The following is a 115,343-nucleotide window of genomic DNA, read 5'->3' as shown; positions in this document are numbered from 1 at the left end:
AGGAACTGTTCGGCCTGTCGCCAACGGCTTACATACAGCACAGCCGCAACTCGTCCGCCGACCTGACCATACCGTTACCCCCAACCGAAGGACCGTTTACGAACTTACGGCCCGAGTAACAATCACTCGCCCGGCCTGCTTGTTTTATCTAGTCAACGACTCGCCGTTGCCCCTAAAGCACTCACCTTACGCAGAAAATCGGATGGATATTAAGTCAAGTCTTGGCCAGCTACAACACGAGATCAAGGTGGTTCAGGGCGAAGAAACCAAAGACGTAACCTACTCGAGCCAGCAGGCCTTCGCCGACGAGCCGGCCGCCACCCGCGCGTTCGACCAGTCGGTGCTTAAACTGCTCCATGTCGACGGCTGGTCGGGCTTATCGAGCGTCACTGCCGACTTCAGGCTGCACGACCAGCAGGGCGAGCCCAAACCAAACGATCAGCCCGTTGTCGGCGATTTTATCCTGATCAAACTCCCTGGCCCTATGCCGGAAAACTGGGTCCGGGTCACCCACATCGGCATCACCCCGACCCGGGTCGAATTTACCGTAAAACCCAGTCACGATCCTAGGTCGGCCCCAACCGAGGTTATCGACCACTTTTTCGACCAGCAGGCCAGTAGTACGTTTCGGGTTGAGCGGACCGGCAATCAGGTCAGTGCCTGGGAAATCGGCAGTAACGAATCGATCAACAATCAACAACCGCAGGCCGGTGACCGATCGGCCGTCAATACATTTATTGCCGAAGGGGGCTGGCTCTTTTACCAGAAGATTCAGTGGAAAGCTCTGACCGATTATCTGGTACATCTGTCCTGATCCGCTAAACAGACTGACGGTGTCCACGTACGTAGGATGTTTCTGCTCAGCCGGGGAAAAGCTTAGTCGATGGTAGGTTTTAGAAAGCGCCCTGACATCACAAAAGCCGCTTTGCGGAGCGGCTTTTGTGGCAAATTTGACTGGTTTTGACCGGCTACTGTCGAATCGGTTTAAGTGCCCAGCGCGTCAGTTTGACGAATTCAGCACTGCCTTCTTCGGCAAAGATGTCAATACCACCGGCGGTTTCGGTCGGGAAGATCAGGTCGGTGATCACGCGCTCGCCGTCGTTGGCAAATACTTCGACCACTGACTTATCGACGAAGATGCGGAGCTTGATGACGCCATTTTTCGGGCGGAGCGGAGCCTCTTCAACGCTGGGGAAGCGGGGGCTGAACGATACGTTACCAGATCGCCGGCGATCGAGCTGAAGTTTGCCGTCGGTGTACTGCAGAATGGTTTCTTCGTTCGTCCCTTTGGCTAGTTTCAGCCCCACCCGTTTGGCCGTACCGGGTTTCAGCTCGACCTCCAGCTCGTAGGCATTATCGGTCGCTTTTTCCAGCGTCTGGCTCTGGCTGGTCAACTGAATTGCCTGCCGGTTCGTTTGGGCACCGCGCAGAGTTCGAACGCCTTCGATGGGCTGCTGCACAAGCTGCAATCCATCCTGGGTTTGCCGGAGAGTGATCTGCCGGGGTAGTGACATGGCTCCTTTGAAAGGCGTTGTGGGCAGTTCATTGCCATACGCCCAGTTGTTATGCCAGCCGAGCATGACCGGACCGGGTTGCGAAGCGGGCAGGTTGTTGTAGGGAACCGCGGCATAATAGTCTTTCCCGTAGTCGACCAGCGCTCCGGCATAGTCATTGGCCGACGGAACGGGCTTGGGCTGGGCTGCCGGGTCGAGGGTGAATGTTTTCCCGTCGAAATCGCCTACAAAATACTGGGTACCTACATAGTCTTTTTGCGGAAAGCCCGCCGAGATAAACAGCACCCATTTCGACCGGCCGGTTGGCTGGCCCGCTTCGGTATGTACCGGCACCTGCATCAGTCCCGGGCACTCCCATACTTTGGAGGTATCGCCAACGGGCCCGAAGTGGCTCATCAGGGTCCAGTTTTTCAAATCTGTAGACGAATAGAAAGCAGCCCTGTGTTCAGTTGCTTTTACGGTGGCCATTACCCATTTCTGCTCGGGTTCATACCAGAACGCATTCGGGTCGCGAAACTCTTTGCTGCCAATATCCAGAATCGGGTTTTTATCATACTGCTTCCAGGTACGGCCCTTATCAGCACTGTAGGCCAGATTCTGATACTGCACCAGCTGCTTGTCGCCGGCGGTAACATTACCGGTGTAGAGCGCGATCAAGCAGTCTTTCGATCCGGCCGGGCACAGGCCGCTTCGGTTGCCCTTATCCACAACTGCCCCTCCTGAGAAGATAGCCGTTGTTTTACCATCGGAATCGGTAAACTCCGGTATAGCCACGGGCAGGTGCTCCCAGTGGAGCAGATCTTTGCTGACCGCATGACCCCAACTCATGTGACCCCATACATTTCCAAACGGATTGTATTGGTAAAACAAGTGGTATTCGCCGTCATGATACACTAAACCATTCGGATCATTGATCCAGTTTTTAGGTGGAGTAAAGCGGGACTGTGGCCGGTAGTCGATACCTATCTGGCCATTGGCAATTTGGGTCATAGCCGTCATTACGATGGATAAAATAATTTGTTTCATGAAGTAAAGAGGGTATTGATTGATGAGAACATACAGGGCCTGTCCGATAAGCAGGCGGCAATTCCGCACAGGCCCGTTTAGGTAATCAAGGTCGGGTTAGCAACCCGGCACGGCAGATCGCTCAAGAAACGAACCAATTGTCGCTTCCGTAAATGAAGGCGTTGCGCCTTGCTGTGTGGCTACGTAAGCCCCGGTCGCACAGGCGAAGGCCAGCTTGTTCCGGGGCGGTTCGTTCTGTATCGTTTTATGCAGAAAAGCCGCCAGAAACGCATCTCCACTTCCGATCGTGTCGGCCACTTCGACCGGGAAACCGGATTGGGTATAAAATCCTGTTTGATCGAGTAAAGCCGCCCCGTCGGCACCGAGCGTTACACAGAGCGTTTCGAGCTGGTAGCGATCGTAGACTTGCTGCATGGCCGGCCGCAAATCGGTTTCGCTTTGGTACCAGTCCGTAATTTCAATCAGTTCATGCTCGTTAAGCTTAGCCATGTCGGCCTGGTGTAGGAGGCTCTCAACCACCTCCTGGGTATAATGGGGCGCCCGGAGATTTACGTCAAAAACTTTCTTTTTAGCGACTGCCAGTAGTGTCTGGAGGGTAACGTGAGTCTGATGGCTGCGGGCGGCCAGGCTCCCGTAAATAAAATAGTCACTCTGACGGACCACCTCTACCAGGCCCGGTGCCAGCCGGATATAATCCCAGGCTACAGGCATGACAATCTTGTAGGTAACTTCACTGGAGTCGGAGACGTTTGCTTTGGCCACTCCCGTCAGATGCGACTGGCCCGTCTGTACCAGTTGGGTGGAGATTCCTTTCTGCTCGAGAAAATCCAGGAGTTCGCGGCCCAGTTCGTCGGTGCCAACGCGACTGATCAGCCGGGCGTTGAGGCCGAAATTGCGCAGGTGGGCGGCTACGTTCATGGGCGCGCCACCCGGTTGTTTACTGGTGGGCAGCACATCCCATAGAACTTCGCCAAAACAAATTACGGTAGGTTTCATGATACGGGGGGATTAATGAACAACAAACGATTTACCGACCTGCTCCAGGCTTGTCCCTTTGGTTTCGGGCATGAACTTCCAGACGAAGATGAGTTGAACGACCATCATCAGGCAGAAGAACAGGAACGTATGGGCACCGCCGATCGCTTCGGCGAAATAAGGAAATGAGAACGTGATGATGGCAGCCATCAGCCAGTGGGTAAAGCTGCCCAGCGCCTGACCCTGCGCTCGCACCTCGTTCGGGAAAATTTCGGAGATAAATACCCAGATCACCCCCCCTTGCGAAAAGGCAAAAAAGGCGATGTAGACGAAGAGAAAAATGGGTACCGACAGACCGCCGAAGTCTTCGAGATAGAATGCCCGGGCTACCAGGCCCAGTGTTATGATCAAACCCACGGACCCAATAAACATCAGGGTTCTGCGGCCAAACCGGTCGATCAGGTTCATCGCCAGTAAGGTAAACAGCAGGTTGATCACCCCGATCCCGGCCGACGATAGCAACGCAGAACTTTTACCCAGACCCGTCATTTCAAAAATACGGGGGGCGTAATAGATGATGGCGTTGATGCCTGAAACCTGGTTGAATACCGCAAACAGAACGGCCAGCATAACCGGAGTCCGATACCGGGCCGAAAAGAGCTTCGCTTTCTGCTGGCTGGCCGTTTGAGTAGCGCTCAGCTGGAGAGCCACAAGGGTTTCGGTATAGTTTTCTTCATCGATGAGTTTGAGCACCTCGCGGGCTTCGTCCACGTTTCCTTTGCGCAGTAACAGCCAGCGTGGACTTTCGGGAATGTTCAGCACGGCCAGCAGGAACAGCAGCGAGGGCAAGGCCTGTACGCCCAGCATCCAGCGCCAGGCATTGTCGCCAATGTCCTGCAAGAGGTAGTTAGACAGATAGGCAATCAGGATACCTAGTACCACATTGAACTGAAACAGCGCTACCAACCGCCCCCGCGACTTGGCGGGTGAAATTTCGGTGATATACATGGGCGCTGCCACCGACGACGCCCCTACGCCCAGTCCGCCCAGGAATCGGAATACCAGAAAGGTGCCCCAATCCATGGCCAGCGCCGTACCCAGCGAGGAGACCAGATACAGAACAGCAATCCAGAAAAGGGTTTTCCGACGCCCCAGACGCTCGGCCGGTATGCCGCCCAGCATGGCCCCCAGCACCGTTCCGACCAGCGCCATGGATACCGTCAGGCCATGCTCCCAAACGCTAAGCTCCCACAACCCCTGCAGGGATTGCTCGACGCCGGAGATGACGGCCGTATCGAAGCCAAATAAAAAACCACCCAGAGCGGCCGTAATCGACCAGAAGAAAATACGCTGTTGCTGACTCATACCCGACCGAAAAATGTCATTTGATGAGTCAAAGGTGTAGAATTACCTTCCACTGCGCTTGCAGTATGCGTTCTGTTTCTTTCGAAATCAGGCATTATGACAATATGCTATAAATCAGCCATTTGCCTATACATATAAGGCAGCGACTTTCATTAATGATACGCTGATTTTTTGTTTTGTTACCAGGTAACTGACAACGACTGAGGGCTGGAACAGGCCGGGCCATTGCCCAACCCCGTTCCAGCCCTCGTACGAACTCCTTATGGACCGGCGTTTCCGGTCGGTTCCTGCTAACCCAGCCGTTTATTTAGCGGGCTTCTTGAAAATTGCTTCGTCTACGTTGCCGTTTACGGTTACTTTTTCGGTCGTGAAGGTCAGCGTGCCCATCTGGCCGGCTTCCATTTCCATCGTCTTCGGAAATTTGATACCGTCCGTCTCTTTGTAGTCAGACAGCATAATTTCGCCCATCTGACCATTCATCGATCGTTTGATCTTACTGACCATGTAGGTAGTCGCATCGATATACTCATCGTAAGGCTGACCGTCCTTGCCGGTTACTTTGAGGTGATACACGTCTTTGCCGTCTACCTTCTCTTTACCGACCAGTTCGAGCTGGGTACCCTTCTCTTTGTAGCCCAGCAGCGGGAACACATCCAGCTGACCCATCTGCTGCTTCAGCTGATCGGCCGGCATATCTTCCGGATCGCCCGTGCCGCCCATCATAGCGGGCCGGACCATCCAGCCCGAACTACCATCTACCACCTGGATCATGGAGTTACCCATAACGGTCGACTCGGACCGGGAGGCTTTACCCAGCACCAGGGTCGTCTTGCTGGGGATATCCATACCCTGCACCGAAATCGACTGCTCCATAACCAGGGTTTTGACCCCTTTCAGTTTATCGGCGCCACCGAGGGCCGCAATGTGTTTGTCTACGATCTCATCTACCGATTGCGCAAAGGCACCTACAGTAGCAAAAAGGGCCAGGGCTGAGGCCAGAAACGGGGTTGTTTTCATTGTGTTCGTGAATTTTCGATTAGTAAGGTTAACATGGATTTCAGAACGCATTACTGACGGGGCTGTCCGCCACCGGTCGTGCCACCCGACTGGGTTTGACCGCCTTCGCTCTTCACGTCGTCGTTATTGACAGAGCGGGCTTTTTTGCGGGGGGCTTCCATGGTCATTTTCCCAATTTTGTAGGTAAACGTCAACCGGATGCCCCGGTTATACAGGTATACGTCGCTGATCTGGCTAAGTTGGGGAGAATTTAGGACAGTATGAATATTGAAGCGGTCGTTCAGGAAATTTTCTGCGGCCAGCCCCACGCTACCCTTCTTGTTGGCGATGTCCTTTTTCACGCCCAGGGTGTAGAACCCAAAGCCGCCCTGGCGTCCCTGCAGCTGTACCTGAGAGCCCTGCAGGAAGCCAAACGCCTGCACGCCCCAGCCTTTGCGGAACTGAGCCGACGCAAACGTACCACCGCTCACGTTAAAGCCATCGTTAGTCAGCGTTTTGGAGAGGCCATCGACACCCAGTTCCTGGCCGGTCAGGCTGGTATAGAAGGTGTTGAAGAAGATGCCCACGTTGATTTTAGAGGTTACCGCCACGTTTCCGAAAATGTTGGTGCCGTAGGTATACTGGCGACCAATATTCTGATAAGTCGTTACGATAGCCCCGGGCAGCGTATCGGACGGTTGCCGCACCTGCGTGATGGCGTTGTTGGTTACCCGACCGAAGAAGCTGGCGTTGATAAACGTTTTCTTGATGGTTCTGCTCAGGGCCAACTCAAAGTTATTGGTCAGCTCGGGCAGCAGCTCGGGGTTACCAATCGTGATGTTCTGCGGGTTAGCCGCGTTGAAGTTCGGGTTCAGCTGCTGCAGACCCGGCCGCTGGATCCGGCGGTTAAAGGCCAGCTTGATCGAGGTTCCTTTTATGGTTTTCGACGCATTCAGGCTCGGAACCAGCACCCCGTAGTTGGCGATACCCAACACACCGCTCTCCCGGGTACTGGCGTCGATGAAGGTATGCTCATAGCGCAGGCCCCCTTTCAGGGTGTAGCGGTTCTTGGTGGTGTAGGTATACGAGCTGTAGCCGGCCGCAATGTTCTGGTGATACAGCAGCTCGCCCTGGGTGCCGTTCGTTTCGGTTCTGAAATCGCCCGTTGGCCCGGCTATCAGGTAGCGGTAGTCGCTGTTGACTTCCCGCAGGATGGCTTTTACGCCAAACTCGAGCAGCTGGTTCTTTTTGATCGGTGTCTGGTAATCGGTCTGGAGGGTAAACTCCTCATTGATGTTTTTATTCAGGTTCCGCTGCCGGCCGGTGAGGGCTCCGGTGGTGCCGAGCAAATCCGCGTCAAAGTTGTTGGTGAGGTCGTTGCGGCTGTACAGGGTCGAGATACTCCACTCCTGCTGCGGCTTGAACGTATGCAGGTAATCGACGTTGGCATCGACGGTGCCGGAGAGGTTTTTGGCATCGACATTCCGGCTGGCGGTCGAGCTGGGCAGACCGTTGGTGAACAAGCGGGTTACCAGGTCCTGCTGACTCAGAAAGTTACGTACCCCGTAGCGCACGCCCGCCGTCAGGCTCTGGTTTTTGGCCAGGTCATAATCGAAGCCCAGGTTATACTGACCAAACAGCCCTGAACTGGAGCCATCGCCCGTTTGCCGGGTGGTGGTCGTCACGTCGTTGACGCGGCTGGTCTGTTCCAGGCTGGTGCGGGTGATGGTGTTGTAGTTGGCCCGCCCGAAGCCACCGAGCGTAAAGCCCGCTTTGCCTTTGCGGTAGTTGCCGTTCAGCGACAGCGACGAACCCCGGTTACCCACCCCCGAATCCAGATTCAGGTTCAGGCCCTGCAAACTGTTCTTTTTGGTGATGATGTTGATAATACCCCCGGACCCTTCCGCATCGTACTTGGCCGAAGGGCTGGTAATAACCTCCACGGTTTTGATCTGATCGGCGGGAATCTGCTTGAGCGCGTCGGCAACGCTGCTGGCTACGATGGTGCTGGGCTTATTGTTGATCAGCACCCGGATGTTCTGGCTGCCGCGCAGGCTGACGTTGCCATCCAGATCGACGGTCAGCAGCGGCACTTTCCGCAGCACGTCCGATGCATCGCCCCCTTTGGCCGTAATGTCTTTCTCGGCGTTGTAGACCAGCCGGTCTACTTTTTCTTCGATGAGCGCGGCCTGCCCCACCACGTTTACTTCTTCAAGCGTTTTTACGCTGGGACTGAGCCGGATCACGCCCAGGTCGAGGGTTTGGCCGCTGGTCAACTTCACGTCGTCAATGGTTTTGTTCCGGAAGCCGACAAACGAGAACAGCAGCCGGTACTCCCCTGCCACCAGTTTCGACAGGGTGAACTTTCCTTTATCGTCGGCAACGGCGCCGTCTACGGCTTTGCCGGTTGTTTTGTTGTAGAGGGCAACAGAAGCAAATTCGACGGCTTTGGTCTGGGCCGAGTCCAGCACGTAGCCCGTAATCCGGGCGTTCCCTTTGGGGCTTTGGTCGCCCGCGGTACCAGGCAGAGCTTTGGTTGGTGTGATTCCGCCACCCATTGGAAATTGAGCCCGGACAGACGAGCCGATACCAAGCAGCAGGATAGCGATCAGGTAGATGTGTTTTTTCATGGGGTTGCTTAATGCTGTACAAAGGTGTGCAGGCGCGAATACCCCGGAAACAAAAACAGGACGAACAGCCCGTTAAACCGGTTGGACATCGGTTTATGGCTGACGAATGAATGAGCACTAGCGGCCCAGCCAGTCTTTAAACTCCGACAGACGGCTCATACTAACGAATATCTCCTGCCGCGACGGGGGCGTCAGATCCAGCCGGAGCTTACCCGCCGAGTAGGCCTGAATGGTCTGAATGGCGGATCGGGCCACCAGAAACTGCCGGTTTACCCGGAAGAACTGATCCGGGTTAAGAAGTCCGGCCAGCTGGTCGAGGCTGTATTCAACGGGCAGATGCTGGCCCTCGCGGGTGACCAGAAACGTGGCTTTTTCTTCCGAAACGAAATAAGCCAGCTCCGCTACTTCCACACTGCGAATTTTGGTGCCGATGCTGATCATAAACCGCTCTTTGTAGGCAGCCGCCCGTGGTTTTTGCATGAGTTCGACCAGAGCCTGCAGATCGGGCAGCCGGGGAGCGGCCCGAACGGTTTTGAATTTATCCAGCGCGGCCGTCAGCTCGGCATAATCGACGGGCTTCAGCAGGTAATCAATGCTGTTGACTTTGAAGGCCCGGATGGTGTATTCTTCGTAGGCGGTGGTAAAAATGACGGGTACGGTCAGGTTCATCTGCTCGAACAGACTGAAGGCCAGGCCGTCTTCCAGGTGTATATCCATGAACGCCAGATCGGGCTGGGGGTGTTGCCGGAACCAGGCCAGCGCTTCCCTGACCGACGGCAACTGCGTCAGTATGGTAATGGATGGGTCGTATTTGTGGATCAGACGCTCCAGTTGCCGGGCCGTACGGTCTTCGTCTTCAATGATTACTACATTCATACGATCAGCGGGATTTTTACAATGAAGTTGCCTGCCTGCTCGCCGTACTCAACCCGACGGTCGGTCAGCAGCGCATAGCGGTTCGTGATATTGCGGAGTCCAACGCCGGTCGAGAACTCGGGCTGGTCGCGGGGTTGTATCCGGTTATCGATCACGAGCTCCTCGCCCTGGCTGTAGATCCGGACCTGAAGCGGCTCCCGCACCGACATTCGATTATGCTTGACCGCATTTTCTACCAGCATTTGCAGCGATAAGGGGGCGATGCGGTACTGCTGCTGCACCTCCTGCGGTACATCGACACTGACCTGAAATTTGTTCTCGAACCGGATCTGCAGCAGAAAGGTATACGCCTGAATGAACTCGAGTTCGGTTTTGAGAAGCACCAGATTCTGATCGCGCTGTTCGAGAATGTAGCGATATGCTTTGGACAGGTGTTTGATGAACTGCTCAGAGAGGTCAACGTCTTCGTGAATCAGCGACGTGAGAATACTCAGGCTATTGAACAGAAAATGCGGACTGAGCTGGTTCTTGAGCGCTTCGAACTGGCTGAGGGCTGCTTCTTTTTCCAGCCGTTCGGCTTTGAGCTGAACGTTTTTCAGCTGCTGGTAAGCGCGGGCGTTGATAGTCAGGTAAAAGGCAGAAAGCATGATCACCACCGAAAAGCCGTTGTTCGCACGCTGGACGTAGGCCAGGGCTTCGGCGGGCAGCGTAGATGGGTCCGGCTTCGGCCCCGTAAACGGCCGGATATAATGGATCACGGTGAAGATACCCTGCAGAATAACATGAAAAGCAAGGATGTACAGCATCGCCAGCCCGAGCGATACCAGTATGGCCAGCAGCAACGCCAGCCAGTTGAACTCCAGCAGAAACTCTTCGCCGAACCAGCGAAACAGCTGCCGCTGTATCAGATCCGTCGCGTTTATCCAGATGAAGTACATGCCCAGCGCCACCACGCTGAAGCCCAGAAAATACGGTAATCCATCCAGCAGGGTATCGGCTGTGCGGGCCGCTTCGGGCAGGTTGACGTACAGAAGCAGCGGGGCATACAACAGCAGCAGCCGGATAGCCAGTTGCCATTTTTGCTTCGAAGTCAGCCGGTTAATCATACAGATGTGTCGATCGTTGGGGAACGGGCAAAGATGCAGGGCGACCGATGAGTCGTCAAAAAAAGGTGGATGAGTCCGTCTTTTCCGCCGGTGAACGCGGGTTTTTGGAGGAAGACCCGACGGCCCCCGGTCTACTGTCTGGCCACAACATACAGGCTCGGCCTGCCGTCTTCAACCCGCTGACAGGCGGCAGCGTTGGGTTGCTGCAAGTCAGTATCTGGCATTAATCCGCCGGCTGGCCGATGGTACGCTATCACGAAAACGGGCTGGTCGGCACAACGTCAGGCGGGTTCGCTTACGCATTGATGGAAGGCGATTTTCGGTATTCGGAGGGAGTCTGGTGGGTGTGCTGCTTGAAGAAGGTGGTAAAATAGGCGGGCGAACTGAAGCCGGTTTCGAAGGCGATCTCGGCAATGGGCTTGCTGGTCTCCGTCAGTAGCGCCCGGGCTTTCTTGAGCCGGATTTCGGCAAAATAGTCGGCCACGTTTTTCCCCAGCAGGGTCTGGGTTTTGCGGTACAGCTGCACCCGCGACAGCCCCATCTCGCGGCTCAGTTGCTCCACGCCGAAAGATGTATCGGTCAGCTTCTGCTCGATGAGAGCAGTCAATTCGTTCAAGAACTTTTTCTCCTGCCGGTTTTCGGTTTTGGCCAGGTAATCGCCCGTATAGCGCTGCTGCCATTTCTCCCGATTGATAAGGGTGGTATTGATGGTTTCGAGCAGATAAGCCATCTGAAACGGCTTGCTGATATAGGCGTCGGCCCCGGCGCGGGTCCCTTCAATCCGGTCTTCCATCTGCCCTTTGGCGGTCAGCAGAATAACGGGTATGGTAGAGGTACGAAAATCGTTTTTGATGCGCTGGGTGAGCTGAAGCCCGTTCATGGCCTGCGCCGTCTGGCCCGACAGCATGATATCACTGATGATCAGGTCGGGAATCGTTTCCAGGATGCGTTCCCAGCCCTGTTCGGCCGTCGATTCGGCCAGCACCTCGAACCGGTCAGCCAGACGGGACACCAGGTATTGGCGCAGTTCGTCATGGTCTTCAACCAGGAGCAGCGTACCCGACTTGCGCGCCCCGGCTTCGGTCACGCCCGTTTCGGCCTGCGCCCATTCTTCCTCCACGGGCAGACCCGGCTGCTGCGCGGGCGCTGGCTCGAGGTCGGTTGGGTCGAGGTGAGCACTCCCCAGCGGAAGCAACAGGGTAAACGTCGTGCCCCGCCCCTTCTCCGACTGAACCGTCAGCTCGCCCTGGTGAAGCTCTACGAACTCGCGCGAGAGCGCCAGCCCCAGCCCGTTTCCCAGCGTAAAGCGGTTTCCGCCGGTATAGAACAGGTCGAAAATATGGGTTTGTTCGTCGGCTGTCATGCCCTCGCCATTATCCTGCACCTGAACGAGTACGGTTTCTGCCTGCTTTTCGAGCCGCACATGAATAAACCCTCCTCTCGGCGTATACTTGAAGGCATTGGACAGCAGGTTGAACAGCACCTTGTCCAGCTTGTCCCGGTCGAACCAGAGGAGCTGTTTCGGTTCGCTGCTGATCAGCCGCAGATCGATCCGCTGCCTGGCGGCTTTTTGCCCAAAATCCTGTACAATATCCTGCACAAACGCGACCAGGTCTTCCGGTCGGGCGTTGAGTTGCAGCTTGCCGGCATCGGCCTTTCGCAGATCCAGCATCTGGTCGACCAGCCGCAGCAGCCGGTACGCATTTTTCCGGACGAGCAGCAGACTGGCCTTTACCTCCCGCGGATCGATCTGCCTGCGCGCCAGCAGGTCTTCGGTTGGGGTCAGAATCAGACTGAGCGGGGTATTGAACTCGTGGGAGATGTACGAATAAAACCGAAGCTTCTCTTCGGTGGCCTGCCGGGCCTGCCGCGAAACGGCTTCGATCTGGTCTTTCTGCTGCCGGATGGCGTCGTTCTGCTGCGCCAGCTGCTGGTAAGCAGCCTGCTTCTCGCGGACCAGGTACAGGGCCCAGGCGCCCAGCACAATTACTACCACCAGGCTGAACAGGGTGATATAGAGCCGGTTTCGCTGCGACGAATAGGTTTCGGTCAGCTGCTGAATCCGCCGGGTTTGCCGCTCGATATCCCGCTGCTGGGTATACAATCGATCGCTCTGCGCTTTCAGGGCCTGCACGTTGGACGCGTCGATCTGGAACGACTTCAGAATTGTTTCGCGCGGTACGGCTTTCCCGTTCAGGATCCGGGCAGCGGCTTCTATAGCTTCTTCGCCCCCCGTGGGGTACAGAAACGTAGCGGTCAGGATACCATCCAATACCAGCTGCATACCACCCACCGGGCCGGGCAGACCATCGATACCGACAAACCGGATCTGTCGGTCCAGGCCGTATTTTTTACAAACCTGCTGGACGCCCAGCGCCATAACTTCGTTGTGCGCAAATACCACATCGGCCTGTTGCAGCACCTGCTTCTCCCGCTCGGCCAGGTGCCGGGCGGTGTCGCGCTCCCACTGCCCGTCGAGTTCGCGAATGACGCGCACCCCAGGCGTTCGGGCCAGCTGCTCCCGGAAGCCCTGACGACGCTCCTGGGCAGGCGACGACCCGGCCAGACCGGTTACTTCGACTACTGTCCCCTGCCCTTTCAGCAACGAGCCGACGAACCGCCCCGCCAGTCGACCAATCTCGACGTTATCGCCACTGATAAACGTATTGTACGACGTTGACGTGATGCGCCGGTCAAGCACAATGACGGGTGTGCCTTTTTTGAAGACGGCATCCACGGCTTTGGTAATCGGGGCCGATTCATTCGGGGAAACGATGAGCAGATCGATTCCTTCAGCCGCCAGCTGCTCGATCTGGCGTAGTTGCCGGGCGGTACTGTTGCCCGCATCTTTGTAGAGCAAGGTGTATTCCGGGTGTAATGCCAATGCCCGCTTCATATCGTTAAGCATGGTCTGCCGCCACAGGTCGGCGCCGGTACACTGCGAGAAACCGATACGATACGCGGCCTTCGGTTTCGTTTCGACACACCCCGCCAGAACGAGCAGCAGTCCGGCCAGCAGACTACTGATGAGCCCGCTGAGGAATCGGCAATGGTGTAAACCAAACGTATACTGGATCATGCGCGGGGCAGACAGCACTGTACTCGACCTGAGCATCGCGTCTGCGTCCTCAAAAATATAGATAAAACCCAGATAGAAATAGCTATTTCCAATCATCAACCCACCGGGTTAGTTTACACCCGCTCCTGTCTGCGCGAAGCGTTCACGTTTGCGTTCCTGTCAGATCAACGCACCAGTCGGGTCAGCTCCGTTGCGCTCAACGCTCGATCGAACACGGCCAGTCCGCCTATTTTACCCGTAAAGAGGTTTCCCATGCCGCTCTTCAGCAGCACCGCCCCAACGGTAAAGTCAGAGCCGTTGTTACCGATTCCGTCCGGAAAAAAATACGGGTTTTTGCTTTGAGTCAGCCCGTCCGGATAGCCGGTCATCCCCCTGGTATGGTCGATCAGTTCGGCGGGTCTGGTTTCAAAAACCCCGTTCATATACGACTTAATCATGTTCCCGTCGTAGGTAAAGGCTACACACACCCACTCGTTGGCAGGCACCGGCTGCTTACTGGCCGAGTAGTCGATGGAGTACGGAAATGGTGGGGTTGGCTTTCCCGTCTTCGATATGTGACCGCACACCTGATCTTTCCCGTTGTAGTAGGGTAATGACACAAACAGCCCGTACTGGCGCTTGCCTCCATCCTGGTACTCGTTCCACATCCCCCCCACAAAGCCCGTTCGTTCGCCGGTCCAGTTGACCCACGCCACTACCGTCACGCCTTGTTTCGGGCCGTGTATATTCAGCGCGCCAGTCCGGGCGTTCGGTAGCGACAGATAGCCCCCCTCCCCAAAACCAGCCGAATAGCCCGAAAGCGGCCCCTCGGTGTAGCGGGGAACCGGGCCGCCGGTTTCAGCGAGGGGAAAGGCAGCTGTACCAACGGCCTGGCGGGACTGCCCCGAAGGCTCCTTAAAATCCCATAGCGCCACCAGCCCCCTGGTCGATTTGATTTTAGTGACCAATGGCTGGTTAGCGGCCGAGGGAACTGGTTTCGATACAGCCTGTGCCTGAACCAGATTTACCGTTCCCACAAGCAAAAGCAGCGTCAGGGAGAGCGTTAGGCAGGTATAAACAGGATGAGTCAGGGGCCGATACGAATCTGAATCGAGCCGGAAGTAGGGAGCTATTTTGTATGTCATGCAGGTTTACTTGTGCTTGGAAGGTGTGCAAGTTGGTACTAACTTCCTGCACAGAAAGCCATTTGATTAGCCTTTTTTACCAGTCTGCCAACAAGTTGGAAATAGAGTACCCGCCTTCCCTGCTGGTATTGTCCGCCCGACTAGTAGTACGTCTCGGCGTCTTAGTTGATGAAGTAGCTCTGAGCATCGGCCGGGCGGATTTCGGTCAGCGTTCCTTTGTAATGTCGCAGCGGGCGCGGGTCGAAGGGGTGTTTGGCGATTTCGGTCAGGTTCAGATCAATACCCAGTCCCGGTTTGTCGGGAATGATCATCTCGCCGTTCACAAACTGCACCGCTTCGGTCGTAATTTCTGAACGCCAGGGCACGTCGGTATTCATTGTTTCGAGCAGGTAGAAGTTCGGCACACAGGCTGCCAGTTGCAGCGTGGCGGCATTGGCTACCGGCCCAATCGGGTTGTGTGGACAAACGGGCAGGTGATAGGCTTCGGCCATAGCCGCAATTTTTTTGGTCTCGGCCAGTCCCCCCGCGTGACTGACGTCGGGCTGCACAAAGTCGGCGGCCCGCAGTTCAAACAGCGAGCGGAAATTCCAGCGATTATACAGGCGTTCGCCGGCGGCTATGGGTACGTTCACCCGGCGTTTCACTTCAGCCAGTCCTTCCAGATTTTCGGGCGGTAGCGGTTCTTCAAACCAGAGCGGTTCGAATTTTTCGAGCGCATGACCAATCCGCACCGCCGTCGGGATGTCGAACCGTCCGTGTCCTTCGATGATAATATCCGCTTTACCCCGCGTGGCTTCACGCACGGCAGCAACTACCGCCAGGGCTCCATCAAACTCCACCCGATTCATACTTAGGTAGGCAGCCCCGAACGGGTCCCATTTGAGGGCCTTAAAGCCTTGCTGGATGGCAAAAGCCGCTTTTTCGGCGAACTGCTCGGGGGTTTTAGCCGGAGCGAACCAGCCGTTGGCGTAGCAGGGAACGCTGTCGCGTACCTTACCACCCATGAGCCGATACACGGGCACCCCGAGGTCTTTGGCCGTGATGTCCCACAGGGCCATCTCGACCCCCGACAACGCGCTCATCAGCACCGAACCACCCCGCCAGTACACGTCGCGGTAGGCTTCGTGCCAGAGACGCTCAATGTTGCGCGGGTCTTTACCTACAAAAATGCGCTCCAGCTCGCGGCACTGCTGCGCGACGGTCAGTTCGTTGTGTTCCAGCGTAGCCTCGCCGATACCGTAGAGCCCGTCGATATTGGTCATGACGCGCACAAACACCCAATTGGTACGATAGGCGTGACAGATATACGTTTCAATGGCGGTGATCTTCATGGTTAGTCTATTAGTTTACGATTTTTTTCGTGACAGCAACGCAGTTGGCAACCAGTGCCTGGATTTGTCCGTACTCCCGAGCGGCCAGAACCGAGGCCGGAAAAAGCTGCGAGCCCATACCCACGCAGAAAGCGCCGACCGAGAACCAGGACCGCAGGTTGGCGTGGGTCGGCTCTACCCCACCCGTTGCCATGAGTTTGACCGTGGGCATGGGTCCTCTGAGGGCCTGAATGAAGGCAGGACCGACTACGCTGGCCGGGAAAACCTTCACCACACTGGCCCCCCAATGGTCGGCCTGAGCTATTTCGGTCGGGGTCAGGGCGCCCGGAAGCCAGGCCACCCCGGCCTGATGGCATACGTCAGCCACCTCCTTACGAACGATGGGCTGAATGATAAAATCAGCATCCAGGTCGATGTACTTCCGGGCCTCATCGGCGGTAAAAATGGTACCGATCCCCAGCGCCAGGTCAGGCATTTCCTGACGAACCAGCCGGACCAGATCCGCAAAAACCAGCTCGGCCTGATCGCTCCGATTGGTGTATTCAAAAACCCGCACTCCACCGGCATAACAGGCTCTGACAACTGAGCGGGCCGTCGGAACGTCTGCGTGGGTAAACAGGGGAACGATGGGCACAGTGGCTAGTTTGGTGGTAATTGCTTCGGGGGTAAACCGGGCCATTCGAGTTATCGGGTTAGTCGACCGGAGGTGTCTCCGTTCATGATTGTTTCGATCTCCTCAACGCTGGCCAGGGGCAGGTCGCCATCGATGGTGTGCTTCAGGGCCGAAGCAGCCACGCCAAAACGCAGCGCGGACAGGGTATCTTTTGCCGCGAGCGACGCGTAGATGAACCCCGCCATGAAGGCGTCCCCTCCGCCAATGCGGTCCACTATGTTGGGAATATCTGTCGTATCCGTGACCAGCAACCTCCCGCCCTGCCAGCACTTGCCCCGCAGCGTATTGTGCGAAGCCGACTGCTGACCCCGTTCGGTAGTGATAATGGTGGTCAGGGCTGGAAACTGGCCCATCAGCTGCCGACAGACGGACCTAAACGGGTCTTCGTCCGGGCGTGGGTAGATGCCAAACAGCTCGGCCGTATCATGCGGACTGCATACGATGACCGTGCAGTGTTTAACCAGTTCGGGTACGACTTCAGCGGGCCTTTTCCCCCATTGCCATAGGTTACTTCGATACGCTACGTCCATGGATACGGTAAGCCTCATCCGGTTGGCGGTCTGGGCCGCTTCCAGGCAGGCGCGGGCCGCGTTTTCGGAGATAGCCGGGCTAATTCCCGTAAAATGCAGCCAGCTACTCCCCTCCAGAATGGCTGGCCAGTCGAAATCAGCCGGAGAAAGCGTGGCAAAGGCGGAGTCGGCACGGTCATAGATCACCTTTCCGGCCCGAATTGACACGCCTTTTTCGACAAAGAACAAGCCCAGCCGGCGCCCGCCCCGTTGGATAAAGCGCGTATCGATGCCCAGCGATTTAAAACCGTCTACCACAGCGTCGCCTAAATCGGATTTGGGCAACCGGGTCACGTGGACCACCGGCACGGCCCATTTCGCCAGGGCGGAGGCAACATTTGATTCTCCGCCGGCAAAGGCACTTTCGTACGTCGTTGACTGACCAAACCGACGATGGTGGCAGGTCGTTAGCCGCATCATGGTTTCGCCAAACGTTACTACTTTTCGCATCCTTCAGTGATTAAAAGTTAACCGGTACGCCCGGCGGCATCAGTTGCGTTTTGATGCCGTTCTGATGACAGTTTCGGGCAAATTCCAGCGGGTCAGCGGTATTTTCGGCGAACATGCCGTAGTGCATCGGAATAGCCAGGGCGGGCCTGAGCGCACTGGCAACCCGGACCGCTTCGGCCAGATTCATATTACCCAGCCGACCGTTGATGACGATAAACGCAATGTCGATCGATGCGGGGCAAACAGCCTGTATATCGTCCAGGTAAGTATCCGTCAGCAGCGTGTCGCCACTGTAGAAGATGGCTTTGTCCTGCCCGTGGATAAACAAACCAACCGCCAACGGATCGCCGTGGTAAGCCGGCAATGCCCGCAGCCGGAACGCGCCCGCCTGGTAGGCTGAACCAACCGGTAACGGGACCAGCGCTGATTCGTCAAAATCCAATTCGCGCGCCTTCTTCATGACGCTCTGGGGTCCAATGATCCGCGCCCTTGGGTACGTTTGATGGATGACCGGCAAGGCGATGGGGTCGAAATGATCCAGATGGTCGTGCGTGATGAAAATCAGATCAGGGCGGAGGTCGGTAATCGGAACGGGCGCTTCCATGAGTCGTTTGAGGCCCTGCTTCTGCTCGACTATATCACTGTAGAATGGGTCGATGAGCAGCCGCTCGCCCCGGCTCTCCATCAGATACCCGCTTTGACCCAGCCAGGTTACGTTCATGCGCTGACGGGGGTTAAGGGTTGCCGGACCTGGTCTTTCTGAAAATACCACCGGAGCGTAGCCAGTACACAAAGGCCACCCAGCAGATAGGCCAGCCCCAGCGAAGAGAGCCCGTTCGACAAACCGACCGTGGGTTTGAGGTAACCAAGCAGAAACGGAACCAGAGCCGCTATGACGTAGGCAAACATGGCCGACAGCCCTACGGCCGTGGAGCGGTAGGGCGGCTCAATGACCTCAAACAGGGTGGTGTAGAGATTGGCTTCGTACAGGCCCCGGCAAAAACCAAACCCGGCCAGACAAACAAACGTCCAGAACGGGGTGGCGGCCTGCCCCATACCCACAATGAAGGGAACTCCCAGCAGTAAGCCCCCGCTTTGGATGATCAGCCGGTATCGAACCGAGCGCATCGCCAGCCTGTCGGACAGCCAGCCCCCACCCATCACCCCCACAAAGGCGGCAACGTGGTGGTAAAACATAGACGTAAAGCCCGCTTCGGCCACCGACAGCCCAAACTTCTCGTGCAGAAACGTGGGGGTCCATACCGTGTAGCCCACGTTGACAACCACCAGCGTCAGAAAAGCACCGCACAGCAGTCGGGCGGCCGGTTTGCGCAGCAGCGCCAGCAGGGCTTCTTTAAAAAATGCCGTTTGCTCCATTCCTGAAATCGTTGCGGCCAGTGTTGGCGTTGGGCGCAAACGAACGAACAGAATAATCGACAGGATAACCCCGGCACCGCCGAACAGATAGAACGCATTCTTCCAGCCGTACTGCTGGGCAATGTAGCCGCCCAACGCCCCGCTTACCACCACGCCCGCATAGAGCGAGGTCTGGTGAATAGACATGGCCAGTGCCCGCGTCTGGTGGTGATGCTGGCTGATGAGTCCGTTGGCCGCCGGTGCGTAAAACGCTTCCCCGCCCCCCACGGCCAGACTTCGGAGCACGATCAGATGAATCAGGCTGTTACTCAGCCCCGTTAGCAGGGTAGCCGCGCTCCAGAACAATAACGAAAATCCAATGATCCGTTTGCGGCTCAGCAAGTCGCCCGCCACACCCGCCATGGGGATCATTAGACCCAGCGTCAGCGCAAAGAGCGACCCCACCAGTCCGGCCTGCGCATCGGTCAGGCCCAGATCCGTTTTGATGAGCGGCAGCGAAACATTAAAAATCTGCCGGTCGGCCTGATTGAAGAAGAACGCCAGCCAGAGCCAGAGCAGCAGTTCCCAACGGTATCGATCCTGTTTTTTCATTGGCTAGCGCATATTCATTCCACCATTCACATCGAGCACCGTGCCGGTGATGTAGTCGCCCCCTTCGCCACACAGAAACGCCACCGCCAGCCCAACGCTGCGGGGCTTTCCCAGGCCAAGGGGTACGGTAGCACTGAGTTTTTTTGTGCCTTCAACCCCGTGGGTATTCAGCATCAGTTCGGTCTCGATAATACCCGGCGCCACGGCGTTGACGTTGATTCCCAGCGGGGCACCCGTACGAGCCAGGGTTTTGGTCATGCCCAGCATCCCACTCTTGGTGGAGGTGTAGTGCATATGGCCGTACATCGATCCTCGTTCCGCCACTACGGAGCTGATGTTGATTACGCGTCCGTATTGCTGCTCCGCCATCATCATCATAGCCTCTTTGGCGCACAGAAAGCAACTCGTCAGGTTGGTATCCAGCACGTAACGCCAGTCTTCCAGGCTGATCTCGAAGATGTTTTTGTTTTGTGAGGTACCTGCGTTGTTGATCAGGATGTCCAAACGGCCAAAATGCTGTTTAACAGCGGCAAACATGGCTTTCACCTCGTCTTCCCGGCTCACATCGGCCTCGTAGGCCAGCAGATTACGGCCCATTTCCCGAATTTGTTCGGCCACGACTTCGCCGTCGAGGTTGAGTTTTTTGTCATTCAGCACAATGTCGGCTCCCTGCTCGGCCAACACCAGGGCAATGCCTTTACCGATGCCACGCGCGGCTCCGGTAACTAAGGCAATTTTGCCTTCCAGCGGTAAGGGCATCATCCGTTCCGACGAACCGGGTTTGGGTTGAGGGCTTCTCACTACGTTCGCCATATCAGTTGTTTTTTCCGTAAATCAGCAGACGGATCGAATTCGGTTTAAGCGTGCTTGCCGGGGAGGCTGTCGCCGTGCCGCCAGCCCCACGGTTCGGTTCGTGGGCTTCTACCAATCGATAGCCAGGTACGTTGATGGCCACGGACCGATCCGCTGACGGGTTAGTATTCCAGACCACAATGCCCAGCCGGTCGCCCTGGCGAAATCCTTTGGCCGTGATATCGGGGCCACTGACCTGAAAGCCTTCTTCGTCGACGAAGGTGCCCATCCGCAAAAACGACGCGTGGGCGTTTTCGAACCGGATCAGATCCTGTACGTATTGGGTAGCTACCTCAGCCGGGGCTTCCCTGATTTTGGCCGGAACGGGTGGGTAGTAGGTTACTTCGGCGTAGCTCTCGGCGGTGGGCATTTTTCCTTTCACCAGGTAGTCTACATCTTCTTCATAGCGGCTTTCGATCTCGTGGCGGAGGCCATACACGACCGCGAAGTTGGCTTCGGCGCGGGTAATCATCGGGTTGGCGTTCCGCTGCGTTTCGACCAGTTCGGGGAAGGTGTACCGGTACAGGGCCGGGAATGAATACTGCGCCGACCCAAAACCGATGGGTTCGATAGCGGTACCGATGCCCCAGCCATGGTGGTAATCGATGTTGTCCAGCACGCCGTCGTGGGTTGCTTCGGTCATGATGATAAATTCCGGGTCCAGCTTTTTCATGGCCGTCCGAATCTCGTTGAGCATCATGACCCGGTATTTGGTGCCCGATTCCTGCGGGAGTTTATGATCCTGAATTTTTGAAAAATTCAGCAGGGCTCCCTTCACCCCCGCCTGATCGTAGAGGATACCATCGGCACCCAGCTCCCGGGCCTGAAGAGCCAGGTTCATCATGGTTTTACGCCAATAGGCTGAGCTGTACGAGCTTTCGACAAAGACGACGGGCGTGGCACTGTTGTACTTCCGGATGCTGCTGGTATAAGCCATCTGGTCTTCGCGAACGGCCATGGTCTGGTTGCCGGCGTATTTATAGTACTCGCTCGTAGCATCCATCATGGTGGCGTTGGCATACAGGATGACCTTGAAGCCGCGTTTATGCGCCCGCTCGATCCCCGCTTTCAAAGCCGGCTGCCCGCCCAGCAAATCGTCCGGTATCCAGTTCGGAAACAGTCGGTCGTGCCCGCCATGCGCCCAGCCGAACAGGCCCAGGGTTTTGAGTCCGAATCTATCGGCAATGTCGCATAGCTTGTCGATCTCATCGTATCGCCACATCACGTAGCCGTTCTGTTGTTTCAGAATGGCCAGAAACCAGCCCGCATCCTGCTTTACCCAGGTCGGCAGCGTCGGTAGCGTAAACTGACTCAGATACCAGGTCCGGTAGCGCTTGGCCCCCGTGTGCCACGTCCCTCCATAGGGGGCAATATTGACCTCAGGTACTGTGAATGTTGTGCTAAACACCGGAAAAGTGATTGCCGAACTAAACGAAGCAGAGGGCGTATTGTAGGCTACCTCGAACTGTTTCTTGGTTCGGTCCGCATCGTGGCACCCGATGTACAATCCCTGCTGGGGGGTGTTGATCGTAAACCATTGCATGCTGCCCCGTCCACTGGGGTAATCGAACGACAGTTTGCCCATACTGGCGGGATCAGTATAGCAACGGCCGAGCGATTCGGGCCAATAGACACTGGGTTTACTATCCTTAGCCTGGATATCGGACAGGATCGGATAGGTGAGCTCCCGCAGGAGCCACGGTGACGCGTCGGGTTTATCGGCCTCTACGCTCAGGTTGCCGGAAAAGACAAAGGCATCGTCTTTCACCCCGACACGGAACACCGCTTTTACGGGCAACGCACGCCCTCCGCCCTGCAACCCACTGTACGTCAAGACGATTTCATTGCCCGTCTGCGCTACTTCAGGGGCTGTCTCCGGCAGTACCTCTACCAGTTTCGGGGCAAGGATGGTGCTTTCCAGCCGGTTCTGCAGGGTCAGCTTCCAGAGTTTCGACAGGGGCGTGCGGGTTGTCAGGGTCGTGCTACCCTTCGGCGCAATGGTCAGGTTTCCCTGCCGGTCGACAGACAGCGTGGCATGGGTGGTGGAGAGCCGGACCGACTGGGCCAGACCCGTCAGCGGCCACAGACCGGCCGCCAGCAGCGCCAATCCGAAATAAAGTGGGCGAAGGGAACGTAAATGTATCATAAATTATGAATCAGCATTAGTCCGGCAAGTTTGCTCAATACCCGGGATTCTGGTCGGCCTGCGTAAGGGCCAGATTGGAGTTAAGTTCGGAAAGGGGAATGGGGAACAGCGTGGCTCCCTCCCGTACGTTTTTGCCCTGGGCTTTGATGATGGCCGGAAACTGACCCGTGCGCATCAGGTCGAATAGCCGCTTGTTTTCAATCACAAATTCCAGGCTCCGCTCGCGGATAACTGCCTGCCGGAATGCGGCCTTGCTCAAACCCGCCGGCAGGTCGAACTCCGAGGGAGCGTTCAGCGGCACTTTGTACCCCCGACGCCGGACCTGATTGACAGCATCGTAGGCGGCCGGCGGGGGGCTGGCAGCGGCCTGTGACGCAGCCTCGGCAAAAATTAACAGTACATCCGCGTAGCGATGAATGATCGGGTTGCACGGACTGTTCCCGTTTGATACCTCGTTGGGGGCGTTGTACTTACCAAAGCCCGGAAACGGTTGGGGATAATCGAATACGCTGACAAGTTTGCCCGCCTTGTTGATAAACTTGTCATAAGTCGAAGCCGCCTTCCGCCCGTCTTTACTATCCCAGTTGAGCCAGATGTCGGACTTCTGTTCTACCGACCAGTTGGCGCTACCCAGAAAACAATTGGGGTTGTCGGAGCCTCCGGCATGGTTGAAGGAAGCGAACCAGGTACCAATGGTTGGCCCGTCGAACTGAATCGACTGGATGATTTCGGCATTGGCTTCGTTGCTGATGGAAAAAACAGACCTGAAATCGGGCAGTAGCTGGTATTGCTTTGAATCGATCACTTCTTTCGCCTTATCAGCGGCCTGCTGCCAGCGTTCTGTAGTCAGAAATACCTCTGCCAGCAACGTCTGAGCCGCTCCCCGGGTTGCTCGTCCCCATTCGGCCGCCGGGCGCGTCAGCGGCAGCACTTTCTCGGCTTCCAGCAAATCGGCTACAATCTGCTCATACACCTTTTCTCTGGGCACCTTCGGATTGTTGGTCTGACCGGTCGACTGAATTTCGGTTGTGGGCATAGGCACGCCACCGAAGAGCCGGACCAGGTTGAAGTAATTGTAGGCCCGCACGTATCGGCACTCACCGACCAGGGAGGCCCGGCGTGCTTCGTCCATTGGAATCGTTGGAATCCGCTGTATACCCGTATTGGAGCGATTGATGCACAGGTACATCTGCTGCCACAGTGCCGTATGAAACGGGTGATCGGGCGTGACATTGAAGTTATCGACTGCCTGGAAGGTGGCATTCCGGCCGATCATCACCTGGTCGTCGGCCAATAAACCGACGTTATAAAAGTTGCGCCTGAAATAATCGTCGCTGGTGAAAGGCTGATAGGCCGCAACAACGGCGGCTTCGGCATCGGCGGCCGTTTTATAGAAATTGTCTGCCGATACGAAACTGTACACCTCTTCCTGCAACGAATCCTGACAGCCCGGCAACAGGGCCAGCGAGAGCGACAGGCTCAGCGAGATCAGCCCCCGACGGAGGAGTGTTTGACGTGTGTTCATGAGTTGGTTACTTGTCGGTTTAAGAATGCGTTAAAAACCCAGTCGCAGGCCGGCTGTCCACATTTTGGCCGCCGGATACGCCCCGATATCGACACCTTTGCGCAGATCGGAGCCCGCCGTTGAGCTTACCTCCGGGTCGAACCCGGTATACCGCGTCACCGTCAGCAGGTTCTGACCGCTCACGTAAACCCGTGCTGACCGGAACCACTTTACGCCCAGCGATCCCACCGGAAGGTTGTAGCCCAGTTGAATGTTCCGCAGCCGGAAGTAGGAAGCATCCTCGAAAAAACGGTCGGATACCAGCGGACTGACGCTGGATGCGCGGGGATATTTGGCGTTTACGTTTCGGTTTTCGGTCGTCCAGCGGTCGGTGATGTCGGCTACCTGGTTGTTACCCCGGGCAAACACATCACTGAGCGTGAAATTGTTGGCATTGAAGACCGTGGCCCCCTGCACACCCTGAAACAGAACATTCAGATCAAAGGGGCCGTAGGTGAGCTGCGAGGTGAGGCCATAAATCAGGTCAGGGTTCGGTTTGCCCAGAATCGTCCGGTCGTCGGCCGTGATCCGGCCGTCCCCATTGAGGTCTTTGTACCGTTGCTCGCCCGCCCGGGCGTTAGGCATCAGACTGGTAGTGCCCTGGTCCTCTCCCCACAGGCCGTCGCGGACGTAGCCAAAAAAGGCCGACACTGGCTGACCCTCGCGGATGATGTTGACCGGCAAATCGACGGGTGAAGTGATCAGCGGGGCAAAAAACTGCCCCCCCCGAACGGCTACCGACTGTACCCGGTTCTGGTTGGTCGACAGATTCAGCCCGGCATTCCAGCGCAGTTTGCTGCGGTTGAGGATCGTCCCGTCTATGGAAACATCGAATCCCTGGTTGCGGATGGAACCCGAATTAAGCAAAATGCTGCTGAATCCGGATGAAATCGCGACCGGTACCTGAGCCAGCAGATCGGTGGTGTTCTTGACGTAATAATCGAGGCTTAGATTGACCCGACTATTCAGGAAGCTAACGTCGAGCCCGGCGTCATACTGCGTGGTGGTTTCCCACTTCAGGTCCGGGTTCGCCATCGTCGTGACGGCAAAGCCTACCACCGGTGCCTGAGTAACGCCCTGAATGCTGGTAACGGTATTGAGCCGGTTTAACGACTGATAGTTTCCAATTTCCTGATTCCCCGTTACGCCTATACTCGTACGTATCTTCAGATCAGAAATCCAGCTTACCGCCTTCATAAACGGTTCTTCCGACACCCGCCAGGCCAGCGCGGCCGACGGGAAGAAGCCCCATTTGTTCCCGGACCCAAACCGGGAAGACCCATCGGTCCGGGCCGAAACGGTTAGCAGATACCGGTCCCTGAAGCCATAGTTAACCCGGCCCAGCCACGACAACAGCGTGTTTTTGCTCCGGCCCGACCCGGGCAAACCCGGACTGTTGCCCGCCGACAGGTTATCCGTTCCAAACAGGTCGACGGCAAAGTTCTGAGAGCTGGCCGACAGTGAGGAGAACACGCTTTCCTGCCAGGTAAATCCGCCCGTGGCGTCGAGACTGTGATTCGCTCCAAGCTGTTTTTTATACGTCAGAATGTTTTCATTGAGGTAGGTCGATCCCTCCCCCGTGAAAACGCTGGCCTGGCCGGTCGATCCGGGGAGCTTCCGGGAAAAATAGCGGTCGGTACGGTCATTGCTATAGTCGATTCCCAGTCGTACACTCAGCGCCAATTCAGGCGAAAAAGCATAGGTCAGGTTTGTATTGGCCAGGATTCGGTTCGTGACCAGCTGGTTACTGAACTCCTGAGCCAATGCCAGCGGATTGGTACCGAACGGCTCCGTTGCCGGAATGGTATTGACCCGGAAATAGCTGCCGTCTGCGTTGTATACCGGGGCCAGCGGTGCGCTGATCAACGCGTTATACACCACCCCATTACCGAAGTTGATGCTGGTTCGGGCCTGCTGGTTGATGCTTCGCGATGCGGTGATGCTGGTCGACAGACTCAGTTTACGGCTGATGGTGTTATCCATGTTTGCCCGCACGGAACCCCGGCTGAAGCCCGAACCGATTACAATCCCCTGCTGATCGAACCAGTTGCCCGAGATGGCGTATCGACTGGTTTCTGACCCACCCGAGAACGACAGGGCATAATTCTGGATAGGAGCCGCCTGGAATAGCTCCTCCTGCCAGTCGGTACTGACGGGCCAGCTGCTTTTGTCAGGAAACGGTAGGGTGGTTTGCCCGAGGTTCCGGGCTTTTTCGTTGGCCAGATCCATGTACTGGGAGCCGTTCAGCAGTGGTAGTTTACGCCGAACCGTCTGTACCCCATAGTAGGCTTCGAAATCGACAGTACCGGGACCGGCTTTGCCACGACGAGTCGTTATGATGACGACCCCGTTGGCGCCCCGAGCACCGAAGATGGCGGTTGCCGACGCATCCTTAAGGACTTCCATCGAAATGATGTCGTTAGGATTGATGGTTGCCAACGGGTTGGTCGGCTGCGACTGACCGTCGTTCGTTCCGATGCTATTGTATACCGGAAAGCCATCAATGACGTAGAGCGGTTCATTACCGCCAAGGACTGAATTTCCCCCGCGTACCCGGATACTGATAGCCCCACCCGGTGCCGAATTCGACTGGATCACCTGTACCCCGGCAACCCTCCCCTGCAGGCCTTGCTCGGCCGAGGTGATGGGCATCTCTTTAATAGCCTGGGCCGACACCGACGCAATGGAGCCGGTTACGTCCCGTCGTTTCTGCGTACCGTAGCCGACCACCACCACCTCGTTCAGCGATTTATCGTCGGCAGCCAGGGTTACGCTGATTTCGGTCCGATTTCCCAGGACCACTTCGGTATTCTGGTAGCCAATGTAACTGACGGTGAGCGTTGCCGTAGGACTTGCGGTCAGTGTAAAGCGGCCATTGGCATCCGTAGTCGTTCCGATAGTTGATCCTTTGATCACCACCGACGCGCCGGGCAAAGGCGAGTTGTCGGTCCCTGAGAAAACAATACCTGTCACTTTTTGCTGGGCAAATACCGGATGGAGGATCGAAAGGCAAAGCGTGATTAACAGCGCTAAATAGGCGTATAGGCGTTTCATCTGTAATTGGCCTTGATTAAGGGTTGATGTTAAATCCGGCACAATTATAATAGCACATTTTCAATATACAACTGCACAATTTTATGCAAACGTTTGCGGGAACGTGTGCATAAAAAATTATTTTTGTGGAGTCAATTTTCGCTATCTTTCTCTCTCCCGTTCCATAGCTATGCCCCGTCTCGACCGCAGCCGCCGTACCACTGTTACTATTGTTGATATTGCTGAAAAGCTTCAGATTTCCTCGTCGACGGTATCCCGGGCGTTGCGTAATCATCCGGATATCCGACCTGAGACCGTTGAGGCCGTCAAGAATATGGCCAAGAAGCTGAACTACCAGCCCAACACCCAGGCCCAAAGCCTGCGCGAACGCCGGACACGGCTGCTGGGCGTACTGGTTCCGGAGATTCAGCAATTCTTTTACAGTTCGGTCCTCAACGGCATCGAAGAGGTTGCCTTCCGAAAAGGGTATCAGGTTGTGGTCTGTAAATCAGGCGAAACCTACGAGCGCGAGATGCTTCAGGCCTCAGCCATGGGGAATCAGGTAGATGGGATGATTGTGTGTCTATCGCAGCAAACCCGTAAAACCGAGCACTTCAGGCAGTTGAAGCAACAGGGTATGCCGCTGGTATTTTTTGATCGGGCGCCGGAGCGCTTTACCGCCCACAAAGTAGTGTTCGACAATGAAGCCCATACGTTTCAGTTAACTGAACATCTGCTCAAATCAGGTTTCAGCCGAATTGCCCTGTTAACCGGCCCGGCCCACCTGACTAGTTGCCAGGAGCAGATCCGGGGGTACGAAAAAGCCCTTGACCGCTACCAAAAAGGTGACGATACAACGCTGATACAGACAGTGGGGTTTGGCTACCAGGATGGCTGCGTGGGGTTTCAGAAGTTGATTAAGCAGCCAGCCCCGCCAGATGCTATTCTGGCAGGCAGCGACCAATTGGCCTTCGCCACTTTACTGGAAGCGCGTAGCCTTAAACTGGCCATTCCCGGTCAGTTAGGGCTCGCCGTTTGTGGGGGTGATCCGTTTCATGCCCGATTCGAAAACGCAGTGACAAGCCTGACGGCGAAAGGATTCGAAATGGGCAGCCGGGCCGCCTACCTCTGCATTCAGGACATTGAAAATACCGACAAAGCGGTTAAGGCCCGAACCGAACGGATCACCTCCGACCTGGTGATCCGGCATTCCAGTGTTCGTCCGCAGGGCGGGGAGTACGCTACTGGCGACTACAGCCGGCATATAGCCACTCATGAGCCAGGTGCCGACGAGGTTCACATTTATTAATTGACGGATAAAAGGCGGGGCTGGATCCCATAAGTAGAGTCACTCACAAGACGTCCCTGTTTTAGCCATTCAGGCATAGTCACCAGGTGCGCAGAAGAGAAAACGGCCCGAGTATGATCCGTCTATTTATCAAAAAATTACCGTTAAGCATGATCTAGCGGCAGTAGGCAGCTTACTCTCTTTATCAAGCCTATCGGTATTTGAGCTCCACCAACAAACGGTCATTAGACACTGAACTTCCGGTGATAGAATCGGGAAGCACGGGTACCTAATTAAGTAATATACAACCGCGCCTTATAGTTAACGGAGCCAGCTCACAGATCGAATGCAGGAAGAAGCCAGGGACGGAAAAACTGCAGGGCCGGCTGTAAAGGGCTAAAAACAAAAGCCCGGCTGCAAGGGCGACCGGGCGTTGTGATATTCTCAATATACTTTATTCTACCAATATACAAGCAAAAATCATGCCTGTGTCCGGCGTCGGTGCAGTTGAATTATTTCACCTATTTATTAAGCGGCACATCTTTATATAAACTCTTAATTATCAATGAGTTAATATTTAACAATTACCCCATAGACCATATTCCGAATTTGCCCTTTATAACACTGGCACGAAACCTGTTAGGTCGAAAAACGGCCTGCCAACCCATACTCACCTGAATTACCATCTGTAAATCAGTACATTACTCACTCGTTAGCTACTGTATCCACCCAATTTCCATAGCCCTTTTCAGACTGAGCATTTACTCCGGATTCGGGCCGTTCATTGATAGAATCACTCAAGTACGAACCCGTCACGAGCCGAGGGTTCGTACTTGTTTTCCGTAGGCATTGAGCAAAACAAACGCCCGGTTGCAGGGCTACCGGGCTTTGTAAACTCCTCTCAATATATTGTCTTGTCAGTCAACTCCGTACAGGTTGACTGTTTGTTTCTCTGTATTATCTAGCAAATTAATATTTGTTCCTATAAAAACAATCAAACTTATCAAATGTTACTCAAATTTGATTATTCGTAATTACATTTTCAAAAATATAAATTATTCGGTAACCAAATTTATCCGGCAATAGTGTGTATTACCGCGTCATTCTGCTCAGATCGGTATGCTAACAAGTTGCCTTTTCGCATCCGAACGGCTACTCAGCGGCTAGAAAGGCTTCTGCTGGCCAGGCGCTGGTCAATCTGCCGGGTTATTTCGGCAAAATCGGCCGGATGCTCCGCATAGTCGAGCGTGTTCACATCCAGAATGAGCAAATCGCCCTGTTCGTAAGTATCCACGAACTGGTCGTACAGCTGATTAAGGCTGAGCAGGTATTCATCGCTGATACGCTGCTCGAACGACCGGCCCCGCTTCTGGATCTGTTCGCGGAGTTTGGGCAGGTCAGCCCGCAGGTAGATCATCAGGTCGGGCGGCTGCACCAGGCTCATCATGTTATCGAACAGATTCAGATAGGTCTGGTAATCGCGCTCGGCCATTTGATCACTCTGGTAGAGGTTGCGGGCAAAGATGGCGGCATCTTCGTAGATCGTGCGGTCCTGAACCACGGTATGTACCTGACGGGGGTTGTCGCGGTTAGCCTCCCGAATGGCCATAATTGTTTTGACCTGGGCGAACCGACTGTTCAGAAAATAGATTTGTAAGTTAAAGGCCCAGCGGGGCATGTCGGCGTAAAAATCAGCCAGATACGGATTGCCTTCCACGGCTTCGTAGAGTACCTCCCAGCCGTATCGGGCAGCCAGCATCTCGGCCAGCGTGGTCTTGCCGGCGCCTATATTTCCTGTGATCGCAATGTGCATTCGGGTCAGGCGCGCCCCGTGATTAGGTGAGTCGATCGGGCCGCCTATCAGCTAACCGCTGCTAACTATCGAGTGTTTTCCGTTAATTTTGTAGTATGAAACCGTACCGCGTCTTACTCTACTATATTTATTCACCCATCGAGAACCCCGACCAGTACCGCGACGAGCATCATCGGCTGTGCCTGCGGCTGAACTTGCTGGGCCGGGTAATTGTAGCCCCCGAAGGACTCAACGGCACCGTTTCGGGCCTGACCGCCGATTGTGAAGCGTACAAGGCCGCGCTCCACGCCGACCCGCGCTTTGCCGACATCGAGTTTAAGGTCGACGAGGCCGACGGGCATACTTTTCAGAAACTACACGTTCGGGTAAAGCCCGAAATTGTGCACTCCGACCTGCCCGTCGATCCGCGCCGGCAAACGGGTATCCATCTGGAACCCGAGGAGTTTCAGCAGCTCAAAAACGATCCGGATGTGGTTCTGGTCGATATGCGATCGAATTACGAACATGCCGTTGGCCGGTTCAGGGGAGCGGTGACGTTCGATATGGAGAACCTACGCGAACTGCCCGAGCATGTCCACGAGATCGAACACCTCAAAGACAAAAAAATCATTACTTATTGCACCGGGGGCATCAAGTGCGAAAAAGCCAGCGCTTATCTGCTGTCGCAGGGCTTTCAGAACGTGTACCAACTCCACGGTGGCATTATCAAGTACGGCATGGAAGCGGGAGGCACTGACTTCGACGGCCAGTGTTACGTGTTCGACAACCGGGTTACGGTCGACGTCAATCACGTGAATCCAACCACGGTGTCGGTCTGTTACCGCTGCGGCACCCCTACCAGCCGCATGATCAACTGCGCCAGCCCGGCCTGCAACAACCACGTTACCCTCTGCGAATCCTGTGGCGATGAACACGGCGGGACCTGCACCGATGCCTGCAAAACCGACCCGGAACTGCGCCCCTACGATGGCACCGGCTATTACGGCAAGCAATCCGTTGGGTATACGCCGGCGCAGGGCTACATCAGCCGTCGGGGTCAGAAAATTGACCTGAGCGCCCCACGGCTGGTCGCTGCCAGCACGGATACGCCGTCGGTCTAGTTACTGGTTAAGCTAGGGTAAGGCGTTCTGCAGAAACCGAAGCGCATTGCCAAAAAAAATCGCGTCGATGGCGTCGGCTGGATAGCCCCGGGCAGCCAGCCGGTCGCCAAGCCGTTGCAGATCGGCAATGGTATCGAGATCCGTAGGCGACTGCTCCCGACCAAACGCTCCGTCGAGGTCGGACCCGATAGCGCAGTGCAGCGCGTTGCCGGCCAGCTGGCAGATGTGGTCGTAGTGATCAACGATCGTCTCGATGGTTATACCGAAGTCGGCCGGGTTACTCTGACGCTGGGTCAGCCCGGGCTTCATCATCCAGGCATCAAAACACCCGCCAATAACCGCCCCGCGCTCAACGAGCTGGCGGATCTGACGGTCGGTGAGTTGCCGCTGGTGCGGTACCAGGGCCCGGCAGTTGTGGTGACTGGCCCAGATCGGCCCGCTGTAGAGCGCCAATGCTTCCTCGAATCCTTCGTCGGTCAGGTGGGTTACGTCGAGAATCATCCCTAGCCGATCCATTTCCCGCAGCAGCTCGCGGCCACGGGCTGTTAGGGGACCGCTTAGTCCGGTACCGGGGGCATAGCGTCCATCGCGGTAGTGGGCTGGCCCTATCGCCCGCAGGCCATACGCATAAGCCCGTTCAACGTAGGAAAGGTCGATCAACGAATCGGCTCCTTCCAGACTCAGCACAAAACCGACAGGCTTTTGATCAGCGGGTTCGCTCTGGTCCTGCCAGCGGGCAAGGTGCGCATCGAGGTCGGCCCGGCTGGCAATGAGTACCATCTGCTGTTCGTCTTCCATCGCCTGATACCAGGCCCGCTGCGCCTGCGTCATGGCCCAGGCCTGGGCGGGCGAGTTCCAGCCCGAACCCGGCAGTACAGCACCCGAACCGTCCGCATCGGAGGGGTTGACCCGGGCAATCTGCGTGGCAACGACCAATCCAATATGGCCCCGCCGAAGGTCGGGGAGCGACACCACGTTTTTACCCCGATCAATCTTGTCGGTCATGCCCTGCTCCGAAGCCCGAATGGCGGTTACCGGCTGACGGTAGTCGCGGTTCCATTCGATGGCATTCATGGCCAGGTCCAGATGGGTATCGATGATGAACATAGGCGGTTGAAATGACGGGTTAATGGCCCCGGGCGGTTACCTCCCACCGACCAGTCCATTGATTATTGACCACCACATCGGCCTGATCGTACAGGTTGACCGTCGGGCAGATATGTACCGGCACCCCGTACCATACGTCGCCGGGCTGGTATGGGCTGCTGTCCTCCACGCGCACGACCAGATGTTCTTCGCTCTGTCCTATGGGTTGCGCACTGGGTTCGTTCAGAAAAACGACCCGGGGCAGCGGGTTTTCGGCCGCGACGGACTTGTGACCGAGGTCGAGACAAATGGTTTGCGGATCGACAATGGAAATGACCCGCATCAGCAGAACGGCAGCCATGACAAACGGCTGATCCGGCAGCATCTGGGCGTAGCCCGCATCCCAGAATACAAACGTACCGGGACTCAGCTCCAGACCAGGCCGACGTGCGTGCATGGAAAAACTCGGTGAGCCGCCCATGATCAGCGGCAACGTTTCGCCCCCCGCGTCAGCAATAGCCTGCTGAACGCCCGCAGCCAGCCTAAAGCTTTCGTCGGTCCGCCGGGCGCGGTCCGTAAGATCGGTATCCCGAATGTGGCCGTCGTAAGCGTGCAGCCCCACCACCCGAATGCCGGGTTGCAACTGGCAGTGATCGTACAGGGCCGGTGCGTCGGCGGGCTTGATACCGGTTCGGTTCATTCCCACGTTCAGGTCGATGTACACGTCGAGCGGGCTGGCCACGAACGAAGCTGACAGGCGATCGGCTGCGGTTTCGTTATCGATCAGACAGGCAAATCGAACGGCGGGGTACTGATCCCTCAGCTCGGCCAGCCGCTGTACTGATGGACCAACCAGTGGATACGCCAGCAGGACGTCCCGCGCACCGGCATCGGCCAGCATCCGGGCTTCGCGCAGGGTGGCGCACTTGAAAGCCACGATCCCCTCCGCCAGGAGCAGCTCGGTTACGGCCCGCATCTTGTGGGTTTTCACGTGCGGCCGCAGTCGCTCCGCCCCCTTTCCATCCGCCATACCAGCAATTTGCAGGGCCGAGTGGATATTAGCCGTCACCCGGTCCGGGTATACCAGCAAGGCGGGTGAGGCAATGGTGTCGGGATTTTCTACTTCATACCAGTTCATGACTGCGGCACCCGGGCAATCACATCGATTTCTACCTTGATCCCTTTGGCCAGCCCCGACTGAACGGTAGTACGCGCCGGCAGAACCCCCGGAAAGTAGGTTGCGTAAACGGCGTTATAGGCCTCGAAGTCGTTGATATTGGCCAAATGGGCGGTCGTCTTCACCACATCATCCCAGGTGCAACCCGCGCCCTCCAGCAGTTCCTGGATGTTCTGCATAACGCGATTGGTTTCTTCCTCGATAGTGCCCAGCATGACCTCACCGGTTAGATAGTCCAGGGGGGTCTGACCGGATACGAAGAGCCAGCCATCGCAAACGAGACCGGGCGAATAGGCAGGTGTTATAAGTCCTTCTTTAACAACAGGATGATGAATGGGTGTTTTTGTGGCCATGTCGGGTTGGTTTGTACTGGCTGCAAAAGAAACAGTTTTTGTGTCCCTACCCAATTTATTTACCCACTATCGACCCGCCAGCCTTCGAATCCGATCGCGTATCAGGAGTACCTTTTCCGGTCATCAGGCCCACAGCCCGATGGTCGCAAAAGCAGCAGCTTCGGGCGTATTTGCGTAGTTTTGCAAAAACAGCCGGTCTTATTCATACCGGCGACATACGAACTCGTTATGGCTGACAGAAAGCCCCTGATTTTAATTTCGAACGACGACGGTATCACCTCCCACGGCATCCGGACACTCGTTGACTTGATGAAACAACTGGGCTCGGTGGTGGTCGTGGCGCCCAACAGCCCGCAGTCGGGCATGGGACATGCCATTACCATAGCCAACCCGATCCGGCTTTATCCATCCGATATTTTTGGCGAGGTACCCGCCTACGAATGTTCCGGCACCCCCGCCGACTGCGTCAAGCTGGCGAAACACCACGTGCTCAGGGACCGGGCTCCCGACCTGGTTGTGAGCGGTATCAACCACGGCAGCAACTCATCCATCAGCGTGCTGTATTCCGGCACCATGTCGGCCGCCATCGAAGCGGCTATTGAAGGCATTCCCGCCATTGGTTTTTCGCTCGGCGATTTTACCCGCCAGCCCGACTTTTCGCATACGCACGATCACATCCTGCGCATTGCCAGTAATGTACTCGAGCGCGGTATGCAGCGCGGTACCGCCCTGAACGTGAACTTCCCGGCCCGGACGGCAGAACCGATCAAAGGCATCCGGATCTGTCGGCAGGCTAACGCCAAATGGCAGGAGGTGTTCGACGAGCGACGCGACCCCCACGGGCGTCGGTATTTCTGGCTCGCGGGCGATTTTGTCAATTTCGACACGCATGCCGAGGACACCGACGAGTATGCGCTGTCACAAAACTATACCTCCGTTGTGCCGTGCCAGTATGACCTGACCGCCTACAGCATGATGGATCAATTACGTAACTGGAATCTGTAACCAAATGCTACCCGATAAACGAAACAATGAGCAATCGACACCCCAGTTGGTTCGTCTGGGTCGTTCATTAGATAGCATTCATCCTTATTAAGAATGGCACTTCTCGGCAGTATGTTAAAAACCGGCATTCGGCTTACGAATGTCGTACAGCGCAGGCAGCTGAATCCGCTGAAACAACAGCGGAAGGCGTTCCGCAAACTGGTCGGCAAAGCCCGGTTTACGGATTTTGGCACCACCTACCACTTTGAGGAACTGCTCAGCGCAGCCGAATTTGGCGGCAAGCGGGAGTTCTACGAAAAATTCAAGCAGAACGTCCCCATCCACGACTACAACCGCATGTTCGACAGGTGGTGGAAACGGTCGCTGGCGGGCGAAAAAGATGTAGCCTGGCCGGGGAAGGTGAAGTATTTTGCGCTGAGTTCCGGCACCTCCGAAGCGGCTTCGAAATACATTCCGGTAACCAAGTCGATGTCGAAGGCCATTCAGCGAACGGGCGTACGGCAGATTCTGACGCTGGGACGCTACCAGAACCTGCCGCCGACCCTTTACGAAAAAGGCTGTTTGATGCTCGGGGGTAGCACCGACCTCAACGCCCGGGGGGATCACTTCGAAGGTGACCTTAGCGGGATTACCGCCAGCCGGATACCCCTGTGGTTCGAGCGGTTCTATAAACCGGGCCGCGAAATTGCTCAGGAGCGCGACTGGGCGCTGAAGCTCGACGAAATTACCGAACAGGCCGCCAACTGGGATATCGGCTACGTAGTGGGCGTACCGGCCTGGATACAGCTGCTGATGGAGAAAATCATTGCCCGCTACCAGGTAAAGACCATCCACGACATATGGCCCAACCTGATGGTGTTTTGCCACGGGGGCGTCTCGTTCGAACCCTACCGGGCTGGATTTGAGAAGCTCCTCGCCCACCCCATCACCTATATTGAAACCTACCTGGCTTCGGAAGGCTTTATCGCTTACCAGACCCACCCGAACGCGGAGGGTATGCAGCTGGTGCTGAACAATGGGTTGTTCTTCGAGTTCATTCCCTTCAACGAGCAGAACTTCACCGCCGATGGCGAGCTGACGGAGAACCCCCAAACGCTGATGATCGACGAGGTAGACGAAGGCAAAGAATACGCCCTGCTCCTGTCGACCTGCTCCGGCGCGTGGCGCTACCTCATTGGCGATACCATCCGGTTCGTCAGCAAACAGCGGTCAGAAATCATCATTACGGGTCGCACGAAGCACTTCCTGAGCCTCTGTGGCGAACACCTGAGCGTCGACAATATGAACCGGGCTATCGAGATGGTATCCGAAGAACTCGGCATTTCGGTGCGGGAGTTTACCGTGGCCGGCGTTACCCACGATACCCTGTTCGCCCACAACTGGTACATCGGCACCGACGACCCGGTCAACCCCGACGCGCTGCGTACCCGACTCGACGAGAAACTGAAGGAGCTCAACGACGACTATGCCGTAGAACGCCGTCATGCGCTGAAAGAAATTACGGTTACGGTGCTGCCCACCGACACGTTCTACAAGTGGATGAAGTCGAAGGGCAAGCTGGGGGGGCAGCATAAGTTTCCGCGGGTGCTGAAAAAAGGGCTGATCAACGAGTGGGAGTCGTTTCTGGCTACGGCCTGACCAGGACCCGGCGCCTGTAGCTTTACCCTACTGAAACGGTTCGGGCCCGGCAGGAAGAATGACTTCCTCCCGGGCCCGAACCGTTTTAGCTTGACCGCTTACTTACCAATCATAGACACGGCCTGGTTGTTGAGGCTGGTGCTGTACAGCTGGTTCAGCAGCAGTTTGAACGTTCCCTGTGCCTGAGCCCGGAAGGTGATTTCGGGTCCAAATGCGTATAGCTTGCCCGCACCCACGGGTGCCATGAAGGCCGCCACACCATCCTGCAGGTACGACTGTCCCCAGGCCCAGCCGCTCCGCAGCGGCTTGTCGGTATCGAACCACGCCAGCGGCATTACGGCCCCTTTGGCGATGGCATCGGGCGAGAGTTTGAATACCGGACTGTTATCGAAGTAGACGTCGGTTTGCGAAGGCATACCCCAGGTGGCATGCTGGGTCGAATCCAGGCTCACCCGCAACACGCTGCCCGGAATGTAATACTTCTCGCCCGGTAGTGGCCGCTCTGTCCCGCTGCTCGTCATCTCCGTCAGCGCGTTCTTCACGGGCAGTTTCAGGTGATAGGCCAGGTTGGTGCTCGACCCGATCGTCACAACCGTACCGCCCGCTTCCAGAAACGCTTTGATCTGCGGGATCGACTTGGCTGCGGTGATTTTTCCGAGCCGGGGGCGGTATTCTTCCGGGGTAGACTCTTCTTTGGGTTCCCGCTCCATAGCGCTGAAGATGTCGTTGTCCTGACCGCGTACGGGCGGTATGGCCCGGGTCACGAAAACGATAACGTCGAATTTCTTTTTCAGGTCACCCGCGTCGATATCGCCGGGGTAGATCACCTTCATCGGGAAGTGGTACTGTTCCATCAGCCAGCGTACCCAGCCCGACGGCATCGATCCGCCATAGGTATCCCAGAGGGCAATCCGCATGGGCGAGACTTTAACCATCGATGAGGATGGCCGTTTGGCGACGCCCGTCACGTCGAGCCCCAGGTCTTTTACCGACTTATCGAGTATCGCCTTGGCCTTGGGTGATGCCGACACGAAGAAAGCGCCTGCTTCTACGCCCGACTTGCTGCCCAGTCCGTTGGGCAACCGGTACACGTCTACCCCCGACGCCAGCAGGTCATTGACCGCAATAAAGGAATTGTTGGTTCGGGCGCTCAGCAGGTATCCTCCCCCGGCAGCCCCGGCCATGCGCCCTTCGGGCGACTGTAGCTCACCATATGGCAGCTTTTTGAAGGGGCCATCGAAGCCGTCGAGCACCCGGTCGAACTGCACGTTCATCAGGTAGGCCAGTGTCCAGCCAGCGGCATCGTACGGACGAACCGGCGGCCCACCCGGGTACTGGAAATCGTTGGGGTGATCCTGCGGCTCGAACATGTCGAGCACGTGGGGCCGGAACGCCTGATCGGTTTTGACTACGTACGAACCGGCGGGGTATTTTTTGCCGGCAACGGTGAAGTCGGCGGTAGCCTGCTGAATCTGGATTCCGGTTTTGACCAGCGCGTTGATGAACTTAACAGCGGTAGCAAAGTCGGGCTGGTTGGCCGGAATGATGAAGCCCCGCGGGTCGCGCAGGACCGGCGCTTTCATGATCGTATCGTAGTACTTAACCGGCATACCGCCCCCCCGTGGCAACATCCCATACTGAGCCAGAGCCGCATTGGCGGAGGTAGACGTCGGCTTCTTAGGATCATTTTTGAACGCGTCGTTGATAGCCTCGATCCGTTTGGGCGACAGGCCCCAGGTGTCTTTGCTGCCGCGCTCGATCGAGTTTTTACCCATGCGGTAAATGTTGAACAGCAGCTCGTCGCGGTAGCGGGCCGCGTAGCCCATCACGGCATAGTTCAGCGACAACGAATAATCGATGGATTGTTTGAAGTGCCACTTCTGCGGGGTTACCGGGAACGGGGTGTTGCCGTTCGGGATCAGCCGGCTCGGTACCAGCGGAATATCTTCGGGGGTTGGGCCACCGATGATTTCGGTCAGCAGGCCGATCATGTTGTGGAAGTGGGTCGTTGTGCGCAGACCGCCGTTGTACCAGGTCGAGAATACCGAACCACCCAGCCGCGTAAAGCCCGGTTTGTTTTCGGCATTGAGCCGGTTGATCATGGCCGCGCCCAGGGCGTCGATACCGGTAACCATCAGCGGATCGAAAACGTAGTTGAAGGGGTCGCGGTAAGGCGGTCCCGCCAGTACCGAGCCGGCCGGTCCGCGCTGGTGGTGGTTATACATGATCTGCGGAATCCACTCGACAAACAGCTGCCGCCCGATGTTCTGGGTTTCCTTCATGTTCATGATGAAGAAGTCGCGGTTGTTGTCGTGTCCGATGTATTTCTGATACAGCCGGGGCAGGTTATCGAGCGATCGTTTCTCGGCTTTCGGCTCGCGCATGTACCAGTTGGTCACGATCTCCTGACCGTCGGGGTTGGCGTGCGTCAGGAGCAGGATGTCCTGATCCAGGATCCGCATCGTCTCAGGGTCTTTGCGGCTCACCAGCTGCCAGATGGTTTCGATGAGCTGCATCGTTCCAACGGTTTCGGTAGCGTGGAGCCCCCCGTCGATCCAGACAATGGCTTTTCCTTCCTGGGCCAGCGCCCGGGCCTGGTCGTCGGTGAGTCCTTCGGCGCGGGCCAGCTTCTGGGAAATCTCCTTGTAGCGGTCCAGTTTCTTCAGGTTCTCCGGCGACGAAACGATCAGCATATACTGATGGCGTCCTTCTTCAGTCATACCGATGTCGACGAGTTTGACCCGGTCCGAGGCAGCCGCCACTTTCTTGAAATAGGCTTCGGTCTGCGTATAGGTAGCGAGTTGATAATCGTCGCCAATGTTGAACCCGAAATGTTCTTTGGGCGACGGTATCGACTGCGCCAGGGCACCGGTCAGATACCAGCCAGACAGCAATAGAAACGTTGATAATCGAAGGAAAATAGACATCATAATAGTCTGTTTGTGAGTAATATAGAATTGGAGTTAGTTTTCTTGGCTATCGTCTGCGGAAGCGAACACCAACCCGGCAGTCGCCCACTTCGCCCCGGGCCTCATCGCATACGTTTTCCTGAAAGCCCGCAATCCGGCGGCCGTCTTTCAGGTTGAGGATAAACTTAAACAGAAAATAATCATTCTGCGCCACCGTACTCAGGTTTACCCCCGTAAAAGCAGCCAGCTGAGCTGCCGTTACTGTAAACGTTTTCGGAAACTGGGTAACGGTTTCGTACAGTTTGTCGGCAGCCCCAACCCGGCTGGGCAGCGGAAACTGCGTAACGCTCGGATACAGCCCACCCGGTTGCGACAGTACGATCGGATAGGCCGGGTTGCCGGTGGCGGCCGCCTTGTTAAAACCGAGGTATACATCGATGGAGTTGACCTCCGCTTTACCGAAGCCTTCCCAGCGCAGGGTATACTCAAAAACCTGGTTGGGGAGGTCAGCATCATTCAGCGCAAAAAAGGAGGTGTTGGCTGTCGATACCGTTGGCAGGGCTGATTTGGTCGTGTTGACGGCCACCAGCGGCACGGCGGTATACGACCAGTTTTCCCAAACGTAATTTTCCGTTTTACAACCGTCCAGGGCAATCAACCCCAGCAGGGAACAACAGATCAATATGGCTCTCATGGTTATCAATGTGGTTTTTATTTATCCCAGAAAACGGGGGTGGTCTGCTGAGCGGTCTGGAGCTGATCCGCTTTGCCCGATACGTTTACGTTGGTGGCCAGCTCGGTTACCGAGTAGGTAAGCCGGAGCGGGAATGTGTTTAGTGGCGCGATGGGAGCCGGCAGCACCGGCAGCCCCGTCCGACGGTAGTCGTTGTACGATTCCATGCCGTTGCCGTAGAGGGCAATGTATTTCTGCGTCATGACGGCATTCAGCTTACCGGCGGCATCGGCCGCGTCGTACTGGCTGCTCCGGTTGGCTACGAAAGCCGTAACAGTGGCCGCAGGCAGGGTCGGCGCGGAGTTGCCGCCCGTTGTCGAGATGGTGTTGACGCTGTTGAGGTGCGCCGTTATCCCATCCTGAAACAGCTGGCGCGCATCGCCGGTCGTACCCATCGTGAGGGCTGCTTCGGCCAGAATGAACTTGACCATGGCGTTGGTGATAAACGGAAACACCCCGGCTCCGCTCCCATCGAGGTTCGTAACTACCTTGGGCGCGCCCGTCGCACCGGTGTTCGTAATGAACGTCTGGGCCGCAGTCAGGTTGTTGATCGGGCTGTTGTCGTACAGGCCACCGGCCGGATACACGCCGAAGGTTGCCTTCAGGGCGTTATCGTTGGGCGATGCGGTGGCGTCGCCGGTATAGCGACCGAAGTAACCGTTGCCGGTGGGCGTAAATCCAACCGTGTAGTTCGACGTCTGCCGGAAAAAGTAATACCGGATGCGCGGATCATCGGTGTTGAACAACCGCTCGATGAAGTTCTGGCTCATGTAATAACTTTTGCTGGCCTGGTACTCGGCCCGATGCCAGGGGTGCCGGTTGGCGGGCGTTTCGGTGGTACCGAATCGGAACGAGAAGTCCTGCGCGTTGGTCGTGATCAGGGGTGCGTTGGCGGTTAGCAGGGCGTTGATACCAGCTCTTGCCTTCTCGGGCTGCACCAGCCGGATCTGATTGAACAGTTTCAGCTTCAGCGAATTGGCCATCCGGATCCAGGCGTTCTTATCACCTTTGTAGATTATATCGGCCGTGGTGGGCTGGATGGCAAACGCACCTTTGTTGGCGTCGGCCAGGGCCTCGTCGATCAGCACGAAGAGCTTGTCATAGATGGCGGCTCCGCTCTCGAAGGTGGGGTCCGATACGGTAAGGCCCTGCGAGGCATCCGAGTACGGGATGTCGCCCCACAAATCGACCATCATGCTGTAGACATAGGCTTTTTCCAGCTTGGCAATGGCCACATAATCCCAGCGTTGCAGCCGGGTCCCCTCCCGGATAATGATGTCAACATCGTTGAGCATCTGGGTGTAGAGGCTGTTCCAGGACTGCTGATAATCGGTGCCGTCCTGAAAATTACGGCTGGTCGTGCTCGTATACAGGTGCTGAACCAGGATTGACGTTCCCTGATTCACGTCGCGCAGACTGCCAGCCATCGACAGCTGGGTGGCGGGCAGGAGCAGCTCCAGCACCGGCGTAGTGGGGTTATTCGGGTCGGTATTGATATCGACGAACTCCTTGCAGCTTCCCCCGATAAACAGCAGACTCAGCAAAAAAGCCGTTCGTATGGTTGCGATACGTATCATAACATGCCAGGTATAGATGAATAGAGGAAAATCAGAAGCTAAACCGCAGGTTGACACCCAGACGGCGGGTGGTCGGAATCCCGATGAAGTCAAAACCCTGCGAGTTACCCGCGCCCAGCGAGCTGACCTCCGGATCGAAGTTCAGATACTTGGGGAAGTTGGGGGCCAGATACCACAGGTTACGGCCACTCACCGACAGGAAAGCCGATCCGAAGGGGGTTTTGGCCAGCCAGCGCTTGGGCAGCTGGTACCCCAGCGACACTTCGCGCAGCCGGAAAACCGTGGCGTCGAGTACGTTTACTTCAGCCGCGCCACCGGGGCCAAACCCGCCCGTGAAATAGTAGTCGGCTACGGCAATACCGATGTTGTTGGGTATTTTACGGCCTTCTCCATCCAGCAGGGGTTTGAGCGTATTTACGTCACCCAGCACACCGGGTCCGACCAGGATTGCCTCCCGCTCTTCGGTATCTTTGGTAGCCCCCCGGCTCAGCAGCTCATAAGCCGTGAAGGAGTACATGTCGCCCCCCTGCTTCCAGTCGAACAGCGCACTCAGGGTCAGCCCCTTATAGCTGAACGTATTGGTAACGCCCAGGATAAAGTCCGGGTTAGGGTTGCCGATAGCTGCCGTCTTGCCGCTCAGGATTGGTTTACCCGTGTTGGGGTTCACCAGTATGTTTCCTTCATCGTCGCGGGCGTAGGTAGAGCCACGAATCTGGCCGTAGGGCTGCCCCGCAATGTGCACACTTCCCAGATCGGAGAACCCACCGTAGGGCAGCTCTTTCAGGGCGCCGATGTCTAGCACGATGTTGCGGTTCAGGGTAAAGGCCGACGACAGGTTCCAGGTAAAGCCGTTGTTCAGCTTGATAGGCGTAGCGTTCAGCCCGATCTCCACCCCTTCGTTCGAGGAGCGGCCCAGGTTAATCACCTTCTGGGTATAGCCCGACGACGGTACAGCATTGACGGTAAAGATCTGCGACGTACTAATCTTGTTGTAGTACGTTACGTCGAGCCCGATCCGGTTGTTGAAGAACTGAAGTTCCGTACCGATTTCGAGTTCGGTAATGAATTCGGGCTTCAGGCTGGCGTTAGCCAGCAGATCCGACTCGGTCAGCGAGCTTTGTCCGGCAAAGGGCGATGCTATGCTTCCCGTACCGGTGCCCACGCCCAGTACCGGGTTGGCGATGTAGACCGTCTGGGTCTGGTAGGGCGTGGCTTCGTTACCCACCCGGGTGTAGCCCGCCCGGAACTTACCGAACGACAGTATGCTTTTGGGCAGCTGGAACGCTTCGGTAAAAATAAGCGACGCACTGGCCCCGCCGTAGAGATAGCTGCGGTTGCTGGCCGGCAGTGTCGACGAGACGTCGTTACGGGCTACCAGGTTCAGGAAGGCGTAGTTCTTATAGTCGAGCGAGATATCCGTGAAGAAGGCATAGTACCGTTGCTTGAAGTTATTCCGGTTGTTGGGCAGTACCCGCGGAATCGTTACGCTGGTGTTGTTGAGCGAGTTGATACCCCGAAAAATAATGCCATCGCCAAACACAACGGCCCGCTCGGTGACGCGCTGGTTCACGTTGTTACCCAGAATCACTTTCAGCCCGATGTTTTCATTGATCGGCTTGGTGGCGGTCAGCAACAGGGTATTGTCCAGCTCCTGCCGGTAGATGTTGTCGTTGGTAATGTTGCCGTTCGGGAAGTAATCGCCCCCTTTGCCGTTCACCACCGTGCGCCGGTCGGTATAAGCGTTGAAACCAACCGTATTCTGCACGTTCAGCCAGGGCAGCGGGTCGACGCCCAGTACCACATTGCCGTAGTAGCGATCTACCTTGCTCGTCGTTGGACTGTTAACGACAGACCAGTAAGGATTGTCCGTACCGACGCGGTCGTAGACATTGTTCCCGTTGAGCGGGTTGGTATTCGGGAAGCCGGTGAGGTCATAGCTTGTCGGCACAAACATCAGAATGTCCAGGATGGAGCTGCCGGCCCCGTTGGCCGCCGACACCTGGGGCGACACCTGGTTGGTATTGACGTAGTTGATAGACCCGCCCACGTAGAATTTATTGTCCAGCTGGGCATTACCGCCCAGGTTGACAGCGGTCCGGGTAATCTGGTTTTCGGGTACGACGCCCTGGTTACCCGTGCGCGACAGACCCGCCGTGAAGCTGCCCTTCTCGCTGCCACTCGACACCGAAATGGCGTTTTCGAAGACGCTGCCCGTCCGGAAGAAGTTCCGCGCATTATCCTGTGCGTACGACTGATAGGGCACCTGAATCGGCGTGGTTCCATTGGCCTCGTAAAACTGGGGGAACACCGTGGAGGGGTATCGATTGTTGGTCGTGAGCGGGTGCGGGATGGTTTTCCGGGTGGGAATCAGGCTCGGGATCCCTTCGTACGGCGGTCCCCAGGAGCCAAATACACCACTGCGGTAATCGAAGTTTGTCCCCTGTCCGTAGCTGGTCTGGTAGTCGGGCAGACCGGCCACGGTTTCTGTCGAATACCCGGTGCTGTAGGTAATTTCAAGCCCTTTCCGACTCTGGCGCTTGCCGGCTTTGGTAGTAACGATAATGGCTCCGTTGGCCGCCCGCGACCCGTAAAGCGCAGCCGCTGCCGCGCCTTTGAGTACCGTCATGGTCAGAATGTTGTTTGGATCGAGGTCAAAGGCCCGGTTCGTAATGGTCGACCCGCCTACGAAACCATCCGTGCTGCCGAAGCTGGAGTTATCGAAGGGAACCCCATCGACCACAAACAGGGGCTGATTGTTGTTACCCAGCGACGAATTTCCGCGAATGGTGATGTTGGTAGCTCCACCGGCGGCTCCGCCCGACCCCTGAATATTGACCCCGGCTACTTTGCCGGTCAGCGCCCGTAACGGATCGGGTTCCGATTTCTGGGCCAGCTGGTTGGCGTCCAGCGTCGAGACAGCATAGCCCAGGGCGTTTTTGTCGCGCTTGATACCGGCAGCCGTCACGACCACTTCGCTGAGTTGTTTGGTGTCGGCGGTCAGCTCCACGTCGATAACCTGCTGGTTGCCGACCGTTACCTCTTTCGACTGGAAACCAACCGACGAGAAGACCAAGACTGCCGTGCGGCCAGACACCGTTAGTTCGTACTGCCCGCGCGCATCGGTCACCGTTCCGACGGTACTTCCCTTTACCGTTATGGTCGTGCCGGGCAGCGCTTCCTTACCCGTTCCGTCGATCACTTTGCCGCGTACAGCTCGCTGTTGCGCGACTAACAAACCGGGTAGAAGTAAGAGAAAAAGTAGTACCTGTATTTTCATGCCGTTCTGGATTAGATGTGTACATGGTGATTAATACATGAGAGATTTTATTATCGATCAATTCTAGAAAACTTACGACTACAAAAAAAGAGATGAACAGAATTTTATTTTACATAATGAAATTAGTTAAAAATATTATTTCTTTTATTCTAATCAACGCAGCTAAGTAAACGCATATGATACATAAATCTCCAAATAAAATACTGAACCAACAAAAAAGCGATGTTTCTTTATATCCCACCTGTCCAAACGAATAGAAAAAAACAATTTTGAATTTTGAACGTTGTTCATTTTATTTGCAACAGATCTTGAACACAATGGGAGTTGCCGAACGGAAAGCACGCGAGAAGGAAGAACTGAGAGACCTGATATTACGGGCCGCCAGAAAGCTGTTTACCGAAAATGGGATCGAGCAGACTACCATTCGGAACATAGCCGAAGCCATCGACTACAGCGTTGGAACGGTGTATGTGTATTTCAGGAATAAGGATGCGATCCTGCATGCCCTCCACAGCCAGGGGTTCGGCATGCTGGCCAGCCATTTCTCGGTGCTGGCCAGTGTGGCAGATCCGATGGAGCGGTTACGGGCCATGGGTCGGATCTACATCAAATTCGGCCTCGAAAACCGGGATATGTATGAGCTCATGTTCAGCACCAAAGCGCCTATGACGTTTTTGTGCGCTACCGATCAGCCGGAATGGGACGAAGGGAAAGCAACTTTTACCGCCCTGAGCAGTACTGTTGCAGAGTGCCTCGAAGCTGGTCATTTTGCCGGCCATTCGCTCCAACCGCTGTCGTTCATGTTCTGGAGTCTGGTTCACGGCATGTGCAGCCTGGAAATCAGCCAGCGCACGCAGGGAGTCAACCTGACCGATCCGTCGGCTATCGTTGATCAGGCGTATACTGAGTTTTTGAAACTACTGGATCACTTCTAAATTTTTTTGCCCTGTTTATGAACGTTGTTCACATTTTAAACTTAGATCAATGAAAGCTTTATTTTTACTACTCGTCGTGCTTATCGCCGGGAGGTCTACCCAACACACCCAACCGCCTGCCGAGGCCGTTACCGGCGAGTGGCTCTCGCCCCGGAAAGACAGTCGCATCACTATTTATCGGCAGGGTGATCAGTACCTGGGTAAGATCGTATGGGGTACGGGAACGGCCACTACGGATCAGAACAATCCCGATCCAGGCCTGCGCAGCCGAAATCTGATCGGGCTGGTCATCCTGAACGGGTTCGTCTACGACGGCCGCAGCACCTGGGCGAACGGCACCATCTACGACCCGCGTGAGGGAAAAACCTATTCCTGCAAGATGATCCTTACCACCCCGAACAGCCTCAGTATCCGCGGCTACGTTGGCGTATCGCTCTTTGGCCGAACAGAAGTCTGGTCCAGGGTTACGCCCGGTCGCCCCAACCCTTAACCACCCACAATCCAAATCCCATGAACGAATTTATCCTACTGACCGGAGCCTCGTCGGGTATTGGCCTCAGCATGGCCCGCTTACTGGCTGCCCAAAAGCAGAACCTGATCCTGGTAGCCCGCCGGCTCGACCGGCTGGAAACGCTGAAAGCCGAGCTGGCAGACAAGCATGGAATCACCGTCTACACCTTTGCCAAAGACCTTTCCAGCACCGATGAGGTTGTTGCCCTGCACCACGAGATCAGCGCCCTGGGTCTTCCGGTAACGAGGCTCGTCAACAACGCCGGCTTCGGCACCTACGGCCCCTTCGACGAGGGTGCGCTCGAACCGGATCTGCGTATGATCAACCTGAACGTGGGAGCGGTAGTAACGCTGACCAAACTGTTCCTGCCCGATATGAAGCGTCGCGGCAGCGGGCACATCATGAATGTTGCTTCGCTGCTGTCGTTCCTGCCGTTTCCGTACTATTCGGTATACTCAGCCACCAAGGCATTTGTCCTCTCCTTCTCCGAAACGCTGGAAGCGGAACTGGCCGGCAGTGGGGTTACCGTTTCGGCGTTCTGCCCGGGTCCTGTCGATACGGGTTTCACCACCGATGCCATGTTGAAAACCAATGCATACGCGACGAATAAACCAGCCGATGTGCAATGGGTAGCCGCCGTTGGCGTTCGGCATCTGCTATCGGGCAAAGGGGTCAAAATCGTGGGTCGCCTGAACTGGCTGCTGGCAAACACGCCCCGCTTTTCACCCCGCTGGCTCACCATGCGGATCAATAAATTTCTGGCCAGCCCCAAACGCTGACACGTCTCTATTTCTATTAGCCATTTCCCCATGAAAGCCTTATCCGAGTTGTTGCGCTACCGGAATGAACCGCTGTATCTGTTCGGCCTCGTCTGCCTGCTGGCAGCCGCCGTTTGCCTGGTCCTGACCCGGCTCACCGATGTTCAGGTAAACGGCGTCAGTGCCTGGTACAAACCCTTCAAGTTTTTCCTGTCAACCACCCTGTTTGTCTGGACCATGGCCTGGTACATGTTTTACCTAGGCCCGTCCAGAGCGGTGCAGATTTACTCCTGGGGGGTCATACTGCTCCTGGGATTCGAACTGATTTATATTGCCGTTCAGGCCGGGCGGGGGCAGCTGTCCCACTTCAAGGTCGATACCCCTGCATACGCGGCCCTCTACGGCATGATGGCTCTGGCCGCTGTGGCCATAGCGATATGGACAGGGTACATTGGGGTGCTATTCTGCCTGCGCAACTTTCCGGACTTACCCGCGGCCTATGTCTGGGGCATCCGGATCGGCATCGGCCTGTTCGTGATTTTCGCGATAGAAGGGCTGGCAATGGGGTCTCAGCTACGGCATACGGTAGGTGGCCCCGATGGTAGCCCGGGACTGCCGGTGGTCAACTGGAGCCGAACTTACGGCGACCTGCGTATTGCGCATTTTATGGGCATGCACGCCATCCAGATCATACCCATCCTGGCCTATTACGCCCTTAAAAGTGTTCGACTAACGGTGGTGGTGGGTTTGCTTTATGGCCTAGCCACGACTCTGCTGTTTATTCAGGCGATGCGCGGTAAGCCATTCTGGCCCCTCTGATAAAATTACCAGTTCATGAGCCGGGCTACTGGCTCATACAGCCGGGTATAGGCAATCTGAACGGCTACGGCCAGAAAGACAAAACCCGTTGTTCGGTTGAACAGGGTGACGACCCGGGGGGTGAAGAGCCGCTTGAGCCGATTGGCGTAATACGCCAGCGCCGACTCCGTCACAAAAACCCCAACCAAACTGGCGCTCATGAACCCGTACTGTTCGGCCTGGGTGTAGTGCAGGTGCGAGCGGATGTACGCTACAATGGCTACCCAGGAAACGAAATTGACCGGATTGAGTGCATTCAGAAAAAAGCCCGTCGACACGTAGTACAGGTAATTGCCGAATCGGGTTTGGGGATAGGCCAGCCGGGGTGTACCCCGGAGGATGTTGACCAGGCCCATGGCCGTCAGGAAAAGGACTCCCACTACCGCCATGAAGTGCTCGAACCCCTGCACCTTCGGAATAAACGATGTCCCCAGCAGGGCAGCCAGTACGAACAGAATATCGCCGATGATCACGCCCAGCACGATCTTCATACCAGACCGGAAGCCGTTATCGACGCTGTTCTGGATCAGGGCAAAGAAAACGGTTCCAAATGTCAGGCAAAGGGCAACGCCGACCAGAAATCCGTACAAAATAGGTAAAAACACAAGTGATGAAGTTTACAGTGTTGGTGGCTGGCTGCGGAATCGGTTGGGCCATTGGAGTCAACAGCCCGCCCCCGTATACCAGTACCCGTTAAATTCCCCGCAGGCGGGCTACCATGAGCAGACCACTAACGCTCAGGGCGTCGGTAATGCGGCTGTTCATAGCCATATCAACGGCTTCGGCCAATGGAAGTTTCCAGATTTTAAGATCTTCTGTTTCTTCGGGCTCATGATCACCCTGAACCAGATCTTCGGCAATGTACAGAAACCCCTCCTCGTCGGTGGCCGAATTGGAGGTATGAATCCGGGCAATTTTTGTCCACTCCCGGGCTTCCAGACCGGTTTCTTCCCGAAGCTCACGCCGGGCCGATTCGAGCGGGTCGGTACCCAGCGGGCACCCGCCTTCCGGTATCTCCCACGAGTATTCGTTGAGCGGATAGCGGTACTGGCCAACCAGATAAGTATTCCCATCCGCATCGATCGGGATCACCCCCACCGCTTTATTCTTGAAACTGACAACCCCATAAATACCGGGTGTACCGGCCGGTGTGATCACATCCTCATGCCGGATGCTCAGCCAGGGGTTTTCGTACGTTACGGCCGATTGTAATGTCTGCCAGGGATTATCGGTTGCATTCATGCCAGCGAAAATACGGACTTTGTGGGTACGGTTGGCTATATTTGTTCACACATACCACTTCATTCCGGGCTTCATGAGGGCCAGTCAACGCACTAAATACCGCTGGATGGGCCTGTCGTTTGGGCTCAGCATCATTCTGCTGGTTGTCAAATTCACAGCCTATTTCCTGACGTCATCGACGGCTATTCTGACCGATGCCGTCGAGTCGATCGTCAATGTGCTGGCCAGCGGATTCGCGTTGTACAGCATCTACCTCGCCGGCCAACCCCGCGACCAGAACCATCCCTATGGCCACGGAAAAGTTGAATTTTTGTCGTCGGGTTTTGAAGGGGCCATGATATTATCGGCCGGGCTGGTGATCGTCTGGCAGGCCATCCTGAGCGTTTTCGAGCCGCAGGAGCTTAGTAATCTGGATACGGGCTTTGTGCTGCTGGGGATTACCGCCCTGGCCAATGCGTTTGTGGGCTGGATGCTGATCCGTACGGGCCGCCAGACCGATTCACTGGCCCTGATTGCCGACGGACAGCATCTGATGACCGATGTAATCAGCAGCATTGTGGTCATGATCGGTGTGGCCATAGTGGCCCTGACCGGCCAGCGCTGGATCGATAGCGTGTTGTCGCTGGGTTTGTCTGTCCTGATCATTTACAATGGCCTGCAGCTGGTTCGGCAGTCCGTTGCCCGACTCATGGACGAAACCGACGCACCAACCCTGGACCGGGTCGTGGCCCTGCTCAATGTACACAAAGAGCGAAACTGGATCGACGTGCATAACCTGCGGGTGCAGAAGTACGGCGCCGACCTGCACATCGACTGTCACCTGACATTACCCTACTACTGGGAACTGACGCAGGTCCATGACGAGGTGCATGCGTTTGAGGATACCCTCAAGGCCGGGTTCAGCAACGAAGTCGAAATTTTCGTGCATACCGACCCGTGCATGAAAGAATGCTGTCATTACTGCCGCGTGGCCGACTGCCCCGTGCGGGCGTTTGCCTTTGTGCGGGATGTAGACTGGACCAGCGAGAATCTGCCGCTGAACCAAAAGCATTTCGTTCCCCTGGCCGTACAGAGCGAGTAGATTCTGAACCTTTTCATACTTAACCGATTAGAATACTTGGTTAAGTATGTATACCGGCTGGCCGTCTGGCTCATCCAGACTTTTTCGGGTTGTTGCCCTGCTTGCGGTCGTGATCGGCCTCAGCACCTGCGTTGCTACGTTCGACCCGACCATTACCCCCAACACGACCCTGCTGGTAGTTGAAGGCATCCTGACCGATCAGCCCGTTACCCAGGCCATCACCCTCAGCCAGTCGACATCGACCCGCGACAGCAGCTCCCGCACTCCCGTCAGCCAGGCTCAGGTGCAACTTATAATCAACGGCACGCAGACCGTTCTGCTGACCGAGACCCAGCCGGGCCGCTACGAACTTCAGCCCGGCCATTTCAGCGGCCGCGTAGGCGACAGTTACCAGCTTCGGTTTCAGACGGCAAACGGCTCCCGCTACGAATCGACCGTCGAGACGATGGTGGCAGTTCCGGCTATTCAGCGGGTATATGATCAGTTCAATCCGAAGGGGCCGGGCCGGTTTGCCAACGAACTGTATACGCCCAGCAACGACATCTTTGTCGATTTTCAGGACCCGGCGGGCCAGCCGAATTTCTACCTCTGGCGCACCCGGGTGTTCGAAGCGCAGGAATGGTGCGCGTCCTGCCAGCAGGGACGGTATATCCTCGAAGATATTGGCCCGGTAGGCACCGGCCCGATCCGGGTGATCGGTTGCGTTCCGGACAGTACCCTGGGGGTGTATAATTTTTACGACTACATCTGTCGCGGCTCCTGCTGGGATATCTTCTACAGCACCCGCGTCAACGTCTTTGCCGATGTGTACGCCAACGGGCGGCCACAGGTAGGCCGGCTCGTAGCCCAGGTCCCCGTCTATCAGCGCGAACCAGCCGTTGTCGATGTCGAGCAGTTATCCCTGACGGTTGGTGCCTATCGATATTACCGGCTCTTCGAAGAACAAACCCAGAACACCGGCACCCTCGTCGATACGCCCCCCGCCCCCACCGTCGGCAACGTTCGCAACCTGACCGACCCGTCTGAGAATGTGGTTGGGTATTTTTCAGCTTCGTCGGTAGCCATCAACCATTACTGGCTTAGTCGCCGGAATGTGCCGCTGGGCAACTACCGGGGCCTGTTCTACGCCCAGAACCGCCGTTATCCGAATATTGAAACGTCGCGCGGCAACCCACCCGTTTATGGGGTTGGGGTTCCCTCGGCGGTTTGTATTCCCAGTCCTACCCGTACCAACGTACAGCCGGAAGGCTGGCAATAAGACGCTGACCAGCCACCTGTATGCTCACCGGCCTTCGCCTTCTGTTAATCGGGTTCCTCTTCGCCACGGCAGCCCGCGGGCAGGCCTCGCTCGTCACCATCAGCGGAACCGTCCGCGATTCGGCGACCAACCAGCCCCTGGCCGGCGCATCGGTGGTGGTCGATTTCAACAAGTCCGTGCGTGGCATCAATACCGATGCAGCCGGCCGGTTTTCGGTCGATGTGTTTGAAGGGAACCACCATGTTGTGGTGCGTTATGTTGGCTACAAACCGTTTCGGATAGGCCTCCAGTTGAAAAGCGACTACCAGCTGCCGGTTAAACTGGTACTGGTGGCCAGTCAGCTCGAAGAAGTTGTAGTGACGAGCAAAGGGTTCGACCGCAACGTTCGGCAGCCCCTGCTGGGCGTCAGTCAGATCAGCGTCGAAACCCTCCGAAAACTACCGGCTGCGCTGGGTGAAGTCGATCTCCTGCGCGGCCTGCAGATGCTGCCCGGGGTTACCAGCGTGGGTGAGGCTGCCAACGGGGTCAACATCCGGGGTGGCACCACCGACCAGACGCTTATCCTCCTCGACGATACACCCATCTTCAACCCGTCGCACATGTTCGGTCTGTTCTCCATCTTCCCGGCCGATGCGGTAAACGGACTCGATCTGTACAAAGGCAACGTGCCCGCCCGTTACGGGGGCCGGACAGCCTCCGTCATGGACATCTCCCTGCGCAACCCCAGCCTCGACCAGTTCCGGCTTACGGGCGGGGTAAGCGTAGTCTCGAACCGGCTAACGGCCGATATACCCATTATAAAAGACCGGCTGGGCATCCTGGTGTCGGGCCGGGGGGCCTTCAACGATTTCCTGCTGCCCCTGGTATCGGACCGGCTGGCGGGCATCAAAGCGCAGTTCGGCGACCTGGTCGTGAAAGGATTCTGGCGGATCAACGACCGCAACACGCTGACGGCCATGACGTACATGAGCAAGGATTTTTTTCAGACCCAGCTTTTGGGGAGTATCCCGAACATCAACGCCACCGCCACCCAGTACGACCATCAGACGGTGAACAGCATGGCCCGCTGGCTGCGGGTGCTGTCGCCCCGGCTGAACCTGCAGACTACCCTTTCGTCGACTTATTACGTACCGAAAATCCAGCTACCCGAACTCAACTCGACCAACGTCGTAACCATTCGGTCCGGCATAAGGCAGCGTCAGCTCAAGACCAGCCTCAACGTTCAGCAGGAGGACCAGAAACTCGAGATCGGACTTAACGCTACCCACTACCGGGTAGAGCCGGGGTCGCTGCTACCGGGTACGAGCGACCGGGTCAACCCCGTTAGCACCCCAACCGAACGAGGGCTCGAACTGGCCGTGTATGCCGATGACGAATGGAGCCTCTCGACCAAAATGGCCGTGTCGGCCGGCCTGCGCTATTCGCTGTTCGGCGCTATGGGCCCGGGTGTGGTACGGCGTTATGCACCGGGGCAGCCCGTCGACGATTTTTCGGTTGTCGACTCCACGCGGTACGGAGCGGGTCAGGTAAGCCAGCGCTACGGTGGCCTGGAACCCCGGCTCGGCATACGCTACGAACTATCGGCCAGCTCGTCGATGAAGTTCGGCTACAATCTGATGCGGCAGTACCTGCAGGTCGTCACCAATACGACGACCCCGCTCCCCACTGCCCGCTGGAAAACCAGCGACACCCACATCAGGCCCCAGGTTAGCCAGCTGGTTACGGCCGGCTACTTCCGAAATTTCAAGGATAACGTCTACGACCTGCTGCTCGAAGCCTACTATCGCACCACCCGGCAGGCCCTCGATTACAAACCGGGCGCGAACTTCCTGTTGCAGGCCTACCCGGAAACCCAGCTGCTTCAGGGGCGTAGCCAGGCGTATGGCCTGGAGGTCATGCTGGCCCGCAAAAAAGGCGAACTGACCGGCTGGGTCAATTATACCTATGCCCGAACGCTGAATAAGGTCGATCAGGGGCCCACATTTCAGGAGCGGGTTAATAATGGCAACTGGTATGCCGCCAATTACGACCGACCTCACACGCTCAACGCATCGATGACGATCACCGTGAACCGGAACAACAGTTTTGGTTTCACCTTTGCCTACAGTAGCGGACGGCCCTATACTGCCCCTAACGGTTTTGTCTCCTTACAAAGCAATGAGTCGCCGGCCAACGGGGGCTCCCTCTCCGAACTGATCAATGGGGTTACCGATTTTGGATCGATTGAACCCAGCCAGTTCCCCTATTACAGCGAGCGTAATCAGGCCCGCTTACCCGACTATCACCGGCTCGATTTCTCCTGGAACATTACCAACCCCAGCCTGAAGAACCGGCGCTGGCAGGGTAGCTGGGTGTTTACCGTGTATAACCTCTACGCGCGCCGGAACACCTACTCGGCCTTCTTCCGGACCGAGAACGGCAAGACGCAGGCTTACCAGCTGCAAATCTTCGCGACACCCATCCCAACCCTGACGTATAACTTCACGTTCCGTTAAGCAGTCTGTTTATTTTTTTCTCAAAAAAAATAAACAGACTGCCGAATTGACCCATACTATCAGAGCCTGGTCGGCATAAACGCTACAGAAATAACTTTTCTTTGTGACCGCTAAAAAAACTTATTCATTTTCAGAGCGTTATCCACATACCAGTCTAACTGCTCTTTCATCTGTCGAGTCCGATCCGGCTACACCGCTTTTCTGCTCTACGAAGCTACTTCATCTTACCTCAACTGCCCCCGTTTCCGCACCCGTCAAGTGCCTGATTACCCCCATTCCGAACTGATCCTATTTGTCAAGTCTACCCAATCAAACCAGATCTAAAATTATGAGTACCAACACCTTGATCATCATTACTGGCTATGGGTCCGTCTCACCAAAGCCCACCCGGAAAGCTTATCTAAATGTCAATCCAGACGCAGCGCATCAGCGTTTCATGCGTGAGTATCCAAACCTGAGGAGCGTCACGTCGGTTACGGTTCCTTTTGAGGACGAACTGACGATTCGGGCACCGGGAGACATTTCAGCTTACTAGCGGTTAGATACCCTGATGCAGGGATATATGTCGTATAAATTCAAGGAAACAACTTTCTTACTTTCAGCATTTTATAAGCTGATCACTTTTTTTTACTGCTAGCGACAGCCAACCGATTTTTCCGTATTTTTTCCATCCTCGGGACCAATCAGGACAGCATGTCAGGGTTGGTCCCGAGGGCGTTTTAGGCTCTCCACATCAGGAAATCGCCCTTTTGGCATGCTTACCCTGCTTAGCGAGTCATCAACCCCTTTTTTCCTATCGGGATATACTATTGATTCTGTTTAATTTTTTTGAAAAAAAATTAAACAATTGTCGTTCACACTTCATTAGTGTCTGTAAATCAGAATCACTGATTGAGTACTCACTATTTTCTTAACTTTTACTACACAAGCCAATGGAAACATTACCCTTCTCTACCCTCCTGCTGGTGGGCGAACTAAGACCAGGTGACGTAATTGGGTTCACCTTCTTTACGGGCTACATGGCCATGTTCGCAGCTTCAATATTTTTCTTCCTGGAGCGATCTCAGGTAGAAGGCCACTGGAAAACTTCCCTGACCATTTCGGGACTTATTACCATGATTGCTGCTGTGCACTACTTCTACATGCGTGATCAGTATCTGGCCAGCGGCCAGTCGCCAACGGAGTTTCGCTACATCGACTGGACACTCACGGTCCCGCTTATGTGTGTCGAGTTTTACATGATCATCAAGCCCTTTGGCGGTAAGGTGAGTACCATGTGGAAACTGATAGCGTATTCGGTCTGGATGCTGGTCTTCGGTTACGTCGGTGAGTCGCTCGACCGGCCGAGCAGTGCACTCTGGGGGGCTGTTTCTACCCTTGGCTACGTGGGTATTCTGTACGAAATCTACCTGGGCGATGTCAAGAAAATTGCCGTGGCCTCAAACGATGCGTCTACGTTGAAAGCGGTATCGCTGCTCCGTTGGTTCGTACTGGTTGGCTGGGCTATCTATCCAATTGGGTATATGTTGATTCCGGGTGGCCTGCTCAGTGGATTGTCCCTGAACATTGACCTGGTGTACAACATTGGCGATGCCATCAACAAAATTGGCTTTGGGCTGGTCGTTTATTCGGCGGCAGTAGCCAATTCGCAGGCTCACCATGAGGCACCCGTTCAGCAGTCTCAGAGTCCGGTAGGACAGCTGTAAGCCGCTTTCTGGCAGTTTCACGAGCGCTTTCTACCAGTGGGAGCGCTCGTGGCTGTACAATTGGCCTGGCCAGCTTCCCCAAACCAGAACCCATACCATACCACCGTACCTATGCTGACCTACCCCCTGACCGGTGCTGCCTATCGGCCAGCCAATCTCCTGATTGGGCTGAGCCTTGGCCTGACAGGCTGGCAACTGATGTCCGGTGGTATTCCCCTGCCCGCCCAGTGGCTCATCTTCACGGGTTTGCTGTTTGGGGCGGGTATTCCGCACGGGGCTCTCGACCATCTGGTGAGTCGTCAGACCGCGCAACGCCTAGGCAAGCCGTTTTCCTGGGTCCGCTTTATAGCTGGCTATGTACTGATGATGACGGCCTACGGCTTACTATGGGCCCTGTTTCCTTCGTTTAGCCTGGCTTTATTTCTGGTTGGCTCAGCCTGGCATTTTGGCGAAACCGACATTGAGCGGGTTCCGGCTTCGATTCTCTGGACCCTGACACGGCTGGTGGCCGGCGTTCTCGTCATCTCGTTTATTCTGCTGGCCCATGCCGAGGAAGTAACGCCCATTCTGGCGCGCATAACCCGTTACGATACGCTAACGGCATCGATATGGCAGACGGCAGTCAGTCATACGCACCTACTCCTGATAGGCACCGTGCTGCTTGTAAGCGGTTTACTGGGGCTATCGATCTGGGTCAACCCGGTGGCTGTTGACTGGTTGCGACTGACTCAGCTGGTCATCATACTGGCCGTAGGATCCTGCTTACCCCTGCTGCTTTCGTTCGGTCTGTATTTCGGAGGCTGGCATGCACTCAGTTCGTTCCAGGCCATTGGCGACTACCTGAAACCTGCGGGGCCAGCTCGATCGACCAGCCAGCGGATCTGGCTTCGGGCCGTCCCCTTTACGGCCCTCTCGCTGGCTGGTTTACTGCTCTTTTTCGGCTGGTGGCACCTCAGCACCCGCCTGTGGGATCCGCTGCCGCTGCTGTTTATTTTTCTCTCGGTCATCACCCTGCCCCATCTGTTTGCTCTCCATGGCATGCGTACGCAGCTGGACCGGTAACCCCGGCAGGCATCGCGGCTGCGGTTGAGCTATTTCTTCAGCGCCAGCCGAATCAGCTCAACCGTATTTTTCACCCCGGCTTTCCGGATGATGCTGGCCCGCTGGTTGGCGACCGTATTGGCGCGGATGTCGAATCGGTCGGCTATTTCCCGGCTGCTCATCCCCTCGGTCAGGCAGGTCAGAATCTATTCTTCGCAGGGGTCAGCTTAGTCCAGATCGAACCGGGCGGCCGGGTACGCTGGGCGGGACCGGATGCCGGATAATGACCGACGATGCAGCCGATGGGTAATAGATATCACCGGTGGCTACCATCCGGACGGCGCGCAGGATCTCTTCTTCGTTGCTGTCTTCCTGCAGAGAGCCGGCGGCCCCATTCTAAACTGTACTAAGTATGAAATCGGTATTAGGCTATATGCTGAAGTTCAGGATGCGAATCTGTTGAAAGTGCTGGGATACTACTCAGATTACATCGATCCCTGACATGCGCATCAGGTTGAGGATACCCTGTACAGTGTCGTTGCCGATACTTAATCGATCATTACCCAGCCCGATACGCGGGTTGTTGATTTACCCAAATTTTCGCTGCCGAATTACGGAGGATTCAACCGATACGGACACCGGCCTCGACTGGACCTGTACCGGCGCGACAATCATTTTACGGTGGCCTTTCGGCTCAATGGCTGCACGCTTGTCCATCCGCACTGGTGAATTCCGCGAAACCATACTATGAGTGTCACCATGCCATCAGTGTCCCCACTGCTTCACCCTTTACGATGATCGGTATGGCGATGTACTCAGCGACATACCGGCTGGTGTTTCCTTCGATAACCTGCCGGATGGCTACACCTGTCCGACCTGCGACGCCCCCAAAACCGATTTTGTGGCGGTAGCCTTACCGGACCCGGCGGTGCTCTAACGGCGACTGGATCATGCTTTTCGAATCCGCCGGTATAGTCGGATCGCCAGCAGCAGCACGATCAGCAGCGCAAACAGGCCCAGCATGCCCCAGAGCATGTTCAGCGCATCTTTTAGAATGACCAGAAATACAATGGCGAATAAGAACAGGGTAGCTACTTCGTTCCAGATCCGGAGCTGGTTGGACGTATAGCGCAACTCTCCGCGCTGCTGCTGCCGGAACAGAACGTGGCATGAGCCGTGGTAGAGGTACAAGCCCAGCACCAGACCTAGTTTGTAAATAAGCCAGTCGGGGGTAGCGCCGTACTGGTACCAGGTGTTGAGGCCCAGCGCCAGGGTAACCACCGCCGATGGCCAGGTAATGCCATACCACAGCCGGCGCTGCATCAGTCGAAGCTGGTCCTGCAAAACGCGCCGGCCCGGCTCGGCCAGCGACTCGGCCTCGGTAACGTAAATGAACAAACGCGGTATGTAAAACAGACCTGCGAACCAGGTCACGACAAAAATGATGTGGAGGGATTTGCTGTACAGAAATGCCATAAATCAGCTCGGTCGAGCACGGGTGCAGGACGAATATACGGCAACTCGACGAACCGATATAAAAAGATCCTGCCGGTTGTTCTAGCACCGACAGGATTCATATCACCTAAAACAACTATGAAAAGTAACTAGTCCAGCAACGCCGGTATGTCAACGAGCCACACGATCAGCAAAGCCAGCAAAAACAAACCAATCATCAGTATTAACAGCCAGTCGGGTCGTCGGCTTTTCACCGGGACGGGCGCGGGCGGGTTAACGGGCGGTTGTTGCCGCGGCTGATGATCGTCGAAGCGAATCGGATCAGCGTCTGCCTTTCCGGTTGGCCTGTTCGATGGGCGGGCTTTTTCGGTGAGTCGTAACATACCCCAAAATTCACCCCTACTTCTTAAAATGGGCTAAGTTGTACCTTAGAATTTCATTAGAGATCAGGCTGGCGGGGCAGCTCGATCCGAAACACGGTGGGCTCGCCATCGGCTGACCGCACAAACAGCCGACCCTGGTGAAGACGAACGATCTGTTCGACCAGGGGCAGGCCGATCCCGTAACCGCGTACGTCGGCGGTGGGGTTGGCCCGGTAAAAAGGCTGAAAAATATACGGCAGGTCATCGGCCGGGATGGGCTGCCCCTGGTTGCTCACGCTGACGCAGACCCAGTCGCCTTCGAACTCGACCCGGAGCGCAGCCTGGCCATCGGAGGCAAACTTACAGGCGTTTTCGGTGAGGTTGATCAGCGCCGTTCGGATCAGGGTAGTACTGCCAGCCACGGTCAGCCGGTCAAAATCATCGGGTAGTTCGCCCAGGTCGACCGTCACCCTGTACGCCGGGTTAAGATTGTTGACATGATCCCGCACATCCCAGACTACCTCGTCGAGCCGCATCGTATCGGTCAGCAGACGGGCCGGATCGGCGTCGTTCACCTGCGACAGTTTCAGCAACTCCAGGGTCAGCGCCGACAGGTGACCAACATCTTCCAGCACCGACCGGATGGTGCGCTGATAGGCCTCGGGTTCGCGCCGGTTCAGCAGGCTGACTTCCAGCTGCGAACTGATCTGGGTAAGCGGGTTCTTCAACTCGTGCGAGACGTTGGCCACAAACATGCGCTGCAGGCGAAACGACTCTTCGATCCGGTCGAGCAGCCGGTTGATGGTGGCCGAAAGCCGGCTAATCTCATCGTCTTCCCGGCTGATCCGGAGCCGCTCGTGCATGGTTCTTGGAAAGATATCGGTCAGTTGCTCCTCGATCTGCTGCATCGGTTCGAGCGCATCGCCCGCATACAGCCGGCCAGCAAAGGCAACGATGCCTACTATCGCCAGAAAAAGCCCGCCAAAGGTCCAGAGCATTGTACGCAGAAACCGGTCGCCGTACACGTTTCGGGCCGAAGCCAGCACCACAAAATCACCGTCCGGCACCTGATACCGGATACCCGACACATAGTATCGCTGCCAGCGAAAATCCCGTTTACCCTGTTTGCGGATAGCCTGTAGCTCGCGCGCCGGCATACCCAGCCGCAGGTCGTCATTGGTCATGAAGACCGGCACATCCCGCACGTTATAAACGGTAATCTTCTGGTCGGGCAGCTGATCTTTGCGCAACTGGCTCACCCGTCGGAGCAACCGGGGTTCCATCTTCTGCCGCAGGAGCAACTCGCCGTATGTACTCGCCTTCCGATCGAGCCGATGGTAGAAGTCGGACGAGATATAATACCAGCAGAACCCGTAAATACTCGCAAACGTCAGCGCCAGGATGGCCGAAACCAAGCCCGTAAAGCGAAGCGTCAGGCGTGTACGAATGGTCATTCTTCTTTCAGGACATAACCCATTCCGAACTGGGTATGAATGAGTTTGGTGGGAAAGTCGCGGTCAATTTTTTTACGCAGGTAGTTGATATACACCTCAACCACGTTCGTACCCGTATCGAAATTAATATCCCACACCCGTTCGGCAATATCGGGTTTCGATAGGACCCGACCCTGGTTTCGCATCAGGTATTCCAGAAGAGCGAATTCGCGGGCGGTCAGGTCGATTAGCCGTCCGTCGCGACTAACGGTCTTGGCATCGAGGTTCATTTCGATACCGGCGTAGCGGAGTGTCTGGGCCGTCATGGTCACCAGGGTGCTGCGTTTGGTCAGCGACCGCACCCGGGCCAGCAGCTCGGCAAACTGAAAGGGTTTGGTCAGGTACTGATCGGCCCCGGCGTCAAATCCTTTTATCTTGTCTTCTGTCTCTCCCAGGGCCGTCAGGAGTAAAACCGGTGTAGTTAGTCCATGCTGGCGCAGTTCGTTAACCAGTTCGAAGCCATTCAGGCCAGGCAGTATTACGTCGCTAATAATCAGGGCATAAGTCGTTTTCATTGCCAGCCGTTTGGCAATCAGCCCGTCATACGCGACATCTACCTCAAACTGACTTTCTTCCAGGCCCTGCTGAATCGCCTGCAGGGTTTTGGGCTCGTCTTCGACCACCAGAATTTTCATACCGTTGCTGTTTAGTACTACCAACCGGAACCTGCAATTTCTTGTTCAGGGACCATGAAAACTATATCTATCCGAATTGTTGTATTTAATCTTACTATTTACCAATTTTGATTCATCGGATGTCCTGACAGGCTCCCACACTCATTGCTTTTTTCAATTCAGGTTGTATTCAAACCAAAAAGGCTGGCCGCACTACGACCAGCTTTTTTTATGTAACTAGTAGACTACAAGGGTATTCTGGCCAAAACCCGGCCTCGACCGGGTTCGTATGGCAGCCTGTATTCAGCGGGGCCGGCGCCAGGTGTGCATGACGAGCGGGCCGTTGCTCAGCGCCGTCACCAGCCGGTCCGGATTACGGAGCCAGTACGTACGGCGTGCATCGCCCGTTACGCTGAAGCCGGTTTCGCCAGCCTCCATCGCTGCAAACTGCCCCCGGCCATTCCCGCTCAATAATACCCCCCGCGACGCATCCTGACGCCCCATGTTTGCTTCGTTCGTATAGCAATTACCGGTAGCCAGGGCATCCAGATGGCCGTCCCGGTTGAAGTCAGCGACGACAAAGCCAAAGATAGGTGACTGCTGCGCCAGACCGGGGAGCGGATGCAGCGTAAATCGCCCACCCCCTTTGTTTTCGGCATAGCAGCTTCGAAGCTCGGTGGCCTGCCCCTGAAAAGCATCCTGGAGTTCCTGATCCGAAAAAAGGTCACTGAACTGGGCCTCGGCATAGTCGGCATAGCGCAGAAACTTCCGCCGAAACTGGATGACCTGCTGGTTCAGGGCATCGCGGGGCAGCGCCGGGTATCGGGTTCCGTTGATGAAATACCCCATGATAGGATCGAAGAGACCGTCCTGGTTGAAGTCTTTGCCGTAAATCAGGATCGGTTCGTTTTTCGACGCCCGGTACAGGGTGTTTAGCCCCTCGTTGCCCAGCATCAGATCCAGATCTCCATCCTTGTCAAAATCGCCACTGGCCAGGCAGTTCCACCAACCGGCCGACGTGTCAGGGGTTTCCGACGGCGTCGTGGCTTTTCTGCTGAACCGGCCGTTCCGATTCTCCAGCACCGTCAGGGGCATCCACTCACCGACCAGTACCAGATCCTCGTCGCCGTCAGCGTCGACATCCATCGGCAGCGCATCACAGACCATACCCAGGTTGGCCAGGTCGGGGGCCAGCTGAGCCGTTACGTCGGTGAACCGCAGCGGCCCACCCGCTTGCCGGTCGTTACGAAGGAGGTAGCCAGACGCTGGCAAGGGGTATTTGCCGGGCACCTGCCGACCCGCAATCAGCACGTCCTGGTCGCCGTCTCGATCAAAGTCAACGGCCCGTACGGTCTGGCTGCTGACGGCCAGTGAGGGCAGCGCAGATACTGCCTGGAAGCGACCAGCCCCATCATTTCGATACAGTACTGGCTGGAATGCTTCCGCTACCGACAGTGGGCGTTCGTTGCCCCCCCCGACAACCAGTAAGTCGTTATCATGATCGTTATCGGCGTCAAACAGCAGTACAGCGCCCACTTCCATGGGCGTATTGGGCATCCAGTCGACTCGTCTGAACCGCCCATCGGCCTGCCCGAAGAGTAGGCCTCCCCCACTGCCCCGGTACGACGCCCCAACGGCTATGTCATCGTACGCATCGCCATTGAGGTCACCCACCGCCACTGCCGCTCCCGTCCGCGAGAGCATTTTGTGCAGGGCCGGGTAGGTTTTGAAATCAACGAAGTCTGACTCCTGATGAACAAAGTCGGTGCCGGCAGGTAGCCGTTCGAACAGCGGAGCCGCCGACGGTTGTACTCGTTCGGGCCGCAATCGGGCATCGGCAGCCCGAAACACCAGCCGCTGGTTAGCCCCTACCTGGTACCGCATCTCGGTCAGCCCACCTGGCCATACGACCCGTATCGAATCTGCCTGAGACGCCGTACCCAACCCGATTACCAGCCCCCTACCGACCGACGATAGATACCCGCGTACCGGAAACTGCTCCAGCACCTGCTGCACCGGCTTTTTGCCCCCTGCCCAGACCGTTACGGTTGCGCCGATACCGGCCCGGTTCGCAGCGGTGCCCTCGAATGCGAGCGACAGATACCCGTTTTTCAGCCGCTGACGGCTGTTGTTACGAAAGAGCGACGCTTCCTGATCGATGTTGTTCACGATCAGGTCAAGGTCGCCATCGCTATCGAGGTCAGCGTAGGCGGCTCCGTTCGCGTACGACAGTTCGTCGAGTCCCCAGTTGGCCGATACATCCTCGAACGACAGGTTGCTTCGATTGCGATACGCGTAATTGCGCAGCCGGATTTCGGGGATTTTCTGAAGCAGCTTATTCCGTTGTTCCTGGCGGGCCTGGTCGGTTCCGAAGGTGCCAAACTCTTCCGTAAAGCTGATAAAATCGCGGTCGGTTACGTTTTTCCGATAGCCGTTCGTCACAAATACGTCCTTGTAACCGTCCAGGTCGAGGTCGGCCAGCAGGGTTGTCCAGCTCCAGTCGGTCTGGGCCAGGCCAGCCAGCAAACCCAGTTCGCCGAAGGTGGGGACGCCACTGGCCTGTCCGCGGTTTATCTGAACGGTGTTGCGCATGTACTGGAGCTGGTAGCCATACTGGGGCGACAGGCTCAGCTCTTTCTTGTCATAATCGGGCGCGCCCAGCATCATCTTCTGCCGGGCATTGTCGCGGGGCAGCATATCCAGCTGCATCAGATCGATGCGCCCGTCGTTGTTGATATCGGCCGCGTCGATGCCCATACCGTACAGGCTGGTGTGAGCCATCGAGGCCCGGATGCTGTTTTGAAACGTTCCCTGACTGTCGGGTTTGGCTCCTTTGTTGAGGTACAGAATATCGCTGCTGATGAAGTCGTTGGAGCAGTACAGATCAGGGTAGCCGTCCTGATTCAGGTCCGATACCACCACGCCCAGTCCCAGCCCTTCGTACCGGATGCCGGCAGCCGTCGACACGTCGCGAAAGACCGGGTGCCCGGCTGGTCCGACGCCTTCGTTACGATACAGTCGACCCGTAGACGGATAGGTTCCGTTGTTGATGGCCGGGCGCAGGTAGTTCGGGTTCTGCAGATCGGGGGCCGTGTTGAGCAGGAACACATCGAGGTCACCATCGAGATCACAATCGAAAAAAGCAGCCTGGGTCGTGTATCCTGCAAAGTCCAGCCCGTAGGCAGCCGCTTCTTCGCGGAAGGTAGGAGAAGCTGTTTTCTGGTTGATGAACAGCAGGTTGCGAGTCTCGCGCAGGGCCGGATGCGCAGCTACGCTCACGTACAGATCGTCCCAGCCGTCCTGGTTGATATCGACGACCGATACGCCCGTACACCAGCGCCGGGTTCTGAGTCCGGCCGCATCGGTAGCGTCGGCGAAGCGAAAATCAGACGACCCGGCCGGTGTCTGGTTGATGTACAGTCGGCACGACTCCTGATTACCGGTGAAAAACAGATCGGGCTTGCCGTCGTGGTTAAAATCGCCCACGCCCACTCCTCCGCCATTGTAGAAATTGGTAAACGTAAACGCATTCAGCGAGTCCGACGGCGTCAGGGTGTTGGCAAAGTCGATTCCCGACTCGCTGGCTTCGATTGTATCGAACAGGGTCTCCGGTTTGGGCTGGCACCCGACGAAACCACCGGCCATCAGGATACTAAAAAGAACAAGCGCTTTCGGCATGGAATACATTATCCAGCAAGGTTACTAACATAAACTCCCTTCCCAAATCAGTTCGGGAAGGGAGTCTACTCGGGTTAAGGACCAACGATCAGACGGGCTTAGTACCCGGGGTTCTGGTCTTTCTGATCGAGAGCCGGGCTGTTGTCGAGTTCAACCTGTGGAATCGGCAGCAACTCGTGCTTGTTGGCAATGAAATACGACAGCGGCTCCGACTTCTGCTTCTTGTTCTTGCGCCAGCGGATGATGTCGAAGTTGCGGACCTGTTCGGCTGCCAGTTCAACCATCCGCTCGTGGACAATGGCATCAAACACCTGGCTCTGGTTGGCACAGGGATAGTTTTTGGTCGGGTACGGGGGCATGCTGACCGACTTCCGGGCCCGAACCTGGTTCATCAGACTGATGGCAGCCGCCTGGTTACCGGTCTCGTTTTCGCATTCGGCCAGCATCAGCAGCACGTCGGCATAGCGCATGATCCGCATGTTGATACCGCTCTGGGCATAGCCGTTATCAATCTTGTAGAGGACCGAATATTTACGCCAGCTGACCTTTATCGTTTTGCCGTCGACAACCGAGGCATTTCCCTGCACCCGGTCGGGGGTTAATACACTGGTGCCGTTGTTAAATTTATCCCCTTCTACCCAATAGGAGAAGGTATAGCGCGGATCATTTTTGGCGTCGCCGGCCGACACCCGCTCGTAGGCGTTCAGGATTTTGTTGGACGGGATAACGTTACGCCAGCCAATGGCCGAGTATTCCTGCGTCCGTACGGTTTCTTCCTGTACGGCCGACCCATCGCTGTCGCCACCCCAGTTGTACGCTCCGCCCGAAGGGGCGTAGACGACCTCGAAGATCGACTCTGTGTTGAACTCGCCCTCTTCGTTGGTCAGATCCGTATATTCATCGACCAGCTTGTACAGACCCGAGTTGACTACTTTCTGCAGTTCAGCTTTGGCGTTGGTGTAATCGCCCAGCTGGAGGTAGGTGCGGGCCAGCAGCGTCTGGGCTGCGGCTTTGGTGGCCCGGCCCAGGTTTCTGGCGTCGTAGGTAGTGGGCAAACCAGCTTCAGCCGTCTTCAGGTCGGCAATGACGAAATCATACACTTCCTTCTGCGAAGAACGCCCCAATGCCCCGTCGACTGACTTGGCAAATTCTTTGTACAGCGGCACTCCCCCGTACAGCGTAGCCAGTTCATAATATGCCCAGGCTCGCAGGAACCGGGCCTCACCCAGGAGCCGGTCGCGTACGGCGGGGGTAACGCTCGTCAGGGAGCCGCCTTTTTCAATGACCACGTTGGCCCGGTGAATGGTCCGGTACCAGCCCCGCCACACACTACCCGACACCGAGTTACCCGTGTCGTGCACGCCAATGAGCAGCTGGTTACGGGGCGTTTCGAGCTGACCGCCCCCCGATGCCATTTCGTCGCCCCGCAGGTCGTGGGTAAAAAACCACTCCCGCGAAACCAGACTGTTGGATTGAACCAGCGCGTAGATCGAGTTGACACCGGCCGTCAGCTCGTCCGCGTTGTTAAAGTACGTATCGAAGGTTACGCCATTCGGGTTCACCTTGTTCAGTTCGTCGTCGCTACAGCTGATGCCAATGCCGAGCAGCAGGGCAGCGCAGAGGATTGTCTTTTTCATGATGACTTTTCAGATCAAAAATGCAGGTGAATGGTTCATTAAAAGGCCAGGTTGATACCGACCATAACGGTACGGGCTTGCGGGTACTGTACATAGTCGATACCGTTGTTGAGCAGGTTGTAGTTCCTCGACGACACTTCCGGATCGTAGCCCGTATACCGGGTGAATGTCAGCAGGTTCTGGCTCGACACGTACACGCGGGTCTTGCTCAGCACATTGCCGGTCAGCTTGCCAATGACGGCGGCTGGAATGGTATAGCCGATGCTCAGGTTCTTCAGGCGCAGATACGATCCATCTTCAAGGAAGCGGTCTGAGGTGCGTGAGTTCTGGTTCGGGTCGCCACTGATCGAGCGCGGTACGTCGGTGTTGGTATTCTGGGGTGTCCAGGCATTAAGGACATCGGTCGTGGCGTTAAACAGCCGGAGTTGTCCCTGGCCGATGACTTTGGTTCCGTTGTAGATCTTGTTTCCCTGTACGCCCTGGAAGAACACCGTAAAATCGAAGTTCTTGTAGTTACCCGACCAGTTCAGGCCGTAGCTGAACTTGGGAATGAAGCTGCCCAGGTACCGGCGGTCGTTGGCATCGATCTTGCCATTACCGTCCAGATCGCGGAACCGGATATCCCCTGCCGCCGTCTTGTCATTCTGATAGAAACTTTTGTTGTCGCCATCGATGCCGTTGTAGCGGTCAACCTCTTCTTTGCTCTGGAAAATACCATCGACCACCCAGCCATAGAACGACTGAATCGGCTGCCCTACTTCCGTACGGGTAATGTCGAACCCGCCGAAGTCAGCGTTCGAGCCGGAGTTGATGTTGGCGTTTGGCGTCGCCAGGCTCAGCACGTTATTCCGCGTTACATCGAAGGTTCCGGTCAGGTTCCAGTTAAAGTTCCGGCTGGAGTAGTTATAGCCCGCCGTCAGTTCAAAACCCCGGTTGCGCATGCTGCCGACGTTAGCCAGCGGGTTCACAGAGTAACCCTGCGATTCGGGTAGCGGCACGCGCAGCAGCAGTCCGTCGGTTTGCCGGCTGTAAACCTCGGCGCTCAGGCTGATTTTGTTATTGAACAGGGATGCGTCCACACCAATGTTGCTCATGGTGGTAACCTCCCAGCTCAGATCACTGTTGCCCAGCTGGTTGAAGTAGGAGCCCAGCTGAGTCTGGTTCCCGAACGGATAGATCGTATTGTTCGCCTGGATGAGCGGCTGCCAGTCGTAGTCACCAATGGCGTTGTAGCCGGTCTGGCCGTAGCTACCGCGCAGTTTCAGTTCGGAGATGGCCGGGATATTCTTCATGAATGATTCTTCACTCAGCCGCCAGCCTGCCGAAACCGCCGGGAACGTACCCCACTTGCGTCCCGGCGCAAACTTCGACGACCCGTCGCGACGAATCGAGGCTCCGATCAGGTACTTGCTGGCAAACTCATAGTTGAGTCGGCCTACGTACGAGATCAGCAGGTTTTCGGACAAGCTGCTGTTACCGTTCGGGTTCGACACGCCCTGAATAACCTGAATGTTATTGTCGGGCCGCTGACCGCTGGCGCTGATGGACCGCGACTGGCTGCGCTGCCGTTCAGCCACGCCCGTCAGGTTGATAAAGTGCTTGCCGTAGGTTTTCTCGAAGGTGAGCTGGTTGGTCATCACCGACGAGAAAAATTCGCTCCGGTTTTCATTCACGTTCGCAATGACCCGGCTCCGGTTACCGTCGTTGTAGATCGGCAGAAACCCGTTAAAGCGTGCATTGGCATAGTCGGCTCCGAACGTGAACCGGTACCGCAGGAAATCGGTGAACTTAACGTCGGCGAAGATCGAACCCAGCAGTTTGAAGCCCCGGTCGGTCTGGAACTGCTGCTCCTGCTCAGCCACGCGCAGCGGGTTCTCGGGGTCGGTAGCGTCGAGTCCCTGCGCCGTTGTGCTGAATCCGCCAATTTTTGTTGGGTCCCGCACGGGCCAGTACGGGGTCATCCGCATGATGTTCATCAGCAGACTGCGGCCACCGCCATCACGCTCGAGCCGCCGGAAATCGGTCGACGCCAGCATCGTCTGACCAATGGTCAGAAATTTGTTGACCTTATGATCGGAGTTGATCCGGAAGCTTTGCCGATTGTAATTGGTGAACGGCAGAATACCGTCCTGGCTGAAATAGCCCAGGGAGGTATAAAAACGAGACGTAGCATTGCCGCCCGACAGAGAAATCTGATGGTCCTGGATAGGAGCCGCCCGGAACATGACGTCCTGCCAGTCGGTCTCGGTCTGCGCAAAGGTGGTAGACGCCCCGTCATAAATCGGAACGTTCAGGTTCGAGAAACGGCCCGGAACCGGCTGGCCGGCGGCTGTCAGCAGGGCGGTACCGTACTTGATATACTCCTGGCTGTTGAGCAGGTCCAGCTTGCGCCAGGCCGACTGCGAGCCGTAGTACGAATCGACATTAATGGTCAGCTTGCCGTTGGTAGCGCCTTTTTTGGTCGTAATCAGAATAACCCCGTTAGCCGCCCGCGACCCGTAAATAGCAGCCGCGCTGGCATCTTTTAAAACCTCCAGCGACTCGATGTCTTTGGGGTCGATGTTATTCAGGCCACCCGAAGGAATACCGTCGATCACATAGAGCGGGTTAGGGTTCAGACTGATCGAGCCGACCCCGCGGATCCGAACCACCGGTTCGCTACCCGGGCTACTGTTGTTGGTGACCGAAACACCCGGCACCCGCCCCTGCAGCGCCTGTACCGGACTGATTACCGGAAGTGCGCGCAGGTCCTTGGGCGTCACCGAAGATACGGCTCCCGTGAGCGATGACTTCTTCTGGGTACCGTAGCCAACTACAATCACCTCGTTCAGCGCCAGCGGGTCAACCACCATTTTGATATCGATCACGGAGCGATTACCTACGACGACTTCCTGACGGGTATAGCCAATGAAACTGAACACCAGTGTGGCCTGACGGCTAACGGACAGGCTGTACTTTCCGCTTTTGTCGGTAGTAGCCCCGCGCGAGGTACCCTTCTCGACTACGTTTACCCCCGGTAGAGGGTCACCCGATTCGGTAGTCACCGTACCAGTCAATTGCTGGGCAAAGGCTGAGCCTGCCAGAATTACAAGCCCGATCAGTAGTGTGGTACGGACTGATCTCAGCCATCCACAACCACCGCCCGCTGTTGAAGTAACGTGTTGTTGCATAAATAGGGATTAGGTTTTAGTAAAAGCACATTGGTAAGCAAAAAGCACTATAGAAAGATCAAATAAATCACGCTTTACTTAAGTCTTAATACATAATTTTGAAATGAGTTAAATACATAATTTTGCAGCTGATAACAGTTAAAATAGCACATAATAACACCTATATATTATATTTATACATTAATTAATACTATTTTATACCGATTGCATGGCCCTGTTGCAAAGAAAGTAGATTAATCTTAAAACAGAAAAAGTCAACTCCTTAATTATATTGTTTTATTTAAAATAAATTTTTAAATTTATTTAGCGTTATTTTAATAAATAATTTAATAATACCAATTTTAATTCTCTCTTCGACTACTCTTTGACATATAGAAGTTTTAACATAAATACTCTAATAAGTATAATCACTTATTATACTTATTAGAGTATCAAAAATTCTAATGAATTAATTTAGTAAGTATTTATACTTATATCCACATTATGTCATAGATATGGATCAGGTAAACAGTCCTCAGGAAATAAAAAGGGAGTCACCTAACGGCGACTCCCTGGAAAGAAATAGTATGACAAGCTTATCGGCCGCAGATACCTTTGTAATCGCAGTACTGACAGGTTTCGAGCTGATCGGTTTTGCGGAAGGGCTCGCTGGGGTCAAACATGCGCTGGATCAGCTGGCGTAGTAAATTCTCTGAATCCTGAATGTACTGCTCAGGATCATCGTTTTCATCGAAGCGCACCGGGTTTGACTTGAAACCGCCCTGTACATCCCGAAATGAATAGAAGCCAGCCTCAACCGTCATCCCCTGGGCAGGAAACACGTCGGCAATGTCTTTATTGCGGGGCAGTCCGCCGTAGTCGCGGATGTTTTTGAGGGTTAGATAGCGATACATCCACAGCTGCCGCATCTTATCGGCCGACCCATCGTTAAGCAGTTTGTCGGCCAGGTCTTTCGGGGTTTTGTCGGGCAGATCGACTTTGCCCGTCTTATAATCGACAATCCGGATTTGCCCGCCGTACTGCTCGATCCGGTCGATCTTGCCGGCAATCCGAACGTGTAGCTGCCGCCCGTTCAGGGGCACATCGATGTAGGTATCGAGGGTCTGTTCGGAGCCAATGACCGTAAGCCCGCTCAGCTCACTTTGCTGCCGCTGAAAATCGAGCATCAGCTTTTTGGCCAGGTCGTAGAGCAGCAAATTGATGCCCGATTCCATCACCCGCCCTTTCATAGTCCGGGCAAATTCCTCTTCGAGCAACTGCACGATCAAGAGTTCGTCGATGGGTTTGTTGAGCAGGCGGTATTCCTTGTCGAGCCGCTCCAGAACCAGGTGCATCCAGTTTCCGAAGTCCGTAACGCCCATTTTTTCTTCGATATCCTCTTCCTCACTGATCTTCACGAGCCGGCTGAAATAGAAGCGCATGGAGCAGCTCACAAACTGGTTCAGGTACGACGGGTACAGCCCCCGGGTCGTCAGCAACGTAATCAGGTCGGCCCGGATCGAATCGGTTTTAGGCACCTGGAGGTCGGTCAGGCCGGGTAACTTATCGGCTCCAACGGGACCAAACCGCACCGAAGGTTTGGTAAGCCGGATGCGTCCCTGAGAGCGGGGCACCAGCTCGTGTTCAATTTGCCGTACAAACCGGCTGGGCTCCCCTTTGCTGTTCCCGTAGGCATCCGTCGAGGTTGTATGAATCAGGACGATTTCGCTGGCCCGCTGGAGCAGCCGGTAGAAGTGATAGGCCATAACGGCTTCCTGCTCCCGATAGGTAGGCAGCTGCAGCTCCTGGGCAATATCGAACGGGATCAGCGAGTTCAGCCGGCGCGATTGTGGCAGCACGCCCTCGTTGACCGACAGCACGATAACCCGGTCAAAGTCAAGGGCGCGCGTTTCCAGCATCCCCATAATCTGCAGCGAGCTACGGCCTTCGCTGGTGAACGGAATACTGGTTTGTCGAATCAGCTCATACAAAAACTGACGGAAGCTTTTCAGCGTGATGGTCGTTCGCCCGTCGGATCGCTGCCGGTCGAGGGTGGTTTCGAGCTGTTGCAGCAGCGTATAGAACAGATAGAGGTATTCGATTTCGATAGCGTCCTGACTAACCCGATACACATCGCGCAGCAGATCGATCAGCTCGTAGAAGGTCTGAATGGCGCGAGCGGGGTTGTCGCTGGGCCAGCGGGTAAACAGCACCCGAACCAGCGGATCGTTCAGCCCCAGCTCGTGAAGTTCTTTTTCGGTCAGGTAAACGCGCTGGTCTTTTACGATGGTTCTGGCAATCCACTGAAACAGCGGTTCGGGAGGCTCGACCACGCCTTTTTCATCCGTTCCGCCGGGCCACTCCAGCTGCTGAATCCGTTCGTACTGCTTAACAAAGGGGTGGTTGAGTACCTTCACCACGTGGCGGTGGTGAAACTTCGGAATCCGCAAATCCCGCCCGTCGCGGGTGCGGAACTCGTGTACAGTCCGCTGCATCTCAAACAGGGTATCAACCAGGGTAAACAGCAGCGACGATCGTAGCGACAGACCCATGGTTACGTTGAGGTCGGTAACCCCTTCGTCGAGGGCATACAGCACCGGCACCAGCAGGGTTTCGTCGGCCAGCACGATCGCCGTCCGCGGGTGCGTTGACCGAGTTTGCTCCTCTCCGGTATCCCTCTTGGCGTTATCGCTCCAGTCCCGATATAGTTTGCCGGCTACTTTGGCCTGCATACTGGCGTTGGGAACCCCAATAACACGGATGTTTTTGTCGGTACCGAGCAGGTTGTTCGAGTCGTTGCGCAGGTCGGCGTGGTTTTGCCGGGAGAAGAACCATCCATTGTCGCGGTACCGGCGCAGAAACTCCCCGGCCTCCTGCCGCCGGTCGTCCATATAATAGAGGTCGGCATCCCAGATCAGTTCGGCTTTGCTGGCGTCGACCAACACCCGAATCATTTGCTCTTCGGCCCGGCTGAGGGCATTGAACCCCACAAAATAGAGTTGTTCGTAGGCCAGGTTGTCGCGAACCAACGGCTCGACCTGTTCAGCCAGCAGCCGGTAGGCCATACCCCGATAAGCCAGCCCCTGCTCATTGAGCCGCTGGTGGAGGGCGTGGTACGCAGCCTGCAGGTTTTCGAAAAGTTTAAAATACCGGGCTGTACCGGGCGTCTCGACCAGGGGCTGGGCCGACGAAGGCATGTCGACCTGCCAGCGCTCGAGGGCTTTGGCCGCCGTCAGGTAGCTAAACAGTTCGTGGGGATTGACCAGGTACTGATCCATCCGGTCAAAATCCGTCAGCAAGACATTGGCCCAGCCGATAAACTGCTCGAACTCTACCAGCGGATCGATTTCTTTGAAGACCTCGTAGAGCTCGAACACCAGACTGACCGAGTCGATCAGCTGCACCCCGGCGGCCTGGGTGATAAAATCGTCGACGGCGAGAGCGTGCGGAGCCAGGAATGGACGGTCTGACAAAGCGGCCAGCTCATCCAGAAATACCGAAACAGCCCGCCGGGTAGGCAATATGACCCACACATCGCGGAGACTGGGACCGTGGGTGTCAAAAATGCGTCGAGCCGTTTGTTGAAGAAACGTCATTCAGTACTTGTCGGATAGACAGTCGGTGAGTGAATCAGTAAAGATAACGCCCCCACCCCCGACATCTGGCCTATGACCCGTATAAATTCGGTATCCCTGCCCCCGTCGGCAACGTTGTTCAGGCCCCTATGCGGGCTAACCGGCTGAGCAGGAGTCTCAATGCATACGATCGCCCCGCACGGCCATGTTCGCCATGATATCGGCTTCCACGGCCAGAAACTCTTTCCAGCGTTCGCGGACCCGGTCGGCGGGCAGGTAGGTTTCGGCCAGTTCGATAAAATTGCGGTAGTGGCCTGCCTCGGAGATCATCAGCTCGCGGTAGAACTTCCGCAGGCTCTCGTCGGCAATATGCTCGGAGAGGAGTTTGAAGCGTTCGCAGCTGCGGGCTTCGATCAGGGCGTTGATGAGCAGGTTGTCCATCAGCTGTTCGTTCTGATCGCCCGTTGACCGGCGCAGTCGGCTGCGGAGCTGGTTTACATACTCGTCTTTGCGCTGGCGTCCCAGGGGAATATTACGCTTCCGGAGTTCTTTCAGCACCCGCTGAAAATGCCCCCACTCTTCGGCTACAACGGGAGTCAGCACCTCAACCAGCTCTTCCTTATCGGAATAACTGACGATGAGGGAGATACAGGATGAAGCCGCTTTCTGCTCGCAGTAAGCGTGATCGATCAGGATGTCGCCGATGTTCATCCCGGCGATGTTTACCCAGCGGGGGTCAGTAGGTAGTTCGAGACCAAGCGTCGTTAAGCTCATAATCAACCGGCCAGTTCAGACTGTGACCATCAATAAAAAGCAAAGGTAACAGGTCCGGGCCGACTATTTACCAGTCAGTCGACGGCCCCTTTCGGCTTCGTATGGTTCGATCAATTCCACTGCAACCTGCGGCTGCGGATTGGTGTTAATCAGGTATGACAACAACCCGTGCTTTTCTGACCACTGCTTCCCTGCTGGTAGCGGCCTTGCTGATGACAGGCTGCCAGCAGCAGTCATCTACCAACAACTCACCCAAAGATACCAGCCCGGCCAAACTCCCTGAGCTGCAATCCGGCGAAGCCGTAGCCACGTTCGCAGCCGGTTGCTTCTGGTGTACCGAAGCCCAGTTTGAATCGCTGCGCGGGGTGCGCGAGGTCGTTTCGGGCTATGCCGGTGGCGAGCTGGAGAACCCCACCTACGAACAGGTCGGCACCGATCAGACCGGCCATGCCGAATCGATTCAGGTCTATTATGACCCGCGCGTCATTCCGTTCGATACGCTGGTCAAAGCTTTCTTCATCGGCCACGACGCCACCTCGCTGAATCGGCAGGGACCCGACGTAGGCACGCAATACCGGTCCATTGCCTTTTACCGGACCCCCGCCGAGAAAGCCAGTATCGAAACCGCCATCCGTCGCGAAAATGAATCGGGTCGATACAGCCGACCTGTTGTGACGCAGGTCGTACCGTTCCGGGCTTTTTACCCGGCCGAAGTCTATCACCAGGGCTACTATTATACCCACCCCGACGAGCTTTATGTCAGCTCGGTGTCTACGCCTAAAGTAGAGAAGTTCCGCGAACGCATGGCCAGCTGGCTGAAGAAGCCCAACTAAACACCCCGATCGAGGGCGGTCTGGAACAGTGGCTGGTTTACCAGCTTACTCCCAACTAGTCCGGACCGCCCCTGACCGGGTAGTCTGCAACCGTTCGAGCTGTACATCATCAAGTCCTGCGGCCATTTCCACAGCCCCGGAACCGTTCGGCTTAAACGTATATTGCGCGATTGACGGGAACCTTGTAACATTGCTCAGTCTTTCAACCAACGACTGACGCCCATGCCCGAACCAGACCAATCGATTGGCCGCAAAATCCTGAGTTTCTTCGTCAAAGAGGAGGAAGCCGCGCCCGGAACCGCTGCCGGAACCGCCCCGGCCAGTACGAACGCCCAACCCCGGCCAGCCGCGCCGGCTCAGCCTGTGCCCGCATCGCCAGTCGGCCCGGCGCCGACCCCGGCCGTGCCCCCCGGTACGGTAGACCCCAAATTTGCGCAGCATTTTGCCGATGTGCTGGCCCAGAACAATCCGCCCGGACCGGACTATTTCGAGTTTCGGGAAACCCTGCGTAGCCTGAACAACCTGGGCCTGACGGAAGAGAAGCAGTACCAGGCCGCCTGGGCCAGCTTCAAGGCGCTAAGCGGCAAAGCCGACGTGAGTCTACTGACCAATACGGCCAGCCAGTACATAGCGGCCCTGAACAAGGATCGCGATGGTTTCAGCAAAAGCGTGGAAGCTGCCCTGGCCGAACGGGTTGGGGGGCTGCAGAACGAACAGAAGCGATTACAGGCTGAAAGCGAAGCACTGGCCAAACAGCTGCTGGAGATTCAGAAACAGATCGATGCCAACACCCAGCGGCTGAACGCTATCGGGGGCGAAATAACGGAGCAGAGTACGAAGATTACCCAGAACCGGGCCAGCTACGACGCCACGTTTGCTCACTTTACGGATCAGATCAAGGCGGATATCGACAAGATCAAAAGCTATTTGAACTAGGAAGACGGTTTGCGGTTCTCCGGGTACCACTGGTGGCCTACTGCCTGGTCGTACCCGCAGCCATCCGCAACCGAACCGATTACACTGTCAAACGAAAACAAAATACATGGCAACTCCTGATTTTTCACAACTGGGCGGCAAGACGGACGTAGAGAAACGTTCGTTCTGGAGCCGTCCCGAAGGCATACTGGGCATGATCGTGCTGGCCGGGGTGGCGGGCTTCGGCCTGGTTTACTTCAACCGGATCATTGAGTTTCTGATCCGGGCCACCTCAAACGTACTCGAACTGGCGCTGTTGCTGGGCGTGCTGGGCGTGGTGATCTTTCTGGTTACCAGCCGCGACGTGCGAACGGCCGTTTTCTTCCTGTTCAAATCGCTCATGCGCAGTATAACCGGCACCGTTATCCAGCTTAACCCGATCGCAATCATGAAGATCTACATCGACGATCTGCGTAAGAAGCGGCAGGAGATGCAGGGGCAGATCGATACGCTGGCCGGCCAGCTGGTCAAGCTGAACAAACGCATCAGCCAGAACAACGAAACCATCAAGCAGAAATTCGCGGAGGCTAACAAAGCCAACGGTATGACCGACCGACCCGGTATGCGCGAGCAGGCACAGCTGGCCACCATCGAGGGAGCGGGCTTGCAGGAAATGAATGAGAAGCTGCTGCCCCTCCAGCGGAATATTACGATGGTGCTGGCCTTTATGGAAAAGGTCAACCAGAGCGCCGACTACATTATCAAGGAAACCGAGATTAAAGTCCGGCTCAAGGAAACCGAGTACCAGATTGTCAAAGAAAGCTCAAACGCGCTCAAAACCGCGGTCAGCATCTTCAAAGGCGATCCGGACAAGAAGTTCTATTTCGACCAGTCGATGGAATACATCCAGGACGACATGAGCCAGAAACTGGGCGAGATGAAGCGGGCTATGGACCTATCCATGGACTTCATCAATGGCGTCGATATTCAGAACGGTATTCTGTCTGACAAGGGTCAGGCGCTGCTCGAGGCTTATAATAAAGGCGAATTCAGGATGGTTCAGTTAGACACGCCCGGCGCCCCTAACCCCATTACCGCGCCCCAGCCCGGCCAGATCACCCCACCCAAAGACGCTGGCTACCGCAACCTGCTGGATTAGTCAATTAGTGGATGAGTGATTGTTTCAGCTACCTAGTCAATCACGAATTCACTCATCCACTTAATAAAAACCAATAAACAAATCACCTTTTACGCTATACCCTATGCAACGTTTAACCGTGGCCGGTCGGCTGCTCATCACGGCCCTGATCCTGGCCGCTATCTTCTTCGGGTTCCGTTATTTTGGCGGAAACGATGCGCTTCGGAAACTGGCTCCCAAACAGGAGTCTGAATCAGCTACCATGCCCCGCGCCGACGAGGAGTCGACAGCCTCGACCGACGAGTCGGTGGCGTCGGATAATGGATCGGGTTCGTCGAGTTCATCTACCGAAACGACGGCCAGCAGCAGCACGCGTCAACCGTTTACCTTTACGCCCCCGGCCCCGCAAAATGGTAAGCTGAAAGGGGTCGTTGAGCTGGGCGCCAGCGGCTTCAACTCGTTCATTGTGCGGATTGATGATCAGAAAAACTGGAAACTCGAAAAAGCTGAATTTGGCAATAGCCTGGTCATGGAGAACATGGCGACCGACGACGATGTGCGCGGGGGCTTGAAAAGCTACATCGGCAAAATGCTCGATTTCGGCGTAGGTGGTCGCGATATCCAGTTCGTTGTCAGTTCCGGCGCGGTCAAGGCCGAGGGGACCCAGAAAATTATCCGGGCGCTCAAATCGCTGAATTACGTAGTCAATACCGTAAGCCCCGAGCAGGAGGGCTCCCTGGCCCTGCGGGCGGTATTACCCGCCGACTTCTACGACAATGCGTTTGTTGTCGACATTGGCTCGGGGAATACCAAGCTATCCTGGAAAGAGGGCGGGCAAACGAAAGCGATCGAAACCTACGGCTCCAAATACTTCCAGAATGGCACGAGCGACGATGCCGTTTATAATGAAGTGAAGGCCAAGGCCAAACAGATCCCGGCCGATCACCGCAAAATATGCTTCATCATCGGTGGCGTGCCGTTTGAACTGGCCAAAGAGGTACGAAGCGGCAAGGAGCGCTATACGGTGCTGAATGCTCCCTCGGCCTACAAGGTAGAAAACGCCAAGTCGAAAGCAGGGGTCAACATCTACCGGGCCATTGCCGATGCTACCGGCGCCGAGCAGTTTGTCTTCGACTGGGATGCCAACTTTACCATTGGCTACCTGCTGACGCTGAAGTAAGTAAAAAGACCATACAGGGGGAGTTGTGAGAAGCGAGAGGAGAGACCTGCGGTGGCGTATGTTTCCGGCTCCTGTTCCACAACTCCCCTTTCGTTTATCCCCTACCCCCACCCTATGACACTACGCGCCTTATTTGACCTCCTCTCCGGGCAACCCACCCTGCTTTTTCTGCTCCTGTCGGCCGTACCCACAGGAGCATTTTTAGTTAACCTCTGGTCGGGCCACACGGCCGAATCGATCTGGCAATGGCGTTATGTGTACGCAGCGCTGGTCTATCTGGCGTGCCTGCCGGGCGTGTTTGCACTGACCCTGAACGTCTATCTATTTCTGTTTGAGCGCCAAAGCATCTGGGACATGAACCTCGCCGTTCAGCTGCTGCCCATCCTGACCATGGTGGCCACGCTGATGATGATTCGGCGAAAGATTCCGTTCAGCTACATACCCGGATTCGGCAAATTATCTGGCTTTCTGACGCTCATTGCCGCTATTATGGGTATCCTCTGGTTCGTTGACCGGACCCGCATCTACGCGGTTACCTACATCCCGTTCGTCTACATACTGGTCGGATTCATTGGCCTGTTACTCCTGATCCGCTTTGCCTGGAGCCGTTTGTTCTAGGGCTACTCGTGTACGTGGCTCTGTAGCCGCTGAATCAGCAGGGCCAGCATTCGGCGGGTAATTTCAGGCTCCTCGGCCATAAACGTGCTCCATTCTTCGGGCGTAAAATGTCCCAGCACCATACCGACGAGGGTGAGCCGCAGTTTGGTATCTTCCCGAACAGCCCGTTCGAGCTGAGCCAGCTTATCGGGCTTCGACAAGCGGTCGAACCGGATTTTTCGTTTGGGCCAGTGGTGGCTCCAGCAAGTCAGCAGGCTGTTATCCAGCATCTTGAGTATGGGCCGGAGGGTCTGGTTCTGAAATTGCTCGGCGGTACTGACAGCTCCTGGCTCAGTATCGATCGTGGGGCGCGACGGGGTGGTTCGTTCGGTCATGTTGCTTGATCCATGTTGTCTCTCTACAGACATGCTGTTGAGCGATATGGTTACCCGGCGGGCTCCCGGTCGTCCGATTTTCACATCTCTGCCCGTTACTTACGTCTTATGCCGGTACGCTTTACCCCCGCTTTTTACTGGATAACATCCTTCGCTGGTTGGCTGATAGTCGGTTGCCAGCCGCCGACCGGCGCCCCGTTTTCGGCCGGGTACGATTACTTCCCGCTGCAACCGGGCCAGTACCGGATTTATGACGTAACCGAGCATCGCTACGCACTAACCAGCGCGCCTGTTACCCGAACGTATCAGCTCCGGGAGGTGACAGGCCTTGCCTATACGGACGCAGCCGGACAGGTTGCTTACCAGTTGCACAGGTACCGGCGAGACAGCGAAACTGCCCCCTGGCAACCCGATTCGATCTGGAGTGCCAGACTGGTCAACAATGAAGCCATACGCACCGAAAATGGACGCGATTTTATCAAGCTGATGTTTCCACCCGGCGACCTGCTCACCTGGAACGGCAACCGCCGAAACGGCTCGGAACCAGATGAGTTGATGCTACGCAATAGTGGGCAGCCCTACCGCGTTCAGGATAAAGAGTTCGGCGAAACCGTAACCGTGCTGGCCCAGACTGACTCGACCCTTATATCGAAGAAAAAACGGATCGAGGTGTATGCCCGTCAGGTAGGACTCGTCTATGCCGAACAGACCCGGCTTTATTTCTGCACTTCATCGCCCGACTGTATCGGGAAAAACCAGATTGATTATGGCATTCAACAAGTCTACTCCATTCGTTCCTTTGGTATTGACTAAAGCAGGCTGGCTGGTTACCCTGTTTGTTCTGGTATCGTTCTCCGTTGCCGGCCAGACAAATCGCAAGTACCTAGTGTTGCTGCGCGACAAAGCCAGCTCGCCCTACAGCATCGATCGGCCCGGGCAGTTCCTGTCCCAGCGCGCGATCCAGCGTCGGCAGAAACAGAACATCGCCGTGCTGGAGCGGGATCTGCCCGTAACGCCCGCCTACGTCGCCCAGATTCAGCAGACGGGTGCCCGGATCTGGTATACGTCCCGCTGGTTCAACGCCGTACTCGTCGAAACCAACGAAACCACCCTGGCCACAATCCAGCGACTCCCGTTCGTGGCCGGGGTGGAATTCAACAAATCACTGGCCAACGCCCGCCTGGGCGAAACCGGGCGGGTCGCCAGCCTGGCCCAGGCCGGGAGTGCGGGAAAGTTTGGCGCCGTTGAGCCGCTGAACTACGGTAACTCCCTGAATCAGGTAACCCAGATCGGAGCCGACAAAATGCACCAGGCGGGGTACCGGGGCGAAGGTATGCTGATTGGGGTGCTGGACTCGGGTTTCCTGCGGGCTAACCAGCTCAGCTTTCTCAAACCCCTCTTCGACGAAAAACGGATTCTGGCGACTTACGATTTTGTTCGGAAGGAGACCAGCGTCTACGAAGATGATTCCCACGGCCTGTCGTGTTTGTCGGCCATTGCCGCTACGGCCGATAACCAGCTATACGGCACGGCTTTTAAAGCCCAGTTCATTCTCTTACGTACCGAAGACGCCGGTAGCGAGCAGCGTATTGAAGAAGCCAACTGGCTGTTTGGCGCCGAATACGCCGACAGCGCCGGCGTCGATGTGATCAGTTCGTCGCTGGGCTATACGACCTTCGACGATCCTGCTTCGGGCTATACCTACCGGGATATGAATGGCAAAACGGCGCTCTCGAGCCGGGCCGCTCAGATCGCGGCCGAAACGGGCATGGTAGTCGTGGTAGCGGCTGGTAACGAAGGGTCGGGCAGCTGGCGGTATCTGTCGGCTCCTTCCGATGCGGCCGCCGTGCTGGCCATAGGCGCCGTGACGCAAACGGGCCAGCGGGCCGCTTTCAGCTCGTTTGGCCCCTCGGCCGATGGACGGGTGAAACCGGACCTTGCAGCCCGCGGGCAGGGAACACTGGTCGGCAGTCCCGGGGGGCAGATCGTCTCCGGAAACGGCACCTCGTTTGCTACGCCCCTGGTGGCCGGACTGGCTGCCGGCTTCTGGCAGGCCAACCCCCGCCTGACAGCCGCCCAGGTTACCGATGCCCTGCGCCGATCGGGAAGCCAGTATACTTCACCCGATGATCAAGTCGGGTATGGAATACCCAATTTTGAACGGGCCATGGAAGTGGCCCGGACGTACAGCCAGTTCCTGATTTACCCCAATCCCTTCAGCGATAGCCAGCCCCTGGCCGTGCAGTGGGGCGACGTCCAGGCCAACACGACTATCGACGCCACCCTGACCGATCTGGCCGGACGCGTAGTCTGGAGTAATCGCTATACACCGGCGGGCTTAGCGGCCTTTGTACTCCCTCCTCTTAACCTATCGGCAGGCTTATACGTTATGACTTTGGTGGCCGGTGATCAGAAGAGGTCCATTAAAGTCATAAAACAATAATGTATGGCACAGGTAGAGGTCGTTCGGGGCGATATAACCAGCCAGGTCGTTGATGCCATCGTCAACGCGGCTAACACGAGTCTGCTGGGGGGCGGTGGTGTAGACGGCGCCATTCACCGGGCGGCAGGGCCCGAACTGGTCATGGCGTGCCGGCAGCTGAATGGCTGCGCAACGGGCGATGCAAAAATTACCAGCGGCTTCCGGCTGCCCGCCAAACACGTCATCCACGCCGTTGGACCCGTGTGGCGGGGCGGTCGACACGGCGAATCGGACTTACTGGCCAGCTGTTATAAACGGTCGCTCGAACTGGCAACGGATCACGGCCTGACCAGTATTGCCTTTCCTAACATCAGCACGGGTATTTACGGCTACCCCAAAGCCGAGGCCGCCCGTGTAGCCATCCGTACGGTTCAATCGTTTTTGCAGGCTCAGACCTCGGTCGGGCAGGTTATCTTCGTTTGCTTTGACAGCGACAACTACGAGTTGTACACCGACCTTTTAACGCAGGGGCTGGGTTGAGCTACTTTTTTTCGAGCGCGCGTAGGGGTACGAACGTGTTGGCTGGTCTATCCGGAAACATGCGAATCTCTTATGCAACTGCTTATCAAATCTGGCATTTTCTGCCTGACACTTCTTTCATTCACAGCCTGCCATTTTACTAAAGTAAACCCGGAGGCAGGCAACCTCACGACAACCACGCGGCCCGTTTCCGGCTTTTCGGGCCTGCGGATCGAAGATGGCATCCAGACGACCATCGTGAAGGGGACGACGGAGAGCGTTACGATCGAAACCCGTGAAGGGTACCAGTCGTACTTCAAAACGGAGGTTGTCAACGGTGTGCTGCGCATTTACATCGACAATCGGCTGAACACCCGTAACCTGAGCGAGCGCCGGGCCGTTGTGACCATGAAAGCCCTGACGAGCCTGAACACCTCGGGCGGTGCGCGCGTTACGAGCAGCGACAATTTCGCGCCGGGGAGTTTGTCGATAAAGGTCAGTGGCGGTGGCTTCGTAGGCCTCCCCCTCACAACGGATATCCTGACCATCAGCGGCAGTGGCGGTTCAGAAATTGAGCTGTCGGGTACGGCCCGTACGGTAACGATCGACGATCTGAGCGGTGGTAGTACGGCCAAACTAGCTAACCTGCCGGCCAACGCCTGCACGGTAGACGCGTCGGGAGGTAGCGTGGCCGAAGTTAATGTCAGTCAGGAGCTGACCGTTCGGGCGTCGGGCGGGAGCCGGGTTCGGTACCGGGGTACGCCCCGCATTTCGCAGAACCTGTCGGGTGGCTCGTCGGTCAGCCAGCTGTAGTCAGACGTCCGTATTCCGTTCAGCCAGTATCCAGACAGCTTCGTCGCCCAAGGCATAGGTTTCGCCATCGGTAGTGCCGTAGCAGGCCACTACCGTGAGACCAGCCTGGGCAAAAAGCTGACACAGGTGCCCCAGGGTATAGACGTAATGCCGGGCGACCCGCGTCTCCGTTTTGCCGTCGTGTACGTACGTCAGGTGCGAGTCGATCCGGCTTTCGAGGGGGTCGTACTCGTTTTCGACCAGAAACAGAATGGGCTGATCCGGGTCGCCCACGGGTTGCCAGTTACGGGCCTGATAGTCGGGCAGTACCGATTCGGCAATCATTTCGGTATGAGCCAGAAATCGGCCACCCGGCTTCAGCAAGCCAGCAATCTGGCGCAGAAATGCCAGCATGTCGGCCTGGGAGAAAAAGCTAAAGCTGTTTCCCAGACAATAGCCGGCGTCAAAGGGGGCTTCTGCCTCGAGGGTTGGGCCTACGGCCAGAAAATCACCCTGAACCGGGTTGAGGCTTAGTTTTTCGGCGCGGGCAGCCTGCTCCAGTTCATCGATATACTCCTCCGAAATATCGACTCCAGTAAGCCGGGCCCCCATGCGCGCCAGCGGCAACGCATGTCGACCGTAGCCGCAGAACACATCCAGCACCCGATCGCCGGGGCCGAACTCGAGGGTCTCGACCAGCAGTTCCAGCTCCAGATGGGTTTGTTCGTCGGTCTGTGCCGCCTTCCAAGCAAGCTGCGGCAAACCCGTAAAAAAAGTATGATACCAGGCCATGGTGGTAGTGATGAGTTAGGAGCGATGAGCGATGAGTCACTTTCAACATACATCGCTCATCACGCCTAACTTAACTCATCACTTTAAAGTTGAAAGCGTTTCCTGGATGGCCTGGAAGCTGGGCACTTCGCCGGCGTTATCGAGGACTTCGGCGTACTGGATGATCCCCTGCTGATCTACCACAAAGGCCGCGCGTTTGCTTACGCCTTTCATGTTCATCACGAAGGTGTCGTAGTAGGCACCGTAAGCCTGTGATACGTCTTTGTTGAAATCGGATAAGAGATCGAATGGCAGGTTCTGCTCTTCTTTGAATCGGGCCAGCGTAAAGGGCGAGTCGACCGAAATACCCACCACGTCGGCATTCAGCCCCGCGTAGGTGCTGATGTTGTCACGAACCTCGCAGAGTTCGGCCGTGCAGACGCTGGTAAACGCCATCGGAAAAAACAGGATAATCAGGTTTTTATTCTCAAAACCAGCCAGTGATACTTCTTTTTTGTCGCTGCTGAAGAGCGTGAATGCGGGGGCTTTTTGTCCGGGGGAGAGCATTTTGTCAGGTAGTGCAGTTGGTTAAGTGTATAACAAACCCGGCCAAAATTGTTCATTTTTCGGTGCGGAATCAAAAGCAAGTCTGAAAATTGGGTAATTTTCAGGGTTCATCGGCCCCTGTGTTTCCATAGGCTGGCTGGCCGAAACAAGCTGTATTCAACAAAACCTCTGCACATAAACTATTCCCTGAATGCAAACCTACTGGGGTATTGACCTGGGCGGCACCAAGATAGAAGGCGTTATTCTGCAAGTCGAACGAGGTACCGCACCAACGCCCGACGCTGTCATCATCCGCAAACGCATTGATACCGAAGCCCATAATGGCTACGACCATATTCTGAACCAGGTTGTCAGGCTCATCGATTTGCTGAAAGCCGAAACCGGTCTCACACCCGAACGCATCGGCTTTGCTACCCCCGGCACCTTCGACCCGGCCCGGCAGACCATGAAAAACTGCAACACCACCTCGCTGAATGGCAAACCCATGAAGCAGGATTTGGCCCAGTTGCTGGGGGTTCCGGTCGAGCTGGCCAACGATGCAAACTGTTTTGCCCTGGCCGAAGCCACCCTCGGCATCGTACCCGATGTCGTACCTGATTTCCAGACCGTTTTTGGCGTCATCATGGGAACGGGAGTTGGCGGAGGGGTGGTGGTTCGGGGCCGCGACGGCGCTCCATTTGTCCTGAACGGCTTACAGGGTATCGGTGGCGAATGGGGTCATAACATCCTCGAAGAAAACGGTCATTCGTGCTACTGCGGCAAACGCGGCTGCACCGAACAGGTGATCTCGGGTCCGGCTCTTCAGCGCTATTATCAGCAGCTGAGTAATGAACAGCGAACCATGAAAGAGATTATGGAGCGCTATCACGCGGGCAACGACCTGGCCGCCAGCCAGACCGTAAACCGGATGCTGGAGTACTTCGGCCGGGCTGTTTCCACCCTTATCAATGTACTCGACCCCGACGCTATCGTGCTGGGCGGGGGCGTCGGGAACGTTGATCTGCTGTATACCGAGGGCGTTGAGCGTGCCAAGAAGTACGTTTTTAACTCGGGCGAGATCCGGACAGCGTTTCTCAAACCTAAACTCGGCGACAGCGCCGGTGTATTCGGTGCGGCTATGCTGTAAACTTAGACTCCCAAACGCAATGGGGCGGCAACGAACATCATTTCGTTGCCGGCCCATTGCGTTACCAGAGCACTACGATTAACGGGGTCGGCGACCGCCACCGCCGGCCGGCGCACCACCGGCGGGCTGCTGCGGCTGCCCCCCACCGTTGTCGCCCCCTTCGCCCGATTTGATATCGTCGTTTTCGACCGACCGGCCCCGACGACGCTGGGGCGCATCGAACGAGAGTTTACCAAACTTATAACTGAAGTTAGCCCGGACACCCGCGTTGTACAGGCTCGTGAGGGTGTTCTGGGTAAAGATCGGCGACGACGACTCCGACCGTACCTGGAAGGGGTGGTTGAAGAAGTTCTCGCCCGCAAGGCCGAAGCTCCCACGCTTGTCTTTAAAGTCTTTCTTCACCCCCAGGCTGTAGAAGGCAAACCCGCCCCGGTATCCCTGCAACTGAATTTCGCGGCCGCGAATAAAGCCGAAGCCCTGAAGACCCCAGCCGTTTTTGATGTTCAGGCTGGTGAAGAAGCGCCCGGTTACTACCCAGCCCGAGTTCGTGGCCCGGTAGATCGACGTGGTGCTGTTGTTGGTCAGATAGGCGTAGAACGCATCGAAGCCCCCGCCAATCTGCCATTTCGAAAAGAGGGTAGCGTTGCCAAACACGTTAACCCCGTATGACTCTTCGCGACCAATGTTGAAGTACGTTGTCCGGATCGGGCGTGCCTGGGTGGGGTTCACTACATCGCCGGACGTGACCGTATCACGCACGCTGGTGATCGAATTGTTGGTACGCCGGTAAAACAGCGATGCGTTTACGTACACGTTTTTGATGTAGGCGCTGCTGCTAAACTCGAAGTTATCGGTCAGTTCCGGCGCCAGTCGCGGGTTACCCACCGTAATGTTCGTTGGGTTCGAGTTGTTGGTGTTGGGGTTCAGGAACTGGATACCCGGCCGTTGCAGTCGACGGTTATACGCCAGCTTTATGGTTCTGCCGCCTTTTAACGCTTTGGAGATGTTCAGGCTCGGCACCAGGTTATTGTAGCTCGGGATACCCAGATCTTCGCCGGCAGCGGCTCCCTGCTCACCCGGCTGGGCCTGGCTGAAGAAAGCGTTGATCTCGGTATGTTCGAACCGGGTACCGGCTTTGATCGTGTACTTGTTCCTGGTAGTAATCGTGTACGAGACGTAGCCAGCCGCGATGCTCTGGTCGTAATTCAGCGTATTGGACAGCCTCGTGAGGTCTTCCTGAAACGGACCGTTCCCGATAGCGAAGTTGTAGCCAAAGTTGCTCTGTACCTGCCGGTAGATTCCCTTGCCGCCAAACTCAAGTTGCTGGTTTTTGGCAAGGGGCGTTTGGTAGTCGGCCTGAATGGTGGTCTCCTGGTTGTAACTGTCGTTCAGGTTCTGCTGACGGGACGCCAGTGTGGTGAAATCAGCCGAGCTGAGGATGTCAGCCACGAAGTTGTTATTGCGATTGTTGCGGCTGAACTGGGCCGATACGCTCAGCTCCTGTTGCGGCTTATAGGTCTTGGTGTAGTCGATGTTGGCATCGACGGTTCCCGACAGATCTTCCGTCTTAACGTTTCTGAGGTTATAAGTCGGGAAGAACGCGCGGCTGGTTTTGGTCAGAAAATTATCCTGATACTGCACGTTATTGCGCGCACCATACCGCAGGCTGGCCGTGATAGCGCTGTTCTTGGAAATGTCATAATCCCAGCCGAGCGTATACTGCCCGAAAATACCGCTGCTGCGGGTGTCGGCGGTCTGTTCGGTGGTGGTCGTCTGACCGGCTCCGCCGAATACCTGCTGGGTGTTGGCAAATCGTCCCCGTACGTTGTAGTTGGCCCGTCCGAAACCGCTCAGGGAGAAACCCATCTTGCCGGTACGCAGGTTGCCGTTCAGGCCCAGGTTGCTTCCCCGGTTTCCTACGCCCGAATCGAGGTTGAGCGTGAAGCCCTGCAGGTTGTTCTTCTTGGTGATGATGTTGATGATACCGGCCGACCCTTCCGCGTCGTATTTGGCCGAAGGGCTGGTAATCACCTCTACGGTCTTGATCATATCGGCCGGAATCTGCTTGAGGGCATCGGCTACGCTGCTCGCCACGATGGTGCTGGGCTTGTTGTTGATCAGCACCCGTACGTTACTGCTGCCCCGCAGGCTCACGTTCCCGTCGAGGTCGACCGAGAGCAGCGGCACTTTCCGCATCACGTCGGTAGCATCGCCCCCTTTGGCGGTCACGTCTTTTTCGGCATTGTACACCAGCCGGTCCACTTTTTCCTCAACCAGCGCAGCCTGGCCCACCACCTCTACTTCCTTCAGTGTACGAACATCGGGCGACAGCTTAACAGTACCCAGGTTCACGTCGCCCCGGCGATCGAGCTTAACGCTCGACACGATTTTGTTCTGGTACCCAACGAACGAGATCAGCAGCCGGAAATCGCCCTGTGGCAGTTTGTTGAGCGTGAACCGCCCCTGGTCATCGGCAACGGTGCCATCGATGGGTTTACCGGTTTGTACGCTAACGAGCGCAATACTGGCAAATTCGACGGGTTTGCTGGTCGTTGAGTCAACAATCACGCCCGTCAGTTTAGCATTCCCCCGGGGCGTATCGTCGGTCGACGTACCCGGAATCGCGCCGGCAGGTCGCTGGGAGCCTCCGCCCGGCATACCCGGAAATTGGGCCACGGCTATACCCGGTGAGGTAAACGCTGCCATGCCGATCAGAACGGAGAGTAAAGAGTTTTTCATAAATTGAAGAATACGAAATAGTTACTTACTGGAAGTAACAACTGAGAAGGGTTTTGTTCCCGAAATAAGACAACTTAGTTGACCGAATTTCGTACCTGACCTTCCGCACCCTCCGATTTACTACATAAGCGGCCCTGAACGGGGACAGACGGGACGAACTACCTAAGAAAAAAGCTCAGGGTAGGGCGCCAACTCCGGGTAACTGGCCGGTTTCATCACCTCCGGCACATCGCTCGGATCGGTTCGGGATGTGATCCGCTTACTGATGCTATGACTATGCATCCTGGAGGCCGGATACGCATCGGCCAGCAGCGCCAGCACTTCCCGGCTGCTCAGGTCTTCGTGCAGCCAGGTCTGCTCGGCTTCGGGCGTCAGCACACATGGCATCCGCTTCTTGGTGTTGTGAATAGCCGCCAGCAGTGGGTTGGCATCGGTGGTCAGCAGGGTATAGGTCGTGTGGAGTTCACCCGTTTCGGGATCGGGCCACTCGTCCCACAGACCCGCAATCGATGCCACTGGCTGATCGGCGGATGTGATATAAAACGGAAACTTCCGGCTCCCCATCGTATGCCACTCATAGAAGCCAGTGACCGGAATCAGGCAGCGCTGACCTTTCTGGGCTGCGGTTCGGTACGATGGCTTCTCGTATATCGTTTCAGAGCGAGCGTTCAGCGTGCGCGTTCGGATCTCGGCGGCATCGCTGGGCGACTTAACCCAGCGCGGCACCAGGCCCCATTGGATCAGCTGTAGCTTGCCGGGTTCCTGCCGGGTAATGATCGGCCAGTCGGGAAACTGATACCCGCTGGCGTGGTAGATGGGCAGGTTTGCAGAGGCAGATGCGAGCGTGGCCCCGTATCGCTCTTCGAGTTCGGGTGCCGAGACAGCCAGCGATTTATGATAACACATAGTTAGAACAGACAGTTAAGCGGTTTGACACAGTTGACGGGGTACTCAGGGCCGACCGCTACACAACAGCGGCTGAACCAGCCAGACGTTCGGAGCAATCCCGGACCACCTGATGGTCTATACTAAACAACCCACGTCGGCTGCGGTTCATTGCATACAGACACTAAATCCACTGAACGGACTTTGACACCCGCACCATCTCTGGCCGAACTGGAGGCCGACTGCTGGCAGCAGCTTGCCACGGCTCTCGAGCAAAAACAAAACCGTACTGAAAGCCATGGTTTTCAGACGATGACCGTAGCTACCTGCACCCACCTCGGCGCCGACGCCCGAACGGTGGTGCTCCGCCAGGTAGACGCCGACCGCAAATATGTCTGGTTTCATACTGACGCCCGTGCCGAAAAAGTTATTCAGCTCGAAGCGTTCCCGAATGCCGTCCTGCTGCTCTGGGACCCGGCCCAGCAGATACAGCTCCGGCTGACCATCGAACCCCGGCTCCACACCGACGATCATGTTGCCGATGACCACTGGCAAAAGCTGTGGGTAGGCGGCCGCAAGCAGTATCTCTCGGCCCATACGCCCGGCTCGGTTCAACCGGCCCCCTACCCTGGTTTCCCGCCCGAGCTGGGCGAGAACCTGCCGAGCCCCGAAGAGAGCGAAGCCGGCCGGCCTAACTTCGCCGTTATCGAATGTCGGGTACTGGCGGTCGATTATCTGCGGTTAAGCCGGGCGGGTCAGACCCGGGCGCGGTTCGAGTACGAGCCGAATGAACGATTCAACTGGTTAGCGCCTTAGCCTTTCCGGCGGTTTCGCCCTTTCCGCCAGCCGCCTATATCCTGGTAGATACGGTCCAGAAAAATAGCCGGGCTGATCGAGTAGAACAACCCGTTCAGCGTTGATTCGCTGAGCGGTACGGGTTCGTGCAGGGTGTAGCGGTACCCGGCCATGAAGTTGACGCCAAACCAGCGTAGTGGCTTTATGCCGAATACGACGGGTAGTTTAACCGAAGCCGACAGCCCGACACTCAGTGGCACGGCTACCGTTCGCCGATGAACGGGTTGCTGGGTGTCGCGGTTCAGCATCTCATAGCGGGCAGACCCCAGCCCTACTTCCACCAGCGTACTCAACTCCCAGAAACGGCGTCGGAAAAAGTAGGGTTCTACATAAACCGTAGCATACTGCAGCCGTCGGCGGCTGACGTCAAACTCGTCCCAGGGTTCGTTGATCGACTGGTTCGTAAAATAATAGCCCACACCCACTTTTATGTTGACGGGCAGCAGCAGACCCGCGCGGGCACCCCACACGTTGACGGGGTTACGCAGCAGGGGCTGATCGGCATTTTTGAGGTAGAAAAACCGTTGATCCGTTTCTACGATCAGCTTCGGCTTGTCGGGTCGTTCGTTCTGACCGGGTCGCAGCGTATCGGCCGCGTCAGTTTGCGCCCAAAGCCCGGCTACCGGTACCCCTACCAACAGGAAAAACACATACAGGCAAAACCGGGCCATCATCATCAGCGCGCGAATGGGAAATCATACGTATAGCCAATAAACCGCGAAACCCGCAGCCGTGTTATGGCTATACGTCTTACAGAACCCGATATGGCCAAGTCTAAACCCGACCCAACCCGCGCCTTCAACTACGACCTCGACTACCGAACGCTGAACCTGCGCGAACAGCCCGAACTGTACCGGGTAGGTAAAGGCGAGATGGGCGTCCTGCTCGTTCAACCCTACAAATCGGAAATACTGCCGCACTGGCGGTTCAAAACCCCCGATATAGCCCGCGAATCGTCGGAGAAGATCTTTCAGCTCTTCCTCGACTACAAGGCCCAGGGTGATTTTGTGGGGATGGACATGGCCCGAAAATTCCTGCAGATGGGCTACACCCGTTCCCGCCGGTACGCCAACCACCGCTCCGGCCAGAAATATGACGGTCCCGTTCCCGATGATCAGAAAGGTCGGTCGGGGGCCCACGGTCGGCCGCAGCTCCCCCGTGAAGAAGACCCCGTCAAGGCCGAATCGGCGCGTATTTTTTACGCGGTTTACCTCCGGGCCCGCGAAGACGAGACGTACAAACGATTGAAAAAGGAGTGGCAGCAGACCTACGGATAATTCTCCGCGTATCTTTGTGGGGTCTTCACACGCGCTGATCCAGCAGGGGTCTGCAGTCAGAAGCCGCGGATGACATTCAATTATTCACAGAGACAATGCAGCTATTAGACGGTAAATTTCTTTCGGCTCAGATCAAACAGGAAATTGCGGCAGAGGTTGCCCAGATTCGCCAGCAAGGGGGTAAAATTCCGCACCTGGTAGCCATACTGGTCGGCAACAAAGGCGCCAGCGAGACGTATGTGGCCTCGAAAATGAAAAACTGCGAAGAGGTAGGCATGCACTCAACCCTGATCCGGTTTGAGCCCACCGTTACCGAAGCCGAACTGCTCGACGCCGTACAGCAGGTAAACGACAACCCCGATATGGACGGGCTGATCGTACAGCTTCCTCTCCCCGATCACATCAATCCCGACCGCGTTATGGAAACCATCAACCCGGCCAAGGACGTTGACGGCTTCCACCCCATTAACATCGGGCGCATGGCCAAAGGCCTGCCAGCCTACGTGTCCGCTACGCCCCAGGGGGTGCTTGAGATGCTCAAACGCTACAACATCGAGACCGCCGGCAAGCACTGCGTGGTCGTGGGTCGCAGCCAGATTGTAGGTCTGCCCATGTCGATCCTCATGCAGCGAAACACCTACCCCGGCAACTGCACCGTAACGCTTACCCATAGCCGTACCCAAAACCTGGCCGAGATCTGTCGGTCGGCCGATATCCTGGTAGCGGCCCTGGGCCGACCGGAGTTCATCACGGCCGATATGGTGAAAGAAGGGGCCGTGGTGATCGACGTCGGTCTGGAACGCGTACCCGATGCCAGCAAGAAAAGCGGCTTTGCCCTCAAAGGCGACGTCAAATTCGACGAGGTAGCTCCAAAAACCAGCTTCATTACCCCCGTTCCGGGCGGGGTTGGCCTGATGACGATCTGTTCCCTGATGCAGAATACCCTCAAAGCCGCCCGGCGGGAGGTGTATGAAAGGCCATAATGTAGATAGTCACGTCAAACTTACTGTGTGTGTTTTGTTTTATCGTTAAAGCTAAACCCAAATCCTATAATAGCTGGGGAAGTGCAGTTCCATAAAGAAAAACAGCTATAAGCAGTTGATTGAGGATGCATTTAGACTTGCATATCCTAGTCATGTCCTGATGGACGTTGATTTGTACGGGTTAGTTTATCACTTCTATCAGACGGATATTGGGATTGATGCAGATAACCTGAGTAAACCAATCTGGGACTGTCTGCGAGGCATTCTTTTTGATGACGATAAACGCGTCAAAATGCGCATAGCCGGGAGCCTTAATGTAGGCGGTAGCGACTTAACCGTAATAAACTCTTCGGGTTTGTCTGGTGAGCTTACTGCGTCACTGCTCGATGCTTTAGACACTGAGGAACACATACTTTATGTTGAGTGTGGTACATTCACTGCTGATATGATTCAGCTTAATTTAGAGCGAGATGGAAATTAGGCCGCAGTATTTGCAACAGTATTTGCACAACATAGCTGTTGATCAATTGAGTGCCGACTACCTGGCTAAGGGGTATGAGGTAGCCAAAGAAGAGAAGGTTGGTCCCTTTCGCGCTGATCTTGTAGCAAAAAAGGGCGATGAAGTTATAATAGTGGAGGTTAAAGCGGGTAAAATGACACCGCAAAAGCGGCAACAGGTTGCCGCCATAGGTGATTATGTAAAAGAACACAAAAACTACAAGTTCCTGGTAGTGGTAGCTAACCCACCCAAAGCCAAAAAGATCGACATACCCAATCTAGATCAGCTACTCGTCAACTATTTGCGATCCAACTACCAGGAGGACTTAGGCAGACAGTTTCATGCTGATGTCCAGATTACGTCTGTAAACAATATTGTACTGGATAAAGTGACTGTATCCGAACGGGGAAATATACACGTGGAGGGAAATGGTATTCTTGATATTGAACTGAGGCATGGCACTTTTTTTGAATTACCAACCAAGGACAGTGTTGCCATTGGCGATGTCTTCCCCTTCAGCTTTACCGCAATCCTTACCTACAGTGAAGATAAACAGTTGACTGTTTCATCCATGCTCAAACTTGATTTTGACACCTCCGAACGTCTGGGTTAATCACTGGCCTTAACAAACTTTAACAGCCCGCGCTGACCCGGCCGGGCTGCTTTTTTACGTATTTTTGACCACATTTTACCTAAAAACAGTTCCGTAAATTTTACCTGTATGCAGTCATTCAAACGCCTGAACACCCTCACGGGCTGGTTGCTGTTCGCCGTAGCGCTGTTTACCTACGCGAGCACCGTCGAACGTACGGCCAGTTTCTGGGACTGCGGTGAGTTCATTGCGTGTTCCTTTAAACTTCAGGTGCCCCACCCCCCCGGCGCGCCCTTCTTCCTGCTGCTGGGCCGGATTTTCTCCATGCTGTCGTTTGGGGATGTGCTGAGCGTAGCCTACTGGGTGAATATGGCGTCGGTACTGGCCAGTGCCTTTACGATTGCCTTCCTCTTCTGGACCATTACCATATTGGCGCAGAAACTGCTGGGCAAACAGGAGAGCGATTATACCACCGCCGATACCCTGCTGGTCATCGGTACGGGGGCCGTTGGGGCCCTGGCCTATACCTTCTCCGATACCTTCTGGTTCTCGGCGGTCGAAGCCGAAGTATACGGCATGTCGTCGTTCTTCACGGCCATTGTGGTCTGGGCCGCCTTCAAGTGGGAGCGCATCGAGGATGACGCGGCTGCTAACCGCTGGCTGATCTTCATTGCTTACCTGACGGGTCTGTCGATCGGGGTTCACTTGCTGAACCTGGTTACCCTGCCTGCGCTGGCCCTGATCTATTACTTCAAAAAATACCCGAAACCTACCTTCTGGGGCGGAGCGGCTGCCTTCGGTGTGGGGCTGGTTATTCTGGGCATCATCAACTCGGGCATTATTCCGGGCCTGCCCGGTATGGCTTTCTTCGTAGAGCGCTTCTTCGTGAACACCCTGGGGCTGCCGTTCAACTCAGGCATGATCTTCTTCGTGATCATCTTTCTGGGTGCGGTTGCCTACGGCATTATCTGGTCGGCCCGTCGTAGCCGGCCGGTGCTGAACACCTCGCTGCTGGCCCTGGCCTTCGTGCTGATCGGCTATGCTTCGTACATCCAGGTGCTGGTTCGGGCCGACTTCAACCCGCCCATCAACGAAAACAACCCCGACGATGCGCTGAACTTCCTGTCGTACCTGCGTCGGGAGCAGTATGGCAGCCGGTCGCTGCTGTACGGACCCGTTTTCACCGCCCGGCCTATCGACCAGAAACGGGGTGCACCGATGTGGAAGAAAGAAGGCAACAAGTACGTTATCTTCGATTACCAGCCGGAGTATATCTACCAGCCCGGCGACGAGATGCTGTTCCCGCGCGTGTACAGCAGCCAGCAGAACCACCCCCAGCTATACCGGCAGATGCTCGGCCTCGCCGAAGGGCAGAAACCGACCATGGGCGATAACCTCGAGTATATGTTCAGCTACCAGCTCGGACACATGTGGTGGCGCTACCTGATGTGGAACTTCGCCGGTCGCGAATCCGATGAAGAAGGGGCAGGCTACCTGCTGCCCTGGTCGTCGGACGAAGGGGTGCCGGATCTGCTGAAGACCAATAAAGCCCGCGATAATTTTTACATGCTGCCCTTCATACTGGGGCTGTTCGGGATTGTATTCCAGTATTTCCGGCGTCGGCGCGATTTCCTGATTGTGGGTCTGCTGTTCCTGTTCACCGGTATCGCCCTGCAGATATTCCTGAACTCGCCCCCGTCCGAGCCGCGTGAACGGGACTACATCTACGTAGGGTCGTTCTATTTCTTCGCTATCTGGCTGGGCCTGGGTGTAATGGCCCTGGCCGAAGGATTACGGAATACGCTCAAAGCCGACGTGACCCGCAACGGGCTGATTGTCGGGCTGAGCCTGCTGGTTCCGGTCATGATGGGTGCCAAGAGCTGGGATAACCACAACCGCGACAACCGCTACCAGTCGGTCGATTTTGCCAAGAACCTGCTGAACTCCTGCGCGCCCAATGCCGTCCTGTTTACGGGTGGCGATAACGACACGTTCCCGCTCTGGTACGTACAGGAAGTTGAAGGGTTCCGGCGCGACGTTCGGGTGTGTAACCTGAGCCTGCTCGGTACGGAATGGTATATTCAGCAAATGAAGCGGAAGACCTACGAGTCAGAAGCCCTGCCCATTTCGCTGGAATACGATAACTTTAACAAGGGTAAAAACGACATCGTCCCCTTCTACGAGGTGCCGGGTGTTAAAGGCGGTATTGACCTCAAGCAGTACATCAGCCTGATCAAAAATAACAGTCCGGCGGTACAGGTGCCGCTCACAAACGGCGATATGACCAGTGTGCTGCCCTCGTCGGTGCTCTTCCTGCCCATCGACAAGGCCGCTATCGACAAAGCGAATTTTGTACCGGCACCCCTGAAGCCATTCATGAAAGATACGCTGCAGTGGACCATCGGGAAGAAGGATCTGTACAAGCCTGACCTGATCATGCTCGATATGATTGCTACCAACAACTGGCAGCGGCCTATCTACTTCTCGAGCACCCTGGCCAGCGACAACTACCTGAATCTGAAAAACTACATGCAGCTGGAAGGCTACGCGTATCGGCTGATGCCGGTAGCCGTGCCAGGCGCGTCGGACGGCTATGTCAACTCCGACATCATGTACACCAACATGACGAAGAAAACGTTCTGGCGCCAGTTCGACAACCCGGACGTTTACTATGACGAAACGTACAAGGGACCGCCGGTTATTTCGGCCCGTATCGCCTTTTTCCGGCTGGCCGATCAGCTCATCCGCGAAGGCAACGAAGCCAAAGCCCGGGAGGTTCTGAACTACTCGCTGAAGGTCATTCCGGACAAGAGCATTCCGTACGACCAGATTTCGTCGAACTACGTACGGTTCCTGTTTGCCGTGGGTGATGCCAAAAAAGCGCTGGAAATTGCCGACGTGATGGCCACCCGCGCCGACCAGAACCTGACCTACGACAAATCGGGACGCGGCCGGTTCGGTAGCCCCGATGCCGATCTGTACATTCTGCAAACGATTGTAGAGGCCTGCAAGGAAGCCAAACAGACGGCCGCGGCTTCCAAGTACGACGCCATCTTCCAGAAGCATATCAATGCCTTTGGCTGATCAACAACCAGCCCATAAACTAAAAAGAGGACCTCGTCGGGGTCCTCTTTTTAGTTTAGCCAGGATCAGGTTCGTGTCGGCTGGGCGGTTTTTGATCACCGGAGCGAGCCCGCGCAAATCAACACCGGACGGCACCCGATCAGGGCTTTATGGTACAAGGGCTGGCGCGTTTCGGGTTAAACGGCAGACGACAGCTGGTTCAGTCGGTTACGAACCAGGTAGCTGTTGAATCGATCCCGAGCCAGATGTGTACGATGCAGGTCAATCATGCGCTGATAAGTACGGATAAACAGTTCGCGCCCTGGACTGGTCAGGGAGCTGTTCTGCATCTGCCTAAGCCAATGGGAAAACTGGTTGATCATGCGCTCGTGCATGCTGATGCTGGTCTCGTACTGACGAATACGCTTCTGCAGCAGCACCAACATGTCTTTGTAATGAACGGCATCTACATCCGTGGCCGGAGCCAGTATGGATTGCCATTCCTGCTGAAGATCCTGCATCGCTTCCAGGAATGGGCTCCCGTCGAACGCATCCAGCGGCAGATCGATGCGCTTGTTATCCTCTACCATGTAAGCCATCAGCAACGTATCGCCCCTGGCTACCAGACTACTCAAAAAATCGAACGTTGCCTCCATACTGTTGAGTTGGCAACAGAACTCGCGCACATCTGCCTGTTTGTCGAAAGCTGTTAAAAAAAGAACCATACCCGATACATTAACTCACACCTCCGTGTACTTGCTTGAAGCAACGGTTTTGACTGCGATTTGATTTTATTTCCGTCCTATTTTAGCTAACTAACCAATAGGTAGGCTTTTTCAATGGATCGGATGATCCAGCTTTTCCTCCTCCAGATCGATGTGGGCCTCTTCTTTACGGATCACTTCATCGTCGAACTCATTGCGGGTCCGGAGCCGGATCAGCTCGTTGCGCTTCGTCGTGATAATATCAGACAGGATTCGATTGTATTCATCGAAATCTTCGGTATCGCAATCGAGCGAACTTAAATGCTGTCGGGTCAGCCGGGTGTCGGTTTCAATACGCTGCTTCAGGTTAGCCACCAGTTCGTTGGTCTCTACCTCGCGGGCATAGGTATCATTTAGTTTCCGGAGGGCTACGGCCAGCAGTTTCAGACGAACCGTCGACTCCTGCTCTTCTTCGGGTGGTCGGTTATCGGGGTCTCTGAACTTCACCCAGCGAATAACGAGGGGCAGGGTCATTCCCTGAAAGATAAGGGTAATCAGAATAACGACGAAGGTGATGAACAAGATCAGATTCCGGTGCGGGAACGGCGCGCCGGAAGGCAGGGTGAGCGGAATAGACAGGGCAGCTGCCAGCGACACGACACCCCGCATACCTGCCCAGCCAACAATAATCGGTCCGCGCCAGCCGGGGTTACGATCCGCTACCGGAATGAACCGCCCAACCACCCGGGTAAAAACAGCACTTCCCAGGGCCGAGCCGAGCCGAATCAGAATCAGCAGGGCGGTAATGACGAGGCTATAGACCACTGCTTCCGTTCGCGAATAATCACCGAGACCGGCTACGATCAGGGGCAGCTCCAGGCCGATCAGGATGAACACCAGCCCATTCAGGGCAAAGACAACGGTAGACCACATGCCCGTTCCCTGAATCCGGGCGCTATGGTTCAGCATTTTGTGGCTTCGATTGGACAAAAACAGCCCACCGGTCACGACCGCCATCACGCCGGAATAATGAAACTCTTCGGCCGTCAGATACATGATGTAGGGCGTAATGAATGTCAGCAGAATACTGACCCGCGTCGTGATGGGCAGCCACCGGTGGATGGCGTAAAAAACGCAGCCGACCAGCAGGCCAACCGCAATACCCATCAGCGTTACGAGGACGAAGTCGGTGGCGGCCTGCTGCCACACAAACGTACCCGACAACACGGCCGACATCGCAAACCGGAAAATGATCAGACTCGACGCGTCATTGATCAGGCTTTCTCCCTCCAGAATGCTGATCACGCGCTTCGGCACGTTGATGCCCCGCAGGACCGAGGTTGCCGCCACGGCGTCTGGTGGCGAGATGATTCCACCCAGCAGAAAACCCAGCGCCAGCGTAAAGCCGGGAATCAGGGCGCTGGAGGCATAGGCTACCGCCAGGGCCGTAACAATAACCAGTCCGAAGGCAAAGGTGATGATGATCCGTCGCCAGCGCCAGAACTCCTTCCAGGAGGTGAACCAGGCAGCTTCGTACAGTAAAGGCGGCAGGAAAATCAGAAAGATCAGATCCGGATCGACCGCAATCTGTGGCATGCCCGGTATGAGGCTGATGACCAGACCGCTGATCACCAAAAAAATAGGCGACGGCACCCGTAATCGCTGTCCTACTACCACGAACAGGGAAACAGCCAGCAAGAGGGATACGCAGAGCAGTACAGTTTGGTGCATAGAGGGCAGAATAAGTTGAGTAGCTGATGCTAAAATACATATTGGCAACGCAAAAAAAGCCCCGACGTTTAGGTTCGGGGCTTTTCCAGCAGTACTAACTGGCAGATCGTATCGCGGATGAAGCCTGAAACGGCCTCACCGGTGTTTATCCGTGAAAGAAATCCTTCATTTTATCGAAGAATCCTTTTTCGTTCTTGTTGGGCTTGGGCTGGAAGTTGGGCGAGTTACGCAGCCGCTCCAGCAGGCCGCGCTCTTCGGCCGACAGCACCTTGGGCGTCCACACATTTACATGTACAAGCTGATCGCCCCGGCCGTATCCGTTAAGCTCCTTGATTCCTTTGCCTTTCAGCCGCAGAATTTTACCGCTCTGGGTGCCGGGTTCGAGGGTGATGCGTGCTTTACCATCAATGGTCGGCACTTCAACGCTGGTACCGATGGCCGCATCGACGAAGTTGACATACAGATCGAACACGACGTTACTGCCATCGCGCTTCAGGTCGGCATCCTCTTCTTCCTCAACGACGATCAGCAGGTCGCCGGCCACACCGCCACGGGGCGGAACGTTGCCTTTGCCCCCTACCGACAGCTGAATGCCTTCGGCTACACCGGCCGGAATCTTGATGGGGATAACATCTTCCTGCAGTACCCGACCCTCGCCAAAACAAACGTCGCACCGGTCGGTAACGATTTTACCTTCGCCATTACAGGTCGGACAGGTGCTGGTCGAGACCATCTGACCCAGCATGGTATTGACTACCTTGCGGGTCTGGCCCGAGCCGTTACAGGTGGTACAGGTCTGAACGGCCGTCCCGTTTTTCGAGCCATTGCCTGCGCAGGTGGTACAGGTAACGTGTCGTTTTACCTTGATTTTCTTCTCAACACCGTTGGCTACCTCCTGCAGGTTCAGCTTCAGTTTGATCCGCAGGTCGGACCCGCGCCGGACGCGTTGCCGCTGTCCACCGCCGTTGGCGCCCCGGAAAAAACTACCAAAGGGCGAATCGTCGCCGAACACATCGCCAAACTGGCTGAATATGTCCTCCATCGACGGTCCACCCGGTCCGTAGCCACCGCCACTGGCCGCACCACCCAGACCAGCATGACCAAACTGATCGTAGCGGGCTTTTTTCTGAGGGTCGTTCAGGACATCGTAAGCCTCGGCGGCTTCTTTGAATTTTTCTTCGGCGGTCGGATCATCCGGGTTTTTATCCGGGTGATATTTGATGGCCATCTTTCGATAAGCCTTTTTGAGATCCTCGGCCGAGACGTTCTTGTCAACGCCCAGTATTTCGTAATAGTCGCGCTTCGTTGCCATGTCTATCAAAGAGTGAATGAGAGAAAGAGCGAAAGAGTGGCGGGCACAACAGGGGTCGCTCTTTCAGTCTTTCGCTCTTTCACCATTAGCTTCCTACAATTACTTTAGCAAACCGGATAACCTTATCGTTCAGATAGTACCCTTTTTCCACCTCATCGATCACCTTCCCTTTCAGGTCATCGCTGGGGGCGGGAAACTGGGTTATCGATTCGTGCAGGTCGGCGTTGAACGGCTCTCCTTTGGCCACCATGGGCTTCAGACCTTTGCCTTCCAGCGTCTTGAACAGCTTGGTATAGATCAGCGAAACGCCTTCTTTCAAAGCCGCCACGTCCTCGGTTTTTTCCATCGACAGCATGGCCCGCTCAAAATCATCTACGACCGGAATCAGGCTTTGCAGCAGGCCCTCGTTGGCCTGGCCGATCAGTTCCAGCTTTTCCTTGGCCGTACGCCGACGGAAGTTTTCGAAATCAGCATACAGCCGCAGGTATTTATCCTTCAGTTCTGCAACCTCCCGGTAAGCCGCATCGGTGGCCGACCCGGTCGGTTCAGCGGTTTCGGTTGCTTCGGCCTCAACGGGAGCCGCTGCTTCGGCAACGGGTTCGTCGGCGGGCTCACCGCCGTTGATCGTTACGGCTTCCTCTTCAGTGGGCGTCTCAGTTGTCAGGTTGTCAGGCTGTGTGGTATCGGTAGACGATTGTTCGTCCAGAATGTCTTTATTTTCCATTGATGAGCTTCGTGTTCGCTTCCAGAAATTCATGTGCAAAGATGGGCAAAAGACCGGCCAATCTGGTCATTTCTGACAACTTGACACATAGTATTCCGTCAGCTTTTGCTGAATTCGGTCATAAAAACCGGATTTTTTACGCGTCGCCCGCTGTTCATTACCTGTACGGTTTTATTTACCTCCTGCCATGCACGCGCCAGCCAGCTATTATTCGACCCGCCTGAAAGCCAAAGCCCTTGAACTGGGGTTCGACGTGTGCGGTATTGCCCGGGCCGACTTCCTGGATGAGGAAGCACCCCGGCTCGAAACCTGGCTAAAAAACGGGATGCACGGCCAGATGAATTACATGGCCAACCATTTCGACAAACGGCTCGACCCGCGACTGCTCGTTGAGGGGGCCAAGTCGGTGGTTACGGTGCTGCTCAACTATTACCCCAGCCAGCCGTTGCCCGAAGCCGAGGATGACTACAAACTGTCGAAATATGCCTACGGGGAAGATTACCACTTTGTCATTAAAGACAAGCTGAAAGACCTGATGGCCTTTATCCACGAAGAAATTGGCGAAGTGGGCGGGCGCGCCTTCGTCGATTCGGCCCCGGTTATGGACAAAGCCTGGGCCAAACGGTCTGGTGTGGGCTGGGTAGGTAAACACAGCAACCTGATCAATCGGCAGATGGGGTCGTTTTTCTTCATCGGCGAGTTGATCCTCGATCTGGAACTCGAACCCGACGGCCCGATCACCGATTACTGCGGCACCTGCACCCGTTGTCTGGATGCCTGTCCTACGGAAGCTATCGTGAGCCCCTACGTCGTTGACGGTAGCAAGTGCATCTCTTACTTCACCATCGAGTTGAAAGAAGCCATTCCGGACGAGGTGCGGGGCAAGTTCGACAACTGGGTCTTTGGCTGCGACATCTGCCAGAACGTATGTCCCTGGAACCGCTTTGCCCGACCGCACCAGACGCCCGCTTTCGACCCCCACCCCGACCTGGCCGAATTCAGCCGAACCGACTGGGAAGAAATCACGGAAGAGGTTTTTCGGGAGGTGTTCCGGCGGTCGGCCGTCAAGCGAACCAAACTTGACGGACTAAAACGCAACGTTACGTTCGCTAAAAATTCGACTTACTAACCAGTTTGTCAGTTTTGACCTGCCTGTCAATTTGTTAGCCGTTGCCTCAAAACCAGCGTATTTTGATTTGTTGGTATGATACGGACAGGTTACATTGCTGCGTTCTATCTACACGACCAACTGTCAGATTATGCAACGTAGCCGTCTGGAAACGGAGAACCGACTTATTGAAGCTGTTGGCCAACTCGTCAAGGAAAGTGGCTTCGATCATATTGGTATCAACCGGGTTGCGAGCCAGGCTGGCGTCAATAAAATACTGATTTACCGATACTTTGGGGGATTAGGCGGGTTACTCAAAGCCTACTTCGAGCGAACCCGTCCAACATCATCGGTACCGCCTATCGACATTGACCAGCTAAAGGGCGCTTCGCTGGAGGTCTTTTTCAATACCTGTTATACCTACGTCATTGAAGAGTTCAGGTTGCTGCGTCATGATATCGAAGCGCAGGAACTTCTGAAGGCCAAGCTGCTAAGCAACGACGGTATCGTTCACGCCATAACCGCCGAGAAAGAGAAACGGCTGGTGAAAATGGTCGATGACCTGTCGGCTATCGTTCATAGTAGCCATGCCCGCCCTTTCGCAGCCATTCTGGTCAGCTCCCTGACTCTTCTGCTCTTTACCGGTCAGCAAAAACGGCAGGTCATGGGCATAGACCCCAGCACCGACGAAGGCTGGGCGGAAATAGAACAGGCCCTGAAAAACATTTTCCAGGGCATCTATCTATTCACCAAGGAACGCCTGGCGGCCAGTGCTAAAAAATCCGCGTAGCGCTTCACCTACCCGCCAAACATCCTCAAATGTGTTATAGAGCGGCACCGGGGCCAGCCGGATACAGTCAGGTTCACGCCAGTCGCCAATGATGCCCTGTTCGGTTAGGTAGCTGAAGAGGGCTTTTCCGTTTCGACGGACGAGCAGCGACAACTGGCATCCCCGCTGGTTAGGGTCGTCGGGCGTCAGCCTCTGTATGTCATCAAAGGGGGCGAGTATGTGTTCCAGAAAGCCCGTTAACCGCTCGCTTTTCTGGCGGAGCGCGGTCATGCCGGCTTCGGCAGTGATAGCCAGCGCGGTCCGGTGTAGCGCGAGTGCCATAATGTTGGGCGTGCTCAGCTGCCAGCCATCGGCTCCCGCGGCCGGCAGGAATCCGGGGCTCATCTCAAACCGCCGGTCTTCCCGGTAACCCCACCAGCCCGCCAGTCGGGGCAGCGCACCACCTGCCCGGTTCTGGTCGTGGTGCTTTTCATGGATAAAGATGCCCGACACGGCGCCAGGCCCCCCATTCAGGTATTTGTATGAACACCAGGTGGCAAAATCGACACCCCAGTCGTGCAACCGCAGCGGCACATTCCCGAGGGCGTGGGCCAGGTCCAGACCGATGGGTACATTATGTCGGCGGGCGGCTTCGGCCAGCGCGGCCATGTTGTAGACCTGCCCCGTGTAGTAGTTCAGCCCGCTCATCCAGACCAGGGCCAGCTCGTCAGCATGTTCGGCTATGGCAGCCTGTATGTCGGTGGTGTGTATCAGCCCATCGGCGGGCCGCGGAGCCACTTCTACCAGCGCGTTGGCCGTTGTCAGCCCGTGATGCTGCAGGTGGGTCTCCAGCGCATACTGATCGGACGGAAAGTCGCCTTTGATCGTCAGAATCTTGTATTTCGGCTTGCCGGATGCCGAGGTGCCGTTTTGGCCGGGTCGGTAAAACGAGGCCAGCAGCAAATGCAGGTTGACGGTCAGGGCGTTCATGGGGCAAACTTCGGCGGGGTCGGCTCCTACCACCTGGCCCAGCGCTCCCTTGCAGGTGTTATGATACCCAAGCCAGTTCTGTTCGGCGCCTTCGGGTTTATCGAACCAGCCCTCTACCCCCAGCTGCTGCCAGGTTGTCAACTCCTGATCCAGGGCGGCCCGGGCAGACTTTGGCTGCAGGCCCAGCGAGTTGCCGCACAGGTAAACCAGATCGGTTCCGTTTCGCTGCGGGATGTAAAACCGATTCCGAAAGGATCGTAGCGAATCATCGGCGTCGAGCTGACGCGCAAAATCCAGCGTGTTTTCGTATGTCATACCTGCAAAACTATGGATTCGGCTAGTTGTCTGCCCACAGGTCTTTTATTTCACCTGCAAAAAGCGCTGAGCCCGAACGGTTCTGTAGCCGAAGCAGCTGACGTTTATGCAAGACCGTTCAATAAGTCTGCATAACTCTAAAAATAGTATCCTAGTTAGTCTACAGTAATTAAAACAAACGTTATGAATCATCTCAACATGCTTGTCCGCCGAATCGCAGCGGGTTCAGTGGCTGCGTACCGCTCTATGCCGGGTCGCGTTCGATCGGCCTCTTTTTACAGTCTGCTGCTGGCGGGCACCCTGCTCGCCTGCGAAGATCACCGCGAACCCTTTCAGGGTCAGCAGATTCAGGCAACGGGACCCAAACCAGATTATGCGCCTACCATTCAGCCGCAGATGCTGGCCGTTATCGAAGAGCTGGGCCGCCTGGCGCCTACTCCGCTGGAACAGCTGCCCCCTGCCGAAGCCCGCAAACAGCCAACCTTCAAAGATGCGGTAAACTCGCTGCTCGATAAGAACAAGATTCCCCGGCCCACGGCCAACGTCACTAGTAGCCAGCGTACCATTCCGGGCTACAACAACGTACCGATCCGGGTTGTGGTGTATACGCCCAACGTCCCCACTGGCCCCCTGCCGGTGATTGTGTACTACCACGGTGGCGGCTGGGTCATTGGCAGTCCGGAAGTGTACGAGAACTCGACGCTGGCCCTGGCCGAAGAAACGGGAGCTATCGTGGTGTCGGTCGATTACCGGCTGTCGCCCGAGAACAAGTTCCCCACGGCCCATTACGATGCCTATGCTGCCTACGAATGGGTACGCAACAATACGGCGTCGCTGAACGGAAATCCGGACAAGGTAGCCATTGCCGGCGAGAGCGCCGGGGGTAATATGGCGGTCTGGGTCAGCATGATGGCCCGCACCCGGAAGCTGCCGCTACCCGCTCATATTCTGTCGGTTTATCCGGTGGCTAACAACGACCTGTTCACCCCCTCGTATAATCAGTACGCCAACGCCAAACCGCTGAGTCGGCCGCTGGTTGAGTACTTCGTTGCCAACTACTTCAACTCACCCGCCGACGGCGAAACGCCCCTGATTTCGCTGATCGATGCCGGTACTGACCTGAGTGGACTGCCCCCCACCACCATCATTGCCGCCGAGATCGACCCACTGCAAACCGAAGGTCAGCAACTGCGCGACAAACTTCAGTCGCAGGGCGTTTCGGTAACGTACCAGCTCTACACGGGGGTTACCCACGAGTTTTTCGGCATGTACGCCATCGTGCCCGAGGCCCAGCAGGCGCAGGCACTGGCGGCTACTCAGCTACGCAATGCCTTTAACTAATCATCACCCACAGACGTAACGTACGCAGGGCCCGGTTCAGCAATGAGCCGGGCTTTTGTTTTATGGGGAGGTCACACCTACATGTAGCTTTTACCGAACTGGCTTCCCGAATGACTTCTGATACTGGAGGGGGCTTTTTCCCGTGATCTGCCTGAAGTACTTGTTGAAGCCCGAAAACTGGTTGAACCCGCTTTCGTAACACACCTGCGCCACACTGAGCTTCCCTTCAATGAGCAGCTTACAGGCGTGACTGACCCGTAGTTCGAGCAGAAACTGCGAATACGGCTTACGACTTCGCGACTTGAAATACCGACAGAATGAGTTCGGACTCATGTTTGCCACCGTGGCTATTTCTTCCAGCGAAATTTTCCTGGTGAAGTGAGTCAGCGAGTAGGCGTATATCTGGTTGAGTCGGTCGGTGTCGGCTTCATCGAAATAACTGGGGTAGTCTTTGGTCGACAGATACTCCAGCTCGTCTGACTGGGCCACCAGCGAGAGGATCTGGATCAGGGAAACAATTCGGGCGGTTCCGTGCTCAGCGAGCATCTGCGCCAGCAGCGGTTTAACGGCTGAACGGGTGGTGCCGAGGAGCCGTACACCCTGCCGGGCCTTATCGAGGAAACGGACGATGTACCGATTTTCGGGCAGTTGCAAAAACGTATCGCCCCAGAAGTTATCCCGAAAATGAACCACGGTAGCCTTGGCAAACAAACCCTCCCGGTTCTCAAAATACTCTTTGTCGCAGCGCCAGTAGTGGGGCAGGTTAGCACCGATCAGCAACACATCCCCCGACTGAAAATTCTGAATACTATCGCCCACGAACTGCGTGCCGCTGCCCTGCTCAATGTGCAGTAGTTCTATTTCGGGGTGATAATGCCAGCGGTTGTAGAAATGAAGAACGACATCCTGCCGCACACTAAACGAACATTCGGACGAAACGGGCACCAAAAGTAGCTGCGGCTTCATACCTATCAATTAGCGTCAATGGATTTAAACAGCTTACAAAATTGCTAACATAGTGGTAAAACAAGTTAATCCTATAAAACTACCCCTTTGAAATATACTATTGATTTGCAACATAATCATACGCTCTGTATTCGTCTGGTTTCCAGAAAATTCTGGTACTGGCCGGATCCTGAAACGATTCAGATGCATGATGCGCGTTGCTTTGTTTGTTCCCTGCTACGTTGATCAGTTCTATCCGGCTGTTGCCATCGCGACCCTCGAGTTGCTCGAACAACTGGGTTGCCAGGTCGTTGTGCCACGTAATCAGACCTGCTGCGGTCAGCCCATGGCCAACTCGGGCTTTGCTCGCGAGGCCGCCGGCTGTGACCAGAACTTCAGGCAGAACTTTGGCGAATTCGACCATATTGTCTGTCCATCGGGCTCGTGTGTCCTGCACGTCCGGGAACACAATCCGCTTCTGACCGGCCAGGTCTGGGAGTTGTGCGAATTTCTGACCGATGTCCTGCAGGTACGGGCTCTGCCCCACCGGTCGGGCCGGCCCCTGCGGATCGGTATTCACCAGAGTTGTCATGGGCAGCGCGGGCTGCGTCTGTCGTCCATGTCGGAACGCAACGAACCGTATTTCTCGAAGATGGAAGCCCTGCTGAAACTCGTCGACGGCATCGACATCACGACCCCCGCCCGCCCGGACGAATGCTGTGGCTTTGGCGGCACCTTCTGCGTGACTCAGGAAGCTCTTTCGGTGAAAATGGGGAAAGACCGCCTGGCCCAGCACCAGGCCAACCAGGTCGACTATATCGTGGGGGGCGATATGTCCTGCCTGATGCACCTGGAAGGGATTCTTCGTCGGCAGCAATCGCCCATACAGGTCCGGCATGTTGCTCAGTTGCTGGTTGATCATGCATTGTAAACCAAAGCCTGCTACTATCCGTCTACGTTATGAGTCAGCGATTTGTATCCCACGCCCAGGCCGCCAGCCAGTTTCTGACCGACGAAGCCCGTACGGACTGGCACGATGAAACGTTGTGGTTTATCCGGCAGAAACGCGACAAATCGGCCCACGCCCTTCCCGAATGGGAGGCCCTGCGCGAACTGGCGTCGGGTATCAAAGACCATGCGCTGTCGGAGCTGAGTACGTACCTGACCCAGTTCGAGCAGAACGCCCTGGCAAACGGCATTCAGGTACACTGGGCGGCCACGGCTGCGGAACACAACCAGATCGTACTGGACATTATCCGGCAACAGACCGGCCCCGCAGCCCCCCGGGTGGTGAAGAGCAAGTCGATGCTGACCGAAGAGTGTCACCTGAACGAGTTTCTGATCAAACATGGGGTCGAGGTAGTCGACACTGACCTGGGCGAACGGATTGTCCAGCTCCGCCAGGAAGCGCCCAGCCACATTGTCTTACCGGCCATTCATTTGAAAAAGGCCGACGTCAGCGCCACCTTCCAGCAACACCTGGGCACCGAAGCCGGCAACGAAGATCCGCAGTACCTGACCGAAGCCGCCCGGCACCACCTCCGCGAAAAGTTCGTATCGGCATCTGTCGCCATAACGGGGGTCAACTTCGCCATTGCCGAAACGGGCGGATTTGTGGTATGTACCAACGAAGGAAATGCCGACCTGGGGGTGCATCTGGCCGACGTCCATATCGCCTGTCTCGGTATCGAAAAAGTAATTCCCCGGCAGGAACATCTGGGCGTGTTTCTGCGGTTGCTGGCCCGCTCGGCAACCGGCCAGCCGATCACCACCTACTCGAGCCATTTCGTCAGACCCCGGGCCGGGCAGGTCATGCATATTATCCTGGTCGATAACGGCCGCAGCACCCAGCTGGGCCGGCCCGAGTTTCGGAACTCGCTCAAATGCATCCGTTGCGGGGCCTGCTTCAACACCTGCCCGGTTTACCGCCGGAGTGGCGGGCATAGCTACCACAACGCCGTGGCCGGGCCTATTGGCTCTATCCTGGCTCCCAACCTCGACATGCGCAAAAACGCCGATCTGCCCTTCGCCAGTACGCTTTGCGGCAGCTGTACCAACGTATGCCCTGTCAAGATCAACATTCACGAACAGCTCTGGCACTGGCGGCAGACGCTGACAGCCGAAGGCCTGGCGCCCCCGGCTAAAACGGTAGCTATGAAAGGAATGGCCTGGGTACTGGGCCATCCTACGGTTTACCGGCTGTCGGGCCGTATCGGGCGGTGGGTGATGCAACACGTTCCGGCGCTGGTCAATAATCGGTTGAATCCGTGGTATAAAGGGCGCGACATGCCCAGCCCGCCCACGCAAAGTTTTGGTGAGTGGTACGACAAAAACCGATCGCGCGTATGAACAACCGGCAAGTCATCCTGACCGCGGTAGCCCGCAACCAGCCCGCTACCCGCCCAATGCCTACCCTGCCCGAGCCGTCGATAGAACGGGCATCAGCCGACGGGTTTGCCCAGCGGGTCGAAGCTATTGGCGGTACGGTCGTTCCGATCAGCGCCCTGACCGACATAGTCAGCTATGTACAAACCCGTTTTCCGCCCCCGGCCCGACTGGTCAGTACCCTGCCCGATCTGCCCCTGGGCGAACGTCTGTCCGACCCGCTGGTGCCTGGCCACACCCTCGAAACGGTTGACCTGGCCCTGCTCATGGGTTCTTTCGGAGTACTAGAGAACGGCGCTATCTGGCTCGACAGCCGACACTTACCCCACCGGGCCCTGCCCTTCATCTGCCAGCATCTGGCGCTGGTCGTATCATCGCGGGCGCTGGTTCCCACCCTGCACGATGCCTATCGCCGGCTAAGCCCCGACACCTTCGATTATGGCGTATTCATAGCCGGGCCTTCCAAAACCGCCGATATCGAACAGTCGCTGGTAATCGGAGCGCATGGACCGCGCAGCCTGACCGTTTTTCTGTTGACAACCGACCCATCCCGATGACGATCCAGACCTCCCGTTCCTGCCTCCGTATTCACCCGACCGATAATGTCGTGGTAGCCCTGCAGGATATCCCCAAAGGCGACTGCATTACCACGGATGGACTATCCGTACGGGTAACGCAGTCGGTAGCCGCCAAGCATAAGGTAGCCCTCGAAGCCCTGACCATAGGCGATCCGGTACGGATGTACGGCGTGCTGGTCGGTAAGGCCACCCAGCCTATTGCCGCTGGCGACACCATCACCACCTTCAACCTCAGGCACGAGGCCGAACCGTATGGCCTCACCAGGCGCAGGCCATACAGCTGGCATGCCCCGGATGTGTCGGACTGGGAGACGCTGACCTTTGCGGGCTACCACCGCAGCGATGGGAGCGTAGGCACCCGTAACTTCTGGCTGGTAGTGCCGCTGGTCTTCTGCGAGAACAGGAACGTAGAGATGATGAAGGCCGCTTTCGAGCGGGAACTTGGCTATGCCCAGCCGGATACCTACGTCGATCAGGTGCGCCAGCTGGTACAGGCCTATCGGACGGGGCAGACTGGCCCGGCACCAGCCGCAGCTATACCGGAAGCGGCCCGCCCGCGGTTGTTTCCAAATATCGATGGCATCCAGTTTCTGACCCATGAGCAGGGATGCGGGGGCACCAACGCCGATGCCGATAGCCTCTGTCAGCTGCTGGCGGGCTGTATCGTCAATCCCAATGTAGCGGGCGTTACCGTGCTGAGCCTGGGGTGCCAGAAATCCCAGATCGATCAGTTGCGGGCCGAAATCAGGAAGCGGCAGCCGGGGTTCGACCGGCCGCTGCTCTACTTCGATCAGCAGACCTACGGCACCGAGTCCGCCATGCTTACCGACGCCATCCGCGACACGTTCAACGGACTGGTAGCCGCCAACGCCCAGACCCGCCAGCCCGCCCCGCTTAGCCGGTTAAGCGTAGGCCTCAAATGTGGCGGGTCAGACGGCTTCTCGGGCATTTCGGCCAACCCGGCCCTCGGGCATCTCTCCGATCTGCTGGTCACTCTGGGCGGCACCACCCTCCTGGCCGAATTTCCGGAACTTTGCGGGGTTGAGCAGGAACTGATCGATCGCTGCGCCAACCCAACCGACGCCGATCGGTTTGTGGGGCTCATGCAGCAGTACGCGGCCCAGGCGGCAGCCGTGGGGGCAGGTTTCGACATGAACCCGTCCGTCGGCAACATCAGGGACGGCCTTATTACCGACGCCATCAAGTCGGCCGGGGCCGCTCGTAAAGGTGGGTACGCCCCCATTGCAGGAGTCCTCGACTATACCGATCTGCCCACCCGGCCGGGGCTTCATCTGCTCTGTACGCCCGGCAACGATGTACTCGCCACGACGGGTATGGCTGCTTCGGGAGCCACGCTGATCCTGTTTACAACCGGGCTGGGCACCCCTACCGGCAACCCGATTGCGCCGACGGTAAAAATAGCGACCAATACCCGCCTGGCCGACCGCATGCCCGATATCATTGACTTCGACGCCGGCCTGGTCATATCCGGGCAGGAAACGATCGAGCAAACGGGCGAAAGGCTACTGCGCTGGCTCATCGATCTGGCGTCGGGGCATATTCGAACCAAAGCGGAAGACCTTGGCCAGAACGATTTTATTCCCTGGCAGCGGGGAGTGAACCTGTAGTAAACTATTCCTGTCGTATGAAACGAATCCTTTTTCTCTTCCTTTTCTGGTTAGCGACTTCGCCCCTCCAGGCGCAGCAGTCAGCCAATAAACCCGAGCGTGAACAGTGGTACATGGACCTGGGCTTCGGCATGTTCATCCACTGGAGCCTGGACTCGCAGGTGGGGGCTGTGATCAGCCACTCCATGGCCGGAGCCTCGCCCGATTACCTGAAGCGATTCACAACCGAGCTGCCGGCCACCTTTAACCCCAAACAGTTCGATCCTGACGAGTGGGCTACCCTGGCCCGGCTGGCTGGTATGAAATACGTCGTCTTTACGGCCAAGCACCACTCCGGTTTCTGCATGTGGCCAACCCAGACAACGCCCTTTAACATCAGCAATACCCCCTGCAAACGGGACCTGACCCGCGACATTCTGGACGCCTTTCGCCGGCAAAATATTGCCATTGGCCTGTACTTCTCGCCCGAAGACTTCAACTACCTCTACCAGAATAACCTGCCGATTGGCCGGCTCCAGCACCCGATGCACTACCCGGAGAAAAACCCGGGCCTGATGGCGCACGACAAAGCCCAGCTCAGGGAGCTACTGACCAACTACGGTAAGATAGATCTATTGTTCTTCGATGGGCCCGCCGAGGGGCTGAAGCAGTACGCCTGGCAACTCCAGCCCGATCTGGTCGTAACGCGCGGACAGATGGAAACCCCCGAACAGACTATTCCCGACAAACCCCTGCCCGGCCCCTGGGAGTCCTGCTTCACGATGGGAACCGACTGGCAGTATAAACCCACGAACGACCCCCACAAGTCGGGCACCGACATCATCAACATGCTGATCGAAACCCGGGCCAAAGGGGGGAACCTGCTACTCAACGTAGGCCCCAAACCCAACGGCACCATTCAGATCGAGCAGGAAGCACTCCTGCGGGAAGTAGCCCTCTGGCACCTGGTCAATCAGGAGAGCGTGCATCAGGTTCGCCCCTGGGAGATCATCCGCGAAGGAAACGTCTGGTTCGTCAAAGCCAGACAGGGAAATACGGTTTACGCCTTTTGCCAGGGCGGTACCGACTGGAGTTACGGCACCCGCAAAGAATTTGTGCTGAAAACGCTGGAAGGCAATGCCCAGACCAAAGTGAGCATTCTCGGTTACGGCAGCCAGCTGGTCGAGTACCGCGAAGGATTCGACGCCCAGCTCTACAGCACGCCCAGCCCCATCGGCCTGGTCATCAGCGCCGTAAATGGTCATCGGCTTTACACCAACAATAAATGGCCAAACCCGGTGGTGCTGAAGATCGAAAATGTTCGGTTCAAAGCCCCCGAAGCTACGAAGCAGAAACGCAGCAAAATAGACGGGGCCAACTGATGGGTGGTCAGAGACGTACCCCATCCATGTTTCGATAAAGCCGGTTTTCGGGCCGGCTGCGCTTACCCGCTCCAGGGCGGTTTTGTTACACTCAATACCTGACAGGCATGAAGTTGATTCGATTTGGGGAACCCGGCCTCGAAAAACCGGGAGTCATTCTAACTGATCAATGGCTCGATGTGTCGGCCATTGTCATGGACTATAATGAAGATTTTTTTGCCGACAATGGGCTCGAACGACTACGAAACCACCTCAACAGTCCTGGTTTGTCGGCGGGTATTCTGCCCGTCGTCGACCCCGCGGTCCGGCTGGGCCCGCCCGTTGCCCGCCCGTCGAAGCTGGTTTGTATTGGCCTCAACTACGAAGACCACGCCCGCGAAACGGGAGCGCCCATCCCCGCCGAACCCGTGCTGTTTATGAAAGCGACCACCGCGTACTGTGGTCCCTTCGACGACATCATCATCCCGAAAAACTCGAGCAAAACCGACTGGGAGGTAGAGCTGGCCGTGGTCATTGGTCGGAAAGCCAGCTACGTAGACGAAGCCAGTGCCCTGCAGTACGTGGCCGGTTATTGTCTGCACAACGACGTGTCGGAACGCGAGTTTCAGCTGGAACGGGGCGGCACCTGGGACAAAGGCAAAGGGTGCGATACGTTCGCCCCGATAGGCCCTTTTCTGGCTACTCCCGACGAGATTGCCGATGTCAACGACCTTCGGCTCTGGCTCACCGTGAACGGCGAACCCATGCAATCCGGCCATACCAGCAGTCTGATTTTCAAGATACCCACGCTCATCGCCTATGTCAGTCAGTTTATGACCCTCTTACCCGGCGACATTATCTCGACCGGCACCCCGCCCGGGGTGGGGCTGGGCATGAAGCCACCCGTTTACCTGCAGCCGGGTGATGTAGTAGAATTGGGCATCGACGGCCTCGGCACCTCACGACAGCGTGTCCGCGCGTATGCCCCCGCCAGTGACTAAGTTCCATCATAGGTTAAGTTACCAGTAAAGCCCCGCTCGCCTGGGTGTGGGCTTTCTTTTTTTCGTAAACTCATTCGTTCCATGCATCTAAAACTTTCATCAAAAGTCATACTGGTTACGGGCGGTGCCAAAGGCATTGGCGAAGGCATCAGCCGGCTACTGGCTGCAGAAGGGGCTATTCCGGTTATTATCGGTCGCAACACAGCTGATAACCAGCGGACCGTCGACGCTATCGAGGCCACGGGCGGTCATGCCTTAGCCATCACTGCCGAGCTGACCCAGCCCGACGCCTGTGCGCAGGCCGTTGAGCAAGCCGTTGCCGCCTTCGGCCGGATCGACGGCCTGGTCAACAATGCGGGCGTAAACGATGGCGTCGGGCTGGAAACCGGCAGCTACGAGCGGTTCATGGCTTCGCTGCACAAGAACCTCGTTCACTACTACCTCATGGCCCAGTATGCGCTGCCGTTCCTGAAACAAAGCAAAGGCGCTATTGTCAACATCGGCTCCAAAACGGCAGAAACGGGTCAGGGCAATACCTCCGCCTATGCCGCTGCCAATGGGGGCCGAAACGCCCTCACCCGCGAGTGGGCGGTTGAACTGCTGCCGTACGGCATCCGGGTCAACGCCGTCATTGTAGCGGAGTGCTATACCCCGCTGTACGATACCTGGATCAGGACATTCGACAATCCAGAGGAGATGCTTAACAAGATTGAATCGAAAATACCCCTCGGCCAGCGCATGACAACGGCCGAAGAGATTGCCTCCATGGTTGCCTTTCTGCTCTCGGAGCGGTCGAGCCATACAACCGGCCAACTCATTCATGTTGACGGCGGGTATGTGCACCTCGACCGGGCTCTCTAGCCAATGCTCTTTCATTAATCGTTTTCCTTTTTATTCCTGCCTACCTATATGAACCGTTTTTCTAAACCAACCCTGATTGCCCTCGGCCTCGCGGCTCAGCTGCTGACCGCATCGGCGTCGCTGGCTCAGTCGGCCGCCGGCCCCTACCAGCCCACCTGGTCTTCGATCGACTCACGCCCGGTACCGACCTGGTTCGAAGACGCCAAATTCGGCATCTTCATCCACTGGGGTGTTTACTCTGTTCCGGCCTACAGTCCAACCGGTCGGGATAAAGTCGGTACCTATGAACGCTATGCCGAACATTACTGGCGCCGATGGCTCACCAAATCGCCCTCGCAGAAGTTTTTCGACGATTTCCACAACCGCGTGTACGGCCCCAATGTCAAGTACCAGGACTTTGCCCGCGATTTCAAGGCTGAACTCTTCGAACCCGAACAGTGGGCCGACCGCTTCAAAGGGTCGGGGGCGCAGTATGTGGTGCTGACTTCCAAACATCACGAGGGGTTTGCGCTATGGCCTTCGTCGCTCTCCTGGAACTGGAACGCCGTTGACGTGGGCCCGCACCGCGACGTACTGGGCGATCTGACCAAAGCGGTGCAGGCAAAAGGGCTGAAGATGGGCTACTATTATTCACTGCTGGAGTGGTATCATCCGCTCTATAAGAAGGAGACCATCAACCAGTACGTCGATGAGCACATGATTCCGCAGATGAAGGAGCTGGTCACCCGGTATAAACCCGACGTGTTCTGGACCGATGGCGAGTGGGACTATCCCTCCGAAACGCTGAAAAGCACCCAGTTCCTGTCGTGGCTCTACAACGATTCGCCGGTTAAAGACCGGGTCGTCGTGAATGACCGCTGGGGCAAGGAAACCCGTAGCAAACACGGTGGCTTTTTCACGACTGAGTACGACCTGATTCATGATGACGATTCGAAGGGCGTCACCTTTGAGCGCCCCTGGGAAGAATGCCGGGGTATGGCGGGCTCGTTCGGTTATAACCGCAACGAGGTGCTGGAAGACTACTCGACCTCCGAAGAGCTCATAAAAATCCTGATTGACAAAGTAGCGCGCGGTGGAAACCTGCTGCTCAACATAGGCCCCACCGCCGACGGTCGTATTCCGGTCATCATGCAGCAACGGCTCGATGATATGGGCAAGTGGCTGTCCGTAAACGGCGAGGGAATCTATAGTACCCGCGCCTGGAAAAACGCCCCGAAAGTAGACAAGAATACGACTACCTTTTTTACCACAAAGGGCAGGGACTTGTACGTAATTACCACCAAATGGGCCGATAACCTGACGATCGACGGGGTCAAAAGTCCCGCTTCGGTGTCGCTGCTGGGTTACAAAGGTCCCATCAAAACCAGCGTAAAAAATGGGAAACTTACCCTGACAGCCCCTACCCTCACACCGACTACCACACCCTGCCAGTACGCCTGGGTGTATAAGCTAACCGGCGCCGTGAACTAACTGCATACCGTCAAACATGAGTCATCCCGAATTTTAGGGAGTTGACAAAAAGGAACCTCCTTTCTTAGCTTTGAGCATCACCACAACGCCAAAGCCAGAAAGGAGGTCTTTTTATGTCAACGACATGCTCACAAAAAA

93 protein-coding genes (1 of these 93 running past the window's edge) are annotated in these 115,343 nt (G+C 56.2%); 43 read left to right on the top strand and 50 right to left on the bottom strand.

What is annotated here, in order from left to right; all coding sequences use genetic code 11:
* A protein-coding gene (locus EQG79_RS12350; protein WP_165358880.1) for a hybrid sensor histidine kinase/response regulator transcription factor crosses the window boundary here: on the top strand, positions 1-119 show its end. It extends 3,898 nt beyond the left edge of the window; 119 of the gene's 4,017 nt are visible here — the last part of the coding sequence; its start codon lies off the left edge, out of view; it ends in the stop codon at positions 117-119.
* A gap of 83 nt (positions 120-202) precedes the next feature.
* Entirely contained in the window at positions 203-814 is a 612-nt protein-coding gene (locus EQG79_RS12345) for a hypothetical protein (protein WP_129601654.1), read from the top strand.
* A gap of 154 nt (positions 815-968) precedes the next feature.
* Here EQG79_RS12345 and EQG79_RS12340 read toward each other — a convergent pair whose 3' ends face one another.
* The 18 genes from EQG79_RS12340 to EQG79_RS12255 all read right to left on the bottom strand — a co-directional run bounded on the left by EQG79_RS12340 (position 969) and on the right by EQG79_RS12255 (position 27,298).
* A complete protein-coding gene (locus EQG79_RS12340) occupies positions 969-2,540 on the bottom strand; it encodes a glycoside hydrolase family 32 protein (protein ID WP_077921031.1) in 1,572 nt (523 codons plus the stop codon).
* Between the two features lie 96 nt (positions 2,541-2,636).
* Positions 2,637-3,536: a carbohydrate kinase family protein gene (locus tag EQG79_RS12335; RefSeq protein WP_077921032.1), complete on the bottom strand. Its 900-nt coding sequence runs from the start codon at positions 3,534-3,536 to the stop codon at positions 2,637-2,639.
* A 12-nt stretch (positions 3,537-3,548) separates the two neighbouring features.
* A complete protein-coding gene (locus tag EQG79_RS12330) occupies positions 3,549-4,880 on the bottom strand; it encodes a sugar porter family MFS transporter (protein WP_129601653.1) in 1,332 nt (443 codons plus the stop codon).
* Between the two features lie 303 nt (positions 4,881-5,183).
* Positions 5,184-5,897 carry an outer membrane lipoprotein-sorting protein gene (locus EQG79_RS12325; RefSeq protein ID WP_077921034.1) on the bottom strand — a complete coding sequence of 238 codons (714 nt, stop codon included), beginning with the start codon at positions 5,895-5,897 and terminating at the stop codon, positions 5,184-5,186.
* 50 nt (positions 5,898-5,947) lie between these two features.
* Positions 5,948-8,506, bottom strand: a complete 2,559-nt coding sequence (locus tag EQG79_RS12320; protein WP_129601652.1) for a TonB-dependent receptor domain-containing protein — start codon at positions 8,504-8,506, stop codon at positions 5,948-5,950.
* A gap of 117 nt (positions 8,507-8,623) precedes the next feature.
* The gene (locus EQG79_RS12315) at positions 8,624-9,382 is read right to left on the bottom strand and encodes a LytR/AlgR family response regulator transcription factor (RefSeq protein WP_129601651.1); all 759 of its coding nucleotides are present in this window, start codon (positions 9,380-9,382) and stop codon (positions 8,624-8,626) included.
* Entirely contained in the window at positions 9,379-10,488 is a 1,110-nt protein-coding gene (locus EQG79_RS12310; RefSeq protein WP_129601650.1) for a sensor histidine kinase, read from the bottom strand. Before EQG79_RS12310 ends, EQG79_RS12315 begins: the two co-directional genes overlap by 4 nt.
* A gap of 295 nt (positions 10,489-10,783) precedes the next feature.
* Positions 10,784-13,663: a substrate-binding domain-containing protein gene (locus EQG79_RS12305; RefSeq protein WP_240699347.1), complete on the bottom strand. Its 2,880-nt coding sequence runs from the start codon at positions 13,661-13,663 to the stop codon at positions 10,784-10,786.
* A 68-nt stretch (positions 13,664-13,731) separates the two neighbouring features.
* Positions 13,732-14,691 carry a LamG-like jellyroll fold domain-containing protein gene (locus EQG79_RS12300; RefSeq protein WP_129601649.1) on the bottom strand — a complete coding sequence of 320 codons (960 nt, stop codon included), beginning with the start codon at positions 14,689-14,691 and terminating at the stop codon, positions 13,732-13,734.
* 161 nt (positions 14,692-14,852) lie between these two features.
* Positions 14,853-16,022: a galactonate dehydratase gene (gene dgoD / locus EQG79_RS12295; protein WP_077921040.1), complete on the bottom strand. Its 1,170-nt coding sequence runs from the start codon at positions 16,020-16,022 to the stop codon at positions 14,853-14,855.
* A gap of 10 nt (positions 16,023-16,032) precedes the next feature.
* Complete coding sequence (eda, locus tag EQG79_RS12290) at positions 16,033-16,701, bottom strand: bifunctional 4-hydroxy-2-oxoglutarate aldolase/2-dehydro-3-deoxy-phosphogluconate aldolase (RefSeq protein WP_129601648.1); 669 nt, start codon at positions 16,699-16,701, stop codon at positions 16,033-16,035.
* A 5-nt stretch (positions 16,702-16,706) separates the two neighbouring features.
* The gene (locus EQG79_RS12285; protein ID WP_129601647.1) at positions 16,707-17,714 is read right to left on the bottom strand and encodes a sugar kinase; all 1,008 of its coding nucleotides are present in this window, start codon (positions 17,712-17,714) and stop codon (positions 16,707-16,709) included.
* 10 nt (positions 17,715-17,724) lie between these two features.
* A complete protein-coding gene (locus tag EQG79_RS12280) occupies positions 17,725-18,435 on the bottom strand; it encodes an MBL fold metallo-hydrolase (protein WP_077921043.1) in 711 nt (236 codons plus the stop codon).
* On the bottom strand, positions 18,432-19,682 hold the full coding sequence (locus EQG79_RS12275; protein ID WP_077921044.1) for an MFS transporter: 1,251 nt from the start codon (positions 19,680-19,682) through the stop codon (positions 18,432-18,434). Before EQG79_RS12275 ends, EQG79_RS12280 begins: the two co-directional genes overlap by 4 nt.
* 3 nt (positions 19,683-19,685) lie before the next feature.
* Positions 19,686-20,495, bottom strand: a complete 810-nt coding sequence (locus EQG79_RS12270) for an SDR family NAD(P)-dependent oxidoreductase (RefSeq protein WP_236648710.1) — start codon at positions 20,493-20,495, stop codon at positions 19,686-19,688.
* 1 nt (position 20,496) lies between these two features.
* On the bottom strand, positions 20,497-22,680 hold the full coding sequence (locus EQG79_RS12265) for a DUF6259 domain-containing protein (RefSeq protein ID WP_129601646.1): 2,184 nt from the start codon (positions 22,678-22,680) through the stop codon (positions 20,497-20,499).
* A 34-nt stretch (positions 22,681-22,714) separates the two neighbouring features.
* A complete protein-coding gene (locus tag EQG79_RS12260) occupies positions 22,715-24,205 on the bottom strand; it encodes a RagB/SusD family nutrient uptake outer membrane protein (protein WP_077921046.1) in 1,491 nt (496 codons plus the stop codon).
* Between the two features lie 30 nt (positions 24,206-24,235).
* Positions 24,236-27,298 carry a SusC/RagA family TonB-linked outer membrane protein gene (locus tag EQG79_RS12255; RefSeq protein ID WP_129601645.1) on the bottom strand — a complete coding sequence of 1,021 codons (3,063 nt, stop codon included), beginning with the start codon at positions 27,296-27,298 and terminating at the stop codon, positions 24,236-24,238.
* Positions 27,299-27,467: 169 nt separating this feature from the next.
* Here EQG79_RS12255 and EQG79_RS12250 point away from each other — a divergent pair, with 169 nt between their 5' ends.
* Positions 27,468-28,586 (top strand): LacI family DNA-binding transcriptional regulator, encoded by a 1,119-nt coding sequence (locus tag EQG79_RS12250; protein ID WP_129601644.1) that lies wholly within the window; start codon positions 27,468-27,470, stop codon positions 28,584-28,586.
* A gap of 1,135 nt (positions 28,587-29,721) precedes the next feature.
* Here EQG79_RS12250 and EQG79_RS12245 read toward each other — a convergent pair.
* Complete coding sequence (locus EQG79_RS12245; protein WP_129601643.1) at positions 29,722-30,378, bottom strand: deoxynucleoside kinase; 657 nt, start codon at positions 30,376-30,378, stop codon at positions 29,722-29,724.
* Between the two features lie 95 nt (positions 30,379-30,473).
* Between EQG79_RS12245 and trhO the strand changes: the two genes are divergently transcribed.
* Entirely contained in the window at positions 30,474-31,478 is a 1,005-nt protein-coding gene (trhO, locus tag EQG79_RS12240; protein WP_129601642.1) for an oxygen-dependent tRNA uridine(34) hydroxylase TrhO, read from the top strand.
* 12 nt (positions 31,479-31,490) lie between these two features.
* Here the strand turns inward: trhO and EQG79_RS12235 are convergent, their stop codons facing one another.
* From EQG79_RS12235 to EQG79_RS12225, 3 genes are read right to left on the bottom strand one after another with little or no spacing between them, the layout of a single operon-like run.
* Positions 31,491-32,585 carry a dipeptidase gene (locus EQG79_RS12235; RefSeq protein WP_129601641.1) on the bottom strand — a complete coding sequence of 365 codons (1,095 nt, stop codon included), beginning with the start codon at positions 32,583-32,585 and terminating at the stop codon, positions 31,491-31,493.
* A gap of 19 nt (positions 32,586-32,604) precedes the next feature.
* Entirely contained in the window at positions 32,605-33,702 is a 1,098-nt protein-coding gene (locus tag EQG79_RS12230; RefSeq protein WP_129601640.1) for a D-TA family PLP-dependent enzyme, read from the bottom strand.
* Positions 33,699-34,094 carry a RidA family protein gene (locus tag EQG79_RS12225; protein WP_077921053.1) on the bottom strand — a complete coding sequence of 132 codons (396 nt, stop codon included), beginning with the start codon at positions 34,092-34,094 and terminating at the stop codon, positions 33,699-33,701. The genes EQG79_RS12230 and EQG79_RS12225 overlap by 4 nt, the downstream gene beginning before the upstream one ends.
* Before the next feature lie 228 nt (positions 34,095-34,322).
* Here EQG79_RS12225 and surE point away from each other — a divergent pair, with 228 nt between their 5' ends.
* Together surE and EQG79_RS12215 are read left to right on the top strand one after the other, a co-directional pair.
* Positions 34,323-35,099 (top strand): 5'/3'-nucleotidase SurE, encoded by a 777-nt coding sequence (gene surE, locus EQG79_RS12220; RefSeq protein WP_129601639.1) that lies wholly within the window; start codon positions 34,323-34,325, stop codon positions 35,097-35,099.
* Between the two features lie 93 nt (positions 35,100-35,192).
* The gene (locus EQG79_RS12215; RefSeq protein WP_077921055.1) at positions 35,193-36,737 is read left to right on the top strand and encodes a GH3 family domain-containing protein; all 1,545 of its coding nucleotides are present in this window, start codon (positions 35,193-35,195) and stop codon (positions 36,735-36,737) included.
* Positions 36,738-36,835: 98 nt separating this feature from the next.
* On the opposite strand, the gene EQG79_RS12210 is transcribed toward EQG79_RS12215, so the two are convergent.
* Genes EQG79_RS12210 through EQG79_RS12195 form a run of 4 tightly spaced genes read right to left on the bottom strand, consistent with a single transcriptional unit; the run spans position 36,836 to position 45,233 of the window.
* Positions 36,836-39,667, bottom strand: coding sequence for a M14 family metallopeptidase (locus EQG79_RS12210; protein WP_394343309.1), 2,832 nt, complete (start codon positions 39,665-39,667; stop codon positions 36,836-36,838).
* Positions 39,668-39,713: 46 nt separating this feature from the next.
* Positions 39,714-40,340, bottom strand: a complete 627-nt coding sequence (locus EQG79_RS12205; RefSeq protein ID WP_077921057.1) for a hypothetical protein — start codon at positions 40,338-40,340, stop codon at positions 39,714-39,716.
* Positions 40,341-40,357: 17 nt separating this feature from the next.
* Positions 40,358-41,956 carry a SusD/RagB family nutrient-binding outer membrane lipoprotein gene (locus EQG79_RS12200; RefSeq protein WP_129601638.1) on the bottom strand — a complete coding sequence of 533 codons (1,599 nt, stop codon included), beginning with the start codon at positions 41,954-41,956 and terminating at the stop codon, positions 40,358-40,360.
* Positions 41,957-41,987: 31 nt separating this feature from the next.
* Positions 41,988-45,233: a SusC/RagA family TonB-linked outer membrane protein gene (locus EQG79_RS12195; RefSeq protein ID WP_129601637.1), complete on the bottom strand. Its 3,246-nt coding sequence runs from the start codon at positions 45,231-45,233 to the stop codon at positions 41,988-41,990.
* A 317-nt stretch (positions 45,234-45,550) separates the two neighbouring features.
* Here EQG79_RS12195 and EQG79_RS12190 point away from each other — a divergent pair, with 317 nt between their 5' ends.
* From EQG79_RS12190 to EQG79_RS12175, 4 genes are read left to right on the top strand one after another with little or no spacing between them, the layout of a single operon-like run.
* On the top strand, positions 45,551-46,168 hold the full coding sequence (locus tag EQG79_RS12190; protein WP_077921060.1) for a TetR/AcrR family transcriptional regulator: 618 nt from the start codon (positions 45,551-45,553) through the stop codon (positions 46,166-46,168).
* Positions 46,169-46,217: 49 nt separating this feature from the next.
* A complete protein-coding gene (locus EQG79_RS12185) occupies positions 46,218-46,658 on the top strand; it encodes a DUF2147 domain-containing protein (protein ID WP_129601636.1) in 441 nt (146 codons plus the stop codon).
* A 20-nt stretch (positions 46,659-46,678) separates the two neighbouring features.
* Entirely contained in the window at positions 46,679-47,458 is a 780-nt protein-coding gene (locus tag EQG79_RS12180; protein ID WP_129601635.1) for an SDR family NAD(P)-dependent oxidoreductase, read from the top strand.
* Positions 47,459-47,488: 30 nt separating this feature from the next.
* On the top strand, positions 47,489-48,256 hold the full coding sequence (locus EQG79_RS12175) for a hypothetical protein (protein ID WP_077921063.1): 768 nt from the start codon (positions 47,489-47,491) through the stop codon (positions 48,254-48,256).
* 5 nt (positions 48,257-48,261) lie between these two features.
* Here the strand turns inward: EQG79_RS12175 and EQG79_RS12170 are convergent, their stop codons facing one another.
* Positions 48,262-48,900 carry a LysE family translocator gene (locus EQG79_RS12170; RefSeq protein WP_077921064.1) on the bottom strand — a complete coding sequence of 213 codons (639 nt, stop codon included), beginning with the start codon at positions 48,898-48,900 and terminating at the stop codon, positions 48,262-48,264.
* Between the two features lie 88 nt (positions 48,901-48,988).
* Positions 48,989-49,537, bottom strand: a complete 549-nt coding sequence (locus tag EQG79_RS12165) for an NUDIX domain-containing protein (RefSeq protein WP_129601634.1) — start codon at positions 49,535-49,537, stop codon at positions 48,989-48,991.
* 73 nt (positions 49,538-49,610) lie between these two features.
* Between EQG79_RS12165 and EQG79_RS12160 the strand changes: the two genes are divergently transcribed.
* The 5 genes from EQG79_RS12160 (at position 49,611) to EQG79_RS12135 (ending at position 57,139) form a co-directional block, all read left to right on the top strand.
* Complete coding sequence (locus tag EQG79_RS12160) at positions 49,611-50,618, top strand: cation diffusion facilitator family transporter (protein WP_129601633.1); 1,008 nt, start codon at positions 49,611-49,613, stop codon at positions 50,616-50,618.
* Positions 50,619-50,664: 46 nt separating this feature from the next.
* Positions 50,665-51,876 (top strand): DUF4249 domain-containing protein, encoded by a 1,212-nt coding sequence (locus EQG79_RS12155; RefSeq protein WP_129601632.1) that lies wholly within the window; start codon positions 50,665-50,667, stop codon positions 51,874-51,876.
* Between the two features lie 20 nt (positions 51,877-51,896).
* Positions 51,897-54,371: a TonB-dependent receptor gene (locus EQG79_RS12150; protein ID WP_129601631.1), complete on the top strand. Its 2,475-nt coding sequence runs from the start codon at positions 51,897-51,899 to the stop codon at positions 54,369-54,371.
* A 932-nt stretch (positions 54,372-55,303) separates the two neighbouring features.
* Positions 55,304-56,077, top strand: a complete 774-nt coding sequence (locus EQG79_RS12140; RefSeq protein ID WP_129601630.1) for a bacteriorhodopsin-like — start codon at positions 55,304-55,306, stop codon at positions 56,075-56,077.
* Positions 56,078-56,188: 111 nt separating this feature from the next.
* Positions 56,189-57,139 carry a Brp/Blh family beta-carotene 15,15'-dioxygenase gene (locus tag EQG79_RS12135; protein ID WP_129601629.1) on the top strand — a complete coding sequence of 317 codons (951 nt, stop codon included), beginning with the start codon at positions 56,189-56,191 and terminating at the stop codon, positions 57,137-57,139.
* 29 nt (positions 57,140-57,168) lie between these two features.
* Here the strand turns inward: EQG79_RS12135 and EQG79_RS12130 are convergent, their stop codons facing one another.
* On the bottom strand, positions 57,169-57,300 hold the full coding sequence (locus EQG79_RS12130) for a LuxR C-terminal-related transcriptional regulator (protein ID WP_129601628.1): 132 nt from the start codon (positions 57,298-57,300) through the stop codon (positions 57,169-57,171).
* A 569-nt stretch (positions 57,301-57,869) separates the two neighbouring features.
* Between EQG79_RS12130 and EQG79_RS12125 the strand changes: the two genes are divergently transcribed.
* Positions 57,870-58,055, top strand: coding sequence for a rubredoxin (locus tag EQG79_RS12125; protein ID WP_129601627.1), 186 nt, complete (start codon positions 57,870-57,872; stop codon positions 58,053-58,055).
* Positions 58,056-58,066: 11 nt separating this feature from the next.
* Here EQG79_RS12125 and EQG79_RS12120 read toward each other — a convergent pair whose 3' ends face one another.
* From EQG79_RS12120 to miaE, 9 genes are all read right to left on the bottom strand, one after another.
* Complete coding sequence (locus EQG79_RS12120; protein WP_129601626.1) at positions 58,067-58,594, bottom strand: CopD family protein; 528 nt, start codon at positions 58,592-58,594, stop codon at positions 58,067-58,069.
* Between the two features lie 128 nt (positions 58,595-58,722).
* Complete coding sequence (locus EQG79_RS12115; RefSeq protein ID WP_077921080.1) at positions 58,723-58,956, bottom strand: hypothetical protein; 234 nt, start codon at positions 58,954-58,956, stop codon at positions 58,723-58,725.
* A gap of 56 nt (positions 58,957-59,012) precedes the next feature.
* Positions 59,013-60,389, bottom strand: a complete 1,377-nt coding sequence (locus EQG79_RS12110) for a sensor histidine kinase (RefSeq protein ID WP_129601625.1) — start codon at positions 60,387-60,389, stop codon at positions 59,013-59,015.
* Complete coding sequence (locus EQG79_RS12105) at positions 60,386-61,063, bottom strand: response regulator (RefSeq protein WP_129601624.1); 678 nt, start codon at positions 61,061-61,063, stop codon at positions 60,386-60,388. The genes EQG79_RS12110 and EQG79_RS12105 overlap by 4 nt, the downstream gene beginning before the upstream one ends.
* A gap of 282 nt (positions 61,064-61,345) precedes the next feature.
* Positions 61,346-64,720, bottom strand: a complete 3,375-nt coding sequence (locus EQG79_RS12100) for an FG-GAP-like repeat-containing protein (protein WP_240699346.1) — start codon at positions 64,718-64,720, stop codon at positions 61,346-61,348.
* Between the two features lie 98 nt (positions 64,721-64,818).
* Positions 64,819-66,357: a RagB/SusD family nutrient uptake outer membrane protein gene (locus tag EQG79_RS12095; protein WP_077921084.1), complete on the bottom strand. Its 1,539-nt coding sequence runs from the start codon at positions 66,355-66,357 to the stop codon at positions 64,819-64,821.
* Positions 66,358-66,395: 38 nt separating this feature from the next.
* Positions 66,396-69,527 carry a SusC/RagA family TonB-linked outer membrane protein gene (locus tag EQG79_RS12090; protein ID WP_129601622.1) on the bottom strand — a complete coding sequence of 1,044 codons (3,132 nt, stop codon included), beginning with the start codon at positions 69,525-69,527 and terminating at the stop codon, positions 66,396-66,398.
* Positions 69,528-70,102: 575 nt separating this feature from the next.
* Positions 70,103-73,102, bottom strand: coding sequence for a PD-(D/E)XK nuclease family protein (locus tag EQG79_RS12085; protein ID WP_077921086.1), 3,000 nt, complete (start codon positions 73,100-73,102; stop codon positions 70,103-70,105).
* A 156-nt stretch (positions 73,103-73,258) separates the two neighbouring features.
* Positions 73,259-73,855, bottom strand: coding sequence for a tRNA-(ms[2]io[6]A)-hydroxylase (gene miaE / locus EQG79_RS12080; protein WP_077921087.1), 597 nt, complete (start codon positions 73,853-73,855; stop codon positions 73,259-73,261).
* 155 nt (positions 73,856-74,010) lie between these two features.
* Here miaE and msrA point away from each other — a divergent pair, with 155 nt between their 5' ends.
* The 5 genes from msrA to EQG79_RS12055 all read left to right on the top strand — a co-directional run bounded on the left by msrA (position 74,011) and on the right by EQG79_RS12055 (position 78,539).
* On the top strand, positions 74,011-74,688 hold the full coding sequence (gene msrA / locus EQG79_RS12075) for a peptide-methionine (S)-S-oxide reductase MsrA (RefSeq protein WP_077921088.1): 678 nt from the start codon (positions 74,011-74,013) through the stop codon (positions 74,686-74,688).
* Between the two features lie 222 nt (positions 74,689-74,910).
* On the top strand, positions 74,911-75,624 hold the full coding sequence (locus EQG79_RS12070; protein WP_077921089.1) for a hypothetical protein: 714 nt from the start codon (positions 74,911-74,913) through the stop codon (positions 75,622-75,624).
* A gap of 106 nt (positions 75,625-75,730) precedes the next feature.
* Positions 75,731-76,762 carry a hypothetical protein gene (locus EQG79_RS12065; protein WP_129601621.1) on the top strand — a complete coding sequence of 344 codons (1,032 nt, stop codon included), beginning with the start codon at positions 75,731-75,733 and terminating at the stop codon, positions 76,760-76,762.
* 103 nt (positions 76,763-76,865) lie between these two features.
* On the top strand, positions 76,866-77,921 hold the full coding sequence (locus tag EQG79_RS12060; RefSeq protein ID WP_077921091.1) for an acetate and sugar kinases/Hsc70/actin family protein: 1,056 nt from the start codon (positions 76,866-76,868) through the stop codon (positions 77,919-77,921).
* A gap of 114 nt (positions 77,922-78,035) precedes the next feature.
* Positions 78,036-78,539 carry a hypothetical protein gene (locus EQG79_RS12055; RefSeq protein ID WP_077921092.1) on the top strand — a complete coding sequence of 168 codons (504 nt, stop codon included), beginning with the start codon at positions 78,036-78,038 and terminating at the stop codon, positions 78,537-78,539.
* A gap of 2 nt (positions 78,540-78,541) precedes the next feature.
* Here the strand turns inward: EQG79_RS12055 and EQG79_RS12050 are convergent, their stop codons facing one another.
* On the bottom strand, positions 78,542-78,913 hold the full coding sequence (locus EQG79_RS12050) for a glyoxalase (RefSeq protein ID WP_129601620.1): 372 nt from the start codon (positions 78,911-78,913) through the stop codon (positions 78,542-78,544).
* Positions 78,914-79,021: 108 nt separating this feature from the next.
* On the opposite strand from EQG79_RS12050, the gene EQG79_RS12045 reads away from it, so the two are divergent.
* The 4 genes from EQG79_RS12045 to EQG79_RS12030 all read left to right on the top strand — a co-directional run bounded on the left by EQG79_RS12045 (position 79,022) and on the right by EQG79_RS12030 (position 82,667).
* Positions 79,022-79,726: a hypothetical protein gene (locus tag EQG79_RS12045; protein ID WP_129601619.1), complete on the top strand. Its 705-nt coding sequence runs from the start codon at positions 79,022-79,024 to the stop codon at positions 79,724-79,726.
* Positions 79,680-81,356 carry a S8 family serine peptidase gene (locus tag EQG79_RS12040; RefSeq protein WP_129601618.1) on the top strand — a complete coding sequence of 559 codons (1,677 nt, stop codon included), beginning with the start codon at positions 79,680-79,682 and terminating at the stop codon, positions 81,354-81,356. The genes EQG79_RS12045 and EQG79_RS12040 overlap by 47 nt, the downstream gene beginning before the upstream one ends.
* Before the next feature lie 3 nt (positions 81,357-81,359).
* Entirely contained in the window at positions 81,360-81,875 is a 516-nt protein-coding gene (locus EQG79_RS12035) for an O-acetyl-ADP-ribose deacetylase (protein ID WP_129601617.1), read from the top strand.
* Between the two features lie 72 nt (positions 81,876-81,947).
* A complete protein-coding gene (locus EQG79_RS12030) occupies positions 81,948-82,667 on the top strand; it encodes a head GIN domain-containing protein (RefSeq protein WP_129601616.1) in 720 nt (239 codons plus the stop codon).
* Here the strand turns inward: EQG79_RS12030 and EQG79_RS12025 are convergent, their stop codons facing one another.
* Positions 82,668-83,408, bottom strand: coding sequence for a class I SAM-dependent methyltransferase (locus EQG79_RS12025; protein WP_317126249.1), 741 nt, complete (start codon positions 83,406-83,408; stop codon positions 82,668-82,670).
* A gap of 108 nt (positions 83,409-83,516) precedes the next feature.
* Positions 83,517-83,984 carry a redoxin domain-containing protein gene (locus EQG79_RS12020; protein ID WP_077921099.1) on the bottom strand — a complete coding sequence of 156 codons (468 nt, stop codon included), beginning with the start codon at positions 83,982-83,984 and terminating at the stop codon, positions 83,517-83,519.
* Positions 83,985-84,174: 190 nt separating this feature from the next.
* Between EQG79_RS12020 and EQG79_RS12015 the strand changes: the two genes are divergently transcribed.
* On the top strand, positions 84,175-85,110 hold the full coding sequence (locus EQG79_RS12015) for an ROK family protein (protein ID WP_077921100.1): 936 nt from the start codon (positions 84,175-84,177) through the stop codon (positions 85,108-85,110).
* Between the two features lie 78 nt (positions 85,111-85,188).
* On the opposite strand, the gene EQG79_RS12010 is transcribed toward EQG79_RS12015, so the two are convergent.
* The gene (locus tag EQG79_RS12010; protein WP_394343308.1) at positions 85,189-87,849 is read right to left on the bottom strand and encodes a TonB-dependent receptor domain-containing protein; all 2,661 of its coding nucleotides are present in this window, start codon (positions 87,847-87,849) and stop codon (positions 85,189-85,191) included.
* Between the two features lie 162 nt (positions 87,850-88,011).
* Positions 88,012-88,755: an SOS response-associated peptidase gene (locus EQG79_RS12005; protein WP_129601614.1), complete on the bottom strand. Its 744-nt coding sequence runs from the start codon at positions 88,753-88,755 to the stop codon at positions 88,012-88,014.
* 183 nt (positions 88,756-88,938) lie between these two features.
* On the opposite strand from EQG79_RS12005, the gene EQG79_RS12000 reads away from it, so the two are divergent.
* Positions 88,939-89,550: a pyridoxamine 5'-phosphate oxidase family protein gene (locus EQG79_RS12000; RefSeq protein ID WP_077921103.1), complete on the top strand. Its 612-nt coding sequence runs from the start codon at positions 88,939-88,941 to the stop codon at positions 89,548-89,550.
* Here EQG79_RS12000 and EQG79_RS11995 read toward each other — a convergent pair.
* Positions 89,547-90,266, bottom strand: a complete 720-nt coding sequence (locus tag EQG79_RS11995; RefSeq protein ID WP_077921104.1) for a hypothetical protein — start codon at positions 90,264-90,266, stop codon at positions 89,547-89,549. The genes EQG79_RS12000 and EQG79_RS11995 overlap by 4 nt on opposite strands.
* Before the next feature lie 87 nt (positions 90,267-90,353).
* Here EQG79_RS11995 and EQG79_RS11990 point away from each other — a divergent pair, with 87 nt between their 5' ends.
* From EQG79_RS11990 to EQG79_RS11970, 5 genes are all read left to right on the top strand, one after another.
* Positions 90,354-90,866, top strand: coding sequence for a DUF4385 domain-containing protein (locus tag EQG79_RS11990; protein WP_077921165.1), 513 nt, complete (start codon positions 90,354-90,356; stop codon positions 90,864-90,866).
* 95 nt (positions 90,867-90,961) lie between these two features.
* Complete coding sequence (locus tag EQG79_RS11985) at positions 90,962-91,849, top strand: bifunctional 5,10-methylenetetrahydrofolate dehydrogenase/5,10-methenyltetrahydrofolate cyclohydrolase (RefSeq protein ID WP_129601612.1); 888 nt, start codon at positions 90,962-90,964, stop codon at positions 91,847-91,849.
* Between the two features lie 115 nt (positions 91,850-91,964).
* The gene (locus EQG79_RS11980) at positions 91,965-92,330 is read left to right on the top strand and encodes a RusA family crossover junction endodeoxyribonuclease (RefSeq protein WP_165358879.1); all 366 of its coding nucleotides are present in this window, start codon (positions 91,965-91,967) and stop codon (positions 92,328-92,330) included.
* Positions 92,320-92,961, top strand: a complete 642-nt coding sequence (locus EQG79_RS11975) for a hypothetical protein (protein WP_129601610.1) — start codon at positions 92,320-92,322, stop codon at positions 92,959-92,961. The genes EQG79_RS11980 and EQG79_RS11975 overlap by 11 nt, the downstream gene beginning before the upstream one ends.
* Before the next feature lie 108 nt (positions 92,962-93,069).
* Positions 93,070-96,024: a glycosyltransferase family 117 protein gene (locus EQG79_RS11970; protein WP_129601609.1), complete on the top strand. Its 2,955-nt coding sequence runs from the start codon at positions 93,070-93,072 to the stop codon at positions 96,022-96,024.
* A 176-nt stretch (positions 96,025-96,200) separates the two neighbouring features.
* Here EQG79_RS11970 and EQG79_RS11965 read toward each other — a convergent pair whose 3' ends face one another.
* From EQG79_RS11965 to EQG79_RS11950, 4 genes are all read right to left on the bottom strand, one after another.
* Complete coding sequence (locus EQG79_RS11965) at positions 96,201-96,728, bottom strand: hypothetical protein (RefSeq protein ID WP_165358878.1); 528 nt, start codon at positions 96,726-96,728, stop codon at positions 96,201-96,203.
* A gap of 111 nt (positions 96,729-96,839) precedes the next feature.
* Positions 96,840-98,438: a Na+/H+ antiporter gene (locus tag EQG79_RS11960; protein WP_129601607.1), complete on the bottom strand. Its 1,599-nt coding sequence runs from the start codon at positions 98,436-98,438 to the stop codon at positions 96,840-96,842.
* A gap of 145 nt (positions 98,439-98,583) precedes the next feature.
* Positions 98,584-99,750, bottom strand: coding sequence for a molecular chaperone DnaJ (dnaJ, locus tag EQG79_RS11955; RefSeq protein ID WP_129601606.1), 1,167 nt, complete (start codon positions 99,748-99,750; stop codon positions 98,584-98,586).
* A gap of 85 nt (positions 99,751-99,835) precedes the next feature.
* Positions 99,836-100,474 carry a nucleotide exchange factor GrpE gene (locus EQG79_RS11950; RefSeq protein ID WP_129601605.1) on the bottom strand — a complete coding sequence of 213 codons (639 nt, stop codon included), beginning with the start codon at positions 100,472-100,474 and terminating at the stop codon, positions 99,836-99,838.
* A gap of 187 nt (positions 100,475-100,661) precedes the next feature.
* Here EQG79_RS11950 and queG point away from each other — a divergent pair, with 187 nt between their 5' ends.
* Positions 100,662-101,603, top strand: a complete 942-nt coding sequence (gene queG / locus EQG79_RS11945; protein WP_077921111.1) for a tRNA epoxyqueuosine(34) reductase QueG — start codon at positions 100,662-100,664, stop codon at positions 101,601-101,603.
* A gap of 130 nt (positions 101,604-101,733) precedes the next feature.
* Complete coding sequence (locus tag EQG79_RS11940) at positions 101,734-102,372, top strand: TetR/AcrR family transcriptional regulator (protein ID WP_077921112.1); 639 nt, start codon at positions 101,734-101,736, stop codon at positions 102,370-102,372.
* Here EQG79_RS11940 and kynU read toward each other — a convergent pair.
* Complete coding sequence (gene kynU, locus EQG79_RS11935) at positions 102,325-103,656, bottom strand: kynureninase (protein WP_129601604.1); 1,332 nt, start codon at positions 103,654-103,656, stop codon at positions 102,325-102,327. The genes EQG79_RS11940 and kynU overlap by 48 nt on opposite strands.
* Positions 103,657-103,839: 183 nt before the next feature.
* Between kynU and EQG79_RS11930 the strand changes: the two genes are divergently transcribed.
* Positions 103,840-104,997, top strand: a complete 1,158-nt coding sequence (locus EQG79_RS11930; protein ID WP_240699345.1) for an alpha/beta hydrolase — start codon at positions 103,840-103,842, stop codon at positions 104,995-104,997.
* Between the two features lie 90 nt (positions 104,998-105,087).
* Here the strand turns inward: EQG79_RS11930 and EQG79_RS11925 are convergent, their stop codons facing one another.
* Positions 105,088-105,963: an AraC family transcriptional regulator gene (locus EQG79_RS11925; RefSeq protein ID WP_077921114.1), complete on the bottom strand. Its 876-nt coding sequence runs from the start codon at positions 105,961-105,963 to the stop codon at positions 105,088-105,090.
* Positions 105,964-106,150: 187 nt separating this feature from the next.
* Here EQG79_RS11925 and EQG79_RS11920 point away from each other — a divergent pair, with 187 nt between their 5' ends.
* The 8 genes from EQG79_RS11920 to EQG79_RS11885 all read left to right on the top strand — a co-directional run bounded on the left by EQG79_RS11920 (position 106,151) and on the right by EQG79_RS11885 (position 115,205).
* A complete protein-coding gene (locus tag EQG79_RS11920) occupies positions 106,151-106,873 on the top strand; it encodes a (Fe-S)-binding protein (protein ID WP_394343307.1) in 723 nt (240 codons plus the stop codon).
* Between the two features lie 29 nt (positions 106,874-106,902).
* Complete coding sequence (locus EQG79_RS11915) at positions 106,903-108,291, top strand: lactate utilization protein B (protein WP_129601603.1); 1,389 nt, start codon at positions 106,903-106,905, stop codon at positions 108,289-108,291.
* A complete protein-coding gene (locus EQG79_RS11910; RefSeq protein WP_129601602.1) occupies positions 108,288-108,884 on the top strand; it encodes a LutC/YkgG family protein in 597 nt (198 codons plus the stop codon). The genes EQG79_RS11915 and EQG79_RS11910 overlap by 4 nt, the downstream gene beginning before the upstream one ends.
* Positions 108,881-110,533, top strand: coding sequence for a UxaA family hydrolase (locus tag EQG79_RS11905; protein WP_129601601.1), 1,653 nt, complete (start codon positions 108,881-108,883; stop codon positions 110,531-110,533). The genes EQG79_RS11910 and EQG79_RS11905 overlap by 4 nt, the downstream gene beginning before the upstream one ends.
* 17 nt (positions 110,534-110,550) lie before the next feature.
* Positions 110,551-111,894, top strand: coding sequence for an alpha-L-fucosidase (locus EQG79_RS11900; RefSeq protein WP_129601600.1), 1,344 nt, complete (start codon positions 110,551-110,553; stop codon positions 111,892-111,894).
* 107 nt (positions 111,895-112,001) lie between these two features.
* The gene (locus EQG79_RS11895) at positions 112,002-112,874 is read left to right on the top strand and encodes a fumarylacetoacetate hydrolase family protein (protein WP_129601599.1); all 873 of its coding nucleotides are present in this window, start codon (positions 112,002-112,004) and stop codon (positions 112,872-112,874) included.
* Positions 112,875-112,955: 81 nt separating this feature from the next.
* Positions 112,956-113,735: an L-fucose dehydrogenase gene (locus EQG79_RS11890; protein WP_129601598.1), complete on the top strand. Its 780-nt coding sequence runs from the start codon at positions 112,956-112,958 to the stop codon at positions 113,733-113,735.
* A 48-nt stretch (positions 113,736-113,783) separates the two neighbouring features.
* Entirely contained in the window at positions 113,784-115,205 is a 1,422-nt protein-coding gene (locus EQG79_RS11885; RefSeq protein ID WP_129601597.1) for an alpha-L-fucosidase, read from the top strand.
* Positions 115,206-115,343 lie beyond the last annotated feature (138 nt).

The sequence above is a fragment of the Spirosoma sordidisoli genome, assembly GCF_004138325.1.
Lineage (GTDB): Bacteria > Bacteroidota > Bacteroidia > Cytophagales > Spirosomataceae > Spirosoma > Spirosoma sordidisoli.
This window is presented reverse-complemented; position numbering and strand designations above follow the sequence as displayed.

Excerpts from the sequence above, each read along its gene's own strand:
- EQG79_RS12345 (WP_129601654.1), top strand. The coding sequence starts at position 203 with ATGGATATTAAGTCAAGTCTTGGCCAGCTACAACACGAGATCAAGGTG.
- EQG79_RS12340 (WP_077921031.1), bottom strand. The coding sequence starts at position 2,540 with ATGAAACAAATTATTTTATCCATCGTAATGACGGCTATGACCCAAATT.
- EQG79_RS12335 (WP_077921032.1), bottom strand. The coding sequence starts at position 3,536 with ATGAAACCTACCGTAATTTGTTTTGGCGAAGTTCTATGGGATGTGCTG.
- EQG79_RS12330 (WP_129601653.1), bottom strand. The coding sequence starts at position 4,880 with ATGAGTCAGCAACAGCGTATTTTCTTCTGGTCGATTACGGCCGCTCTG.
- EQG79_RS12325 (WP_077921034.1), bottom strand. The coding sequence starts at position 5,897 with ATGAAAACAACCCCGTTTCTGGCCTCAGCCCTGGCCCTTTTTGCTACT.
- EQG79_RS12320 (WP_129601652.1), bottom strand. The coding sequence starts at position 8,506 with ATGAAAAAACACATCTACCTGATCGCTATCCTGCTGCTTGGTATCGGC.
- EQG79_RS12315 (WP_129601651.1), bottom strand. The coding sequence starts at position 9,382 with ATGAATGTAGTAATCATTGAAGACGAAGACCGTACGGCCCGGCAACTG.
- EQG79_RS12310 (WP_129601650.1), bottom strand. The coding sequence starts at position 10,488 with ATGATTAACCGGCTGACTTCGAAGCAAAAATGGCAACTGGCTATCCGG.
- EQG79_RS12305 (WP_240699347.1), bottom strand. The coding sequence starts at position 13,663 with ATGATTGGAAATAGCTATTTCTATCTGGGTTTTATCTATATTTTTGAG.
- EQG79_RS12300 (WP_129601649.1), bottom strand. The coding sequence starts at position 14,691 with ATGACATACAAAATAGCTCCCTACTTCCGGCTCGATTCAGATTCGTAT.
- dgoD (WP_077921040.1), bottom strand. The coding sequence starts at position 16,022 with ATGAAGATCACCGCCATTGAAACGTATATCTGTCACGCCTATCGTACC.
- eda (WP_129601648.1), bottom strand. The coding sequence starts at position 16,701 with ATGGCCCGGTTTACCCCCGAAGCAATTACCACCAAACTAGCCACTGTG.
- EQG79_RS12285 (WP_129601647.1), bottom strand. The coding sequence starts at position 17,714 with ATGCGAAAAGTAGTAACGTTTGGCGAAACCATGATGCGGCTAACGACC.
- EQG79_RS12280 (WP_077921043.1), bottom strand. The coding sequence starts at position 18,435 with ATGAACGTAACCTGGCTGGGTCAAAGCGGGTATCTGATGGAGAGCCGG.
- EQG79_RS12275 (WP_077921044.1), bottom strand. The coding sequence starts at position 19,682 with ATGAAAAAACAGGATCGATACCGTTGGGAACTGCTGCTCTGGCTCTGG.
- EQG79_RS12270 (WP_236648710.1), bottom strand. The coding sequence starts at position 20,495 with ATGGCGAACGTAGTGAGAAGCCCTCAACCCAAACCCGGTTCGTCGGAA.
- EQG79_RS12265 (WP_129601646.1), bottom strand. The coding sequence starts at position 22,680 with ATGATACATTTACGTTCCCTTCGCCCACTTTATTTCGGATTGGCGCTG.
- EQG79_RS12260 (WP_077921046.1), bottom strand. The coding sequence starts at position 24,205 with ATGAACACACGTCAAACACTCCTCCGTCGGGGGCTGATCTCGCTGAGC.
- EQG79_RS12255 (WP_129601645.1), bottom strand. The coding sequence starts at position 27,298 with ATGAAACGCCTATACGCCTATTTAGCGCTGTTAATCACGCTTTGCCTT.
- EQG79_RS12250 (WP_129601644.1), top strand. The coding sequence starts at position 27,468 with ATGCCCCGTCTCGACCGCAGCCGCCGTACCACTGTTACTATTGTTGAT.
- EQG79_RS12245 (WP_129601643.1), bottom strand. The coding sequence starts at position 30,378 with ATGCACATTGCGATCACAGGAAATATAGGCGCCGGCAAGACCACGCTG.
- trhO (WP_129601642.1), top strand. The coding sequence starts at position 30,474 with ATGAAACCGTACCGCGTCTTACTCTACTATATTTATTCACCCATCGAG.
- EQG79_RS12235 (WP_129601641.1), bottom strand. The coding sequence starts at position 32,585 with ATGTTCATCATCGATACCCATCTGGACCTGGCCATGAATGCCATCGAA.
- EQG79_RS12230 (WP_129601640.1), bottom strand. The coding sequence starts at position 33,702 with ATGAACTGGTATGAAGTAGAAAATCCCGACACCATTGCCTCACCCGCC.
- EQG79_RS12225 (WP_077921053.1), bottom strand. The coding sequence starts at position 34,094 with ATGGCCACAAAAACACCCATTCATCATCCTGTTGTTAAAGAAGGACTT.
- surE (WP_129601639.1), top strand. The coding sequence starts at position 34,323 with ATGGCTGACAGAAAGCCCCTGATTTTAATTTCGAACGACGACGGTATC.
- EQG79_RS12215 (WP_077921055.1), top strand. The coding sequence starts at position 35,193 with ATGGCACTTCTCGGCAGTATGTTAAAAACCGGCATTCGGCTTACGAAT.
- EQG79_RS12210 (WP_394343309.1), bottom strand. The coding sequence starts at position 39,667 with ATGATGTCTATTTTCCTTCGATTATCAACGTTTCTATTGCTGTCTGGC.
- EQG79_RS12205 (WP_077921057.1), bottom strand. The coding sequence starts at position 40,340 with ATGAGAGCCATATTGATCTGTTGTTCCCTGCTGGGGTTGATTGCCCTG.
- EQG79_RS12200 (WP_129601638.1), bottom strand. The coding sequence starts at position 41,956 with ATGATACGTATCGCAACCATACGAACGGCTTTTTTGCTGAGTCTGCTG.
- EQG79_RS12195 (WP_129601637.1), bottom strand. The coding sequence starts at position 45,233 with ATGAAAATACAGGTACTACTTTTTCTCTTACTTCTACCCGGTTTGTTA.
- EQG79_RS12190 (WP_077921060.1), top strand. The coding sequence starts at position 45,551 with ATGGGAGTTGCCGAACGGAAAGCACGCGAGAAGGAAGAACTGAGAGAC.
- EQG79_RS12185 (WP_129601636.1), top strand. The coding sequence starts at position 46,218 with ATGAAAGCTTTATTTTTACTACTCGTCGTGCTTATCGCCGGGAGGTCT.
- EQG79_RS12180 (WP_129601635.1), top strand. The coding sequence starts at position 46,679 with ATGAACGAATTTATCCTACTGACCGGAGCCTCGTCGGGTATTGGCCTC.
- EQG79_RS12175 (WP_077921063.1), top strand. The coding sequence starts at position 47,489 with ATGAAAGCCTTATCCGAGTTGTTGCGCTACCGGAATGAACCGCTGTAT.
- EQG79_RS12165 (WP_129601634.1), bottom strand. The coding sequence starts at position 49,537 with ATGAATGCAACCGATAATCCCTGGCAGACATTACAATCGGCCGTAACG.
- EQG79_RS12160 (WP_129601633.1), top strand. The coding sequence starts at position 49,611 with ATGAGGGCCAGTCAACGCACTAAATACCGCTGGATGGGCCTGTCGTTT.
- EQG79_RS12155 (WP_129601632.1), top strand. The coding sequence starts at position 50,665 with ATGTATACCGGCTGGCCGTCTGGCTCATCCAGACTTTTTCGGGTTGTT.
- EQG79_RS12150 (WP_129601631.1), top strand. The coding sequence starts at position 51,897 with ATGCTCACCGGCCTTCGCCTTCTGTTAATCGGGTTCCTCTTCGCCACG.
- EQG79_RS12140 (WP_129601630.1), top strand. The coding sequence starts at position 55,304 with ATGGAAACATTACCCTTCTCTACCCTCCTGCTGGTGGGCGAACTAAGA.
- EQG79_RS12135 (WP_129601629.1), top strand. The coding sequence starts at position 56,189 with ATGCTGACCTACCCCCTGACCGGTGCTGCCTATCGGCCAGCCAATCTC.
- EQG79_RS12130 (WP_129601628.1), bottom strand. The coding sequence starts at position 57,300 with ATGAGCAGCCGGGAAATAGCCGACCGATTCGACATCCGCGCCAATACG.
- EQG79_RS12120 (WP_129601626.1), bottom strand. The coding sequence starts at position 58,594 with ATGGCATTTCTGTACAGCAAATCCCTCCACATCATTTTTGTCGTGACC.
- EQG79_RS12115 (WP_077921080.1), bottom strand. The coding sequence starts at position 58,956 with ATGTTACGACTCACCGAAAAAGCCCGCCCATCGAACAGGCCAACCGGA.
- EQG79_RS12110 (WP_129601625.1), bottom strand. The coding sequence starts at position 60,389 with ATGACCATTCGTACACGCCTGACGCTTCGCTTTACGGGCTTGGTTTCG.
- EQG79_RS12105 (WP_129601624.1), bottom strand. The coding sequence starts at position 61,063 with ATGAAAATTCTGGTGGTCGAAGACGAGCCCAAAACCCTGCAGGCGATT.
- EQG79_RS12100 (WP_240699346.1), bottom strand. The coding sequence starts at position 64,720 with ATGCCGAAAGCGCTTGTTCTTTTTAGTATCCTGATGGCCGGTGGTTTC.
- EQG79_RS12095 (WP_077921084.1), bottom strand. The coding sequence starts at position 66,357 with ATGAAAAAGACAATCCTCTGCGCTGCCCTGCTGCTCGGCATTGGCATC.
- EQG79_RS12090 (WP_129601622.1), bottom strand. The coding sequence starts at position 69,527 with ATGCAACAACACGTTACTTCAACAGCGGGCGGTGGTTGTGGATGGCTG.
- EQG79_RS12085 (WP_077921086.1), bottom strand. The coding sequence starts at position 73,102 with ATGACGTTTCTTCAACAAACGGCTCGACGCATTTTTGACACCCACGGT.
- miaE (WP_077921087.1), bottom strand. The coding sequence starts at position 73,855 with ATGAGCTTAACGACGCTTGGTCTCGAACTACCTACTGACCCCCGCTGG.
- msrA (WP_077921088.1), top strand. The coding sequence starts at position 74,011 with ATGACAACAACCCGTGCTTTTCTGACCACTGCTTCCCTGCTGGTAGCG.
- EQG79_RS12070 (WP_077921089.1), top strand. The coding sequence starts at position 74,911 with ATGCCCGAACCAGACCAATCGATTGGCCGCAAAATCCTGAGTTTCTTC.
- EQG79_RS12065 (WP_129601621.1), top strand. The coding sequence starts at position 75,731 with ATGGCAACTCCTGATTTTTCACAACTGGGCGGCAAGACGGACGTAGAG.
- EQG79_RS12060 (WP_077921091.1), top strand. The coding sequence starts at position 76,866 with ATGCAACGTTTAACCGTGGCCGGTCGGCTGCTCATCACGGCCCTGATC.
- EQG79_RS12055 (WP_077921092.1), top strand. The coding sequence starts at position 78,036 with ATGACACTACGCGCCTTATTTGACCTCCTCTCCGGGCAACCCACCCTG.
- EQG79_RS12050 (WP_129601620.1), bottom strand. The coding sequence starts at position 78,913 with ATGACCGAACGAACCACCCCGTCGCGCCCCACGATCGATACTGAGCCA.
- EQG79_RS12045 (WP_129601619.1), top strand. The coding sequence starts at position 79,022 with ATGCCGGTACGCTTTACCCCCGCTTTTTACTGGATAACATCCTTCGCT.
- EQG79_RS12040 (WP_129601618.1), top strand. The coding sequence starts at position 79,680 with ATGGCATTCAACAAGTCTACTCCATTCGTTCCTTTGGTATTGACTAAA.
- EQG79_RS12035 (WP_129601617.1), top strand. The coding sequence starts at position 81,360 with ATGGCACAGGTAGAGGTCGTTCGGGGCGATATAACCAGCCAGGTCGTT.
- EQG79_RS12030 (WP_129601616.1), top strand. The coding sequence starts at position 81,948 with ATGCAACTGCTTATCAAATCTGGCATTTTCTGCCTGACACTTCTTTCA.
- EQG79_RS12020 (WP_077921099.1), bottom strand. The coding sequence starts at position 83,984 with ATGCTCTCCCCCGGACAAAAAGCCCCCGCATTCACGCTCTTCAGCAGC.
- EQG79_RS12015 (WP_077921100.1), top strand. The coding sequence starts at position 84,175 with ATGCAAACCTACTGGGGTATTGACCTGGGCGGCACCAAGATAGAAGGC.
- EQG79_RS12010 (WP_394343308.1), bottom strand. The coding sequence starts at position 87,849 with ATGAAAAACTCTTTACTCTCCGTTCTGATCGGCATGGCAGCGTTTACC.
- EQG79_RS12005 (WP_129601614.1), bottom strand. The coding sequence starts at position 88,755 with ATGTGTTATCATAAATCGCTGGCTGTCTCGGCACCCGAACTCGAAGAG.
- EQG79_RS11995 (WP_077921104.1), bottom strand. The coding sequence starts at position 90,266 with ATGATGATGGCCCGGTTTTGCCTGTATGTGTTTTTCCTGTTGGTAGGG.
- EQG79_RS11990 (WP_077921165.1), top strand. The coding sequence starts at position 90,354 with ATGGCCAAGTCTAAACCCGACCCAACCCGCGCCTTCAACTACGACCTC.
- EQG79_RS11985 (WP_129601612.1), top strand. The coding sequence starts at position 90,962 with ATGCAGCTATTAGACGGTAAATTTCTTTCGGCTCAGATCAAACAGGAA.
- EQG79_RS11975 (WP_129601610.1), top strand. The coding sequence starts at position 92,320 with ATGGAAATTAGGCCGCAGTATTTGCAACAGTATTTGCACAACATAGCT.
- EQG79_RS11970 (WP_129601609.1), top strand. The coding sequence starts at position 93,070 with ATGCAGTCATTCAAACGCCTGAACACCCTCACGGGCTGGTTGCTGTTC.
- EQG79_RS11965 (WP_165358878.1), bottom strand. The coding sequence starts at position 96,728 with ATGGTTCTTTTTTTAACAGCTTTCGACAAACAGGCAGATGTGCGCGAG.
- EQG79_RS11960 (WP_129601607.1), bottom strand. The coding sequence starts at position 98,438 with ATGCACCAAACTGTACTGCTCTGCGTATCCCTCTTGCTGGCTGTTTCC.
- dnaJ (WP_129601606.1), bottom strand. The coding sequence starts at position 99,750 with ATGGCAACGAAGCGCGACTATTACGAAATACTGGGCGTTGACAAGAAC.
- EQG79_RS11950 (WP_129601605.1), bottom strand. The coding sequence starts at position 100,474 with ATGGAAAATAAAGACATTCTGGACGAACAATCGTCTACCGATACCACA.
- queG (WP_077921111.1), top strand. The coding sequence starts at position 100,662 with ATGCACGCGCCAGCCAGCTATTATTCGACCCGCCTGAAAGCCAAAGCC.
- EQG79_RS11940 (WP_077921112.1), top strand. The coding sequence starts at position 101,734 with ATGCAACGTAGCCGTCTGGAAACGGAGAACCGACTTATTGAAGCTGTT.
- kynU (WP_129601604.1), bottom strand. The coding sequence starts at position 103,656 with ATGACATACGAAAACACGCTGGATTTTGCGCGTCAGCTCGACGCCGAT.
- EQG79_RS11930 (WP_240699345.1), top strand. The coding sequence starts at position 103,840 with ATGAATCATCTCAACATGCTTGTCCGCCGAATCGCAGCGGGTTCAGTG.
- EQG79_RS11925 (WP_077921114.1), bottom strand. The coding sequence starts at position 105,963 with ATGAAGCCGCAGCTACTTTTGGTGCCCGTTTCGTCCGAATGTTCGTTT.
- EQG79_RS11920 (WP_394343307.1), top strand. The coding sequence starts at position 106,151 with ATGATGCGCGTTGCTTTGTTTGTTCCCTGCTACGTTGATCAGTTCTAT.
- EQG79_RS11915 (WP_129601603.1), top strand. The coding sequence starts at position 106,903 with ATGAGTCAGCGATTTGTATCCCACGCCCAGGCCGCCAGCCAGTTTCTG.
- EQG79_RS11910 (WP_129601602.1), top strand. The coding sequence starts at position 108,288 with ATGAACAACCGGCAAGTCATCCTGACCGCGGTAGCCCGCAACCAGCCC.
- EQG79_RS11905 (WP_129601601.1), top strand. The coding sequence starts at position 108,881 with ATGACGATCCAGACCTCCCGTTCCTGCCTCCGTATTCACCCGACCGAT.
- EQG79_RS11900 (WP_129601600.1), top strand. The coding sequence starts at position 110,551 with ATGAAACGAATCCTTTTTCTCTTCCTTTTCTGGTTAGCGACTTCGCCC.
- EQG79_RS11895 (WP_129601599.1), top strand. The coding sequence starts at position 112,002 with ATGAAGTTGATTCGATTTGGGGAACCCGGCCTCGAAAAACCGGGAGTC.
- EQG79_RS11890 (WP_129601598.1), top strand. The coding sequence starts at position 112,956 with ATGCATCTAAAACTTTCATCAAAAGTCATACTGGTTACGGGCGGTGCC.
- EQG79_RS11885 (WP_129601597.1), top strand. The coding sequence starts at position 113,784 with ATGAACCGTTTTTCTAAACCAACCCTGATTGCCCTCGGCCTCGCGGCT.